The sequence below is a fragment of the Granulicella aggregans genome, from assembly GCF_025685565.1.
GTDB classification, from domain to species: domain Bacteria; phylum Acidobacteriota; class Terriglobia; order Terriglobales; family Acidobacteriaceae; genus Edaphobacter; species Edaphobacter aggregans_B.
In genome coordinates this window covers 1-115343 of sequence record NZ_JAGSYE010000007.1, presented here as the reverse complement: position 1 = coordinate 115343, position 115343 = coordinate 1, and the positions used below count along the sequence as shown (strand labels likewise).

At 55.4% G+C, this 115343-nt stretch carries 96 protein-coding genes and 11 pseudogenes (1 of these 107 running past the window's edge); 48 read left to right on the top strand and 59 right to left on the bottom strand.

All coding sequences use genetic code 11. The annotated features are described in order from the left end of the window. Together OHL18_RS22685 and OHL18_RS22680 are read left to right on the top strand one after the other, a co-directional pair. A protein-coding gene (locus tag OHL18_RS22685) for a hypothetical protein (protein WP_263377156.1) crosses the window boundary here: on the top strand, window positions 1–128 show its 3' portion. Its footprint begins 25 nt before the window's first position; only the last 128 of its 153 coding nucleotides appear in the window; its start codon lies off the left edge, out of view; its stop codon occupies window positions 126–128. Beyond that, window positions 125–877 (top strand): SDR family oxidoreductase, encoded by a 753-nt coding sequence (locus OHL18_RS22680; RefSeq protein ID WP_317890527.1) that lies wholly within the window; start codon window positions 125–127, stop codon window positions 875–877. Before OHL18_RS22685 ends, OHL18_RS22680 begins: the two co-directional genes overlap by 4 nt. Window positions 878–1025: 148 nt before the next feature. On the opposite strand, the gene OHL18_RS22675 is transcribed toward OHL18_RS22680, so the two are convergent. From OHL18_RS22675 to OHL18_RS22660, 4 genes are all read right to left on the bottom strand, one after another. Continuing rightward, complete coding sequence (locus OHL18_RS22675) at window positions 1026–1541, bottom strand: nucleoside deaminase (RefSeq protein WP_263377155.1); 516 nt, start codon at window positions 1539–1541, stop codon at window positions 1026–1028. Window positions 1542–1882: 341 nt separating this feature from the next. Next, a complete protein-coding gene (locus OHL18_RS22670; RefSeq protein ID WP_263377154.1) occupies window positions 1883–2476 on the bottom strand; it encodes a YciE/YciF ferroxidase family protein in 594 nt (197 codons plus the stop codon). Window positions 2477–2622: 146 nt separating this feature from the next. Then, window positions 2623–4413 (bottom strand): malto-oligosyltrehalose trehalohydrolase, encoded by a 1791-nt coding sequence (gene treZ, locus OHL18_RS22665; protein WP_263377153.1) that lies wholly within the window; start codon window positions 4411–4413, stop codon window positions 2623–2625. An 835-nt stretch (window positions 4414–5248) separates the two neighbouring features. Next, entirely contained in the window at window positions 5249–5464 is a 216-nt protein-coding gene (locus tag OHL18_RS22660) for a hypothetical protein (RefSeq protein ID WP_263377152.1), read from the bottom strand. A 470-nt stretch (window positions 5465–5934) separates the two neighbouring features. Here OHL18_RS22660 and OHL18_RS22655 point away from each other — a divergent pair, with 470 nt between their 5' ends. From OHL18_RS22655 to OHL18_RS23435, 3 genes and pseudogenes are all read left to right on the top strand, one after another. Then, window positions 5935–6216 carry a hypothetical protein gene (locus OHL18_RS22655; RefSeq protein WP_263377151.1) on the top strand — a complete coding sequence of 94 codons (282 nt, stop codon included), beginning with the start codon at window positions 5935–5937 and terminating at the stop codon, window positions 6214–6216. Window positions 6217–6325: 109 nt separating this feature from the next. Then, window positions 6326–6532 (top strand): hypothetical protein, encoded by a 207-nt coding sequence (locus OHL18_RS22650; protein WP_263377150.1) that lies wholly within the window; start codon window positions 6326–6328, stop codon window positions 6530–6532. Window positions 6533–6739: 207 nt separating this feature from the next. Continuing rightward, window positions 6740–7213 (top strand): annotated as a pseudogene (locus OHL18_RS23435) (DUF1810 family protein). Here OHL18_RS23435 and OHL18_RS22645 read toward each other — a convergent pair. The 4 genes from OHL18_RS22645 to OHL18_RS22630 all read right to left on the bottom strand — a co-directional run bounded on the left by OHL18_RS22645 (window position 7117) and on the right by OHL18_RS22630 (window position 10808). After that, window positions 7117–7518, bottom strand: coding sequence for a response regulator (locus OHL18_RS22645; RefSeq protein WP_263377149.1), 402 nt, complete (start codon window positions 7516–7518; stop codon window positions 7117–7119). The pseudogene OHL18_RS23435 and the gene OHL18_RS22645 sit on opposite strands and share 97 nt — an antisense overlap. Window positions 7519–7704: 186 nt before the next feature. Beyond that, window positions 7705–8634 (bottom strand): TIGR01777 family oxidoreductase, encoded by a 930-nt coding sequence (locus OHL18_RS22640; RefSeq protein ID WP_263377148.1) that lies wholly within the window; start codon window positions 8632–8634, stop codon window positions 7705–7707. A gap of 93 nt (window positions 8635–8727) precedes the next feature. Then, entirely contained in the window at window positions 8728–10167 is a 1440-nt protein-coding gene (locus tag OHL18_RS22635) for an ATP-dependent DNA helicase (protein WP_263377147.1), read from the bottom strand. A 428-nt stretch (window positions 10168–10595) separates the two neighbouring features. After that, window positions 10596–10808, bottom strand: coding sequence for a hypothetical protein (locus OHL18_RS22630; RefSeq protein WP_263377146.1), 213 nt, complete (start codon window positions 10806–10808; stop codon window positions 10596–10598). 153 nt (window positions 10809–10961) lie between these two features. Between OHL18_RS22630 and OHL18_RS22625 the strand changes: the two genes are divergently transcribed. The 4 genes from OHL18_RS22625 (at window position 10962) to xth (ending at window position 13074) form a co-directional block, all read left to right on the top strand. Continuing rightward, complete coding sequence (locus OHL18_RS22625; protein ID WP_263377145.1) at window positions 10962–11201, top strand: hypothetical protein; 240 nt, start codon at window positions 10962–10964, stop codon at window positions 11199–11201. A 3-nt stretch (window positions 11202–11204) separates the two neighbouring features. Then, entirely contained in the window at window positions 11205–11888 is a 684-nt protein-coding gene (locus OHL18_RS22620) for an SOS response-associated peptidase (RefSeq protein WP_263377144.1), read from the top strand. Window positions 11889–11983: 95 nt separating this feature from the next. Beyond that, the gene (locus OHL18_RS22615; protein WP_263377143.1) at window positions 11984–12265 is read left to right on the top strand and encodes a hypothetical protein; all 282 of its coding nucleotides are present in this window, start codon (window positions 11984–11986) and stop codon (window positions 12263–12265) included. Further along, on the top strand, window positions 12223–13074 hold the full coding sequence (xth, locus tag OHL18_RS22610) for an exodeoxyribonuclease III (RefSeq protein ID WP_263377142.1): 852 nt from the start codon (window positions 12223–12225) through the stop codon (window positions 13072–13074). Before OHL18_RS22615 ends, xth begins: the two co-directional genes overlap by 43 nt. A gap of 4 nt (window positions 13075–13078) precedes the next feature. Here the strand turns inward: xth and OHL18_RS22605 are convergent, their stop codons facing one another. The 13 genes and pseudogenes from OHL18_RS22605 to OHL18_RS22545 form a co-directional block, all read right to left on the bottom strand. Further along, window positions 13079–13366 (bottom strand): hypothetical protein, encoded by a 288-nt coding sequence (locus OHL18_RS22605; protein ID WP_263377141.1) that lies wholly within the window; start codon window positions 13364–13366, stop codon window positions 13079–13081. 18 nt (window positions 13367–13384) lie between these two features. Continuing rightward, window positions 13385–13654, bottom strand: coding sequence for a hypothetical protein (locus OHL18_RS22600; RefSeq protein ID WP_263377140.1), 270 nt, complete (start codon window positions 13652–13654; stop codon window positions 13385–13387). Window positions 13655–13700: 46 nt separating this feature from the next. Continuing rightward, window positions 13701–13949, bottom strand: a complete 249-nt coding sequence (locus OHL18_RS22595) for a hypothetical protein (RefSeq protein WP_263377139.1) — start codon at window positions 13947–13949, stop codon at window positions 13701–13703. A 928-nt stretch (window positions 13950–14877) separates the two neighbouring features. Further along, complete coding sequence (locus OHL18_RS22590) at window positions 14878–18090, bottom strand: TonB-dependent receptor (RefSeq protein ID WP_263377138.1); 3213 nt, start codon at window positions 18088–18090, stop codon at window positions 14878–14880. Between the two features lie 308 nt (window positions 18091–18398). Continuing rightward, window positions 18399–19244, bottom strand: a complete 846-nt coding sequence (locus OHL18_RS22585) for a sugar phosphate isomerase/epimerase family protein (RefSeq protein ID WP_263377137.1) — start codon at window positions 19242–19244, stop codon at window positions 18399–18401. Between the two features lie 38 nt (window positions 19245–19282). After that, window positions 19283–20578, bottom strand: coding sequence for an MFS transporter (locus tag OHL18_RS22580; protein ID WP_263377136.1), 1296 nt, complete (start codon window positions 20576–20578; stop codon window positions 19283–19285). Next, complete coding sequence (gene ssuD, locus OHL18_RS22575) at window positions 20578–21720, bottom strand: FMNH2-dependent alkanesulfonate monooxygenase (RefSeq protein ID WP_263377135.1); 1143 nt, start codon at window positions 21718–21720, stop codon at window positions 20578–20580. The genes OHL18_RS22580 and ssuD overlap by 1 nt, the downstream gene beginning before the upstream one ends. A gap of 18 nt (window positions 21721–21738) precedes the next feature. After that, window positions 21739–22938, bottom strand: coding sequence for a Gfo/Idh/MocA family protein (locus OHL18_RS22570; protein WP_263377134.1), 1200 nt, complete (start codon window positions 22936–22938; stop codon window positions 21739–21741). A 5-nt stretch (window positions 22939–22943) separates the two neighbouring features. After that, entirely contained in the window at window positions 22944–23852 is a 909-nt protein-coding gene (locus OHL18_RS22565) for a sugar phosphate isomerase/epimerase family protein (protein WP_263377133.1), read from the bottom strand. Between the two features lie 313 nt (window positions 23853–24165). After that, window positions 24166–24872, bottom strand: a pseudogene (locus tag OHL18_RS22560) (IS6 family transposase). 75 nt (window positions 24873–24947) lie between these two features. Then, window positions 24948–26122 (bottom strand): IS3 family transposase gene (locus tag OHL18_RS22555; RefSeq protein WP_396275123.1). Its coding sequence is split into 2 segments (ribosomal slippage): window positions 24948–25870 and window positions 25870–26122, totalling 1176 coding nucleotides; the frame shifts between segments, so codons are not numbered across the junction. A 346-nt stretch (window positions 26123–26468) separates the two neighbouring features. After that, entirely contained in the window at window positions 26469–26924 is a 456-nt protein-coding gene (locus OHL18_RS22550; protein ID WP_263377132.1) for a DUF3037 domain-containing protein, read from the bottom strand. Between the two features lie 120 nt (window positions 26925–27044). Further along, window positions 27045–27872, bottom strand: coding sequence for a HipA domain-containing protein (locus tag OHL18_RS22545; protein WP_263377131.1), 828 nt, complete (start codon window positions 27870–27872; stop codon window positions 27045–27047). Window positions 27873–30842: 2970 nt separating this feature from the next. Here OHL18_RS22545 and OHL18_RS22540 point away from each other — a divergent pair. Further along, window positions 30843–31617: pseudogene (locus tag OHL18_RS22540) on the top strand (IS5 family transposase). A gap of 691 nt (window positions 31618–32308) precedes the next feature. Here OHL18_RS22540 and OHL18_RS22535 read toward each other — a convergent pair. Both OHL18_RS22535 and OHL18_RS22530 read right to left on the bottom strand, forming a co-directional pair. Continuing rightward, entirely contained in the window at window positions 32309–33574 is a 1266-nt protein-coding gene (locus OHL18_RS22535) for a GDSL-type esterase/lipase family protein (protein ID WP_263377130.1), read from the bottom strand. A gap of 1400 nt (window positions 33575–34974) precedes the next feature. Further along, a pseudogene (locus OHL18_RS22530) lies at window positions 34975–35504 on the bottom strand (IS6 family transposase); the annotation flags it as partial. A 153-nt stretch (window positions 35505–35657) separates the two neighbouring features. Between OHL18_RS22530 and OHL18_RS22525 the strand changes: the two are divergent. After that, window positions 35658–36389, top strand: coding sequence for a DUF3800 domain-containing protein (locus OHL18_RS22525; RefSeq protein ID WP_263377129.1), 732 nt, complete (start codon window positions 35658–35660; stop codon window positions 36387–36389). Window positions 36390–36418: 29 nt separating this feature from the next. Then, a complete protein-coding gene (locus tag OHL18_RS22520) occupies window positions 36419–36625 on the top strand; it encodes a hypothetical protein (protein ID WP_263377128.1) in 207 nt (68 codons plus the stop codon). Here the strand turns inward: OHL18_RS22520 and OHL18_RS22515 are convergent. Beyond that, window positions 36622–37074: a hypothetical protein gene (locus OHL18_RS22515; protein ID WP_263377127.1), complete on the bottom strand. Its 453-nt coding sequence runs from the start codon at window positions 37072–37074 to the stop codon at window positions 36622–36624. The genes OHL18_RS22520 and OHL18_RS22515 overlap by 4 nt on opposite strands. A 67-nt stretch (window positions 37075–37141) precedes the next feature. Between OHL18_RS22515 and OHL18_RS22510 the strand changes: the two genes are divergently transcribed. After that, entirely contained in the window at window positions 37142–37411 is a 270-nt protein-coding gene (locus tag OHL18_RS22510) for a helix-turn-helix domain-containing protein (RefSeq protein WP_263377126.1), read from the top strand. Between the two features lie 44 nt (window positions 37412–37455). On the opposite strand, the gene OHL18_RS22505 is transcribed toward OHL18_RS22510, so the two are convergent. The 3 genes and pseudogenes from OHL18_RS22505 to OHL18_RS22495 all read right to left on the bottom strand — a co-directional run. Further along, on the bottom strand, window positions 37456–37725 hold the full coding sequence (locus OHL18_RS22505) for a hypothetical protein (protein ID WP_263377125.1): 270 nt from the start codon (window positions 37723–37725) through the stop codon (window positions 37456–37458). Between the two features lie 261 nt (window positions 37726–37986). Continuing rightward, complete coding sequence (locus tag OHL18_RS22500) at window positions 37987–39069, bottom strand: IS1595 family transposase (RefSeq protein ID WP_263377124.1); 1083 nt, start codon at window positions 39067–39069, stop codon at window positions 37987–37989. 59 nt (window positions 39070–39128) lie between these two features. Continuing rightward, a pseudogene (locus OHL18_RS22495) lies at window positions 39129–39221 on the bottom strand (IS6 family transposase); the annotation flags it as partial. Window positions 39222–40638: 1417 nt separating this feature from the next. On the opposite strand from OHL18_RS22495, the gene OHL18_RS23430 reads away from it, so the two are divergent. The 4 genes from OHL18_RS23430 (at window position 40639) to OHL18_RS22475 (ending at window position 47524) form a co-directional block, all read left to right on the top strand. Next, window positions 40639–41118: a transposase gene (locus OHL18_RS23430; protein ID WP_396275119.1), complete on the top strand. Its 480-nt coding sequence runs from the start codon at window positions 40639–40641 to the stop codon at window positions 41116–41118. A gap of 579 nt (window positions 41119–41697) precedes the next feature. Beyond that, the gene (locus OHL18_RS22485; RefSeq protein WP_263377123.1) at window positions 41698–42447 is read left to right on the top strand and encodes a sugar transferase; all 750 of its coding nucleotides are present in this window, start codon (window positions 41698–41700) and stop codon (window positions 42445–42447) included. A gap of 646 nt (window positions 42448–43093) precedes the next feature. Continuing rightward, a complete protein-coding gene (locus OHL18_RS22480) occupies window positions 43094–45715 on the top strand; it encodes an SLBB domain-containing protein (RefSeq protein WP_317890526.1) in 2622 nt (873 codons plus the stop codon). A gap of 585 nt (window positions 45716–46300) precedes the next feature. Beyond that, window positions 46301–47524: a GumC family protein gene (locus OHL18_RS22475; RefSeq protein WP_263377121.1), complete on the top strand. Its 1224-nt coding sequence runs from the start codon at window positions 46301–46303 to the stop codon at window positions 47522–47524. A 70-nt stretch (window positions 47525–47594) separates the two neighbouring features. Here the strand turns inward: OHL18_RS22475 and OHL18_RS22470 are convergent, their stop codons facing one another. Further along, entirely contained in the window at window positions 47595–48647 is a 1053-nt protein-coding gene (locus OHL18_RS22470; RefSeq protein ID WP_263377120.1) for a hypothetical protein, read from the bottom strand. 533 nt (window positions 48648–49180) lie between these two features. Between OHL18_RS22470 and OHL18_RS22465 the strand changes: the two genes are divergently transcribed. Next, on the top strand, window positions 49181–50302 hold the full coding sequence (locus OHL18_RS22465) for a glycosyltransferase family 4 protein (protein ID WP_263377119.1): 1122 nt from the start codon (window positions 49181–49183) through the stop codon (window positions 50300–50302). On the opposite strand, the gene OHL18_RS22460 is transcribed toward OHL18_RS22465, so the two are convergent. The 6 genes from OHL18_RS22460 to OHL18_RS22440 all read right to left on the bottom strand — a co-directional run bounded on the left by OHL18_RS22460 (window position 50296) and on the right by OHL18_RS22440 (window position 56323). Further along, window positions 50296–51210, bottom strand: a complete 915-nt coding sequence (locus OHL18_RS22460) for a glycosyltransferase family 2 protein (RefSeq protein WP_263377118.1) — start codon at window positions 51208–51210, stop codon at window positions 50296–50298. The two genes, OHL18_RS22465 and OHL18_RS22460, sit on opposite strands and share 7 nt — an antisense overlap. Continuing rightward, a complete protein-coding gene (locus OHL18_RS22455) occupies window positions 51203–52333 on the bottom strand; it encodes an NAD-dependent epimerase/dehydratase family protein (RefSeq protein WP_263377117.1) in 1131 nt (376 codons plus the stop codon). The genes OHL18_RS22460 and OHL18_RS22455 overlap by 8 nt, the downstream gene beginning before the upstream one ends. A 216-nt stretch (window positions 52334–52549) precedes the next feature. Continuing rightward, window positions 52550–52777 (bottom strand): acyltransferase, encoded by a 228-nt coding sequence (locus tag OHL18_RS23425; RefSeq protein ID WP_396275136.1) that lies wholly within the window; start codon window positions 52775–52777, stop codon window positions 52550–52552. Window positions 52778–53148: 371 nt separating this feature from the next. Then, window positions 53149–54627 (bottom strand): oligosaccharide flippase family protein, encoded by a 1479-nt coding sequence (locus OHL18_RS22450; RefSeq protein ID WP_263377116.1) that lies wholly within the window; start codon window positions 54625–54627, stop codon window positions 53149–53151. A gap of 42 nt (window positions 54628–54669) precedes the next feature. Next, on the bottom strand, window positions 54670–55734 hold the full coding sequence (locus OHL18_RS22445; protein WP_263377115.1) for a glycosyltransferase family 2 protein: 1065 nt from the start codon (window positions 55732–55734) through the stop codon (window positions 54670–54672). Continuing rightward, on the bottom strand, window positions 55721–56323 hold the full coding sequence (locus OHL18_RS22440) for an acyltransferase (RefSeq protein WP_263377114.1): 603 nt from the start codon (window positions 56321–56323) through the stop codon (window positions 55721–55723). Before OHL18_RS22440 ends, OHL18_RS22445 begins: the two co-directional genes overlap by 14 nt. 123 nt (window positions 56324–56446) lie before the next feature. Between OHL18_RS22440 and OHL18_RS22435 the strand changes: the two genes are divergently transcribed. Further along, on the top strand, window positions 56447–57592 hold the full coding sequence (locus OHL18_RS22435) for a glycosyltransferase (protein WP_263377113.1): 1146 nt from the start codon (window positions 56447–56449) through the stop codon (window positions 57590–57592). A 204-nt stretch (window positions 57593–57796) separates the two neighbouring features. Here the strand turns inward: OHL18_RS22435 and OHL18_RS22430 are convergent. Beyond that, window positions 57797–58976 (bottom strand): annotated as a pseudogene (locus tag OHL18_RS22430) (IS3 family transposase). A gap of 215 nt (window positions 58977–59191) precedes the next feature. On the opposite strand from OHL18_RS22430, the gene OHL18_RS22425 reads away from it, so the two are divergent. Both OHL18_RS22425 and OHL18_RS22420 read left to right on the top strand, forming a co-directional pair. Continuing rightward, window positions 59192–60862: a hypothetical protein gene (locus OHL18_RS22425; RefSeq protein WP_263377112.1), complete on the top strand. Its 1671-nt coding sequence runs from the start codon at window positions 59192–59194 to the stop codon at window positions 60860–60862. Between the two features lie 701 nt (window positions 60863–61563). Beyond that, window positions 61564–63282 (top strand): capsule assembly Wzi family protein, encoded by a 1719-nt coding sequence (locus tag OHL18_RS22420; RefSeq protein ID WP_263377111.1) that lies wholly within the window; start codon window positions 61564–61566, stop codon window positions 63280–63282. Window positions 63283–63442: 160 nt separating this feature from the next. Here OHL18_RS22420 and OHL18_RS23420 read toward each other — a convergent pair. Next, window positions 63443–63634 (bottom strand): annotated as a pseudogene (locus OHL18_RS23420) (integrase core domain-containing protein). A 390-nt stretch (window positions 63635–64024) separates the two neighbouring features. Here OHL18_RS23420 and OHL18_RS22415 point away from each other — a divergent pair. The 9 genes and pseudogenes from OHL18_RS22415 to OHL18_RS22375 all read left to right on the top strand — a co-directional run bounded on the left by OHL18_RS22415 (window position 64025) and on the right by OHL18_RS22375 (window position 73199). Next, window positions 64025–64399 (top strand): IS110 family transposase, encoded by a 375-nt coding sequence (locus OHL18_RS22415; RefSeq protein ID WP_263377174.1) that lies wholly within the window; start codon window positions 64025–64027, stop codon window positions 64397–64399. A 79-nt stretch (window positions 64400–64478) separates the two neighbouring features. Next, a complete protein-coding gene (locus OHL18_RS22410) occupies window positions 64479–64769 on the top strand; it encodes a hypothetical protein (protein ID WP_263377110.1) in 291 nt (96 codons plus the stop codon). Between the two features lie 570 nt (window positions 64770–65339). After that, a complete protein-coding gene (locus OHL18_RS22405; RefSeq protein ID WP_263377109.1) occupies window positions 65340–66737 on the top strand; it encodes a class I SAM-dependent methyltransferase in 1398 nt (465 codons plus the stop codon). A gap of 524 nt (window positions 66738–67261) precedes the next feature. Next, a complete protein-coding gene (locus OHL18_RS22400) occupies window positions 67262–68347 on the top strand; it encodes a sulfatase-like hydrolase/transferase (RefSeq protein ID WP_263377108.1) in 1086 nt (361 codons plus the stop codon). Between the two features lie 359 nt (window positions 68348–68706). Continuing rightward, window positions 68707–69093, top strand: a complete 387-nt coding sequence (tnpA, locus tag OHL18_RS22395; RefSeq protein ID WP_396275113.1) for an IS66-like element accessory protein TnpA — start codon at window positions 68707–68709, stop codon at window positions 69091–69093. After that, entirely contained in the window at window positions 69090–69437 is a 348-nt protein-coding gene (gene tnpB, locus OHL18_RS22390; RefSeq protein WP_263377107.1) for an IS66 family insertion sequence element accessory protein TnpB, read from the top strand. Before tnpA ends, tnpB begins: the two co-directional genes overlap by 4 nt. 128 nt (window positions 69438–69565) lie before the next feature. Continuing rightward, window positions 69566–71078 (top strand): annotated as a pseudogene (gene tnpC, locus OHL18_RS22385) (IS66 family transposase). A 518-nt stretch (window positions 71079–71596) separates the two neighbouring features. Next, a complete protein-coding gene (locus tag OHL18_RS22380; protein WP_263377106.1) occupies window positions 71597–72505 on the top strand; it encodes an acyltransferase family protein in 909 nt (302 codons plus the stop codon). A gap of 214 nt (window positions 72506–72719) precedes the next feature. Further along, window positions 72720–73199: a helix-turn-helix domain containing protein gene (locus OHL18_RS22375; RefSeq protein WP_263377105.1), complete on the top strand. Its 480-nt coding sequence runs from the start codon at window positions 72720–72722 to the stop codon at window positions 73197–73199. Between the two features lie 181 nt (window positions 73200–73380). On the opposite strand, the pseudogene OHL18_RS22370 reads toward OHL18_RS22375, so the two are convergent. Then, window positions 73381–73752 (bottom strand): annotated as a pseudogene (locus OHL18_RS22370) (integrase core domain-containing protein); the annotation flags it as partial. A 154-nt stretch (window positions 73753–73906) separates the two neighbouring features. On the opposite strand from OHL18_RS22370, the gene OHL18_RS22365 reads away from it, so the two are divergent. Further along, window positions 73907–74119 (top strand): hypothetical protein, encoded by a 213-nt coding sequence (locus OHL18_RS22365; protein ID WP_263377104.1) that lies wholly within the window; start codon window positions 73907–73909, stop codon window positions 74117–74119. Between the two features lie 642 nt (window positions 74120–74761). On the opposite strand, the gene OHL18_RS22355 is transcribed toward OHL18_RS22365, so the two are convergent. The 4 genes from OHL18_RS22355 to OHL18_RS22340 all read right to left on the bottom strand — a co-directional run bounded on the left by OHL18_RS22355 (window position 74762) and on the right by OHL18_RS22340 (window position 78994). Continuing rightward, complete coding sequence (locus OHL18_RS22355) at window positions 74762–75151, bottom strand: DUF1016 N-terminal domain-containing protein (RefSeq protein ID WP_263377103.1); 390 nt, start codon at window positions 75149–75151, stop codon at window positions 74762–74764. 635 nt (window positions 75152–75786) lie between these two features. Continuing rightward, on the bottom strand, window positions 75787–76401 hold the full coding sequence (locus OHL18_RS22350) for a hypothetical protein (RefSeq protein WP_263377102.1): 615 nt from the start codon (window positions 76399–76401) through the stop codon (window positions 75787–75789). Between the two features lie 71 nt (window positions 76402–76472). After that, window positions 76473–78035, bottom strand: coding sequence for a hypothetical protein (locus tag OHL18_RS22345; RefSeq protein ID WP_263377101.1), 1563 nt, complete (start codon window positions 78033–78035; stop codon window positions 76473–76475). A gap of 74 nt (window positions 78036–78109) precedes the next feature. Beyond that, window positions 78110–78994, bottom strand: coding sequence for a hypothetical protein (locus OHL18_RS22340; RefSeq protein ID WP_263377100.1), 885 nt, complete (start codon window positions 78992–78994; stop codon window positions 78110–78112). 167 nt (window positions 78995–79161) lie between these two features. On the opposite strand from OHL18_RS22340, the gene OHL18_RS22335 reads away from it, so the two are divergent. The 6 genes and pseudogenes from OHL18_RS22335 to OHL18_RS22310 all read left to right on the top strand — a co-directional run bounded on the left by OHL18_RS22335 (window position 79162) and on the right by OHL18_RS22310 (window position 83909). After that, a complete protein-coding gene (locus OHL18_RS22335) occupies window positions 79162–81858 on the top strand; it encodes a protein kinase domain-containing protein (protein ID WP_263377099.1) in 2697 nt (898 codons plus the stop codon). A gap of 79 nt (window positions 81859–81937) precedes the next feature. Next, window positions 81938–82057: a Tn3 family transposase gene (locus tag OHL18_RS22330; RefSeq protein WP_263377098.1), complete on the top strand. Its 120-nt coding sequence runs from the start codon at window positions 81938–81940 to the stop codon at window positions 82055–82057. A 35-nt stretch (window positions 82058–82092) separates the two neighbouring features. Continuing rightward, window positions 82093–82225: pseudogene (locus OHL18_RS22325) on the top strand (Tn3 family transposase); the annotation flags it as partial. 25 nt (window positions 82226–82250) lie between these two features. Continuing rightward, window positions 82251–82418 (top strand): hypothetical protein, encoded by a 168-nt coding sequence (locus OHL18_RS23415; protein ID WP_396275109.1) that lies wholly within the window; start codon window positions 82251–82253, stop codon window positions 82416–82418. Then, window positions 82339–82641, top strand: a complete 303-nt coding sequence (locus tag OHL18_RS22315; protein WP_263377096.1) for a hypothetical protein — start codon at window positions 82339–82341, stop codon at window positions 82639–82641. The genes OHL18_RS23415 and OHL18_RS22315 overlap by 80 nt, the downstream gene beginning before the upstream one ends. Window positions 82642–82922: 281 nt before the next feature. Continuing rightward, window positions 82923–83909, top strand: coding sequence for an SEL1-like repeat protein (locus OHL18_RS22310; RefSeq protein WP_263377095.1), 987 nt, complete (start codon window positions 82923–82925; stop codon window positions 83907–83909). A 245-nt stretch (window positions 83910–84154) separates the two neighbouring features. On the opposite strand, the gene OHL18_RS22305 is transcribed toward OHL18_RS22310, so the two are convergent. The 3 genes from OHL18_RS22305 to OHL18_RS22295 all read right to left on the bottom strand — a co-directional run bounded on the left by OHL18_RS22305 (window position 84155) and on the right by OHL18_RS22295 (window position 86924). Next, on the bottom strand, window positions 84155–84862 hold the full coding sequence (locus tag OHL18_RS22305) for a hypothetical protein (RefSeq protein WP_263377094.1): 708 nt from the start codon (window positions 84860–84862) through the stop codon (window positions 84155–84157). Between the two features lie 307 nt (window positions 84863–85169). Continuing rightward, window positions 85170–85361 carry a sugar-binding domain-containing protein gene (locus tag OHL18_RS22300; protein ID WP_263377093.1) on the bottom strand — a complete coding sequence of 64 codons (192 nt, stop codon included), beginning with the start codon at window positions 85359–85361 and terminating at the stop codon, window positions 85170–85172. Window positions 85362–85400: 39 nt separating this feature from the next. Then, on the bottom strand, window positions 85401–86924 hold the full coding sequence (locus OHL18_RS22295; RefSeq protein ID WP_263377092.1) for an ATP-binding protein: 1524 nt from the start codon (window positions 86922–86924) through the stop codon (window positions 85401–85403). Between the two features lie 599 nt (window positions 86925–87523). Here OHL18_RS22295 and OHL18_RS22290 point away from each other — a divergent pair. Together OHL18_RS22290 and OHL18_RS22285 are read left to right on the top strand one after the other, a co-directional pair. Next, window positions 87524–89560 (top strand): FkbM family methyltransferase, encoded by a 2037-nt coding sequence (locus tag OHL18_RS22290; protein WP_263377091.1) that lies wholly within the window; start codon window positions 87524–87526, stop codon window positions 89558–89560. A gap of 302 nt (window positions 89561–89862) precedes the next feature. Then, window positions 89863–90966 carry a YncE family protein gene (locus tag OHL18_RS22285; protein ID WP_263377090.1) on the top strand — a complete coding sequence of 368 codons (1104 nt, stop codon included), beginning with the start codon at window positions 89863–89865 and terminating at the stop codon, window positions 90964–90966. Window positions 90967–91029: 63 nt separating this feature from the next. Here the strand turns inward: OHL18_RS22285 and OHL18_RS22280 are convergent, their stop codons facing one another. From OHL18_RS22280 to OHL18_RS22245, 8 genes are all read right to left on the bottom strand, one after another. Further along, window positions 91030–92352, bottom strand: a complete 1323-nt coding sequence (locus tag OHL18_RS22280; protein ID WP_263377089.1) for a glycosyltransferase — start codon at window positions 92350–92352, stop codon at window positions 91030–91032. Between the two features lie 384 nt (window positions 92353–92736). Continuing rightward, complete coding sequence (locus OHL18_RS22275) at window positions 92737–93870, bottom strand: site-specific integrase (protein ID WP_263377088.1); 1134 nt, start codon at window positions 93868–93870, stop codon at window positions 92737–92739. A 111-nt stretch (window positions 93871–93981) separates the two neighbouring features. Then, window positions 93982–94956, bottom strand: a complete 975-nt coding sequence (locus OHL18_RS22270) for a site-specific integrase (protein ID WP_263377087.1) — start codon at window positions 94954–94956, stop codon at window positions 93982–93984. Window position 94957: 1 nt separating this feature from the next. Continuing rightward, the gene (locus OHL18_RS22265) at window positions 94958–95233 is read right to left on the bottom strand and encodes a hypothetical protein (protein WP_263377086.1); all 276 of its coding nucleotides are present in this window, start codon (window positions 95231–95233) and stop codon (window positions 94958–94960) included. 81 nt (window positions 95234–95314) lie between these two features. Further along, a complete protein-coding gene (locus tag OHL18_RS22260) occupies window positions 95315–96247 on the bottom strand; it encodes a tyrosine-type recombinase/integrase (RefSeq protein ID WP_263377085.1) in 933 nt (310 codons plus the stop codon). Beyond that, window positions 96244–97320, bottom strand: coding sequence for a PDDEXK nuclease domain-containing protein (locus tag OHL18_RS22255; RefSeq protein ID WP_263377084.1), 1077 nt, complete (start codon window positions 97318–97320; stop codon window positions 96244–96246). Before OHL18_RS22255 ends, OHL18_RS22260 begins: the two co-directional genes overlap by 4 nt. 216 nt (window positions 97321–97536) lie before the next feature. Further along, the gene (locus OHL18_RS22250; protein WP_263377083.1) at window positions 97537–98964 is read right to left on the bottom strand and encodes a hypothetical protein; all 1428 of its coding nucleotides are present in this window, start codon (window positions 98962–98964) and stop codon (window positions 97537–97539) included. A 184-nt stretch (window positions 98965–99148) separates the two neighbouring features. Next, a complete protein-coding gene (locus tag OHL18_RS22245; protein ID WP_263377082.1) occupies window positions 99149–100276 on the bottom strand; it encodes a HEAT repeat domain-containing protein in 1128 nt (375 codons plus the stop codon). A gap of 313 nt (window positions 100277–100589) precedes the next feature. Here OHL18_RS22245 and OHL18_RS22240 point away from each other — a divergent pair, with 313 nt between their 5' ends. From OHL18_RS22240 to OHL18_RS22230, 3 genes and pseudogenes are all read left to right on the top strand, one after another. After that, window positions 100590–101597, top strand: a complete 1008-nt coding sequence (locus tag OHL18_RS22240; protein ID WP_263377081.1) for an IS110 family RNA-guided transposase — start codon at window positions 100590–100592, stop codon at window positions 101595–101597. A 57-nt stretch (window positions 101598–101654) separates the two neighbouring features. After that, window positions 101655–101822, top strand: coding sequence for a hypothetical protein (locus tag OHL18_RS22235; protein WP_263377080.1), 168 nt, complete (start codon window positions 101655–101657; stop codon window positions 101820–101822). A gap of 141 nt (window positions 101823–101963) precedes the next feature. After that, a pseudogene (locus OHL18_RS22230) lies at window positions 101964–103073 on the top strand (IS3 family transposase). 362 nt (window positions 103074–103435) lie between these two features. On the opposite strand, the gene OHL18_RS22225 reads toward OHL18_RS22230, so the two are convergent. Further along, complete coding sequence (locus OHL18_RS22225; RefSeq protein ID WP_263377079.1) at window positions 103436–103888, bottom strand: hypothetical protein; 453 nt, start codon at window positions 103886–103888, stop codon at window positions 103436–103438. Window positions 103889–104481: 593 nt separating this feature from the next. On the opposite strand from OHL18_RS22225, the gene OHL18_RS22220 reads away from it, so the two are divergent. The 3 genes from OHL18_RS22220 (at window position 104482) to OHL18_RS22210 (ending at window position 106468) form a co-directional block, all read left to right on the top strand. Then, the gene (locus OHL18_RS22220; protein ID WP_263377078.1) at window positions 104482–104916 is read left to right on the top strand and encodes a hypothetical protein; all 435 of its coding nucleotides are present in this window, start codon (window positions 104482–104484) and stop codon (window positions 104914–104916) included. Window positions 104917–105079: 163 nt separating this feature from the next. Next, window positions 105080–105721, top strand: a complete 642-nt coding sequence (locus OHL18_RS22215; RefSeq protein ID WP_263377077.1) for a 3'-5' exonuclease — start codon at window positions 105080–105082, stop codon at window positions 105719–105721. Between the two features lie 54 nt (window positions 105722–105775). Beyond that, window positions 105776–106468 (top strand): metallophosphatase domain-containing protein, encoded by a 693-nt coding sequence (locus OHL18_RS22210; protein ID WP_263377076.1) that lies wholly within the window; start codon window positions 105776–105778, stop codon window positions 106466–106468. A gap of 227 nt (window positions 106469–106695) precedes the next feature. On the opposite strand, the gene OHL18_RS22205 is transcribed toward OHL18_RS22210, so the two are convergent. Next, complete coding sequence (locus OHL18_RS22205) at window positions 106696–107649, bottom strand: hypothetical protein (RefSeq protein WP_263377075.1); 954 nt, start codon at window positions 107647–107649, stop codon at window positions 106696–106698. Window positions 107650–107876: 227 nt separating this feature from the next. On the opposite strand from OHL18_RS22205, the gene OHL18_RS22200 reads away from it, so the two are divergent. Then, entirely contained in the window at window positions 107877–108518 is a 642-nt protein-coding gene (locus OHL18_RS22200; protein ID WP_263377074.1) for a hypothetical protein, read from the top strand. 106 nt (window positions 108519–108624) lie between these two features. Here OHL18_RS22200 and OHL18_RS22195 read toward each other — a convergent pair whose 3' ends face one another. Continuing rightward, on the bottom strand, window positions 108625–109500 hold the full coding sequence (locus tag OHL18_RS22195; RefSeq protein ID WP_263377073.1) for a J domain-containing protein: 876 nt from the start codon (window positions 109498–109500) through the stop codon (window positions 108625–108627). Window positions 109501–109730: 230 nt separating this feature from the next. On the opposite strand from OHL18_RS22195, the gene OHL18_RS22190 reads away from it, so the two are divergent. Both OHL18_RS22190 and OHL18_RS22185 read left to right on the top strand, forming a co-directional pair. Continuing rightward, the gene (locus OHL18_RS22190) at window positions 109731–109952 is read left to right on the top strand and encodes a helix-turn-helix domain-containing protein (RefSeq protein ID WP_263377072.1); all 222 of its coding nucleotides are present in this window, start codon (window positions 109731–109733) and stop codon (window positions 109950–109952) included. A gap of 307 nt (window positions 109953–110259) precedes the next feature. Beyond that, window positions 110260–110760 carry a hypothetical protein gene (locus OHL18_RS22185; RefSeq protein WP_263377071.1) on the top strand — a complete coding sequence of 167 codons (501 nt, stop codon included), beginning with the start codon at window positions 110260–110262 and terminating at the stop codon, window positions 110758–110760. A gap of 568 nt (window positions 110761–111328) precedes the next feature. Here the strand turns inward: OHL18_RS22185 and OHL18_RS22180 are convergent. The 4 genes from OHL18_RS22180 to OHL18_RS22165 form a co-directional block, all read right to left on the bottom strand. Next, window positions 111329–113146 carry a recombinase family protein gene (locus OHL18_RS22180; protein WP_263377070.1) on the bottom strand — a complete coding sequence of 606 codons (1818 nt, stop codon included), beginning with the start codon at window positions 113144–113146 and terminating at the stop codon, window positions 111329–111331. Between the two features lie 627 nt (window positions 113147–113773). Further along, window positions 113774–114007 (bottom strand): helix-turn-helix domain-containing protein, encoded by a 234-nt coding sequence (locus OHL18_RS22175; RefSeq protein ID WP_263377069.1) that lies wholly within the window; start codon window positions 114005–114007, stop codon window positions 113774–113776. Between the two features lie 300 nt (window positions 114008–114307). After that, window positions 114308–114523 carry a helix-turn-helix domain-containing protein gene (locus tag OHL18_RS22170; RefSeq protein ID WP_263377068.1) on the bottom strand — a complete coding sequence of 72 codons (216 nt, stop codon included), beginning with the start codon at window positions 114521–114523 and terminating at the stop codon, window positions 114308–114310. 459 nt (window positions 114524–114982) lie between these two features. Further along, a partial coding sequence (locus tag OHL18_RS22165; RefSeq protein ID WP_263377067.1) for a site-specific integrase occupies window positions 114983–115343 on the bottom strand: 361 nt, incomplete at its 5' end.

Genomic DNA, 115343 nt, shown 5'->3' with positions numbered 1-115343 from the left:
GTGATCCGCCCGACCGTTTTGCGAAGCCGCCGTTCCCTCAAAAGCAACAAACAGGCTCGGGCAGTTCCAACCAGCTTGACCCCCTGCAGATTACGGTGAATTCACGTATCAAGGGCATGGCCGTCTGACAGGGCGCGCGGCTCTTATCACTGGGGCTGACAGCGGTATCGGGCGTGCCGTGGCTCTCTGTTTCGCGAAGGAGGGCGCGGACATCCTGTTTACCTATGTCGAAGGCGAGGATCAAGAGCGAAGGGACGCGGATGAGACGGTCAGGCTGATTCAAACGACAGGCCGGAAGGCCATCGGAGTTCCGGGAGATATTCGGAGGAAGAGTTTCTGTGAGCAGCTGGTTGAGCGAGTCGCAAACGAGTATGGCCGCTTGGACATTCTTGTCAATAACGCTGCCTTCCAAAGGACATATGCAGACCTCGCCGACATTCCCGAAGAGGAGTTTGACCGCACCTACCGGACAAATGTCCAAGGCACCTTTTTTCTGACACAAGCTGCACTCTCGGCGATGAGGCCCGGAGGCGTGATTTTGAACAGCTGCTCCATTGAAGCTTTCGAACCCAAAGATGAACTCGCGCCATATGCCTCGACAAAGGCCGCACTCGTGAGCCTTACCAAAAGCTTTTCCAAGCTCTGTATGAAATATGGAATCAGGGTCAATGGAGTGGCTCCGGGGCCGGTTTGGACTCCTTTGATCCCGGCGACTATGCCAGAAAAGGAAGTGCAGGCTTTTGGCGAATCAACTCTCTTTAAGCGACCCGCACAGCCAGTCGAGCAAGCAGCCGTTTATGTTTTCCTAGCCTCCGATGACGCGAGCTACGTCACTGGGGAAATCTACGGCGCAACCGGTGGCAAGACACCTTTTTAGAGCACTGACCTTTTGTTCCGGCATCAAGACGCTTGAAGAGGGGGCGTCCTATTCGCGCACCACACTATGAGTGCATCGCAGTTGCGGACCCTCAGAGAACCTGTAGGTTTATTGGCTTAGAATGCCGCAGACCTCATATGTCCGCCTGTCAGCCGGAAGAGGACAAGGAAGTGGCATCATGGGCGGGATCACTGGAAGCCGTCTCGTCTGGTTTCAGGTAAAGCGCAGCGCATTCATTTGACAGGACATTCCCCTTTACCTCGAGATCATCCCGGAATGCTTGATGGATGAAATCCGCAGTATCGAAGTGCCTCGACTCGAAGTAGACAGAGTTGACATCGTTCCTTGCCGCCCCATAAACGATTCGGCTTACCCCCGCCCAGAGGCAAGCCATCGTGCACATGCCGCATGGTTGCAGCGTGCAGTAAAGGGTTATCCCCTTTAGGCTGGTCGACTTCTTCTGCCTACATAGCCTCCTTATGCCCACCATCTCTGCATGAGCCGTCGGATCGAATTGAAGATCGCCTTCGTTGAAGCTAGAGCACACAATAGCTCCGTTCTCGACCAAGACACAGCCGACCTGAGCTCCGCCAGGCGTCGCCTTCCCTGCCCTCGCCTGCTCTAAAGCCGCAGCCATGAATGTTATGTCTTGAGTTTCTTTCAAGGATCCTCCCGTGGCTAGTAGCGCCCCGTCTGAGCGTTTTGTGATTTGAGGGCGAAAAGAAGTAGCGAACGACTGGTTACACCGTACTTGTCGCCCGTCTTGTGAATTCCCTCAGCCTTGTTGTCTTCGATGTTCGTGTCGATCAGGAGTGCCCATTCATCTCCTCCAAAGGACTCAGGGAGGGTGAACTCTACGAGTCTGGAGGATGGAACATCCAACCTTGCAATAGCCCTCTAGCGTCACGAGGCTCATCCGGCAGATTCTTTGAGGATGACCTGTAGTCGTCGCCAAGTCGAAGAGGCCCCGCCGAAGCGGGACCCTCTCTCGGCGATTCTGGAGTCTTATATCTTTGCCGATACAGAAGCAAGATCGGGCGCCGCTTTGGCTTCGTCTTCTCTGCTCTTCTTGGCCGAATACTTCTCTTTACTCGACTTTGGTTCTTTCAAAGCCTCAGGCTCTCTCGCGCTCATCTTCATGATCGGAGCACCGGCGGCGGTAATCTTCTTAGCGGCAGCCAGCTCCTCTTTTAGGTTGGAGTTCAAGAGCTTAACGATCTTCGGCAATTCAAGAGCGGTCGCCATCGAAATGCAGGCCTCATAACCGGCGACTTCATAATGCTCGGTGCGAAGTGCTGCCCCAATTAGACCGGCTTCGAAAGAAGAGCCCTCTTCGTCCTTTTCAAGAGCATCCTTGCCCTCTTCGATCACGCCTTCCATCCCGCTGCAATGTTGCCCAGTCGGTTTCTCGCCTAGTTCCGCGAACACCTTTTTCAGACGCTCGACCTGCCCTTTCGTCTCGGCCAGATGTGCTGTGAAGATGGCCTTCAGCTTGGGGTTCTTTGAGCCCTTGGCGAGCTTAGGTAGCGCTTTTATAAGCTGATTTTCAGCGCTGTACATATCGCGCAATTCGTCGATCAAAACTGTCTTCAATGCCATTTGTCGATCTCCATGTATTTAGAAGCTTTCTGATAATATGCTCGGCGACAGGCGCCGGGTTGTCTTCGTCGAAATCGCACTGATTGTGTAACCCCCATGCGGATCTCGTTCAATGCTGACCGCGCAATACGCGTCCCCAGCGTAGGCTAAGAGTTTCGCGCACGGGAAGCTACTTGCCGGTCTTCCGTCTCTTCCGTTGTCGACAACAAAACGGCTAGCGTCATGGGGGAAAGCATAAGATGATCGCCAACGGTGCCATTTCCCTCGCGGGAGATCAACTCAAGCCGCTCTCCTTCCAGCAAATCGAAGGTAGCGTCGTCGTCACCGAAGTTGATAAGAATCCGAGCCTCATCGCGGGCCATGATCAGCGCCCTATGCGGGTCATCTCTTGAAACCACCAGGTGGTGCATGTCACCGTCGTTGAAGCAAACGCGACTGCGTCGGAGCTTGATCAAAGCCTTTACCCAAGTAAGCATCTCAGCGTGCTTCCCTTCTCTCTGCTCGGTCCACTTCAGCTTCGACATCTCGTAGGTTTTCCGATCCTCTGGATCTGGTATGTTCCCGTCGAATCCGAATGCAGCGAACTCTTTCTTGCGCCCCTCTGCGACGAGTCGCCGCATCTCTTCGTCCTCGTGATCTGCAAAGTAGAGAAAAGGGGCGGATGTCGCCCACTCCTCGCCCATGAACAACATCGGAATATATGGGGCTGTCAGCAAAAGGCCTAGCGATACCTTGGCTGCGTCAAGGCCAACAAGATGCTCCAGGCGCTCGCCCCATCCGCGATTGCCGACCTGGTCGTGGTTCTGGTCAAAGTGGACGAAATGGTGGGCGGAAAGGCCATCTGCGGGGCGACCGTGCCTCCGCTTTCGAAACCTTGAATACTGGCCGTCGTACACATAGGCCTGTTTGAGAGCTTTGTGTAGATCCTCCAAAGTGCCAAAATCATCGTAGTAGCCAGACTCACCTTCCTTTGGTGTGTAGAGCAAGGCAAAGAGAGCGTGATGGAAATCATCGCTCCATTGCGAATCCATTCCATATCCGTTAGCTTCTCGCGAGCGGACGACACGAGGGTCATTGAGATCGCTTTCTGCAATCAGGAGATATTCCTTACCAAGCGTGGCACTTAGCCGCTCGACTTCAATCGACAATTGCTCCATGAAGTGAACGGAAGACAGATCTAAGAATGCGTGTACGGCATCGAAGCGCAGGCCGTCGCAATGGTAATCTTTCAGCCACATGAGCGCGTTGTCGACGAAGAAGCGCCGCACTTCGTCACTGCCCTCCCCATCAAGGTTTACAGCACTTCCCCATGGGGTTTTTCGATCGGCATTCAGATAGGGACCGAACATCGTCGTGTAATTACCGACCGGACCGAAGTGGTTGTAAACCACATCCAGGATTACGCTTAGGCCCGCTGCGTGACATGCATCAATGAACCGCTTGAAACCATCTGGCCCGCCATATGGTTCGTGAGGCGCGAACAGAGCAACGCTGTCGTATCCCCAGCCTTGGTGCCCAGCCCATGCGGCAACGGGCATCACTTCAATGTGTGTCACACCCAGGTCGGCCAAGTACGGCAAGCGTTCAATCGCAGCATCAAACGTTCCTTCTTCACTGAAAGTGCCGATATGCAGCTCGTAGATAATCGACCCGGTCTTCGGCGAGCCTCTCCAAAGCTGATCGTGCCACTCGAAGCCGGTTTGATCGTAGAGTTCTGAGGCGTTGTGTACTCCTTCAGGCTGCCTTAGACTGCGGGGATCTGGATAGGGCGTGTGCTCATCGTCAAGCAGAAAGGCGTACTTGTCGCCGCATCCTGCTTCCGGCACCTCAAGAGTCCACCAGCCGCGCTTGTTGGGGCCATTCATGCTTTGGATTTGGTCCCGCCACTTCAGCGACATCTTTTGAGCTTTAGGAGCCCACACCCCAAATTTGTGCATTGCGAAATCTCCTCGCCGTCGATGCGGCATATTAAATGTGCTTTCGGCGTCATGAATGCAGACCACACCAAGCGCGATTATGTGAAGCGGCGTGCACCGCAGGTGGTTGCTTCAAGGAACTACGCGAATTAAAAGCTTCTCTCAGACACCAGTAGCCTCATCCACTGTCCAATGTTTCAATGCGCCGACGGCTGCTGGTTGATCTCACGGCGGCAGGAAATATGATTCGAATCCACTGCAATCGCAGCCAGCAGGAAGCCTACAGAATTCAGCCCGAAAACGGAGTAGCGTCGGAATCGGCCGCCGGGGGCCGGAGGGATGCGGCTTGGTGCTCCGCACAAGGCATCGCGTGACCGACCGGTAAGAGCTTTTAATCTTGCGACCGGACCAGATCTTCGAGGTTTCGATCCGCTTTCTGCGCATCTAACCACATCAGCAAGGACATAAGCATCCCAATCAAATAGGCACACCGATGTCATTGAGGCTTACCTTTCGCAGGACAGAAAAAGAGTGTCTCCATGTGGTGGCCCACCCCGATCCACCTACAGGGCACGCCTGTGATGATTGTTGATTTTGCAGATCACACTGGGTTCACGACTGCACTTGGACTTGCAGGGGTCGCTACAGAATTTGAGTCGACTTTGTCAGTCGCAGCAGAAGAGGCGTGGAAGAACCGCGGCATTGAGGTTTGCTGTGAAACGGTAGCTCTTATGACCGGTCAGCTGGACAGTTTAGGCTTTCGGCCAAAGCATTAAGCGAACGACAGCCGGAATCTTCTTCCTTCAACCATCCTCCGGCTCTGGTCCACGGGTACCCCCTCGCTCTATGGCCATTTTTACCGCCATTCCGGTGCGGGCTGACTCATAAATGGCATCCATGATTTCTGGTCCTGCAATCCCTCTTCGCCCGGGGTATGCGGAGAAAGGCCCTTCTGCAAACACAGCGAAAAGTGATCCATCTCAGCCGCGAACTGGTCCTTGGGTTCCAGCGACGGCTCGTGTGCCATCTCCACCCCACCATCCATAGCCATCTCGAACTTCACGAACTTCATCTTGATCCCGTTGTAAGCGAAAGCCGGATTCAATTCGGCGAAGGCTTCGGTTCCCTCGATACGAAGGAATTGCGACTTGTGGGCGTTATACGCTGAGTTGAACGTTGCCGTGAACCCCGATGGGACCTGCTCATGTCAGCCAAATAACGCTGCATGGTGTCCCTCGGAACGTCAGCGCAGCTCATAAGGTAATGCACGTTATGCATGGTTTCGACCTCCGAGCGGCATAGGTCCAGGACTTCGATTTCGGACAGCCCTTCAACTTTTCTGGGTGAGGTTTCCATCACTGTCTCCATCTCGCTTCCGATGCGCGGTTGACCAGTGGAGGATGCCAGCTAAAGTGCGCCCGACCGCGATGGCATACAGCCGCCCAACGTTCCGTGCTGCGCATCAGAGACTCTAATGCGTCCGTGAGGGAGGGCCGGGACACCGGGTCAAGACACGCCCATTCCCCGGCGTAGCATTGAGAGATGGCTGCGAAACTAAAAGACTTGACTTCTTGGACAGGCCGGACTGGTCAGGATGGTTTGCGGTCCTTCACCGACCAAGAGACCGGTACGTTCTGGCTCGAACAGAATGCTTCCAAAACTTCGAAATGGGCGAAGTTCGCAAGCCAGGGGCATGAAGTAGCGTGGGAGTTTGGCGCGAATCGCCGTTACACGGGACGCATGCTGATAGACGGAGAGATTTACACTCCAGCCGAAGCGACGAAAAGGTTTTTGCAGACGGAAAAGCAAAAGTCTCACGGCTAACAAGTTTGGAGTATCCGACGGCAGCACTGAAGGCTTCGAAGACTCGACATAGATTTCCAGTCTTGCGCTCGTCGAAAAATGGCATCTCATACGCGTAGGAGGCAAGATCATGGCGACACTGACGACGTCTAAGAAAAACTCTGAACCGAGGAGCGATTTCGGTCTGCCAGAAGAACGCAAGTATCCCATGCCAGATGTGGCTCACGCCCGAAACGCCAAAGCCCGAGCGTCACAAGCGGAACAGGCAGGCAAGTTGAGCGCGGCAGACAAGAAAAAGGTCGATAGCAAAGCGGACAAGGTTCTCCACAAGAAGTAGAGACCTTGTGGCTGAAGATGGAGCCGGATGGCTTGGTCACGCTGTATCTCCAGAGTCGAGTATTACAGAGGCCAGAGTCGAGTATTACAGAGGCCGCGGGAGCGGATTGGGTCTGTGTTGCATACAGTTTAGGGGAATGCTCTTGAACGCAGGGACTGACATTTCCATTTTCAGCGCTTCCTCAACGCACAGGACTTCACCTTTGATGTGGTTCAGTCGGAGCTTGCCGCCGGGCGGAAGCGTACTCACTGGATGTGGTTCGTTTTCCCCCAAATCAAGGGCCTTGGTTCAAGTTCAACTGCTCAACGGTCTGCGATCTCCAATCCTGGCCGCCTACCTTCAGCATCCCGTTCTTGGACGCCGTCTTGAGCACTGCACTGCGCTTGTAAATTCTCTCCAGAATCGATGAGTCAGGACATCTTCGGCTATCCAGACGACCTGAAGTTCCATTCTTCGATGACTCTGTTCGCCGAGGTTGCCGATTGCGGTCACTTTGAGACCCCGGTATTCGCGCAGGCTTTGGCGAAATACTCATGGGCCGATTGGACGAGAACACGCTCAGCCAACTCCGTCCCAGATAGCGTCTACTGCCCTTTTGAGATTTGCTCTCCGGAGATTATCTTTACTCTTTCGATTAGCTTGAGCGGATGTAGAGGCTTCGAAAGCACTTCGATATCGTGACCGAGTTCCAGCGCATATTCCCGGAGATCATCCACTCCGGCTTGTCCAGTAAACAGGAGGATTCTGCATTGTGGATGAGTGTCGTGTAGTCGGTTTGCCAGGTCGAAACCGCTCATTTGGGGCATGATGATGTCCGAGATGACAAGGTTGGGTGGTGTAGCGGCACACTGATCGATCAGGTCCAGGGGATCGCTAAAGGCAACGCAGTGAAACCCTTCCCGGTGAAGGATGTGTGCGGTTGTTTCTGCAATTGTAGATTCATTGTCCACGATGAAGATGAGGAAGGGATCGGACATCTCGTTCATTGGGTCTCTGCTGTCTTCGGTGAAAATCACATAAGTGTTTCTAGTACGCGGGTCGACCTCTGCTGAACGCCGAATAGGTCTGGCTTCTTCCGCTTCGATGCTACTCGGAGCCTCGCCGTTTGTTGTTGGAGCGAAGCATGAGGCCAACAACGGAATCCCATGCCAGTATTGCCCCAGCTTTCGGGTTCAAGGCTGGCGCAAGTGCACCCCAATCAAAGCTTCCTCAAGCGTGTCGCAATGAAAGCGAAAACCATCTCTGACCAGCTTGCCGGGGATCGCCCGCACGCTTCCAAGGATCGTCTCATCCGCTAGTTGTCCCAGCAGCAACCGGAAGGGCCAAGCTGGTAGGCGGAGGCGCACTTTCGAATCAACGGCTTTTCCGATCGCTCGGTTGAAGACCTCGCTCGTTACTGGTTGAGGAGCAACGACATTTATTGGGCCGTCGATATCACTCGCTTCCATCAGGTAATCGATCACTCGGACGAGGTCTTCGAGGGCAATCCAGCTCACATAACCTTCACCATCGCCAACAATCGCTCCTAAGCCTATGCGGAAGGCTGGCAACAGCCGGGGAAGCATTCCGCCTTCATACGCGAGGACGACGCCGATCCGGAGGTGCACGATGCGTGATCTGTTTGTCAGTGGTTGCGAAGCAGCCTCCCACGCCCTGCATACCTCGGCAAGGAAGCCTTGCCCCGAAGGTGCCGTCTCATCGAGTACGGTGTTACTTCTGTTCCCGTAGAAGTTTATTCCCGACGCGGACAGGAACAGCCGAGGCGGCAGAGCCGCTGATGCGAGCGCAGTGGCAAGTTCGGCGGTCCCAAGGACGCGGCTTTCCATGATGCGACGCTTCTTTGCAGTGCTCCAAAGCCCCACGACGGGTTCTCCGGCGAGATGGACCACGGTATCGAAGCCGCTCACGAGAGTTGGATCAAGTGTTCCTGACCCAGGGCTCCAGAGCAAAGCGTCCGCTGTTCCCTTTGCACGGACTAGCGGTACGACCACGTCTCCCGCGCGTTGTCGGCTTGCGACCACTGCACGTCCGATCAACCCTGAAGACCCACTGATGAGGATGCGACGCGGATTTTGCTTGCTAAACGGGAGGTTAAGAGTCATGTAGTTTCCTCTATCTCAGATGCCGTCCACTTGGATAATCGCTTAGCCGTTCCCTGGCGCAATGAGATTTACTCGCACTTCCCAGGATAGAAGCTACTTCACCACAATCAGGCGTTGCGAAGGCCGAGTCACCGCGACGTACAACATCTGCTGGGCTTCGAGAAGATTGGTCCGTTCGCGCCTGCGAATATCTGGCAGGTCGAGGAAGACAGAACCGAACGTCCCACCTTGCGATGTGTGTACCGTGAGCGAGTAGATTGACTGCAACTTCGCCACGCTCTGCTGAAACTCATGAAGGTGCATCCAGCGGATTCGTGACTCGGCGGCCTCGTCTCTGATTCGAGAAATGACCTTCTGGAATTCGAAGTCATCCGCAGCCATATGGACGCTTTTCTCATCGCCGTCCGTGTCCCTGAGCCGAATCAGCCATGTGGGTATCGTGGCGGTCCACTTCGCCAAGCCCTTAGCCTCCTCAAATTCGTGGCTAAGAGTGCTCCTCTCAATTTCCAGCACCTTAGCTTCCTGATTGTTCGCGAAGACGAGAGCTTCGTCGACGATCACGGGGGCACGGAACAACGCACTCTCTCCAGGCATGAACGGTGTGGGGATGTCGTCACCATAGCGCCAACGACGGATCTTCTCGTTCACTTCACGCACGCGGGCATTCGTCCATGCGAGGTAGCGGAAACTGTCGGGATCGGCTTCGAACTCATCCGAGGTGAACGCCTTCTTCATCCAACGCTGTGCGGCTTCAGCCGGCAGGAAGATACCGTGCTTGTCCTCTTTGGAGGACGACACGCACCAGGACAGATCTGCTTGGCCGCCCTGGCTGGCGCGGATGATACCGGCCGCAGCCAGAATTGGGTTCCCTGCTGCCTGCCGCACAATCGTGGTCAGGTGTGATCGGTTCTCAATTGCAAATGTCTCGCTTGCGACTTCGCCGACCGGCGGCAGCTGAGCGGGATCACCTACAAATAGCACGAAGGCCTGTGGCAGATGCCGCTTGATGTGGCGTAAGAGATCCGCAGAGACCATGCTGCACTCATCGATAACCACCACGTCGGCAAGGACCGGCTCCGCATCACGGTCTCTTGCGAACTCCATGCGGTCCGTGTTCGGCTTTGGGGTCAAACTCAGGACGCTGTGAATCGTGCGGCAAGGCACACCAGTAATCTCGGCTTCCGCCAGCTTACGCGCGAGCACGGCCACGGCTTTGTGTGTAGGCGCGGTAAGAACCACACGGCGTCCCTTAGCCTTCATGTTTATAGTGAGCCGCTGCATGAGGTATGTCTTGCCGGAGCCGGCGTATCCGGTCAGTAGATAGGACTCGCCGGGCTTGCAGGCGGCTTCTATCCTTCGCAGCGCCTCGGCCTGATCCGCCGTAAGGTTGGGATCTATCGGGCTCTCGATAACCGGGCCAGGAGAAAACACGCTCGCTGCCGTAAGACCCGGGATTGTTTGCTCCCTGTTCGCCTGAGGTGGACTGAAGAAGCTTCCCTGAGACTCAAGCTCTTGCTTCGCCGCGGCCGACATCCGGCGCCAGCGCCGCGCTGCACTACTCTTTCCCTTTGAGTCCGGAGCGATCACCCTCTGTTGACTGTAAATGCCTTCAGCCGGATGCGTGCTAAGGCAGCCGGAAAGCGGTATCGATCTGCCAAAGCGCCTGGACACTCGAGCGTGAAAGCTCTCGTTGTCCTACCAGTCACATTCACGACTGTGTCCCTAGCGACGGCTTCCGTGCATCTTGAACCTGAGAAGGCTTCATCAGCCAAGGACCTCGCGGGCGGCGCTCTGTTTCGTCAACGGTGAACCGAACCTCTCCCGCATTTCCTGTCTCATCCGTCTTCACATCCGGAATCAAGGGCCGGCCGACGATCAAGGTTATGCCATTCTTCACAACACGACCGTGAAGGGCTATCTGCTTGAGATCTTGAAAGTTCAAATCGAGAGTCATACGTCTCCTAAGCGCCGGGGAATCTACGCAACACTTCATTGAGGATGGTTCTCGCCAGGCTTACACTCTGACTGACGGAAGCAAGAAGCCGAGGCGTCGGTTGGGCGATGTCTTCTCTCCCCAGCCGAACCGCCACAATGATGGCCGCGGCGATGACGACAGTTGAGACGAACTTCGCGTTGATCCGCGCCTGCTCTTCCCGCGCCTCTCTCCTCGGCATTGTCCCCATAGCCGAAGTATAGGAGAATAAAAAGCGAAACCGCAATAGCGGCCTGTGGAACACTGCATTGCCACGAGATCGGCATAGCGCGCCCTTTTCAGGACCGCGATGGTCAGTTGCCTTCAGTTGGAGGAAGGGAGTGTGAGAGCAGAGATGACACAAGAGGAATTCGAATCACAGTGGAAGCCGATACCAGGAGAGGACTTCTCCCTCCCGGCCTGTCATGAAGGTATGATCCTGCTCAAAGCGTTTGCCGACGCCCATCCCGATTCGTTCCAGTTCATCCGGCCGGAGGACTTCGTGCATTTTGAGAATGAAGCTTTTGCCGGGATGGACGAATGGGATGCTTTCGCGCGTCATTGTCTCTCGTGTCATGCCTGCAACGAAATTTAGGGTGTGGAGAAGATCGCCATGTGTGGTCGCTATCGCCGCAAGTCAGATAAACAACAGATCGCCGAGGCGTTTCATGTCAAAGGACCAAGCATCGACTCGCTGATGCTCACGCCGAACGATGACATCCGCCCCACCACCTTTCAGCCGATCATCCGGGCAGACGAAGAGGGCGCTCCGTTGATTGAGCTTGCCCGTTGGGGCTTCGTTCCCTTCTGGCAGAAGGGGGACAAGTTTCCGCCAACAACATTCAATGCGCGGGCAGAAGGCATCGAGAAGGCTCCCATGTGGCGGCATTCTCTTGAGGCCAAAAGATGCCTGGTTCCAGCGGATAGCTTTTTCGAGTGGAAGCATATCGCAAAGAAAGGCAATCCAAAGTACGAGTTTCTAGTCGGAGGCGGTATTCCCTTCGCGTTCGCCGGTCTCTGGAGTGGCTGGACGAATCCCGCCGACAAGACTGAACTGCACAGCTTTACCATCATCACAACCGACCCGAATTCCCTGCTGGAGCAGTACCACAATCGAATGCCCGCGATTCTCAAACCTAGCGAATATGCCCGGTGGCTCAGTGGAGATAGGGTTCCGATTGACCTGCTGAGACCCTTTGACGCGGAAGCAATGACTGCAACCTGTGTCGATCCAGGGACAGCAGTGACAGCGAAAGAAGCATCTCTCTTCGATAGTCTTTAGAGCAGGCTCGACTGGATCATGTCACGACATGGCCGCAATGCGGTGACCCGACCCGGTTGCCAAAAGTAGACTTGAGATGGAGCAAGCGAAGCCCTATGACAGTTGAAGAGTTCGCGGAAAGCGACGGTCGATTCGATCACCCCGCGCTTCGTGCTCTGTGGCTCGCTGGGCGAGGAGAGTGGGAGCAGGCACATGAGATCGCCCAGTCGGAAGAGAGCCGCGAGGGAGCGTGGGTACACGCGTATCTGCACCGGGCCGAAGGCGACACGAGCAATGCCGGCTATTGGTACAGGCGCGCCGGCCGCCCTGCAGAGACGGGAGATCTCCATGCGGAATGGGAGGCCATCGTGATGGAACTCCTGAATCACGCGAGCTGAACGAACATATTGGAACAACGACCGCCACTCAAGAAAAGGGGATCACCATCGTAATCGCCAGCTGGAATGTGAACTCGATCAAGGCGCGTTTAGAGCACGTAATGAATTGGCTGATGTCTCAGAAGCCGGACGTTTTGCTCTTGCAGGAACTCAAAGGCACCGAGTTCCCATCGGAGGTCTTCAGCGGCTTAGGCTACGAGAGTGTCGCCGTGACCCAGAAAGCCTATAACGGTGTCGCCATCCTCTCAAGATTGCCAATCGAGCACGTCAGCAATGCGCTGTCCGGCGATGAATCAGACACGCATGCCCGTTACCTTGAGGTGATCGTTTCTGGCGTTCGCATCGTTGATATCTACCTGCCCAACGGCAATCCGGTCGGCACCGAAAAGTTCGAATACAAGCTCGCCTGGATGGAACGGCTGCTGGTCAAGATGAGCCAATGGAAAGCTGATGGCGTTCCAACCGTGATTGGCGGCGACTTCAACGTCATCCCCGAGGACATTGACTGCCACAAGCCGGCCTCGTGGGTTCACGATGCCCTATTTCAGCCAGAGCCGCGTGCGCTCTACCGTGCCATGCTGGATATGGGCTATACGGACGCCTTTCGGTCGTTGCATGAAGAGGCCGGGCAATTCACGTTCTGGGACTACTTTCGACAGGCCTTTGAGAACAACCGCGGCATCAGAATCGACCACTTTCTAGTGTCCCCGTCGCTTCGGCCACGCATCGAAGCGTGCGAAATCGACAAGGGACCGCGGGCTCAGCCAAAGCCTTCCGATCACACGCCGGTCCTGCTCACCTTGCGATAGCGAATCAGGCGTAAAGCCTCTTGGCTTCGCCAAGTCTGAGGATGTTGAGCTGCGCTTCGGTCAGCTCAACCTCTTCACAGCAGGTTGGGGTGTTCTGTGACCCATACGCGAGTTCCGCCGACCCCTTCAGAGAACCTATTGTTTCCGCATCGAGCTCCGAATGTTCAAGCAGGCGTGTGAATGCCTCGTCATTGTCGTAGATCGATAGAACATGGTCCAATCCGCGAACCGCCGTGGCGGAAACGCGCAGTGGGCCTTGCATCGTTTTGTTGAAAACCAGTCTGAATAACATGTTTGTCTCTTTCCCGCCTCAACTTTCAGCGCGGTGTAATGCGTTCGATGTAGCCCATAAAGCCAGACCGGAGATGGTGTCAAAAGTTATCTCTTCCCGGTTTGGAAGTCTCAGTGTGACCGCTTGAGTCTTAATCTTCTCATCCAGGTTCGGCTTGGTTGCCAGCAACACCGCCCAGACACAAAGGCAGCGCGAGTCGCACAGATAGATCTCGCCAATGTCGTCGGTGACGACATACGATTCGTCCGGGACTTCGACCATGTCGTACGAACAAATTCGCCGCTTCATCTTTTCAGATTCACATCATAGCCGCCAGCCAGGAGTTTGCCGCGCCTCAATCTGTGGCATCACACCGCGCTTGCCCGCAATGGGCTCGAGCGACCGTCAAATACTGAACCCAATCGGAGGCGATGCCACGCTGCGCTTTGCCGATCGGCATCTCTCCCGAACGGACTTTCGCGGCGAGATAGTTTTCAACGAGATCCTTCTGCTTGAAGTAGCGCTCGCGGAGTGTGACATCAGCTGGCCCACACTCCGGCCATATGTTGCCCATGCCATCCGCGCCGCCGAGTTCCAACGGCACGAGGTGATCCAGCTCACAGGTCTGATTCTTGCCTGAGTTGTTGTCAGGGCGAGGTAGAGCGTACCAGGCATAGGTATCACGTTCTTGAACTTCGCTGCTTTGGCAGTTGCGGATACACCGTGTCCGCCAGGATGGATCGCGTAAAGTATCAGCGGTGATGCCGGGAACAACACCGCCCGGCGTGCATCGTGGATCCGGTTCAGGGTATCCGCCCCGAAGTCTCGCTTGGCAGCTGCCGTCCGCAGGCCATGTCCACGCAGCAAAGTATTGCGAAGCACACGTCACACCGAGACTTGAGCAAGCCTCACTCCTCTCACTTCGATTCTTGGAAGTCTGGCCGGTTCCGGATGTCCCTCGCTCATCGCGCCGCCGATGCTGCTCGACATGCGGCTGTGTCGACTGGTGAACATCGCCGTTCCGCATATCCTTCCGAATCAACGACAGAAAACCGATTCCAAAGACAACAAACAAGATCAGGATCAAGGAGAGAGCAGTACGCTTCATTGCTCTTATCTTAGAGAACCAACACTTCAGTTGGTGAGTTTCGCGTGGCCTTAGGAACGAAGACAAAGTGAAGTGAGGGCGGAAGTCTCCTCCCTGATTTCAGCCGGCGCTGCCGTCTTCCATCACCCTCCTCTGCGGGGACACCCCGCAACGCCCTGAGAACAAGCAACAGCAACTTCAGAGGCAATCCCCGCGTTGGCGCGCAAGCGACGTAACCAGACCTGCTGATGGAGTCCGTCCCTGGCGCGTGCAAGCCGATGGAAAACACTCCGTGCAGCTCCAGGTATTCGCTTTCTCCGGCCTTCGGCCTGCCTTTCAGTCCATGTTTCCCCACAGCCTGCACTTGCGAAGGACATTCAATATCACAGATGGCGATGCGTGCCCCCAGGACAGACCAGGGACACGCGTTGTCATCTCCCACAAGCTAGAACTCCACACGCAATGCGAATTGCAGTACGCGCGGTGCCGCAGCAGCTGTGATCGCCCCAAACGTGGCTGCCGACGCTACGGTCGACCCGGGGTTCGAGTAGTTGGCGCGATTGATCACGTTGAACGCTTCAGTGCGGAATTGGAGACGGACAAGCTCCGTGACGGGGATTGACTTGAATGCGGACGCATCCACCTCCAAGTATCCGGGGCCACGAAGTATGCCGCGGCTGGTGTCCCCGAAGGTGCCAATGGCCGCCTGCTGGAACGCTGCCTTGTTGAAGTATTGCTTCAGCAGGCTGACACCGGCGGGGCGTGCGATCGTCTGCCCGGGGACGTAATCGGCATAGTCGTTTCCTACGCCCGAGAGCGATCGGTCTGTGCCGCTGAGCACAGTGATAGGCGTTCCTGTAGATGCGTTGAGAATCGTGTTCAACTGCCAACCGTTGACGAAGGCCCCCGCAAAGCGAGAGACATTGAAACGGTACACGTCGTAGTTGAGCGCGAGGTTGTAGCGGAGCTTCACGTCGTAGTCGGCGGGTCCTCGAGAGCTATTGAGGTTGAAAGGATTCGGCGGTCCGGTGTTGCCCTCGGTCGCGCTAGAAGTGTTGTCGATGATCTTTCCGTAGGTAAAGTTCGTCAGGACGTGCAGCCCATTCGACACGCGGCGCGTGACGTTTAGCTGTAGCGCGTCATAGTAGGCGTATTCATAGGAGCTGGCCATCTCGACCGCACCAAGCCCTTGATACACGCGGCGCAGTTGCTCGTTCCCCAGTGTGGCCCCCGCACCGTACACCGCCGGATTGAACTGACGCGATCCCATGATATGCTCCGCGTGGTTGCCGACGTAGGCCACAGAGACTGCGGTCGTATTGTTGACCTGATACTCAATCGTAAGATTGCGGTCCTGGATGGTGGCGACGTTGGAGGTAGGATCGAGAACTCCTCCCGCAACGGGTAGTTTGAAGACGTAAGTCGAGAACTGGCTCAGCGGTATGTGGGCCGCAGGGAAGGGATCGGTGGTGCCGGCGAAGAGGTTGTCCCACGGGTTTGCTGGATTGGGGATGGACACAGCGGTGTCGCGTGGCTGGCTCTGATCGGTACGTTGGTACAGAAGTCCTTCCGGGAAGCCGTAAAAGATACCATAGGCGCCACGTATGACCAGCTTGTTGGATCCGCCGATGTTGTAGGCGAAACCGATGCGCGGACCGAGGTTCTTCCAGTGGTTGCGATAGATAGAGGATTGAACTCCCGGATCGCCGATGAACTGAAGGCCGACCGGGGCGCCAGGAGCAACGGTGGATTGATATCCAGGAACGAAGCCGACGAGCGAAGAGTTCAGATCCGTCGGAGGCAGCCACGGCTCCCAGCGAAGCCCCGCGTTGATGGTGAGATCGCGCGTGGCCTTCCAGTCATCCTGCACAAAGAGCGCAGGGCGATTCTCCCGCAGATAGAAGGTTCGCCCATTGTCCTGGGTGAATGTCGATTCATAGCCCAGGTAGAAGTCGGAAAGAGCAGAGCCGGTTCGCGCGCCCGTGAACTGGTTATCTCCAGGGGTGAAGGAGAAGTCGTTTGCGTTGATGCGAGTCCGCTCGAACTCGCCGCCAAAGCTAAGAGTGTGGGCGCGGAGCACTTTGACGATCGTCGCCTTTTCGTCGAAAGTGGTGGAATCCTGTGTCAAGGCCCCGCCCGAGAAGACGTCAACGTAGCCGGAGATATTGTCGCGAATGCCAGGGAAGATCGGCACGTTTGTGCCGAGTGCAACGTTCTGGCCGAGATCCTGCAGCGACTTCAGGCCCGGCGCTTCTGGAATCTGGGTGCGGGCGAACCTACCCGCGGAGATAGTGACCGTTCCGGTCAGCGTCGGGCTAATGGTCTGCGTATCGCTGATCTCGAGCGATTGATTGCGAAAGAGGTTCGCCGCATAGAAGCCCGTCGGCGCGGTAAACGATCGTTGGAAGTTGTCTTGGTTGTAGAAGTAGCGTCCGCTGAGATGATTGCTGCTGCTCAGTTCGTGGTCGATCTTGACAAGGTATTGCGTGCTGTCGATGTTGTTGTTGGGGCTGAGTGTGACCTGCCCGGCAGAGTTGGCGCTGAGGCCCGCAAGATAGGTGTTGTACACGGCGAGGGATAGCGGACTTGCGGCGCGGGTAACAATGTTGCCTGCATAAGGAGTTCCCGTAACGGGGTCCTTCAGTTGCACCGTGAGCGCACTGAAGTTGCCGTTCATTTCGGCGGCCGTGGGTATGAAGAAGGTCACAGGATTGGTGGAGGAACGCTGCTCCTGGTCTTCTGCGGAGAAGAAGAAGAACGTTCGGTCGCGGAGGATAGGGCCGCCGATCGTGCCTCCAAATTGATTGAGCTTGAAGGGCGGCTTGATCGGCGCAAGCGAGCTTGTTGTTGCGGGAAAGTGGTTATAAGCGTTCAGCACCGTATTGCGCAGGTACTCGTAGGCCGAACCGTGGAATTTATTCGTCCCCGACCGCGTCGAAAGCTGGACCAGCGAGCCAGCACCTGGATACTCGGCGCTGTAGTTCGAGGACTGAATTGTGAACTCCTGTAAGGCATCAGGACTCGGGAGAATCGGGACTGAGTCGAAGAAACGGTCGTTGTAGACAGCGTTGTCCAGCAGATAGGTGTTTTCCGTTGGACGAAGACCGTTTACGACAAGGCCGACGTTGTCCTGTTGGCCAGATTCGGTTCCGGTCGAAGTGAGCGCGGTACCCGGCGTCAATGTTGTGAGCTGCAGAGCGTTGCGGCCATTGAGGGGCAGGTCCTTTATCTCCTTCCCATCGATCGTCGTGTTGACGGCAGATGATCCTGTCTCGAGGAGCGCAGTGGAGGCAACGACGTCTACGGTTTGAGCCGAGCCGCCTGCAGTGAGTGAAAGCTGCAGGTCGATAACCTGGCCTGTAAGCAGGGTCAGACCGCTACGCTGTTCGGAGCGGAAGCCCGGCTTTGCGATCTGTAGTTGATACTCTCCGATAGGCACATCGGGAAAGACAAAGATGCCTGTCTGATTGGTGGTTGCCGTGCGCGTTACTCCCGTGGTCGCGCTCGTCACCGTGACCTGGGCCCCCGGGACAAGTGCTGAGGTGCGATCGACGACGGTACCACGGATACTGCCAATGGCCTGAGCAAAGCCGGTTGTGGCAAGGGCCGTTGGCAGAACCAAGGCGAGCATGAGAACAAGAGTGCGACGGAACGACATGCAAATCCTCCAAAGGGAAGGGAAACGAGGCTCTATTTTGAGTATGAAAATATGTGGACAGACACGACGCTCATCAAGAGCGATCCCACCGCAGAGCGCGGTGTTCAAGGAACAGAGGTCAACCTAATTTGAGGGTACCGACTGGATGAAATGCCGTTGTCTACAGGGTCTGTCGGCAACAACAACAAGTGCGAACAACCAGGAACTCAGCGCGGACGCGGGGATGCGTGCCTGCGATGAAAAGCTGATTTCCCTTAGGTGTGTTCATGGACAAACTTTAACACAGCAGCATTGCATCTGCAATTGCTTCAACGTGAAATCCCCTTTGAGAATGCGGCCTCGAGAGCCCGGTACGCGGGATCGATTACAACCAGCCCAAGCTTCTCCTTGCCATCGCTGTCCTCTTCGTTGAGCACCCAGCCGTCCCATCCGCGAGAGCGCAGCAAGGCGGCAAAGGACGCCAACGGGAAGCTGCCCTGTCCGAGAGAAACCTGTTTGCCGTTGGAGTAGTCCCGCATATGAAAAGCCGCGATCCGTTCAAGCCAAGCGCTTGTGAAAGCAAGTACGTTGCCGCCGGCGTGGAAGGCGTGACCGATGTCGAGCAGGAAGCGAACCGGTGTGCTGTTCGTTTCGTCGAAGAGCGAGTCTATCTCATGCAACTGCGAAGTGAACTCCCAGTCGTGGTTATGGTAGAGCACGGGCAGCCCGAGGCTGGAACCGAACTCGGCGGCACGAACCAGTCCTGCGACCTTTTGTCTTACCTTGTCAGCGGATTTGGCCGGAGCGCCACTGAGCACGAGATGCTGCGCCCCGACCGCGAGGGCCAACTCCGCCGTCGGCCTGTAAAGCGATTCCGGCGGCAGAAGGGTCTCGGGATCGCATTTCGCGAACGGAATCGCCAGATGTAGCGCGAAGAACGTCAGCCCAGTGTCGGCGATCCTTTTCCTTACTTCGTTCGCCCTATCGGCATGCGGTGTGAGATTGAAGTAGCCAGTCTCAAAGCCGGTATACCCCGTACTGCGAATCTGCTTGAGAACACCGAGGAACGAGTCGAAATTGGCGGGATCGATCGGCCATGCATTTGTCTGTGCACCAAGCTGGATGGCTGGTTTCCTGATCGGGCCCAGTCCGAATGAGTTAGGGGTATCAATCAAAGCCGCTGCTGAAAGCGAAAGGAAAGCTCTTCTAGTCTTCAATGCTCCGCCTCTCTCGCTGTGTTGTGGCGTGCGATGCGCTTGTAGCCAGGTTCCCCCAGGATGAAGAGCGCGGCAGTCCCGGCAAGCGGCATCAACGCTACGAGCACGAAGATGGGAGTGTAGGAGAAGCGGTCGACGACAATTCCGGTCAGCAGGGGAAACAGCAACCCGCTCAGACCGGCGGCAACGCCGCTGAATCCAGTGACACGGCCAACCTGATGCTCGGGGAAGAGGTCGGTCATGCTCCCAAACATATTGGCCGAGAGGAAGTTGTCCGCTAGCATCGCGACGCCGATCAGCAGGAAGGCGAGGGATGTACTCTGAGTCAGCGGAACCAATAAACTGGCGATGCAGAGCAGGCTGCTGGTGTACATGGTCCACTTCCGGACCCTGTCGATGCGCATGCCATGCCGTTGCAACAAGCCAGCGGCACTCCCCCCGGCGAAGCCGCCGATGTCCCCGAGAAGGAACGGGATCCACGCAAGAAAGCCGATCTGGCTGATGGAGAGATGACGAGCGCTGAAGAGATAGCTTGGAATCCAGTACCAGTAGAACTGCATGACGGGGCCGATAAAGAACCGGCAAAGCATGATGGCCCAGAGTGAGCGATCGGCGATCGAGACTCGCGTTGGCACAGCAAGGAAGGCACTGAAATCTTCTCCACTGCCGCGATCCTTTTCCACGGATTCTGGCTCGCGATAGATCCAATACCACAGCGGCAACCAGATCACGCCAAGCACTGCGACCGACAAGAAGGCCGCGCGAAAGCCATAGTGCTGGAGCAGAAACACGATGAGCGGCGGAGCGAGCGTCGCGCCGATCATACTGCCACTATTGAAGATCCCGATGGCCAGCGTGCGCTCGCGCGGCGAGAAGAGCTGTGAGACAACCTTCAGACCGCCGGAGTAGTTGCCGCACTCGCCCGTACCCATCCAGAAGCGGGTCAGTCCGAGCTGCGTGCCCGTGCGTGCGAGGCTCTGCATGGCGGTCGCACCCGACCACCACAGCACGGCACTCGTCAATCCAAGGCGAACGCCCCAGCGATCCATCAAGGCTCCCATGGGCAACTCGCCGGTCATCATGCCAAACTGGAATCCCGCCACAACGCGGCCATACTGGCTATCGGTGAGATGCAGCACTTGCTTGAGGACCGGCGCCAGCACGGAGACCGTCTGGCGATCGATGAAGTTGATGACGGTGATGCTGAAGAGCAGCGCCAGCACGAACCAGCGCCGCCGCCCTTGTGGCGGAGCCGCTGTCGCGATGGCGATCTCATTCGTGGCGACTTCCATCAGTTGTTTCGACTCGTTGTCACCGGTCGGAACTCGTTGCCGACGAACTCTTCCGACCGTCGCTCACGAGAGGCTGCGGTCGCGTCCTCATGCTTGACCGGCAATAACGGGAAGAGCAACTCCTTGACGCGATAGGCCTCTTCGAGGTGCGGATAGCCGGACAGGATGAAGCTGTCGATGCCAAGGTCGGCGTACTCGAGCATCCGCTGCGCTACCGTCTCCGCATCACCGACAAGCGCTGTTCCCGCGCCACTGCGGACAAGGCCGATACCAGTCCATAGGTTGGGACTTACCTCCAGCGTCTCCGGGCTGCTCTTGACTAGCTCAGCCATGCGCCTCTGGCCTTCCGAGTCGAAGCGGGCAAGACCCTGCTGAGCCTTCGCGACGACATCGCGGTCAACGTAGCGAATCAACTCGTTTGCCGCCCGCCAGGCTGCCTCGGCGGTCTCACGCACGATGACGTGGAGGCGAATACCGAAGCGCAGTTTACGGCCGTGCTTTGTAGCCTCGGTGCGTACCCGGGAGATCTTCTCGGCCACCAGCGCGGGCGGCTCGCCCCAGGTCAGGTAGACGTCCACCTGCTCCGCCGCGAGGTCGATACCAGCGCTGGACGAGCCACCGAAGTAAAGTGTCGGATACGGATGCTGGAGAGCTGGGTAGTAGACCTTTGCGCCTTCGACGTGGAGATGTTTTCCTTTGAAGTTGGATGTGCCTCCGGCCATCACCTCTCGCCAGATTTGAAGAAACTCCGCGGTGACCGCATAGCGCTCGTCATGCGGCAGAAAGATGCCGTCAGCCGCTGCCTCCCTGGGATCGCCCCCGGTCACAATATTGATCAACAGCCGCCCATTGGAGAGGCGATCAAAGGTGGAGGCCATGCGCGCGGCGACCACCGGCGACATGATGCCTGGACGAATCGCCACCAGAAACCGCAGCTTCTCAGTGGCTGGCATCAGCGCCGAGGCCACGACCCAGGAGTCCTCGCAGGAGTTACCCGTGGGCAGGAGCACCGCGTAGTAGCCGAGCTGGTCCACGGCCTGTGCAATCTGCCGCAGGTAGGGCAGGTCGGTGAGCCGTGATCCCTGGCTGCTGCTGAGGTAGCGGCCATCTCCGGTTGTTGGGATAAACCATGAAATCTGCATCGGTATATGCTTTCCGCCTTAGGCTTCTGTATCAAGAGTGGTGACTGCTGTCTGGGACCAATAGGACTTCACGGCAAGCAGTACCGGAACCGAAGCCGTGATGCCGGTCTCGAGTGGGGCGTTCAGCTTCGATCCTTGCGTCACGGCATCCAGGAAGTTTTTCGCGTGCGCGACCTCCAAGCTTTCCTTGGTATCGAAGCGAACCGCTTCGCCTTGCCGTGGAGTGTAGACGTATCCGTCGCGCGCCAGTTCGAGCGATCCGTTCGTGCCCTCGAAGAGAACGGACGGACGGTCGTTGCGCAGAGGAAGTACGGAGCTCTCAAAGTTGAGATTCCACTTCGCATACTTGACGATCGCGCTGACGGTATCCGGATTCTCCCGCCCGTCCTGCAGCTTGTAGATACCGCCCGTTGCGTAGGCCGACTGCGGCGAAGTGTCCTCTTGCATCCACTGTGCCACATCGGCCCAGTGGGTAAAGATGTCCGCCAGGAGACCGTTGCCATAGTCGTGAAAGTAACGCCAGGAGTCGTAACGGACCGTCTTGTAGGGGACCTTTGGCGCCGGTCCCAGAAAGCGTTCCCAGTCGAGCCCGGCGGGCTTCGGCGCATCCGGAATCTCGCGCCGCTGCCAGGAGAAGTCATGCCATACGGCACGGACTTCCACGACATCGCCCAGCTTGCCGCTGCCGAAGAACTCTTCTTTCACGCGCGCATAGTGGGCTCCGCTGCGCTGCTGCATGCCGCATTGAAGGACGCGATGCTGTTGTTTCGCGGCGTCGACCAACACCGGCCTTTCGTGCCAGCGGTGCAACGTTGGCTTCTCCAGATAGACGTGCTTGCCGGCGGCGAGCGCGGTCTTCGCGACGGTTACATGCAGGTGGTCGGGTGGAGCGATCAGCACGGCATCCACATCTTTGCGGGCCAGCAGGTCCTCATACCCGTTGAAGGAGGCCGGCTCGGGAATCTCCGGTGGCAGCGCTGCCAGCACGCGCAGACGGGTCACATCGTAGGTGTCGGCAATCGCGGTGAGACGAGTTCGTTTGTCCTGGAGAAACGCGGCACCGACGATCCGGCCACGGCGTCCGACACCAATGATGCCAACTCCGACCCGGTCGTTCGCGCCCAGGATCTGTCCGTAGGAACGCGCCGTCATGGCCACCGAAGTTGCGGCCACGGCGGCTACCGCGCCGCCCGCCTGCAGAAACTCTCTGCGGTTCATGCCCCTCATGCTAGAAACGCTCCCTTCAGTGCATGGAATGCAGGCTGGATGACCGCCAGTCCCTGCTTGGAGCCATCTTCGCGCTCCTCTTCGTTCATGGCCCATCCGCTCCAGCCGGTTTGTTTCAGTACATCCGCCACCGCCTTGAGCGGGAAGGCACCCTCCCCGAGCGGCACCTGCTGATGGTTCTGGTAATCGCGAAAGTGGATGGCCGTGATGCGCTGCTGATGGGTCCGCAAAAATGCTGGAAGGTCGATGCCCGTGCGGTAGGCGTGTCCCGCATCCAAGAGGAACGAGACCAGCGAGGGGTCGGTGGTCGCGTAGAGCGCTTCGATCTCCTTGCCGTTGTATTTATACTCCGGCCAATGATTGTGGTAAGCGACCTTCAACCCAAGCGGCTTGGCATAGGCTGCCGCGCGGTTCAGGGCGTCGCCCTTGCGTTTGATCTCTTCCGACGTGACGGCAGGCGATCCGCTGAAGATGAGGCGCTCCGCTCCGAGAGCCGCGCCAGCCTGCGCCACCGGCTCGTAGAGTTCGACCGGGGCGATGTTGGTCTGCGCGTCGTACTCTGGCAGAAAGATATGAACCCCGATAAACTTCAGGCCGGTGGCCTCGATCTTCCGCCGGGCCTCCGGGAGCGACTTTGCCTGACTGCGGAGATTGATAAATCCTGTTTCGAAGCCGGAATAGCCGGTGTCCCGAATCTCTCCAAGCGCCGACAAGAACGTGTCGAACGATCGAGGATCGATCTGCCATGCGTTGGTCTGCACACCAAGCCGAATGCGATCTGCGCCAGGGGAAGAGAGATTTGCCTGCAGGAAAGGCCGGTACAGTGAAGCCTTGGAAACAGATGTGAGAGCAATCGCGCCGAGCGAGCTGATTGCTGCACGTCGAGTGAATACAGTAGATCGCATAGAGCTCCAAAAAGTGCTTCAACACCCAAGTGACGAAGGGTATCGGGGAGAGGGCAAACTAGGGAAGGTCTTAAGGCGGAAGAGAGCGTGTTGAGCTAGAGGCAACAACAGAGTCTGCGGGGAGCGGACGCGTCACACGGGACACAGATTGTCTCGACCGTGGTCATCAACTCACTCTATGGCATGTCGGAGCGACGGGTCAAGTATCGGCATGATCGGCGGCCACGACTGGGCGTCGGAGGGCATCGTCAACTTAGCTCTGCGATACGCAACCTAAGAGTGCCGGAAGGCAGATAGCGGCGGAGGCGGCTCACTAGGGAACGGCGATCCCGTAGGTAGTCTTATGCCAGAGATTGAACGCTTGGGTAAGTTGCCGTCTGCGACGAGTTGCTGAGGAGAGATGACGGCGGGACGGAAGGCGGCATTGATCGACTCGAAGGTAGAGAGAAAGCGTTGTGCGTGCTCTGGAGACTGAAAGCGTTTCATCTGTCGTTCTCGCACGCGGGTGGGTTGATGCGAGTTCTCGGCCCGGTTGTTGAGATAGCGACTTTGCCGATGCTCCACCTCGGCCAAGATCCGCCGCTTCGCTGCCGCATAGCTTCGCAATTTATCGGTAACGATCACGCGAGGTGTTCTCCCCGTGGTGTCCAGCAGTTTGCGAAAGAAGCGCAAGGCCGCCCGGCGATCCCGCCGCGGCTGCACCAGGATGTCGATGGTAGTTTCGTTCTGGTCCACGGCTCGCCGCAAGTAATGCTGGACGCCATTGATCTTGAGGAAGACTTCGTCCAGATGCCATTTCGAGCCGATCTTAGCTCGTTGATTCCTCAGCTTAGCGGCGTAGAGAGGGCCAAACTTCCGACACCATTCCCGAACCGTCTCGTACGTGAGCTGGACCCCTCGCTTGGCCATCATCTCCTCGACGTCGCGGAAGCTTAGGGAGAACCGGTAGTACAGCCATACGCACTGCTCCACCACCTCAATCGGAAAACGGTGCCGACGGTACCTGTCATGTGTGCTCACCGCCTCAGCTTCTCACACACGCTGAGTTGACTATGCCATGCGAACCCCGCGTGCATCTGACGTGCCCCCTTTTTCTCACCCATTGATCACTGGAGTTTCCCAGTTTTGTTTTAGCGTCGAGATGATCTCGCCGCCGCCGCGGCTGTGCGGATGTGGGAAGCGTTCTTTGCTTTCCACATCCGCATAGCCGTACTGCTGTCTGAACTCCTGTGGCGTGCGGTGGTCCAGCGAGCTGTGGGGCCGCTCGCAGTTGTACTCCTCGCGCCAAGTGGCCAGAGTACACCGCACGTCGTTCAGTGTCCGGAACCACGTTGCGTTGAGGCACTCGTCGCGCAGCCTGCCGTGGAAGCTCTCGACGTGGCCGTTCTGCATCTGGATGTGCACCAACCCTACCTTCCAGTCTTCAGCCCAGCCGATCATGCGGCGCGAAGTGAACTCCGGGCCATTATCTGAACGTACGTTCTCTGGCCGGCCACGTTCGGCGATGACCCGCTCCAGCACCCGCGTCACGCGGCCCGAGCCGAGGCTGGTGTCGGCCTCCAGCGCCAGGCACTCGCGCGTATAGGCATCGACCACACTGAGGATCCGCACCATCCGACCGGTCGCCAGACCGTCGACGATGAAGTCCATCGCCCACTCCTGGTTGGGCGCCGTCAACCGAGGCTCGGCGCTGCGATCGCGCACCATACGCTTGCGTCTCTTGCGTCGCACCATCAGCCGCTCTTCCACATACAGCCGATAGACCCGCTTCACGTTCACCTCGTAACCTCTGCGACTCAACAACGCGTGCAGACGACGATAGCCGTAGCGCGGCTTCTGCCGCGCCAGCGTCACCAACTCTTCTCGCAACTCCGCGTTGCGGTCTGGTCTCGGTTCATACCGGTAACTCGACCGCTCCACGCCCAGCAGCTTGCAGGCCGTGCGTTCGCTCAGGCCATGTTCAGCCTGAGCGAACGCCACATCAGCTCTTAGACCGGCAAGCTCCAGCCGTTTTTTCGGATCACACCCTTCAGAGCTTCGCCATGTAGACTCAGCTCCGCCACCAGCATTTTCAGGCGGCGGTTCTCGTCCTCCAGCGCCTTCAACCGCTGCGCCTCGGCGACTTCCATCCCACCATACTTCTGCTTCCAGCCATAGAACGTCGCCGCGCTGATCCCGTGCTCACGACACAGATCCGCTGTCTTCACCCCAGCCTCGCCCTGCTTCAAAATCCCGATAATCTGCTCTTCCGTATACCGGCTCTTCTTCATCGCTTCCGTCCTCTCAAATAATTTACGAGAGAGCTCCAACTTCAATTGGAAGAAATTACAGGGAGCAGGTCAGTTGAATTGCCGGACAATCTGATGCAAATGCCAGATCCAAGGCGGGTAGCCCTGATCGCGCTGGCGCTCGAAGCATATCAAACTGGTATTTTGTCACATCATGAGAAGAGCACTCTTCTGGAAATGGGGCGACTTTAACTTGACGGTTTGTTGAAGCAGCAGCAAATCATGTTTGGCGCTTACGGAACTGAGGATCTCGCCAATGATATTGCGACGCTATTTGAACGTGAACGGCCCAAGTAAAGGGCTCGTCCGCCACTCTGAAAGCCGATTTTCACGCCGATTCTACGTACATCTGCATCAGTTTTTCGACCTCTTCTGGCATTGATCGTGCGAGGGAGGCGTGCGGTTCGGTCATCTGGATTGAGTTTGAGAGAGTATTGCTGAACTCGGCAAGAACCCTCGTAACCGCGTACTGCTCCAGGAATCGCTCCTCCACGTCCGCGAGAAAGTCGTTTAGGTCATCTGTAACCGCCGGGAAAGCCGCGAGATCCTCCACTAAGCGGTTTGCAAACTCAGCTTCAAGTGATTCAAGGAGTTCGATATCCGCGTCAGGATCGAGACATCGGACACGGGCCCAATCGCGAGTAAAGCGGACGATTACATCGTCTGCTTTAGTCCCATCCTCCCGGACCTGCCGCAGGATGACACCGATGTTCACAAACTCTCCCCTTACTACGTTTGGGACGTAGCGAATGAGAAAGAACTCGCACGGGACACGGTCGCTCAAGGAGCGGCTCCTGGAAAGGCAGTGAAGCTATTATGGCCGAACAACACGACCAGCTTCAGCCGTCACAGCCAGATTATTACCGAGATTGTACTGCCAACCCACTCACTCCCGATATCAGATTCATGAATGTTTTTTGGCGTAGCGGCGCGGCGAGCTTTGTGTGGCTGTCCAGTTCGGGAAGGGAGTGCGATCCGAGTTTCTGAATGCTAGGATGAGTTCCCTGATTCGAGAGCGGCGGCGAATCAGGCGATCAACAAGCGTGTCCGCTGCATCCTTGTCTGCTCCGAACCACTCCGGGGGCACTGCCTCTACGATCTTCCAGATCGTTTCGGGAGACATTTCCTCAAAGCGTTCAAGCCAAGGGGAAAAGCTGGACCAGCCCGTCACTGGACCGTAGACTGCGTTGAGTCTGTAGATCCCGCGCAACGGAGCATCCTCAAACTTCCATTCCGCTTCGCCAAAGCAGTAGCCGTGATCAATGAAGGCGACATCGTATTTCGACCTCGTACTTTTTTTTGAGAAGACCACCTGTCGCCAGTCGCAGTTATTGGTCCACTTGTCGAGGGCCAGGATGCCAGAGAACTCGGCGAGGTTATTAACCTCTCGCAGTCGATCCGGTGTGAGAACGTCGATCGCTTTCGAAATAAATCGCGATCCGAAATGTAGTCCAGGGCGACATCGTTCAAGGCGGCCTCTGCCGAAGTCCATCTCAAGGTTTGTTGAATGAGAGGCGAGCCATGGGTCTAATTCAATCACGCCAAACTCAGGTACGGTTAGACCTGCCACCGATGCCAGACTCGATACGATGAACTCGTTGGCGAGGACGCGAAGATTTTGCGGATTGTTCTGAAACTTAACAACCCACGGGTTTCCATCTGCGCCGAGCATGAGATGAGCTTGAGAGCCTCCCCTCATTTTGCGGATTGCCTGCACTGCAAGAATCGCCATAGTCTACCCCGCCAGCATGTTCGCGAAGGTTAGTGTGCAGTAGTCACGCTCGTTCTCTATCGCTCCGAACGTTGCGAGGTCTATCGCCTCGATCCGGAGCGAGGAATCCCTTCCAGCAGGCGTGGCACTCCCAAGGAAAGAAGCCTAGCATCGGCATCACGACTTGCTCGATATACCCTTTACGTTCCGTGCGACCTGTGCGGCTTGAACCACATTTCGGGCAGGCGGGCTTTTCCATTGGTATATCTCCATTTGTGAATAGAATTTAGCGGTTCGAAAGTAGCTGAGGATATTTTGGCTAACAAGACTGAAGTGCGCCCTGATGGTCAATGAAAGAGGTTGGGGTTTGCATAACAAGCAGCGCTCTCGATGGGCTATGAGGTCCGACTGGGCTTGCTCACATTGCTCTTGATACCAGTCGAGACGGACCAGGTCTCTATTGGAGATCGGCTGGGATGCGATCTCCCGCGGTTCCGCAAGCTCTATACACTCCGTACATGTGTGCGATGCACTTGAAAGCATTTGAGCTGAATGGGAAGGCTGTTTGTGGAAGGTTCTAGCGATAGCGGGAATAGCGACACTCATCTCTCCTCCATCTGGTTCGTCACAAAGGGATAGGAGATAAGGGCCGTTTGGTGGCAGACAAACAAGTGAAAACGATCGGCAATGTCCAAGGGACGAAGCCGCAAAAGCTATGTGATGGTCGCTCAGATAATGTCGTCTATCCGACCCGCCTTTTCAATATGGGAGATAGTACGAACGAAACCCAAACTTGTAAAGCGGAAAGTCGGCCACCGGCGAAGTTTATTCAGGATGCTGAATCCAACTTGCCGACCGCTTCGAAGCCGCCGACCTGCCGCCCTGGGAAAATGACCCAAGGGGGGCGCTCCCTCAAAGCCCGTAGACGTTGGGATCATGTGAAACAATCGACTCGGGGGAAATGATGGCACCGGATCAAGAAATCGTGACACGCGCGGCACGCTTAGTGGGCATGGGTAGGAATGTTGGGTGCTCGCTAAGTTTGTGTAAAAATCCGGATGGATCGGCCTACATCAAACCTATGGTTCACGACGAACCAACCGATTTACCAGATGGTACCTACATAATGGCTTTCGGTGAATACACGATTGAGTTGCAAAAATTCGGGGGCTGGATTGTCCCTAATCTCACTCTAGAGCCAACGGAGGCGACGACGACTGTCTAGTAATGCTTTCTGTTGTCGTCACCCAATCGACGCTTTCCTCTCCCTTGTCAAGAAAGGAGGGCTCGGTGTAAGGTCCATACTTCAACTTAGGGTCTTTGTTTACTAATTCACCGCCTCAACGGTTGACGGTCACCCGCCGCTTTTGCGGGCCAGGTCGCCACATGCGGAATCTGCGGACGCCGTCCCTTTTCAATTGGGGTTCCATCAGCCCATCGAAGACACAGCGCATATGCTTGGCCCGCTTGTCTGGGCCGGTTCGATACTAGTACCGAGGATTTTGCCCGCGAGACACCGCGGTAGCTCTGCCCGGCCATTGAATTCTGCGTGCAGAGTCAAGATGGCGCGCCCGGAATGAATGCCCGCGTGATCGGTCATCAGAACGTCTCGTGGGCCGCGCTCGATTTCGAGCTTCCACCCGGGCGTGCTCCCAACGGCTGCGGTTGGAGAATGCGTCGAACACGCTGCCCATACGCATCTGGATCCCTCGGACAAGAAAGTCCAACACTTTAGGGTGCGCTTCACGGAACTCATGGAACCGCCGCGATTCAGTCGGCCCAGCCGGCGGCGGCGCTATCGCAGCATCCGCATTCCTGTCGGCGTCTCTAAACGAGTCATCGAGGGGTTAACGTGTGAGAGTCACGTCGGGACTCCGCAATACACAATGCGATCCACCCTGACTGGCCCGCACTGGATTGACACTGTGACACCGTTCCTAAGCAGTCATGACCTTAGTTTCTTATGTAGGCGGTCCGACCCTATGGGCCATGTCGGCTACCGACGGAGTGCCGATAGAGAGTTGAAAGAGGCGCAGACCTTCATATTCGACAAATTGATAGCTGCCTACTCTTCAATTGGCCACTCTTCGGGGTGGCCACCTTTTGTTGCCACCTTCAACCGGTGGTATTGGTCCGGGGTAAGGTCCAAGACGACCTGCGCCGGACGCCGCGACCCGGGACTATGTTTCCTATTGGGAGGCGCTACGGAGCCTGGATGCCCACCGCTTGAACTGGACTTTCGAGACGAGGCAGCAAAACGGCTAGGCGCATGACTAGGAACGGTCAAGAGGCGGAATGCACGGCTATGCAATTTGGCCGGTTTCATCCGAAACTGCGAGCCCGGACAGTAGCGACCTGAGTTGTTCCGAGGGAATCTCGTCCAAGGCGCTTTCGACCATTGAGAGTTCATCATAGAGCTCGGCAAGATGCGAATACCTGCCTCCACTGTCGGATGAAGTATCCGCGCCGCCTTCGGATGCGAGTAAGGCAACAAGTTGCGTTCGTTGCGTTGCAAGAAAGATTGCATGAGCCCTTGTCATTCGGAGACCCTAGCATTCGCAGACAAGCACCCGCGACCAAAAAGAGGGTTCGGTAGAGTCTGTCGTAACTGGCGGAAGGTATCTGTCGGGGTTAGGTTTCGAGTACCGGCGGATCTCCCACTGTTGCCCCACAGGATAGGTGCTCACAACGAGCAAGCCCCGATCTCCGCTCGCAAGATATTGCCCGGTCCCAGCAGCCAGCACGAGGACGTCTTCGGCACCGACCGTCACATCGTGACCACATTCGCCGCCCAACGACTATGCTCGCCGTTGGCCTCACATATGGATTGTGGAACGGGTGAAGGCCTAATGCGAACGGCATTCACGATACAACCCCAAGCACGACCGCAATGGAGGCATCAAGGGTGGATGCTAGAACCAGTCTCATAAATACCCAAGGGCTGTGATCTGTTACATTCTGGAAATGCTCTGAGCGGTTCCGTGTTCGGCCATGACTGGACGTTGGGAGTTGACCGAAGAACAGTGGGTGTTGGTTGAGCCGGTGCTTCGTCCGGCTCGTCGCGAGGATAACCGCGGACGTCCGTGGCACGAGACCCGTGCCGTGTTAAATGGCGTTCTTTGGGTGCTCGCTACCGGGGCACAGTGGCGCGAGCTACCCGAGAATATCCTCCGTTCCAGACCTGTCATCGCCGCTTTCAGCAGTGGATTCGCACCGGCAATCTCGAAGAGGCGCTGCGTCTGCTGGCGAGGCTGCTCTACGAACAAGGAAAGCTCAACCTGGAGGAAGCGTTCGTCGATGCCACCTTCGCGAGCGCGAAAAAGGGGGCTTCGCGGTCGGCCCCACGCGCCGGGGCAAGGGCACGAAGATCGTCGCTGTCGCCGCTGGCAACAGTCTTCCTCTCGCCGTATCTGTCGCGAGCGCTTCGCCTGCCGAGTGCAAGCTTGTTGAGGAAGTTCTTGCCGGAAGCTTTCTCGACGACCTGCCCGCGCGATTGATCGGCGACAAGGCATACGACTCCGACAAGCTCGACCAGAAACTCAAAGACGAATACGGCATCGAGATGATCGCCCCGAACCGCCGCAACCGAGGCAAAACGCAGGATCGGCGCAAGCTTCGGCGTTACAAGAAACGCTGGAAGGTAGAACGCCTCTTCGCCTGGATGCACAACTTCCGCAGGCTCGTCACGCGTTGGGAGTTCCACATCGAAAACTTCCTCGGCTTCGTCCAACTCGCTTGCGTCCATATGCTGCTCAGACGTTTATGAGACCGCTTCTAGACTCGCTTCTCACTTTATGACCTCCATCAAGCAAGCCTCATACTTGACTCTGCTCACCGCGAGTTTCTGAGGAAGGCAATTCCTTCGACTTGCCCGACCACACTTTGCAGCAAGTCTCAATCGAACTCTTACCCCGACGTGCCAGTCACCGGCTAGGCCCTCTAGCCACGAGGGGGTTGCGTTGCAGCCCCTCAGCCTCCGTCGGCCGCCCGCGGCGGGCGGCAGGTCCAGTTCCCTACCCGTGCACCTCTCCCTCTCTGAAAGACATCGGAAAGGCGACGATGATGGACAGACCGAATCGACAGTTCGCAACATCCTCGCCAGTAACGAAGGCAACACTCTACGACGTATGCGTTCTAAGTGATCGAGGAATGCTTCCTGGTCACAATCGGATTCCCGTTCGCCATATACACTTCGATCTGACGAAGTAGGTTCACCACCTGCTCCGGACTATGCTTCTTCCCACGTGCCATACAATGCTCCTTTGTTCCAAGTCTTCATCGACTCCACTGGTACAAAGGAAGTCAGGCATTCCCAAATGTGGTGTTTGCCCAAGATTTATGTGGGGTTGAGCGCAACACCACTTCAGCTGCCATCGTAATCGGGCGAGCGCATAGCGGATCGCCTTCACCACTGAGAGATCACACGAGCCCGAGTTGGACCTGTTCAGGCTGGGCATTTAGTTGGGCAGAACGGAGTTGATAGGGATTGCCTGCGATTTGACCTGATAGCCAACCCCATTTGGATGAAAATTGTCCCCGGAATTGAGATTTGGAATAAGGAAGTCGGGATGATCAGGACTAGCAAGAGCAGCTTCAAAGTCTGCGATGCCGACAACTCCGGGCAGAGTGAGCCCGGTCGTCTTAATCCAGGTGTTCACGAGTTGACGCTGCACGTTCTCTGGATTTCTCGGCCCGGGGTTGATGTCGCCAGCGAAAGGTCCGCCGTCATTGACAGGGTTAGGCCCATAGTTTGGACTACTGGATGCGATACAGTAAGAGGCGGGTGCGATAGTACCGAGGATAACGCGGACCCCGACGGCGTTGGCTTGTGCAACCATGTTCTGAAGCGAGGCTTCGACTTCTGTGGCCTCGCCGCAGGCGTCCAGCCGGAGGTCTACTTGGCCCAGATCTATGACAACCGTCTTTATACCCGGCTGGTGTAGGACATCCCGCCCGATGCGATCAACCCCGGGTGAACCCGAAGCCGAGCTGCTGGTCGGCCCGGCGACCTCACCGAGGATGCCAGCATTGAGAACGCCGAGATGGAATCCGCTCGCATTCAACGTTCGTGCGAGAAAGTCGGAGATTCGGTCATCGTCCTGGCCCGGAATGGCGACATTTGTTACAGGATAGGCGTTGGCATCGCCGAAGTCAGAATTGTGGCCGTCGATCGTGGAGCTTCCAAAGATAGCGACTGTTCCCTGATACTCACCATATACGTCCATTCCGCTGAGGAGAAACCACTCTGTGTTCGCGTCAATGAGAGAGAGACCTGCGCCGTCCGTAGTCGCATTCCCTGTGTTGACGGGGGAGCCGTAGTTTGTAATCACCTGAGAGTCATGTTGATTCAACGGCGCGAAGGTACCCTTCACATATGTAGTAACGGCCATCTTCTGTCCAAACTGATAGGTAAGGCTCACCGGGTCTGAGGCCACCTCGGTGCCGGGATTGATAGTAACGGAATCATTCCCACTAAATGAGAGAGGGACATCGTTCGCGGTGTCGATTGCGGGAGGAGTTGTGGCAATGGCTAGACGGGCTGCGCCGATAGTGACGGGCGCAGTACCGAAATAATTTGAGAAGCGGATGCGCTCTTTCGTTCCCGAAACGGTTGGATAAAAGAAGGAGCGAAACGTCTGCTCGGCCCCGCCAGGATTTGCCGCCGTGGCGGCAGCGTTTTCGGGGGAGGCACCCCAAGCGACCACCCAGAGATTGGCGCTCACCGAAGTGTTCCCCGTCAGAGTATTCGATTTGGAGGAGCAACTGGTAATAGCGGCAAGACTGAACGAGAGCAATATCAGCAAGGGCATATTTGAGTGCATTCGAGATTGACGCGTGACAACTTAGGAATGTTGCAGTCGTTTGAAATCTATGGACGACTTTCGCCATCTATTTGCCTACTATCAGGCATGGGCGAGGAGCGAACATCGAAAGCCCGGATGCGAGAGTCGGGACGCATATGTTGCTTCTGCAAAGTGCCGCTAGAGTCCCCTCCCGCCAAACGCGGCGAACGCTACTGCGAACGGTGCGAGCCTCGACGGAAGGTTTATATGCAGTTCCTGGAGCGACCCGAAGAGAGTAGGTTCGCTTCCTAAAACCAGACCTCAAACCCCGCTCTCTCGAAAGTTCATCTTCCAAGCCTCGGCGAAGATCCGTGAATTGGCTTCCCGGGTGGCCCTGACAGAAAGCTATCAGATTAAGCTGGCGATTCAAACCGCGCGAGGTTTGGAGTGGCTGCGGTCGGTCGTGGCCCAACTGGCCGCGATCAACCTGCTGTACCGTTAGTCGCGGCGATCCTCCAGGCTCCATAGATCCTCGAAGAACGCCACAGATTCTACTTTTACGTCGCGGGCATTCGCGGATGACTCTGGTACGGTTGAGAATCGGACTCCCCATAAATCCTTGCCGTGGATATCTAAAATGAAGCATTCCACCAGAGCGATTCCCCGTGTCTCCACATCTGTCGGAGAGTATTGTGGTCTGCGACGTGTACGACGGTTTTGGTGCGCTAACTGCAAGACACGGCCCTTCGCCGCAGTGAAATCCGACGTATCCGCGTCCAAGCGCCGCACGCTTCATTTATAAAACCGACCGCAGCCTGGAGAGTGGATAGGTCCGTGACGGCAGCAGCTTTCAGGAGATGACGTGCCGGCAAAGACGGTCACTCCCGGGAGTGACCATCGCCAAGTTGTGCGGGTGCAAAGCTCTTCGACTCATCGTTGATCTATCGGTATCTCTCAAATACCGGCCATAGACCATTCGTGCGATGCCAAAGAACCGCTCATGGGGTCAATCACGCGCGGTCCGGTCGCGCGGCACCGCATCACAGTTCCCGAACTCTCGGCGCAGACATCCAGCCACGTCGCGAACCGCGTGAAATAGTGGACGCCAAAGGCCACCGCGAACGCGCCACCGAGGGGGAGCGGCTCTGTGGCAAATTTAGATAGGGAGGCGGGAGTCCGGGACGTTGCGCTAGCTTTGGAGTTCAGGCGGGTTGGAGTTCGAGTCATCCAGCGATGACTGCGGCCGCCTCCGCCAGCGCCCCGACACCGACGCCGAAAACACGTTCGACCATGCGCGCCTCGCTGCGGATGTCCTGCATGAGGCTGAATATCGCCGCCTGACCCTCGCGTAGCACACGGATCACTTCAAATCCAACGATGGTCGCGTAGGCGGTATTCAACGTCTTGAAACCCCGAACTAGACGGATCAACTGCTTCAGCGCGCTAGTATCGGCCCCGACCACATTGTTCAGACGCTTGACCTGTCGATGCATCGCTTTCTCAGAACACTTGCCCTCAGCCTCCAGTTCTTTCATCGCGATCCCGTATCATGGCGCTCCGTCGGTGTTGATGATCTCCGGCTTTTCCCCATCCTTCACACTGTTTAGCGCCTTACAGAGGAAGTGCTCCGTCGATTTCAAGTTCCTTCTCGGCAAGAGATAGAAACCGATCGTGTTCCCTGCTTGCATAGAGTCCGATACAGATAGGTCCACTTACCACGCACTCTCACGTAGGTCTTATCGACCAGCCAGCTTGTCGACCGCAGGCGAAGCCACTGCCAGCGCAGCCGCTTTAAATCTCCGGCGCGTACTTCTGAGGCCAGCGATACATTGTGGAGATCTACGGGTACCCCGCGTTCGCCTATCATCTGCTACGGCATAAATTGAGATGACTAACCCACACATAGTGTCACAATGCTGTGGATATGTCCCCCACCCCAATCACCTCGCGCCCTCTCCCGTTACACTTAGCCATCTACACCATCACATGCGCACGCCGCGCTACTAGAGGGCAACGTAGCGTTATGGACTTTCACAGTTACTTCGATGAAAGTGGTCTAGCAGCAGAAGACAATTTCTTCATCCTTGCTGGCTGGAATGCGCGAGTAGAAGTGTGGGAACAATTCAGCGATGCTTGGCTAGATATCTGCGAACAACACCCATCTATTCCGTTCTTCACAACAGATAAAGTTACTGACCCGGAAAAGCGTCGCGATTTAGCTGAAGTTATCGCCTCCCACAATCTTGATGGCTACGTCTGTCTAGTACCTCGCGCAGTATTCGACACCAGACCCAAAAGATTCAAAGGTCTATTCGGTAGTCGTCTCTATGATTGGGCATTCGCGGATGCAATCATGTGCGTTACTACTCGCCAACGAGAAAAAGGCGAGACCGGCATTATTGATTTTACTTTCGAACATCGTAACGAGTTGAAAGCTGCTATCGACCCAGACATGATGCGGCGATGGAAAAGCGCAATGCCTGAAGAGTTGCGTAGGCTTGTGGGTACACCTGTTGCAAAGCACGATGACGAGTTGCCACCATTGCAAGCTGCTGACATGCTCGCGGGCGAAATCTTGCAGCAGTTGCGATTTGGTGAGCCCTCCGATATTTGGCCGTTATGGAAAGATCTTAAGATCGGTCGTTCGATAATGCCAGTTGAGAACGCGCTGAACATGAACAACACACTGAAGGTCGCGTCTGCGATGGAGACTTTGGTGCGCCTAGCGATTAAGCGACTTAGAGAAGACGGCTAATCGCGACACTCGGCGAGTATCATATTCCCATGCCCAACGAGCCAGCGCAGACCCCCACCCCAACATCTCCCGAATACGACCGCTTCACATCTCTTCTCGGCCGTATTGTCGCCACGCCGAAATCTGTCATCGACCAGCGCGAGAAGGAAGAGGCGGCGGCGAAAGCATGGCGGGCCGGACACGGCATGAAGCAGACTCGTCAGCCCAAACGCGGGATTGCGGACACATCAAGTTAACCTGCGTCTCGATCAGTGTAGAGAATTCCATCCATCACGCTCTCAAGATGCTTGATCTCGCTCTTCAGAAGATCAAGTTGATACTGCGTCACTCGTGGACTGTTGTCTCGCTCTCTAAGCAAATCATCGACGGCGCAACGCAATTGTTTCTCGCGCAGGTCTCGGTCTCGATCGTGCCCGAGGACGAACACCATAGCCAACACAACTACGCACCACATTCCGAGGATGTCCCTGTAGATTTCCCATGTTAGGTAGCCCTGCGTGAACATCTGCCACGCTGCTACGCAGACCATCGACACAATCGCCAGAACGCCCCAGAGAGCGGCTGACCAGCCCAATCCCATGAGATATTTGGTGCGGTCATATTCGCGATCTTCGTCAATGTCCCGCTTGCATCGACACTCTTGACCGTCCGGCAAATGGCAGTCCGACCCGATTCTCCTCGGCATCCGATATCCTTTAGCGCTGTGTCTTATGCGACACAATCAGCCGTCAGCATATCGCCATGCTTGAGAGATGGCAACCTCCAAGGCAGCGGAAGTCTCGGTCGGCGGTTCTCCCGCGAGCGACGATATCTGCGTGCGTGTAGGAGAGCGGATTCGGAACCTGCGAGCGTCGCGGGGATGGTCGCGACAGCTTCTCGCCGATCATGCCCAGGTTGAGCGATCCCACCTCGCCCGACTGGAGGACGGCAAGCGCGAAGCCGGTCTACGTGTTTTGGCTCGGATCGCCGATGCGCTAGAGGTGGAAGTAGAGACGCTGGTGAGCCGGAAACCGTTGACTTGAAGATCGCTACTACTGTAGTCCTGAAATCATGCGAAGCCCCCATCTTACTGACGAGTACCTTGATTCGCTTTCAGCCGACGAATTGCATTCTGTACTGTTGCAACAGAATCGTCTTTTAGGCGAATTGATTCGCGAGACCTGTACGCTTTCTCTTGAACGTATGCAACACGCAGAAGTTGATGATCGTGCTCAGGTTCAAGTGCAGGAATTAGCGGCGTCAGCAAGATAGTTAAGTCGGCCACGGTAGCGGTTAGGCCGAGAATCAATTCATAAGCCTTGATTAGTTCCAGCCTCAGGTCGTCGTTGGTCATCATTCAAACAACTATATATAACCGTGTGTCAAAAAAGATCCACCCACAAGTCCCGCAACGCCCCACCGCGCCGACACGCGACACACTCACCAGCGCTCACCCTAAAAGCGCAACGCGGACACCTCAACCAGCCCCCGCGCCGCGCTCCCATTCATAGTCAGTTCCGAACCTAGCTTAGTGAGTTAGCGGTGAGATTTCTTCCCTCCACTCCGCTTTCCGCGCCCCTGCCGACGCTGCCACAAGCCGTCACCAGCCCTCCCCAGCTTAGACCTCCCCACCCGCCGTTTCCAACCCCCTGCCGGTGACATCCAGCCATGTCAGCCGCTTGCCCGCAACCTTCTTCAGCAGCTTCAGGAACCGGCCCGAATCGCTATCCTTGCGATTGTTGAAGCGAAACGCCTGCTCGTCGATATAGCGAAACAAGTGGAAAGGCTCAACCGCCACATAAGTCCCGTTCAGCCCGCGTTTCAGCAAGCTCCAGAAGTTCTCCAGCCCGTTAGTATGCACGTTGCCTTCGACATAGCGCATCGCATGATTGACGACTTGATGCGCGAACTTCTCTTCCAGCACCCAATAGCTAATTAGCTCATATGTAAAGACTTCCGCGCCAACTGCGACATGCTTCTCGACCTGCTCATGGAGGTTCTGCTTGTTGCGGTCGTACACCACAGCAGTCCGGATCTTGCCTCCGCGCTCCAGCATTCCCATGACGATTGTCTTGCCGTAGTTGCGACGCTTGGACACCTGCTTGCGCTTCTTCGCGTGCATGTTTCTTGCCTTACCGCCGATGAAAGTCTCGTCACACTCCACAGGCGCAGCAGGCTCACCACCCGGTCCAACCTCGCCCAGTTTCCCTCCGCTCCAGTCGTCCTGCATGGCCAGCCTAATCCGGTGCAGCATGAACCATGCGCTCTTCTGGGTGACGCCGATATCTCGTGCAATCTCGTAACTGCTAACGCCATTCTTGCAATTCGCGACCATCCAAACAGCGATAAGCCACTTGTCCAAAGGGATCGCGGAATCCTCGAAAATGGTTCCGAGTTTCACGCTGAATTGTTTGCGGCACGCGGCGCATTTCCAACGCTGCTGATTTGCGAGCCAATAGTGCTTGCGACGTGCGTCATGGCAGTAAGGGCATTCAGGTTCGCCGCCGCCGCGCCGACGTTGCTCGCGGATGACTGCGACACAGGCTGCCGGGTCGGAGTAGTAACGGATCGCTTCAGTCAGTGTTGTTGGTGCCGGTGTGGGAGCTGGTTGAATGATCTCGCCCGCTGCTGCTGAGGCTGCTGAGGCTGCTTGTTCGCCCGGGTTGCTGCTGCTGCTACTCTTCTGCTCGCTCTTGCTCATGGTGAGTCCGAGAGTAGCGACGGCTGTTGGGTTTGTCACGTAAGTTTATGCCTCTGCTACAAATAGCGGCAGCTGATTCTGTACCGGCAGTACCAGCGCACTGCCCAGATGATGGGCTCACCTTCAAAACTAGGCCACTTGAAGTCTGACATGAATACCAATGCCGATGTTCAGCGCATTTTTAATGGTTTACATACACGGTGCAATAGAGAGACCTCTATTTATGGAATACTGCGCGCTGGCCTTAGATCAAATACGCGCAGGATGTGGTACTTCGCCAACAACGCGGATCTCAGGTCTCTCTTACCCGATCTTATTTGGCATTCCAAGTGCGGCATCCACAAGATTTGTTAGGGCAGTAAATGGGTGGGTTGAGCCTAAAGCTCTTCCAATGATGGCCGCACAATCGGCAGACACACAATTGAGATGGCCTTTCTATTTTGTAGCGTCGCTGAGCACTAGCAACCGCCTTGGTACTCCGTCCCAGCAGAGTCGCAACAGCCCTCGCATCTAGATGAACCAGCTGGTGCAACTTTGCAATCTCATTTTCAGACCAAGCATGATCCCCGGCCGTCCGACGACCTAATTGCCTTCGATTTTCAGTCGGAATATTTTTGAATCGATCGACATGAGGCAGGACCCAGCGTTCGGGATTGTTTCTAGCAGCCGTACGAAGGTTAGCAGCCTTATAGATTGACCCTGCGCTCGTTACAGAAACGTTTAGATTTAGACGTCGCCTCCAATTAGCAACTGTCCTAGGATGGATGCCCCAATGCGTTGCCACCGTTTGGCAGGTTTCAAGCGAAAGAGCCTTCACCAGGTCGCCGCAAACAATTAGCCTAGGCCATCCGCTCGATTTAATCTTTGGCCATTGCTTGGGCCCGTGCCAGCCTCCAACAACTTGAAGTCCCGAAAGGCTGCATGTCAACTCATCTCCAATTCGGACAGGAGGTGCCAGGTATGGGCCAAATAGTATTCGTCTTGCAGCTATATCACGCAGATTTTCAGCGTCGCTTCGGTGAAGAATGGGCAGGGGCTTTTTCCGTTTGTGCGGCACAGGCGCTAACATTCTCCGAAGAATTTTAGCCAAGGGCTATAGCCCTTGCTGAGACGCACGTTAGGGTAAGTACGAAAATCCACCCACCCCACCAGTGCTTCCGTCGCCATATCGTCCGACTGATCTTCCCATCATGAGAGAAGCTGTCAGTTGGATGCGCGAATCGATGCTCATCATTGACCGCAGAACGAACTTGTCGCACCCTCGCGTCCCATTCATCTGCAGGCATTTGACTACTATCAAAAAGAGTAACGACACTATAAGAGACTTGGCAGTGTTCGCAATATAGAAGATTAATCTCGTCGCCGGCGGTGTCCGCGCCACTTAATGAATAGATATGTCGGCGCTCAAACAATATAATCTGCTTCAACATGCCCTCCCAAGGATAGGCTCTGATGACAAAGCAGCTACTCGGTAACCGCGCCGCCACATTCCAGAGCGTGTTTCATAAACAGGTTCGGCCTCAAGCTATGGACTTTTGGATGAGGCGGGCAGTTTGTTGAACTCCTTGCATGAGCAAGAAGCGATTCGAGTGGTTGGCGTATGCGCAGTGGGAACTGATCGAGTCGCTGTTGCCTGAGCCAAAGCGGCACAAGGACAAGCGGGACCGTCCGTGGGCGTCTAGCCGCGACTGCCTGGAGGGCATACTGTGGGTGTTGCAGAACGGGCGCGCGGCGTTTTCTGCCAAACCAGTATACTTCTCCAGCGACCTGCTGCCCGAACCGCTCAAGAAGCGCGGCATCGACCTCATCGTTCCTTACCGCAAGAACCGTAAGCACCGACGTTACGAGGATGGCAGCAAGCTCACACGCTACAAACGCCGATGGCTCATCGAACGCACCAACGCGTGGCTCGGTCAGTTCCGCAGACTCCCCGTGCGCCATGAGCATCTCCTTGCCACTATCGAGCCCTCTTCTATCTCGCCTGCCTCTCGATCACCCTTTGCAGATGTTAATGAAACGTGCTCTAGTCAGCCATATGCCCTCACATGACGACTGCTTTTGCGCCTACTTACGCATGCTGATATCTCGGTCGCCGCGCTACCTTGAAGCGGAGTGCGACGCTGTAAGTTCCCGTCCGTCCTCATGTATAAGGCCGTAACATGCGCACCAGACACCTCGGGTCGTTGAGGCTTTTCAAGCCTTCCGGCTAATTGTAGTCGTGGTGCATGTCGCTTAGCAGACACCGTTCGTTGGTATCGTGAGTAGTGATTTACAACACTGCAAACGCGCATTGGCCACGGTGCTCTTCTATTCGTCATCCCCGTGCATGAGAGTTGAGCTGCAAACCCACACAAGCGTGACATCCATGCATTGCGCCGTCCACCAGCACCGTTTCGCTAGGCCGATCTCACCATCTGCACCATTTTGGTCACACCATAAATGTGCTGTCAGGCGTCCTACGCTTAGCATCTCCGCGTATGGCTCATATTCAATTGGGTTGATCGCGGCAAAGGGATGATGTATCCTACGAGAAAGCATGTTTAGTGGGAACCCGGAGTCGGTGAACTGCCAGAGATGGCGATCACTGCCATCTTGATGGAGCAGTAGACAAGGTGTTTAAGGATATCCATGTCGCACGTAGGTAGAATTACCGAACCGTCTGCACCGGGTACACAGGTTTTGCTGCAGGGCTCCTATATTGATCCGCTAGTAGATTCGAGCCCGCATCATTTCGATCTTAAGTGGAATCCTCCCGCGAGAACGTTTGCGTATAGAGTTATAAAGCGGTCGATCGATATCAGTGTCGCTATCATAATTTTGCCCCTCGTGTTGGCCATCGGGGCCGTTATCGCGATATCCATCTTTCTCGATTCTCCAGGGCCGGTATTTTTCTCGCACCGCCGAATGCGGGGGGACCGCGTATCATTTCGCATGTGGAAATTTCGAACCATGTGCCACGACGCGCCACAAGCGCTGGAACGATACCTCGAGCAGAATCCAGAACATCGAGAGGAGTGGCTTCTCAATCATAAGCTCAAAAAAGATCCACGAGTGAACGCGGTTGGTCGTTTTCTGAGGAAAACATCTCTTGACGAGCTCCCGCAAATTTGGAACGTTCTCACGGGGGAGATGAGTTTAGTAGGCCCCCGACCAATTGTTGCGGCTGAAATAAGTAAGTATGGCAAGGATTTCAGGTATTATGCGGCCGTTAAGCCTGGGGTGACCGGTCTTTGGCAGACCTCTGGCCGTTCAACTCTGACTTACGCCGAACGAGTTGCGCTCGATCGCTTCTACGTAGAAAACTGGAGCCTATGGTTTGAGTTGAAGATTATTATTCGAACAGTCCGAACAGTTCTTCTTTCAGACGGGGCGTATTAATTGGGAATTTATACGACGTTTGGCATGTGCATTTCCTCCTTCGAAAGAAGGATGTAGGCGTTTATTCGCCGGATCGCCAATGACATAAACGCAGGCGGCTAGCACAGCTATCTTGAAACCCGATGCGACGGCCACCGCCACTCAACTGACGCAGCGTATGGCTTTCGTTCTTTGCTGCATCAACATGGCTCTCGCATTCCAACTGCACCCTCTAACTACTTTCGTTCAAAGCGATGTTATTCAAATGTGGTGGGCGTGATTCACCTTTCAATTTGATCGAGCGTCGGCAGGAGAGACTTGTGTCCACCCCTAGCCATCAGCTCTAACATCCCATGAGACCCGCGCCGACAACAATTAGTCTATCTGCAAGGGCACGGTTCGACCAAGTCAAAGCCGTGTCACAGAATCTAGAGTGGCAGAGGCAGGTTCATGGTCGAAAGATTCTCGCCGGAAGCTCCCTGTCCACCCGTTGATCTCCGCAGCTAATAGCATCCGATTCTCCCCGCTGCGCAATTCTCTTGCCCCCAAGTTCTCAGCAACTTGTCAAACCGCGATGCGACGCCAAAATACCACCCCTATCAGTCGATAAGGGAACAGCTGTCGAGCTGAGGATTGACACACCTGCTCTAGTTCTGTTCTTTGCCGAATGATAAGTAGGGCGCAGTTTTTCGAAGCGTTGTATCCTAAAAGTGTCCGCAATCGAGACCAGAGTCGAGGCAACCGTAGTATGCGCTGTGGGAAGTATAAAACGTCTATATCGATCGCATTAGCCATCTCCTTGTTGTCCCTGACAATTGGGTACGCTCGCGGACAGCAATCAACGGATGCAAGCGCCGCGGGGCTCCTTACAGGTCAACAATCTGGGCCACAGCCTGAGGACGGGACGGGATTTCCACTTCAGTATCAGGCGGGTGGCACCCGGCGTTTGCCTGATGGTCAATACCAGGCTGACGGGCTAAACCTCCAGAATTCGCAAGAATCAAGCCGTCCAACTTCTAGTGAACGAGACAATGCTGCGTCCTCTTTGCGCGACTTGGATAGATTGCCTCCAGATACTCTTACGGAGTTTCAAAGGCTTGTTCAAAGCTCGACAGGCAGTCTGCTCCCAATATATGGCGCGCAACTGTTCCGGAACGCCCCGACTACCTTTGCTCCACTGGACAGAGTTCCGGTTCCGATCGATTATGTTATCGGCCCGGGAGATGAACTTTTGATCCAAATATGGGGGCAGGTCTCATTGAACTCCCGTTTCACCGTTGACCGTGCCGGAAATATCTACATTCCGCAGGTCGGAACGCTACGGGTTGCGGGCCAACCATTCGCTGAATTACAGGGCTATCTCAAGCAGCAGATGAGTCGGGTTTTTCACAACTTCGACTTGAATGTCAATATGGGTCAGCTCCGCTCAATCCAGATCTTTGTTTTGGGACAGGTTCGTAGGCCAGGAAGCTACACAATCAGTTCGCTCAGTAGCTTGGTTGATGCGTTGTTTGTGACAGGCGGGCCAGCTCCACAGGGTAGTCTTCGTCACATTCAACTCAAACGCGCTGGTCAGGTCGTCGCAGATTTCGACCTATATGACTTACTTGAGCACGGTGACAAATCGAAAGATAAGCCCCTCCTTCCTGGGGATGTTGTCTACGTCCCTCCTGTAGGTCCTCAGGTTGCAATTGCGGGAAGTGTCAATGCGCCGGCAATCTATGAGTTGAAGTCCAAGCATGACTCAACGGTAGCCGAAGCGCTCGCAATGGCGGCAGGAACAACAAATGTCGCTTCGCAGACCCGGGTTCGCCTGGAACATGTCGATGCGCACAGTATGAGAAGCGTCACAGATCTTTCCCTTGATCAAGCTGGTCTGTCAACTGTTCTGCAGGACGGAGATATTCTTGAGCTGAATGCGATTGTCGATCGCTTTCGCAATGGAATTACATTGCGGGGTAATGTTGCCAACCCTGGACACTACGCATGGAAGCCAGGCATGCGAGTAGGGGACCTATTTCCAGATAAAGACGCGCTCATCACAAGAGACTACTGGCTGCGCCGCGGACAGCTTGGCGAACCGACGCTGACGTACGCCCCTTACTGCCCACCCGAAGTAGCGGGCGGTCAAAACAGTCGAAACTGCCTAGCCTTGTCGAGCAGTCCTTCACTAAATAATGAACAGGCGCAGGGCAACATAGGGTTGCAGAACACTGCAACTGCCGAGTCTCAACAGAAGTCGTCCAATTTAGGTCCAGGAAGTATCGCAACCGCCTCCTTGGACCATATGCCAACGGAATTTCCAGCCCGCAACGACGTGACACTCAACGCTCCCGAGATCGATTGGAGCTACGCCGTCATCGAGCGGCAGGACATTAACAATTTGACGACGACGCTGCTGCCATTCAATCTCGGTAAGCTTGTCCTGGACGGAGACGTTTCGCAGAACCTCGAATTGAAGCCTAACGATGTGATCACGATCTTTTCAAAAGCCGATATCCGCGTCCCCCAGACTCAGCAGACACGGTTTGTTCGCCTAGAAGGCGAGTTTGTATCATCAGGTGTCTATAGCGTCCTCCCAGGTGAAACTCTGGAGCGACTCGTTGCACGCGCTGGAGGAGTGACTTCAGACGCTTATCTATTTGGAGCTGCTTTTACGCGAGAGTCTACACAACGAGTCCAGCAACAGCGCCTAAACAGTTACATTGACCAGCTCTCTCTACAAGCAGGTGTCACAGCTGCAAATACCGCCAGCAGGAACGTGAGCACGACGGATACAGCGGCAGCGGCGGCATTGCAAACGCAAAATCAAAACATCATAAACAACCTTCGCAACACGCGTGCGAGTGGCAGGATTCTGCTAGGGCTCACTCCCGAGACGAAATCGGCAACCGAACTGCCTCAACTTTCCCTTGAAAACGGTGACATCTTTATGGTGCCGCACCGCCCCTCCACGGTAAGCGTCGCAGGTGCCGTTTATGAGCCCAACACGTTCATATTCGAGAATGGACGCAAGGTAGGGTATTACCTGGGCCTCGCGGGTGGTCCTAACCACGACGCGGATCGAAAACGCGCGTATGTGGTGCGCGCAGATGGTTCAGTGATCAGCAAGCAGCAGATGTCATCTCTGCGGGGAAATAACTTTGACAAGCTACCAATCTATCCGGGCGACACGGTCATTATTCCCATGAACTTGAACAAAGGAGCTACCTTGCGAAATATTGTTGATCTCTCCCAAATTTTCGGCCAATTTGGTATCGCACTTGCTGCTGCAAATGTGCTGTTTTAGGATCTGCGCTAAACGTCTGTAAGGTCGGCATCATGGTTGGCCAGCCGAAGTTCCCCGTTACTCTTGGGCAGAGGGGTTTCCGGTCACAACACCTGTGAAAGTATCAAATCAAGAGACTGTTCACGCCGAACCTTGTGCCTTCTCATCTGCAAACCGCTTCCGCGTCGATAATCCTTACGCGATGCGATTTGTCTGCTGTTGGCTTGGTCACCTGATTTCACAAGGAACGGCGCCCGGTCACAATCCATGTCTCAGGCTCTTTAACAGTCCAGTTATGGGCAATTGGGATTTCCATCTTACGGTGGCAAATGGTATGCGGGCGAAGTATATGATTCACGCTCAGGCGCATCGAATGATGAAATCCCGCCACCATCTCCTCGGGAGACGATTCACTAGTGACGACGAAAATACAACGGCGTAAATCTGAAGAATGGGTTTGGCTTCTTTTCACCAAGAGCGGGGCGTAAACTCACGCGTGCCTAACTCTTCACCCCTGATTCCGTCGATTGCTGCTTCTCTATCATGCGCAATCCGATGCAATCGAGCCTGCCAGCCATTTAGAATGGACCTGAGGAAACAATCCGAATGAAGTCCGAAGAAACGAGCGATTTTATCAAAGAGCAACAAATCGGCGCACAGCTGGACGAGATCAATCTGTTGGATCTGCTGCCTAGGCTTCTGCAGCACCGCAGATTCATTTTATATGGCACTCTTGGCTCGGCAATCCTCGCGGCAATTTTCGTTCTGTTGATCAGAAGCGAGTACACGGCCGAGACAGTAGTGTTGCCACCTGTTCAGAACTCTTCGGTGAACGCCGCGCTTCTAGGACAACTGGGTGGCTCCGGAACTCTAGCGTCAGCTGCCGGCGCAAGCCTCGGCGTCAAGAATCCGGGTGATATGTATGTATCACTTTTCAGAAGCCGCACTGTGGAGGACGCCGTCATCGAGCGCTTCAGACTTGTTGATAGGTATAAGACCAAACGAATGTCGGATGCTCGCGCGCAGTTCGAAAGCCGCTCCAGTGTGACCCTCGGCGCCAAGGACGGCTTGATTGACATCCAAGTCACAGACTACGATCCAAAGATGTCTGCAGAAATCGCAGACGGATACGTGGATGAGTTCCGGAACTTTTCAGCCAATTTGGCGATCACTGAAGCTTCGCAGCGGCGGCTGTTTTTTCAGCAACAACTACGCCAGGCAAATGAAGATCTCGTGATCGCTGAGAATTCGATGCAAAACACACAACACACGACCGGCGTTCTGCAAATTGACACCCAGACGCGATCCCTGGTAGAGTCTGCGGCAGAAGTGCGAGCGCAGATCGTCGCCAAAGAGGTACAGCTTCAAGGTATACGAGCCTACGCCACTGACAACAATCCAGCGGTCTTCGAGGCAAAACAGCAAATCGCAGAGCTCCAACGTCAGCTAGCCAAACTAGCCGGTGATTCGCAAGATTCAAGCTCTGGGTTGCTTTTGCCGAAGGGCAAAGTACCGGAAGTCGCTATGGAATACCTAAACAAGCTTCGCGATGTCAAGTACTACGAGACGATCTCTGATCTCGTCGCCAAGCAGTTAGAACAGGCCAAGCTGGATGAGGCTCGGCAGGGGTCTGTTATACAAGTAGTTGATCGTGCCGCAATTCCTGATAAGAGATCTTATCCAAAGCGTGCGCAGACCGTCGTCGTGGTTGCCCTGGGAAGTTTCTTCGGCACGTGCGCGTGGTGCCTCTTTCTAGAGGGCCACTCTAGCCTAAGGCCTCGAACAAGCAAGGAGAAGAACGCAACCCCCTTCCGCGACAGTGTCATCTAGAGAGAAACTGTCCTGTGAACGCCCACCTGTAGGCGCCACCACGACCGTTTACAGGCCAAAGGATTACTATTCAGAACGGACTCTCTGGCATGGCCGCATCGTGCGGTACGGACGGGTTCGTGGGCGTCCCCGCATAAACTGCTACGGCGAGCAGACACCAGAGGATTGGTTGGGTTATATCAGGGATCGCCAGCGCCATATCGATCAGTCCCGCTACAAGTGCCCACCGAATCCATCCCTTGTTCGCCGGAACGCGCAAAGCGATCTGCACAACAAATAGCGCGGCCAACGCTGTGCCAATAATCCCAACATTTCCAATCAGACTCGCCACGAGACTAGAAGGACGATAACTACCAACTCCAACCCCAAGACCGTAGGTCCGCTTTAACAGGTAAAGGCAGTATTGATCCATAGCCGTCCTGTGCGAATAGGATCCCGTAGTAGGTTTGTCGACAATCCCCTCCTGCAGCAAAAACAATAATATCGGTGACAACAGGCACGCAACCACGCCGGCAACTACAGGAATTAGTCTAACTAATCGCCTCGTCCGAACAAATGTAGGGAAACGAAATGGGGGGTTGCGGGCGATGAAAATAATGCACACTGCAACTAACGTGACAAAAGCGGAACTTGAGCGAACAAGAAAGATAGCAATAACCGCAACCAATGCCTTCCATCCTCCTCCACGACCCGTATAGTAACGATAGAAATAAGCTGCAAAGAATATCACAAGAATTAAACCCGCATAAGAAGGTTCACCACAGGTTCCCCGCAACCTTTGCGCGATACTCCCTACACTCGATGTGAGAAGATCTCGTTCTGGGTTGTTTTCAATCAGCCGATAAGGAAAGGGTATGCCTACGACAAGGCAGCCGAGTTCGGCAAAAATAGTGCCAGCTAACACGTAGAAGGCGACGTTTAGTGCTCCCCAGATATGCGCCGTCCGACGGACAGACGCAGTGGCGAACACAACCAGTATATTTATCGTTAGATAAACGGCCTGGGCGGCATTACCTAAATTCGGCACAAGCGGGAACGTCTGGAATACCTCGTCACTGGTTCCTAATCGATTGGAATAGACTCCAACACCCGTAAACAAGACGGGGAAGAGAAGAGCAGACATTACTCCAAAAGCTCCCAGGACTAGAAGAAGTGTCTGGCCCGCAAAGTTTGACCGACTCGCCTGTCTATCGCAACGCAGGAACTGCGACACAATGAAGAGCATAGCCACAACATAGTAAGGCATGATCCATAGCGAGCCTAGCGCTAGAGCACTAGTAGCTGGAAAAAGGGCGGAGAATAGTAAAAGGCCAGGCAGTGAATCCGGTCTCTTGACTGCACAATAGAATCCCGCAGCTAGAAACAAAAGTCCCATTCCTGTCGGCATCTTATTTCCTTTCTGGACATTGTGCGGTATGCCCCCTCGACTATCGTACATTGTCTCGTGGACGATGATGAAGTCATCCCGCTCTTCAGACTGGGCAATGAATCGTCTATTCACCATTTTGACGCGGCCGACACCGTAGCGCTCCTGCCGCGCGCTCTATATCGAAGACTGCCATACCAACGCCAAACATTAGGGTTGCTTGGCGCAGTACCGGACGCGAAAAAGAAGAAATGTACTTCTACGACTGTTATTATTGTGCGAGGTGACCAATGCGACCTATTTACATCAACGGCCGGTTCCTTGCCGCTAGACTCTCGGGAGTGCCACGTTTCGGTCGGGAATTACTGCATCATCTGGACTTGCTTTTGGACACCTTGAAGTATAAGGTAACGGTCGTAATATTAGTCCCTAAGTCCGTTACAGAGCTCTTCCCATATAAACATTTAATTGTCAGACCAGTGGGCATACTCAGTGGTCATTCTTGGGAACAATGTGAACTTCCTTTTTACGCTTTCAATGGCATCCTGTTTTCCCCGAGTGGTAGTGCGCCTCTTATTCACCCGCGAAATCTTCTAACGATCCACGATGCTATCGTTTTCGCCGCTCCCGCAGGTTTCTCTCGTTCTTATCTCATTTGGTACAGATTCCTTTCGTTAGTTCTTTGTCGTACCGCCCTCTGCATTGTCACCGTTTCTCAGTTTTCTAAACGTGAGCTTGTCCGTTGGTGTGGAGCTCATCCGTCGCGTATCACGGTCGCCTATCCGGGCGCGCAACATCTGCTACAGGTGACGCAGGATAATTCAATCCAATCGCGCTTTGACCTAACACGGTTCCGCTATGCGCTGGCCGTAGGCTCCATGAGTCCTAACAAGAACTTCAAGGCTCTCATCGCCGCACTCGCGTTTCTGGAGGGCACTGACATCGAGGTAGTCCTAGTAGGCCAAACTGCTTCCATTGTCGGCCGGCACGGTTCGAAAGAGGAGCCGTTGAATCTATCGAAGGTCAAGAACGTGGGCTATATCAGCGACGAAGAACTGCGTTCGCTATACGAGAACGCGGGCTGCTTCGTATTTCCGTCTCTCTATGAAGGATTTGGCTTACCGCCCCTCGAGGCTCTCTCACTTGGTTGCCCAATTGTCGTTTCAGATACTGCTTCTTTACCAGAGGTATGCGGAGAAGTTGCTGTTCTATGTGATCCGCACTCTCCTGAAGATATTGCTATGAAAATACGCTACGCTGTCCATCTCAGGGAGGACCCTTCCAATGCGGAAAGATTCACCCGCTTCGCAGCCCGCTACAACTATAAGACAACTGCGGGGGTGATATGGAATATGATCGTAAAAGCCGCGGCCGTAGGCGAACAGTGCAGTGATATACAAACGCCTCAGTGAGGGGGCTCGGATAAGGATGCTCGCCACATCTCGTAGCCGCGTTTCACCGCCCTCTGTTTCTCGAAGTACACATCATTCTTGAGTTTACCCGTAAGTCGGCCGATCAAGAAGTGTATCTGATAGCCAAGAAGCAACGGCGAAGACCGCAATAAGCCAAAATGTTTTAGGAGAAAGAATACGCGGTTTCGAGTGCAAAACCGAATCATAGAGATCGACTCTTCTTGTCCAGTTAAAGAAGAGACTTTGTGAAGCAGCTTCGCCCTGGGAAAATAAAGCAGTCGGATACCATCCTTCATCGCGCGGTACATGAAATCGACATCATCTACATAGACAAAGTATCGCGGATCCATCATGCCAACTTTTTCGAAGACCTCCGCTGAGATCAATACGCAACAGGTTGGTACGTATGTGACCAGACGCTGTTCATCGTATTGACCCTGGTCCAACTCTCCTTCGCCATAGTGAACACTCCGATACCCATATCTTTGCTGGAATGTTCCGCCTGCGGCCCAAATCTTGCCGGGCTCATCGTAGTACATAATCTTTGGGCAGATCATCCCCACCTGCTCGGTCACCATGTTTGTAGCTAGCTGAGCAAGCAGGGTGTTATCAAATTCTGTGTCGTTATTTAGTAACCATACGGAAGAGCAGCCGGCTGCGATCGCAGCAGCGATCCCTTGATTATTTCCTTCAGCGACACCAACGTTTACTGCGTTTGCGATCACGCGGATCCGATCGTCCGAGCATTCTGTCAACATCTGGATAGTCGCGTCATTCGAAGCATTGTCCACCGCGAACAATATAAACTCCCGGTGGGTCTGGGCAGTGAGACACTCCAGAAAAGAAGGCAACACTGTGGCGCTATTGTAGGTGACAGTCACAACACCAATCAATCCAAGCCTAGCCATACATCAATCCTTTGTTCCGAAGCTCTGCGAGCGACTGTTCATACTTACCCGCGTCAACATCCTGACTGCGGGCCCAACCAAGAAACTCTTGTATTCCCGCAGTGAACTTCCATGTTGGCGTGTAGCCGAGTAGTGACTGTAACCTCTCCGTATTCGCACAGTTATGACGAATATCCCCGTCGCGGAAAGCGCCGGTAGTCGTTACACTCGAACCGCTCGAATAATACGAGATCACCAAATCAACGAGCTCGGCGACGGTAACTGCCACGCCTGTTCCCACATTCAACGCGACAGGCTTCTGTGGGAGCGCCTCGACTGCCCGGAACGTAGCTTCGACCACGTCATCTACGTAAACGAAATCGCGACTCTCCTTGCCATCCTCGAAGATGTAGATTGGCCGATTCGCCCGTGCCTGATTCGAAAAAATGGCGAGAATTCCGGTGTAGGGATTCTTGAGGGATTGTCCGGGACCATAGACATTTTGATATCTCAATGCGAAGCCGTTTATTCCTAATGTGGATGCATACAACAGAACCATCTGCTCCTGTACCTGCTTCGTCAGACCATAAAGAGAAGACGGTTGAAACGGAGCATCCTCAGAGGTCAACAGCATTGACGTTGAAGCCCTGCAGATTGGACATTTCGGCTCAAAGTCCCCCGTTTTCATATCTTTGCCCGATCGCGCCTCCGGAAAGACAGGTCCGTGCTGCGGGCACTTCGCAGCGCCCTCGCCATACACCGCCCGGGACGAAGCTACTACCAGGCTGCGCAGAGGATACTTTCCTGTGAGGAGCAATTCCATTAAGCTCGACGTCGCGCCAATGTTCACTTCGGTATAGTGGCGCACACGATACATCGACTGCCCCGTCCCAGTTTCAGCCGCCAGATGAACCAGTACGTGCACACCCTCTAGGGCCTGCTCAAGAAGACTAATATCGCGTACGTCACCGCGAAACAATTGAGTCGTATTCCGCAGATCATGAGAAAGTTCAATTTGGCCGCCGTGAATCTGTGGGCTGAAGTTATCCAAAATCGAGACTTCGTAACCCGCAACCACAAGACGACGTGCCAGCCTCGAACCGATGAACCCGGCGCCACCTGTAATCAATACTCGATCCTTCAACTTCCCTCCGTCTGGATTGCAGAACTGCCTGTCTGCACCGCTTTGTTTCCTTGCGATCGCAAATCATAATCAGTAGCAGGAGCAATCTGTTACTACAGCACAATCTGATACGGCTCGAATCTTGAATGAGTTACGTCCCCTTGGACCTCCGAACGTTTGGACAAAATGGCGATTTCAGCGCCAAGGACCAACGTCACCGAATCGGGGATCGAGACCTTAGTTCACTCGCACCCAAGCCCGCTCTTCCAAGGAATAGCGCTTTATCATCCGCGCTGGCGCTCCAGCTATCATCGAATACGGCGGGAAAGACTTTGTGACAACAGAATTGGCCCCTACAACGCACCACTCCCCTAAGGTTACGCCGGGAGTTACTGCAACTCGATAACCCAGAAAACAATTGTCGCCAATGACGATCGGGCCTTTACTTTCGAGGTTCTGCCGCATGATGAGCCCCTTAGTGGGATCGGTCCCATGCAAGCTGTCGCCCAAGTAGACGTTATCGCCGAAGACGCTACCGTCCCCGATCACCAGTCCCCGTGTAGCCGTCATAAAGCATTGCCGTCCAATATAAACATCATTGCCTATTGTGATCGATGGTTGAAACCTCTGCTCTCCATAAACAGATATCGCTTCCAGATGCGATCCGGGCATGATTACACTACGCTTGCCAACTGAAACATTCGCTCGCCCTCTTATCTTCCATGGTCGCAGAAAGCTTGAAGTAGCGGCCATTCCACGAAGTCCTAACGGTCGATTGACGAGAAATTTCTTGGCAATGGCCAGCGGGCCACGAAGTCTCCTTGAGGCAGATGACACTAGGCCCTCCTGCGCTTTAGCATAGCCTTCCCCGCCAGCACAATGCAAATGCTCACGGAGATCGCCGATGCCATAGTCATCAAGCCAGCGAAGCGTTGGGCGATAAAGTATCGCAGCGGCAACGCTAGTATAAGAGGCAGACCACAGAGCGCTATGATCCTCAGGACCTGAGCCAGCAGTGTCAGCGGCGAAATATCAATCCACCGCCGCGTCCTAGGCAAGCTATAAGCGATAGTCGCGCCGATACCAATGACGGCTCCTATCAACGTCCCCCAGGCGACACCGATCGCTCCAAATAACTTTCCCAACACTATACTCGCGATCAGGTTAGAAATTCCTTCCATCAGTGGGCTAAGGAAAACTAGTCGCTGCTGACCGGTTCCCACCAGGATCGAAGCATATGGCACGCCCAGCAGACGAATCATATTACCTACTACCAGCACGATCAGAATTCTGCTACCTTGAATCGCATACGGCTGCCCCAGCCAGATCCGGATGATCGGCGAGGCACAGACCAACAGAGGAAGCCCCGTCAGCAGAAGAAAGATAATGCTCAACCTCGTAGACTGGAGCAACAGATCTCCCAATGCCTTCGCATTGCCTCCGGCGTGTAACGCTGCTGAGTGCGGCATAATCACGCTAAACACTGACGCCTGCAATCCCCCTAGAAACGAAATCAGAATCGCCGCCGCTGAGTAAATTGCCACTGCGCCGAAGTCGAATCTGCCCACAAGAATAAGATCGATACCCGTGACAAGGAGTGTGCTGAATGACCACACCGTTAGACTCACGCAATAACCCGAGAGTTCCCTTACTGTTATCTCGGAGATAAGGCTTAGCCGTAAGGTGATATCTGGGAACAAGCGGCGTAGCACGACAAACTGGCTTGAATATGTCAATAGATTTGTCGCAGCAACAACACACGCCATGAAGACTAACGACCTCCCCTCGAGCGCAGCCAAAACAAGCCCGATAGAAGACAGCAGACGACCGCTGGTAATCGTAATCGCAGGGATCTCATACCGCTGCATGCCGATAAAGACTCCGTTCCACGCTGAAGCCGGCAGACCTAAAGCAGTCGAAAGGCCGGCGATGACAATTGCCACTCGCATCGCAGGCAGCAGTGCCGCCGGAGTACTAGGAAAGATATGCCGTGCCTCCAGCGCCACGGCCAGCAGGCATAGGATCCCTATACCGGCTGCTATCGAAAGCCCGACGAGTGCCGTACTGAAGATTCCGTCTCGCCACGCTGGATCCTTCTTTTCCTCCGCAAAAGCAATGTAGCGTCCCACCGCCGCCTGCAAGCCAAAGTCGAGAAAGCCCATGTATGCCGAGACCTGTAGGATCAAAACCCATACTGCGTATGCGCCGGGAGGCATATGTCGGATCAGTACCGGGGGCAAAACAAGCGCGACCAGGGCCGCAGTCCCACCGCGTCCAACATTAGCTACCGCGTTTTTGATCAAAAGTCGCTTCAAGAGTATTTTCTGTGATTTGGCAATATTTCTAACAAGAGCCCGCTAGTCTCGCTGGATAATCTTTCGCAAGAGAACATAAAACGCATTTGCCCTGCGTCCAAAGACGCGATTCAATGCATATAGTAAACGCGGCATCGGATGGCTAAATAAATCAAGCGCGATTAGCTCCCTACGCAACTCCGCAGAGACCTCGCGATCCGCACCTGCATACATTTCAAAGATGTGGAATGATTGCCTGACCTCAAGCTCGCTCTTCATCTCCGTATACAAATCGATGCTATATCTATTTCCGATTTCCCTCGAGATGCGCAATACCGAAGCCCACATATTTGCCCTCCCTTTAGGGCTATAAGATCCCGGGATATGCAACTTCTGCTCCGACGCTGCCACGCCAAACATCGGCGGGTTACCACTGCGGCCGGCCACGATAGGCTTTGCGATGTACCCAATACCGGACTCACAGAATGCAATCGACGCTAGATAGATCTGGTAGTACAAAGTCCCGTCATACAGATTTGTCGCATTGGCATCAGCCCACGTCCGATCGAATACCAGCCCAGGAATAAATCCGCAGGTTCGAAAAATCATTTTCGCTGAGCTATCATCTTTCCTAAAAACACAATCAACCTCTGACAGACGACTTATACCCAATGGTTCGGTGATGTCCGTGCTGAAGCGGAGAAATGATCTCGACACTATCGAGATACCAGGATGCTCCAGCAGATATCTCTCGGTAGTCTCGATGCAGATATCCAGCATAAGGTCATCATTTCCCATCACCATGACCCACCGCGCATGAGAAGCAGAGATTACTTTTCTGAAGTTCCCGTCGAAGCCTAGATTCGCGTCATTCTCCTGATAATTGACAATGCATCCTTCGGGCGCAAAGTGCCCCCCCCAATCAGCCGCAACTTTGCGAATCGCCTCACGTTCTGGCGAGTTGTCTTCACAAATCGTTATCTCCCGCGGAAGCACTGTCTGTGCATAGATAGACCCCAACAGCTCGCTCAACTCAGAGCAGCGGTTGTAAGCCGGGATGCCGATAGCGATGTCGAATACCCGGCGGTGCTTTGGCTTGGCTATATCACGCACGTTATTCCACGCCATCCAGATATCGAATTACCCGCGCCGGTGCGCCGGCGATCAGCGCTGCTCGCTCTTCCCGCAATCGAACCACACTATTTGCGGCAATAATCGACGACTGCGCTATTGTTGTTCCCGCAAGAATCACTGCCCCGTCGCAGATCCAGGTTTTCGCTCCAATGGTCACCTCACCTATGTCACCTAGAGGTCGTTCCGCGGGAGCAACATTCGCTAGCTCAGAGATATTACTGATAGTGCCATGAGAATGGTCCCCTATATAAACCTTACTTCCAATCAGACAGTCATCTCCAATATCAATCTTGTTGACGCAAGAAATATGGGTAAGGTCGCTCACCGCTACCCGCCGCCCGATCAGGAGCCGCGGATTGTAGTTTAGGCCGGCATAGCTCTTCACCGCTTCAATCCAGCAGAAGTCGCCTAGGCTTACACCGTCTCCCACAAGGATACCATCGCTCCCAATCAGTTTCGAGTTCCTTCCAAATTTGCGGAACCTGAGCCCATATAACGGATAAATCAGAAGAGCCCTCAAGCGCGGCGGAATTTTCCTGGCCTGGTCGAGAACCCCGCCGAACATTTTGAACACATTGGCCATAACGCTTATAGAGTATATGATTGTGTGAGTTGCCGAAAGAACATCCTTCGCCGCCCGCCGCTCGGGGGGCACCAGCAATGTAGAAGTGGACTCCCGAAGCATCCAAAGAGAGGATCTAAAAGGTTGCGGGTAGCCATCATCCATCATTGGTTCGTCACTCAAGGCGGTGGGGAGCGCGTAGCTGAATGCATCGCTAGCCTCTTCCCCGAGGCTCCTATCTATACTCTAGTTGCGGAGCCGGCTGGCATTCCTACCGGCCTACGAGATCGTGAGCTTCATACAACGTTTTTGCAGAAGCTCCCGCTCGCGAGCCGATTTCATCGGCACGCATTGCCACTGTATCCAGCGGCGACCGAAAGTCTAGATTTGCGAGGATACAATCTCATTCTCTCGTCCGACAGCGGGCCGGTGAAAGGCGTTCGCATCGACCCCGGGGCTATCCATATCTGCTACTGCCATTCACCTATGCGCTACCTCTACGACGGCTATGACGCGTATCGAGCGCAGATGAACGGCCTGACACGCGCCATTTTCTCATCCATCGCTGGTCGCATTCGCTCCTGGGACACTGGAGCCTCAGAGCGGGTCACTCACTTCATCGCTAATTCAAATTACGTTGCCGATCGCATCCGTCGTTTTTACGGCCGCGAGAGTACCGTCATCTATCCGCCTATCGACGTGCATCGCGCCCAACTCTGGTCCACTCCCGGTGATCACTACCTATGCGCTGGTCGTCTAGTTGGCTATAAGCGCACGGATCTGCTGATAGAGGCCTGCATGCGCCTTGGCCGCACGTTGCGAATTATCGGGTCAGGGCCGGAACTTGAAGCTCTGAAGAGAGCCGCAGCAGCAACGCCACATCTCATTACCTTCCTCGGGGGGACCTCCACTGACACGCTTTGGCATGAATACGCCCGGTGCCGAGCCCTGCTTTTCGCTGCTGACGAAGACTTTGGCATGGTCCCCCTCGAGGCACAGGCGTGTGGCCGTCCCGTTATAGCTTATGGCAAGGGGGGATCGCTCGAAACTGTACGCGGAACAGGCCCTTCGCCCACTGGAATTTTCTATGATGAGCAGACCGTGGAGTCGATCATGGATGGCATCCTGCGCTTTGAAGTGGCGCAGCAGTCCGGGTATTTCCGCTCCGCCGCCATCCAGCAGTGGGCTAATACCTTTGCAGTCTCAGTTTTTCTGAGGAGTTATCGTGACTTCGTCCTCAACAAGGTTCCGGCAGCAGCCACTGCGATGGCGGAATATCTGCCACAGTAAACGGTTCTCGACTCCGAGAACATAATCCGCACATACCCCCACTGCAAGAAGGTTGGGTGAAACCACCATCAATCCATCAAGGTGGCGCTTCCAGCCCATGCCCACTCTTTCACACCTTAGATGATCACTCCAATTAGGACGACAGAGATGGCTCGGTTTGTTTGAACAGATTCCTATGATTCTTAGGTGGAGGGTCTGTCGTGGTTAGGCTGCCATGTTTTCTGGCAGGCAGTTGAAGTGGACCTGATTGGGGGTCTTTCCTTTCAGGCTGGAGTGGGATCTGGTTTGGTTGTAGAACTCGATGTAGGTTCCCAGTTAAGTTCTCGCTTGCTCGACCGAGTCGTAGGCCCGGAGATAGACCTCCTCGTACTTGATCGTTCTCCAGATCCGCTCCACGAAGAGATTGTCGCGCCAGCAGCCCTTTCCGTCCATGCTGATTTGGATCTCGTTCTTTCTTAGCTGCACGGTGAAGGCCTCGCTGGGGAACTGGCTGCCCTGGTCGGTGTTGAAGATCTCCGGTTTATCATGCTTCGAAAGCGCCTCTTCGACTGCTTCGAGGCAGAACGAGACATCCATCGTGATCGACAGTTTCCAGCTCAGGATCTTGCGGCTGAACCAGTCCACCACTGCGGCGAGGTAGACGAAGCCACGCGCCATCGGGATGTAGCTGATGTCCATGGCCCAGACCTGGTTGGGCCGCGTGACCGCCATATCCCGCAGCAGATATGGGTAAATCCTGTGTCCTGGTGCGGGCCTCGACGTGTTCCGCTTACGATAGATGGCCTCGATGCCCATCTTCTTCATCAGCGAGGCTATGTACAGTCGGCCCGCCTCACACATCCTGTTGCCGCAGCAGATCGCGCAACATCCCGCTACCCGCTAAGGGATAGTTCAGATGCAGTTCGTCTAGCTTCCGCATCAACAGAAGGTCTTTTCCCGACATCGGACGCGGCTTGTAATATGCCGTGCCGCGGCTGATCCCCAGCACCTTCGCCTGAAACTTGATGGGCGGCTCGTGCGCGTGGTCGATCATCTTCTTGCGCTCAGAAGTCCGGCCCTCCCCCACCCCACGGACGAAGTTCCGTCCGTGGGGGCCCCGATTCGTGAGCGCCCCTTCTAAAAAATCGTTCTCCAGGGTCAACTGCCCGATCTTCGCGTGCAGTGTCTTCACATCGACGGCAGCTTCGGCAGGCTCCGTCTTCGCCTCGACGCCGAAGACACCGGCCGTGCCTTCCAGCAACTAACTCTTCCACTGGGTGATCTGGTTGGCATGGACATCGAACTGCTGTCCCAGTTCCAAGAGCGTCTTCTCGCCCTTCAATGCTGCCAAAGCTACCTTCGCCTTGAACGCCGCCGTGTGTTTCCGACGGGGACGTCTGCTCATCCAATCTCCTCGTTCAGGCCATCTTAGGCCAGTTCAGACGAGATCCTCCACTTATGCCACTGTTCAGTTTTCCCGAGCCACCTATGACCGGATAATTGTAGAAGGATGGCTGAATCTATTGGTGAACGGAACCAAGCGTCAATGTGGCGGCAATCGATTCGATTTGGAGCCCATTTGGCCAATAATGTAGTCTATTCTCTGGGGGAGCGCCCATCGTGAGTTCAGTAATCTCGGAGTTCCGATTCGTTGCAAATCGCCGATTTTTGGCCGTCCTCTTTCTGACGCTTTCGTTTGTAACCTCGATTGCCTTGCTTTCAGTGCGGAATTTGTACGATGACGAACACATTAGCCTCAACTACGTAAATAGCAGCGTTTTGGAGATCATCCATACGGCGAACTCTGGGGACATTCATCCTCCGGGGATGTATCTACTTGCCCACTTTGCATACGAGTTCAATCATTCGCCTCGCTGGATGGGCCTATTTCCCCTATTTCTGCTCTATATTGGGCTGGCGATCTTTGTTTTTGCGGTAATTCCTTTGCTTCGCACGACACGCGAGATTATCGGCTTTCTACTGATTGCTACGCTACATCCCCAGTTGCTCATGTGGGGGAATACGATCCGCTGGTATGGATGGTGGACTGGGCTTGCCCTTCTCACCATGACCTTTGCTTTGCAGCCAGCTTCTTCTCTATCGAAACTGCGTTTCACTTATACGCGATCAATGCTGTTAGGCCTTCCGTTGGCGGCTCTCTTTTACCTCAACTACATCACCTTGATCTTCTTCGCTGCACTTAGCGCGGCATTGCTCGCACGTTATACATGGGGGATTTGGAGACAATATGTATTGATGTCTGCGGTTTTCGTCTCCTTGATCGCACCCCAGCTACGAGCTTTTTTCACGGTCCACACTGCCGGCAGCACTGGCCAGCGCTCAGGCTTTTTGATTTCACTGGCCCGCCTCGTCCAAGCAACATTTTGCTCCGAAGCCTATCTCCCCTGGCATCCACTCGCGATTCTTGCTGTCTTAGCGTTTACGTACCTGACTTTTGTTGCAGTCTGGAGGAGAATACACCTCGCCAATCTCCTAAATGGAGCAACCGGTATTCGAAATAGCCAGAGCAGTCTTGGAAGCATTACCTTATTTGCTCTAATTTTCTTTGGCCTGGTCGTATTAAGTGGACTGGGAGTGAAACCCCGCAACGGACTGCTCGCCTTGCCAGTCCTGGCTCCACTAGTAGCTATCCTTATTCAGACTCTTCGCCCGCGTTTCATTCAATATGTATTCCTGGGTTTTATTGGGGTTTGGAGCGCAGTTGGTATCAAGCATCTTCTACTTCGCGAATCACTGGGTAAAGCTAGTATGATCGATCGGCCTGAAGAGGTGGTTGCTTTTATAAGTGACGCGCATGGTGACGAATGCTCTGTAATCGTCACTTATGACGCTTTGCTTACTCTGACACTATCAAACAGCCATCTGCCACACCTTCTCATTCTCACACCTTTTCAGAACACTGTGTACAGAAACACACTACCTTTCGATTCTGCAAATTGCCATAAGACCGTCGTCTATCTGGTCAGATCCCATGCCGCAGGCCTTGGATTCGAGGCCGATATCCTTAACTCGGAACTGGACGCCGCAATTGAATCTCTACATATTCCGATGCGGACTAATAAATTTAGCTTTGATCCTGATGCGATACGGAAACGCAAATTTTCATTTATCAGCGGAGCAGCCATCCTACCTGACTATCGATATGCCGTAACCTATGCTCCAATCCCTCCTGCCAGTCTCAACCAAACTATCCGGATGTTTCCGCATTTCGCCGTGGCCGACGGTACGTCGAAACCGCTCCAAGGATTTTCTTCGCCTCCCGAGCAATAATCTGGAGAAGGTGACGCAGGGCAATGCTCGTTTGAGGAGCTTGGATCTGTAATGCGAGCAAGGTATAAGCACGGCGACCTTCAACGACGGGAGCACAAGGCCGGCGGTATGGATGTGAGCGAGGCACAACGGCCAGAGGGCGATAACCGCCGGTTCAAGCTGTTGGTGGCGGAGTTAGGTCTGCGTCGCAAGGCGCTCAAGGGCATGAACCCAGAAACGGCTGAGGCTTGCCGATGTAGAGCCGATGTGGCGTTCGCTCAGAGAGAACATGGCCTGTGCGAACGGCCGGTATGGAATGGAGTGTCCGGTTTCAAAAGTGCCAAATAAGAAGAGAGACACTGGAGAAGGAGAGGATGTGGGACGAGGCAAGAAATGCCAGCCTAAGCAGGTGGTCAATCTGTTGCGGCAGATCGAGGTCGCGATCGGGAAGACGACGGCTTTGGCGTGTAAAGACGCCGGATTGTCAAGCGGACTTGATTCCACTGGCGTAAGCAGTACGGCGGGCTGCAGTTTTACCACCTGCTCGGGCTGATCCGGTGTGGGCTATAGTATAGGAACACTAAATTCAGTGAGTCAGTATAAGGTGGGCCAAGCCCAGAGCCTGATCCTTCACAGACAACAGACGATAATCCTCGCACCAGTTGACTCTTGCCGGAAGCCGAAAACATTGCCAATGCGGATCAAAGTGAAGGAAAGATAAAGTGAACTTCAAGTGCTCCAAGCCCAACGCAGTAGACGCCGTTTTCTGCGTCTTTCTTTCCCTCGTGGCCAGCGGCATTCCTTGTATCCCGTCCGCTCTTGCACAAGGTCCGACGAAAGTCCAACCGTATAACCCAGTTGATGTTTATGTTCCAATTGACAGTTGGGTGTACCCGGCACTCGACCGCTTACGCGGTTTAGGTTATCTAGATCGTGGATACTTCGGACTACGACCGTGGACTAGACGCAGTATTGCCCAAATGATCCAATCCGTATCTTCAGCTGCTTCACTTTCGGACGATCCCGAAGCGTTCGAGGTTCTGGCGGCATTGCGGCGCGAGTTCCCGTTGAGCCCACAGGATAGCGTCACGATACGGTATGACAGCGTATATAGCCGCGTCCATGGTATCGCTGGAACTCCATTGCGAGACAGCTATCACTTAGGCCAAAGTGTTTTTGGCGACTATGGAAGACCTTATCAAAGCGGCATTAACATTCTTCAGGGCGCTTCCATTTCAGCCCAGGCAGCAAGGTTCAGTCTGTTCTTTCGTGGAGAATATCAGCACGCTCCGTCTGCACCTGGTTATTCCCCGAGCCTAGCTGCGAGCCTCGCAGCTAACGACGGAGTTCCGCTGGTTGTCGGCCAGCTCCAAGCGACCGTGCCAGCAGGTCCACTACCTGAAATTAACGTCTTTCGCGTAGTGGAGGCCAATCTTTCGCTCCGGCTACTGGACCACGAGATTTCGTTTGGCAAATCCGATCACTGGCTGGGGCCCGATAGAGCTGGTAGCTTCATCTACAGCAACAACGCCGAGAATTTGTACGCTTTTCAGATCGATCGGGTTGAACCGTTTCAGATCCCTCTACTTTCGCGCGTGACGGGCCCCTTCAGATACATGTTTATGGTTGGTAGCCTTCAGGGGCATACCTACCCGAACGATCCTTGGATGCATACTGAGAAGATCAGCTTTAAGCCGACTGAGAACGTCGAGATTGGCTTTGCGCGTTCGGTGATTTGGGGTGGAAAAGGACATGCCCCTATTACCGTCCATAGCTTTCTGAAAAGCTTTCTCAGCCTGCAGAATGTGTCCACAGCAGAAAAGGAATCACGTGATGATCCGGGAGCGAGATTTTCAGAGTTCGATTTCACATGGCGGCTGCCGTTCCTACGTCATTGGGCGACCTTATATTGCGACACCATCGTGCACGATGATGTGAGTGCCGTGGACGCTCCACGTCATGCTGGCCTCCGTCCCGGCATCTATCTCGCAATGGTGCCATGGATCCCTAAAATGGATTTGCGAGTGGAGGGTGCAAATACTGATCCACCTACTGGTCGAAGTCTTAGAGGGAGCTATCTGTATACAGAAAGCATCCAAAAGCAGGGATACACTAACAAAGGCTTTCTGATGGGAGACGTTGCCGGTCGTGAGGGTAAAGACGGCGAGGGATGGCTGGACTATCACATCTCGCCGCGAGAGACGATAGATTTCAACTACCGACACGCCAAAGTAGCCAAAGACTTCGTCGCTTCGGGAGTGACACAGAATGATTTCGGCCTGGGAATTCAGAAACGAGTGCATGAGGAGACAGAGATCTCATTGCGTGTGCAGCAGGAGTGGTGGAAGGCACCTGTATATTTGCCAGGGAAGCAATCTGATACAAGCGTGATTGTTCAAGTACAGTTCTTTCCCAAGGGCCTATCAGTGTTTTCCAAGTAATCGGCACCTACCAATCGACTAACCTGCCCATGTTCTCGCTCATTGATAACTGGCGTTTCCCCGTCTTGTCTGGGCGTCGAGACGACCTCGTCGCCGCCGCGCCTGTGCAGATGTAGGAAGGGTTCTTTGCTTTCCACATCTGGATAGCCGAACTGATGTCTTAAGCCTGGGGTGTGCGGTAGTCCAGCGAGCTATGTGGCCGCTCGCAGTTGCATTCCTCGCGCCAATTTACTCAGACACATCGAACATCATCGAATGTCCGTAACCGTGTTGCGTTGAGGCACTCGTGATGCATCCTGCCGTACAAACGTTCGACGTGACCGTTCTTCATCGGGCGGCCCGGCGAATACACACCAGCCCCGCTTTCCAAGCTTTGGCCCAGCCGATTATTCGACGCTAAGTAAACCGTGACCGGTAGCACCACACGAAGCACTTGGAAGGAAGAGTTGGAGGAAGGCAGCGAACCGGATCGAGGGAGCGTAGCGACCGAGATCCGATTAGTTTGGCCATGGCTGGCTGTAGGTCTCCTAAGCTGAACGTATGCCTACTTTCACTTCAGGAGAGGATCAGCCATGTCCCTTGTCCAGCCTACTCAACCGTCCACCGTTCTCGTAGCGATCGATATTGCCGAGCTCCGTCACGATGTACTGATCGAAGCCTCCGGGATGGAAGAGCCGCAAACGCCTTATCCTTGCCCAACACCGCCGTTGAGTTCTGACGGTTTGCCGATTTTCTTCATGGCCTGAAGCACCCGGTGCGCATCGTCTTCGAGGCCACTGGGAGCTACCACCGGCCGCTTGCGCACTTCCTGCAGGCCGAAGGCTTCCACCTGGAGTTGATCGCTTCGCTGGCTGTGGCCCGTACCCGCGAAGCCATGCATAACTCCTGGGACAAGAACGATCCGAAGGACGCTCAGGTCCTGCTACATCTGCTCAACACCGGCGTGACTCAGCACTACCATAACCCGCTCGTGAACCAGATCCATGACTTTCAAGAGCTGTCGCTCACCTATGCGCAGATCTCGCTGGAGAAGACGCGGAACCAGCTTCGGCTCTTGACCCATTACCTGCCGCTGTACTTTCCTGGGATAGAGCGGTTACCATGCCACGCGTTCTGAGTGGCTTCTCGCGTTCCTTCAGTAAGCGTCTCGTGTTGGCCATATGTACTTTGTGTGTGTGCGTGGTTAAGATGATTGGATGGATGAGGTTGATCTGAGTGTTGTTGGGCCACGTCGCCGTCGGAGTGCGGCGGAGCGCCTTCTGGATGGCCACCACTATGGCTGTGAGGCTGCGAGAGAACAGCAAGCCGGGCAATCCATTCGCTTCCGGCCTGAGCATGCGAACCATGTCTGGAGCTATGACTTCGGAAGTGCGAAGTACGTTGGCTTGGAGGTCGATCAGGTGCGTCAACTGAAGCATCTACGCGATGGGAGCACGCTCTTGAGCCAGTTGGTTGACGAGCCTTCGCTCGACAAGACGATGTTGTAGAATGTGCTGAGAAAAACATTATAGAGCCTTCTCGGCGCCGCCCGTTTGTGACGTATCTCGAACGCAGCTGTCGGCCTTGGCAATCCCCGCGAGGTTCCTGCAGGAGCAATAGAAGGCAACTACTTTGAAGTCGTGCGCCTCCGGCCGGCTTCTCGGGCGCTTGCTCACCCCGAAGAGAGAGCAGGACCGAAGCTGGATACTGACCCGCTGGTCCCGCGTGCGCTAATTTTGATCCGGATTACCTTCAAACGGGGAATGAGCGCTATACTTTTCGAATGCAACTTTCATTCTGTTGAATCGTCACACATAGCTAATGGCATCCCCTGGATGCCTCTCCATAAGGACGTGCTGATGAGTTTGAGACTTCAATATCTGGCAACGATGGGCGCACTTTTCTTCTTTCTTGCTCTGACTTTTGAACACCCCGCTTATGGCTATACGGATCCCGGATCTGCAATCCTCGTCTTTCAGGGCCTAAGCGCTTTCATTACAGGCTCTCTAATCTATTTTCGCAAACGCTTAAGAAAGCTCATCAATGAGGTCAAAAGACCGGAGAAGAGATCAGAGTAGATGGAGGCTTCGACCTTCTCCCTCCCTACTTTTCGTGACCCTGCCGGTAGCATCACGATTCGTCCAGACAGCGTCTACCGCTCTATAAATAGCCCGTTCGCAAACGACCTTCTCGAATTTCTAAACACACCAAGATACGCTAGCCTTGTTTCGCGCAATCTTATTGTCGCTAGTCAGGTTGTATATCCGGTTGTTGCAGATCAAAACCTCTTTCTGCGTCACCCCCTCATTGCTTTTCGCTCTTATCCCTGGGAGTGGCCCCCTTCGCTATGGCTATCGGCGGCTGAGTTGACACTCGATCTGTGTATAGAGTTGCTTGTTGAGGGGTGGATTTTAAAGGACGCGACTCCGCTCAACGTGCTGTTCCGTGGAGCCAGCCCCGTTTTCGTGGATGTGCCTTCGGTTCAGCGAATGGATCGGAAATGCCCTCTTTGGTTTGCGTATGGGCAATTTGTTCGTACCTTTCTTCTTCCTATGTTGGCCCATTCTCAGTTGGGGTGGCCCCTTCAGACGACCATCGTGAGGCGTGATGGCTACGAGCCTGAGGATCTTTTTAAGGCACTCCCCTGGTCCCGGAAGATCAAAAGGCCTGCTCTTACCTCCGTGACTCTCCCACTTTTGTTCGCTAAAAACACTGAAACGAAAGGCGCGACTACATCCAGGATTCGATCTCGGATAGCGAATGATCCCGAGATCGTGGAAGAAATTATCCGCAAAGCGCTCACATCTCTGAAACGCGATATGCAGCGAGCAATGCCCCCTCAAAGAGGGTCTTTGTGGTCCAACTATGTCGATACCGCAACCCACTACGAAGCAGAAGACCACACAAACAAGCTGGCGTTCGTCAAGGCCACCTTATCGCAACTGCATCCCCGCCGCGTTTTGGACGTTGGCTGTAATACAGGCGTTTACTCGAACCTTGCAGCCGATTTGGGCGCGGAGGTCGTTGCGATTGACACTGATTCGAACGCCGTCGATCGCGTTGCGATGAATGCGCTGAACCACGGAAAGAACATTCTTCCACTCTGTGTTGATCTTGCTTATCCAACACCTGCAACCGGCTGGGACAATCGAGAGACGGTCTCATTTCTTGATCGCTGTTCTGGTCACTTTGACACCGTCCTCATGCTCGCAGTGGTTCATCATCTCTTGCTAAGCAGCCAAATTCCCTTGTCCCTCATAGCTTCGCTTTGCAGTCGCCTCACAACCAAGGATCTCATCATAGAGTGGGTTCCCCCTTCAGACGTGAAATTTATTGAAATCCTGCGCGGTCGAAAAAGCATTTACCAGCACATCGATGAGCCATCCTTTCGCGATGTCTTTGGCAATTATTTTGAGACGATCAAAGAGAAAACATTGCGCAACGGCAGAATTCTCTTGCATTTGAGGAAGAAATGAAGCGGCGCTTGGTTCGCTCAACCGCTGCTGCTCTAGGTGTAACGACACTCTGCTGCCTATGGATTGTAGGCCCTCTAGTCGCCCCGTCCCACAACGCGATTTATCACTGGAGTGGCACCGCCAGCGCGCTATTCATCCCTTCAGTGTTTGAGTTCACCTTCGTATGGTTTCTCTTTGCGTGTTTGCTGTTTTTCGCACAGGGCGCACGACGAGAAGCAATAACCTTATGGGCGGGAATTTCTCTATTCCTGCCATGGGCCACTCTCAAAAGCGTCGCATTGTTCGTAACTTGGCACCCGCCGCATTGGATCAGTCCTAGTCTGTTGGGACTGTCCACGATATTGTTTATGTCGTTTTGTATGTGTTACCGATCTGTCCATCGGGCAACCTTGGAGCGTCTGAGAACGCTTACGCTAGATGCACTCTGTATTGTGGCTATATGGGGATCCGTTGTCTTAGTCCAGTTAGCTTGGTTCGGCTGGCAGGCGCGTGGGCTCAATGTGCCACTACCTTTGCATCGGACCATGATCTCTCCTAATCAAGAGATGGTGTGCCATCCACGCATCATATGGATAGTACTAGACGAACTCTCCTATCAACAGACGTATGAACACCGATTCCACAACCTCAATCTCCCAGCCTTTGATCAACTTGCCAAACAGTCCACAGTATTTACCGGCGTTGTGCCCGCTGGCATCATGACGGAGATCGCCATGCCGTCCCTTTTGGCTGGTCTGGCGGTAGATCAAATTCACCCCTCATCAGATGGGGTTCGCCTAAAGATTCACAATCCTCTAACGAAACGGTGGCTGGATTTTGACCAACACGACACGGTCTTCAGCGATGCCTTGGCTGCCAGATACCACACGGCGATCGCAGGTTGGTACAATCCCTATTGCCGCACTCTTCCGGAGGTCCTTGACTCCTGTTATTGGACCTTGGGCCTGCCCGCCCCAAATAAAATGCTGCCACGCGCCTCGACAGCAGATAATATCTTTAATCCGTTGCTACTAAGCTCCAGCGTCATGGATCATCTGCCATTTGCCATTGTTCATGGAAATAACGCTGAGGATACTGCTAACAAGCCGCATATTTTGGATTATCAGCTGATCTCAGACTCAGCTGATCAACTCCTTCGCGACCCCGCTTTTGACTTCATCCTGATCCATATGTCTGTTCCTCATCCAGGCGGCATCTACAACCGAACCAAGCACATCCTCACAACAAGAAATTCCACTTATATAGACAACTTAGCTTTAGCGGATGCATATCTTGGTCACGTACGATCTTTGCTTGAAGCCAAAGGGCAGTGGGACTCTTCCGCGATCGTCATCATGGGTGATCATTCTTGGCGCACAGAATTGCTATGGGCTGCTAATGCGGACTGGACTCCTGAGGAGCAAGAGGCAAGCAACGGCGGCAGGTTTGATGACCGTCCAGGCTATATCGTAAAACTTCCAAAACAGAAAGTCGGAACCACAATCGATATCCGCTTTCCAGCCGTCAATACACGAAGCCTCCTCGATGCGATCATGGCAAAGCAAATCGTCTCCCCACAAGATCTTGCGTCGTGGGTCACGTTGCAGGGTCAAAAACGAATGCCAAATTAGATTTCGGCTTCAGGACAGTAGAGAGTTTTTAGCGAGTAGTGTGAGCATTGGATCTCTTTCTTGCCTGTAGGTCGACTGACCCAAAACCCAAAACTAGGCAGTTTTTAAGTTGAGGAGTTTCGTTTGGGATGGTTCTCTTAAAGGGCGACAGGAGAGCCGGTCTATGGGCAAAAAGGGACACAGCGAAGAGGAGAGTCCGCGCGTCTTACGTGAGGCGGAGTCCGGGGACGCGGCGATGGAGGGATCAGCCAGCGGACGTTCTATCTGTGGAAGAAGAAGTATGCAGAACTTGATCTGAACGGTAAGCGTCCTGTGTTGGCCGCGTGTACATCTTGCTTTTGGGTGATGATGATGTGCTGATGGTTGACGTTGAGAGTGTGGGTGATTTGGCTGGGTCGGGTCGTCGTCGGCGCAGTGCGGAGGAGCGGCGGCGGATTGTGGAAGAGACGCTGGAGGCGGGTTCTTCGGTGGCTCGCGTGGCTCGCAGACACGGGATCAACGCGAACCAGGTGTTTCAGTGGCGGCGGCTGTATCGGAGTGGAGCTCTGGGCGGCACTCCTGCCTCCGAGTTGAAGCTGCTTCCGGTTTCGATCGGCGAAGAAGTCACGTTGGCGAAGCCTGTTGAGCCTCAACCGTCTCGGGCTGGCGCGATTCATGTCGAGCTGCCGGGACGTGCGCTGATCAGCCTGGAAGGCGATCTCGATCCGGCAGTCGTGCGTGCCGTGCTGGAGAGTCTTCGCGCATGATCTCGCTTCCCGCGGGCACCCGGATATGGATTGCTGCCGGTGTGACGGACATGCGGCGCGGCTTTCATGGCCTGAGCGCCCAGGTGCAGACGGTGCTTGAACAGCAGCCGCTGTCGGGGCATGTCTTTGTCTTTCGCGGTCGCAGAGGCGACATTTTGAAGGTGCTTTGGTTCGATGGCGACGGTCTGTGTCTGCTGTCGAAGCGGCTGGAACGGGGCCGCTTCGTATGGCCTCAGGCGTCGAGTGGTACAGTCTCTTTGAGCGGTGCGCAGTTGTCGATGCTGCTGGAAGGAATCGACTGGAGAGCGCCTCTCAGAACCGCCGAACGGGTGATGAGTGTTTAAGTGTTTTCTCCTGTATTCATGCGGCTTTTCTTCTGCTAAGCCGCCTCGTTTTGTGGCATACTTCGCTCATGTTCTCAGCCCTCAGCCTGCCCGATCTGGATGCTCTCGATCCGGCAGCGTTGAAGGCGATGATCCTCGCCCAGCAGGATCATTTCAAGGCGCAGCATGAGCGCTATACGGCCGCTCTCAGCTCGCGTACTTCCGAGATCGAACGGCTCACGCTGCTGGTCGAGAAGCTGAAGCACATGCTCTTCGGCAGGAAGAGCGAAAAGGTTCTCCGCCAGATCGAACAGCTTGAGTTGCAGATCGAAGACCTTGAAGTCGCCACCGTCGTCGAAGAGACACACGCGATCACGCCCGCAGAGCGGCCCGCACCGGCTAAGCCGTCTCGCCGCGCCTTGCCGGAGCATCTTCCGCGCGAGGTCCACACCCACATGCCGGAGCAGGAGGCCTGCCCCGACTGCGGCAAGCGTCTGCGACCGCTGGGCGAAGACGTGGCCGAGATGTTGGAGTACGTGCGAGCCTGCTTCAAGGTGATCCGGCACGTTCGTCCGAAGTTGAGTTGCGATGCCTGCGACCGCATCGTGCAGGCACCGGCGCCGTCGCGGCCCATCGGGCCTCGCAGGACCCGGACTGCTCGCGCATGTGCTGGTGTCGAAGTATGCCGATCACGTCCCGCTCTATCGTCAGTCGGAGATCTATGCCCGCGAAGGCGTCGATCTCGACCGCTCCACGCTGGCCGGATGGGTTGGAGCAACGAGTGAGCTGCTCGCGCCGCTGGTTCAAGCCGTTCGCGATCATGTTCTCGCGGCAAGCAAGCTGCATGCCGACGACACACCGGTCCCGGTGCTTGCGCCCGGCACCGGCAAGACCAAGACCGGAAGGCTCTGGACCTATGTCCGCGACGACCGGCCATCCGGTTCGACCGATGCTCCCGCCGTCTGGTTCGCCTACTCGCCCGACCGCAAGGGAGAACGTCCACGCGAACACCTCAAGCTCTATCGCGGTGCTCTTCAGGCCGATGCCTACGCCGGCTTCCACCATCTCTACGAAGGAGGAGCGATCTACGAGGTCGCCTGTTGGGCGCACGCGCGGCGCAAGTTCCATGAGATCCATCTCGCACACGCTTCGCCCATAACGTCAGAAGCGATCGAGCGCATCGCAACGATCTACGCCATCGAAAAGGAGTTACGCGGCAGTACGCCAGAGGTCAGGAAGACGGTTCGTCAGGCCAGAGCAAAGCCTCTGCTGGACAGCATGCACACGTGGCTCGAAGCCACGCTCGCGAAGCTCTCTCCGAAGTCCGACACTGCGGCTGCGATCCGCTACGCGATCTCTCGCTGGCGTGCGCTGACACGATACGTCGACGACGGTCAGCTTGAGATCGACAACAACGCCGCCGAACGTGCGTTGCGCGTCGTCGCCCTCGGACGCAAGAACTACCTCTTCGCTGGTTCGGACAACGGAGGGGAACGCGCCGCGGCCATCTACTCGCTGCTTGGATCAGCCAAGCTCAACGGACTAGACCCGGAGATCTATCTCCAGCACGTGCTCGAACGAATCGCCGACCACCCCATCAGCAAGATCAACGATCTCCTGCCTTGGAATGTATCCATCGAAAGCGCTAACGACCAGTCCTAAATAAGTGCCCACATAAAGATACGTGGACACTCAGCGGCGTTCGACCTCATACACTCAGACCAGCCAAAGCCACGGCCATCACCGAACGCTTACTCTTCAACCTGGCCGACGTGAGAAGAGAACTCTATCTCTGGCGGCGCGACTACCGCCCCCACTCGCCACTTGCCGACCGCACCCCGGCCGAGTTCGCCGCCATCTGCAGCCGTGGAAAAGACGGCGGTACAACCGCCCTGGAAGACGCTGCGCGGCTCCCACTTTTCCACCGTACGACGGCGGCGATAGGAGAGAGATACAACAACAACCCGTCAACCTTGTTGCTTGAGGCACTCACTTGAGCTACACTCGCCGCAAATCTGCCCGTCGAACGGGCACAAACCGAACCTCGCAAGCGAAATCTCCAGCAGACTTTGGCTCAGTTTTCCAGGGCGGGTCACAAATCGATATCCTAAACTTCAAAGCGGCTCAGTTTTGGGTTTTGGGTCAGGTGGCCCACTCCTGTATGATTTGGGCATTTCCTAATGACACAAAGACCGTCTCTTCCTATTCTTCAAGCGCTGCGTGCAGTAGCTGCAAGCGTCGTAGTTATGGTGCATGCATCTCAAGTAGTCATGAACCACGCGGCCCGTCCGGGACTATTCGTTACGTTATATCCCTTCGGGGCTCTTGGCGTTGATGTTTTCTTCGTGATATCCGGATTTGTGATGACCTATACATCATCACGGCGAAATGGCTGGCGTGACACCCTCACGTTCCTCCGTGCGCGCGCAATACGCATATATCCAATTTACTGGATATGGACGTCCGTCATGCTACTTCTGTGGCTGGGCGGTGTCGCTAGACACGACCTGCATCCCCCGTCGATCTGGCGATTTATTCTACGCTCGTACCTGCTTCTGCCGGTATGGGACGGGCGCGTATATAGCCCTCTTCTCGCGCAGGGCTGGACGCTCACCTTTGAATTGCTGTTTTACCTCGCCTTCGGAATCGCCATCGCCGGAGCTTGGCGCGCCCGAACCTTCTTCGTTATCTGTATGTTAGTTCTTGCCGCATCTGTGGCTTTCCGCTTACCAGATGGACCAACCCGTCACGTCCTCACAAACTGGAAGATGTTGGAGTTCGTTGCTGGAATGGTCATTGCCGACATCACAATCAAATATGCCGGTGCAATCCGGTTCCTTGCCGGATTAAAGATGCCGCGCTGGCTCACTTATCTAGGTGACGCCTCCTATTCCATTTACCTCGTTCACACCCTCTTCTTGCTCGCGCTAGTCTTTGCCTATAAGCATCTACATCAACTGGCGCAGGTACAGGCCGATCTTCTTGTATTGGGCTACGCCTGCGTGGCCATCTGGCTCTCATCACTAACCTATCGATGGATGGAGAAGCCGCTTATGCAAAGACTCAAATGGGCAGTTCCAAGACCTTAATAGTGCTAGAGGCCTGAGGAGTTCTGAGTTGTCTCTCCAGTAAAGTCAAGAGCCCTGCCGACGAGTCAAAACCGAAGAGTCAGCGCTGCCCGGGGTGTGGTTTGTGGAATTATTCGTCGTAGCTCTTGAGGCGCTATTTGTCGTAGGCTTATGGTGTAGCTTTTGACATTATGTGGCGTATTCATTGTGGAGTTATGTGGCGTATGCTCCGGACATGCGGTCGCTCACGGAATTGCCGTCGGAAGAACGTGAGCAGGCTTTATCAAGATTCCATCTGCTTGAACCTTACCTGACAGAACAAAAGACTCTGCGTGAGATCGCAGTTGCATCTGAGATTCCCTTCCGGACAGCGCAACGCTGGGTCGAGCATTACCGGAAGTTTGGGCTTGCAGGTCTAGCCCGCAGGGCGCGCGGAGATCGAGGCGTAAGGAGAGCTGTTTCCCCGAAAGTCCGCGAGGCGATCGAAGGGCTGGCTCTGGAGCGCCCGCCGTTGCCGGCAGCCTCAATTCATCGCCAAGTGTGCCGATTTGCCGAGCTCGAAGGCGAGCCGTCACCAAGTTATTGGATGGTTTACGACCTGATCCGCCGATTACCCCCGAGCTTGGTGACCCTGGCCCATCGTGGCGGCAAGATCTACAGCGAAACCTTCGATCTCGTCCATCGGCGAGAGGCTTCAAAACCAAATGGGATCTAGCAGGTTGACCACTGCCAGCTTCGCATCAGCATCCCAAAAGGTGACGGAACCTCCGCCCGACCATGGCTGACTATCGCGATCGACGACTACAGTCGAGCCGTCTCCGGCTATTATCTGGCGTTCGATCCGCCCTCCGCCCTGCGTACGTTGGAGCGCTCGATCTTCTGTGCCGTTGGATGAGTTAGTTTAGCGCAGCTATTTCTGAGTTCAAGTGGCCGCCGTCGGGCGTGTGGAGAAGTGGGAAGCGCGTAGCGGTTTCCACTTCTCCATGCCCCATGTTGTTTGTCAGTCACGCCTCCGGTGCCGGTGATCTGTAGCCAAGCGAGGAGTGCGGTCTGATGGTGTTGTAGTGGACGCGCCAGCGTTCGGCCAGCACGCGCAGTTCTTTCATCGAGTAGATGATTTCCCCATTGAGGAACTCGTCCCGCAGCTTGGAGTTGAACCTCTCGCAGTAGCCGTTCTCTCAGGAAGAGCCGGGCTCGATGTACAGCGTCTTTGCTCCTGTCTTTGCCAGCCATTTCCTTAGGTCCTTCGCGACGAACTCCGGACCATTGCACCACACGAAGCACTTGGAAGGAAGGGTTGGAGGAAGGCAGCGAACCGGATCGAGGGAGCGTAGCGACCGAGATCCGATTCGCTGGGCCATGGCTGGCCTAGGTCTCCTAAGCTGAACGTATGCCTACTTTCACTTCAGGAGAGAACCAGCCATGTCCCTTGTCCAGCCTACTCAACCGTCCACCGTTCTGGTAGCGATCGATATCGCCAAGCTCCGTCATGATGTCCTGATCGAAGCGCCGGGATGGAAGAACCGCAAGCGCTTGATCCTGCCCAACACCTCGGCCGAGTTCCGGTTGTTTGCCGACTTTCTTCATGGCCTGAAGCACCCGGTGCGCATCGCCTTCGAGGCCACTGGGAACTAGCACCGGCCGCTTGCGCACTTCCTGCAGGCCGAAGGCTTCCACCTGGAGTTGATCGCTTCGCTGGCTGTGGCCTGTACCCGCGAAGCCATGCACAACTCCTGGGACAAGATCGATCCGAAGGACGCTCAGGTCCTGCTCCATCTGCTCAAGACCGGCGTGACTCAGCACTACCATGCCCCCCAACTGAAAACTCGTACTTGGGATTGCATTTCTTGGCGATGTGCTTCCTCTCTACACACCACGCACCAACGGCAAGGCAGAACGGTTCATCCAGACAATTATCCGAACGTGGGCCTACGTTCGCCGTACGAGAACTCCGCCGAACGAACAGCTTCGCTAAAACCCGGGACACACCAGTACAACTGGCACAGACCAAATGCTAGCCTCAGTCAGTCGCCACCCAGCAGCCGATCAGGTTTCGATGTCAACACCCTGTTGAGACACCACAGTTAAAGACCCCGCTCAGGTGGCCACGAAGTTGCTGACTCTTAGAGTCTTCACGTAGGCAATACCCGAGTGACCGTGCAAAAAGGAGAAGTGCAGACGCTTCAGATATACCTCTGCACCAGTCGATAAGAGCGGCAGGCACTCCGAACGCACAGCAACAGACAGTGACATTGTCAACAAACTGTAGTCGCTATTCTACGGACGGATTCGTACTGGCGGTTGCCGGTAACGTGTCCGGTCTGAGGTTGCAAGCAGCCGCTCATAGTAGAGTGTGTTGATCTGCCTCTCCAGCGCCCGCGTCGTCCAACCTTGAGCCGCGGCCTCGGTGATGTACCAGGTTCTGGCCGCCTCCTGTTCAACCTTGAGTAGCGTTCGATAATGGGTCCAGCTCAATTCGTGACGCAGTGCGTCACGAATCGGGAACGCCTGGTAGAACAAACGCATGTACCGGAGATTCGAGGCATCAAACCCTTTGCCGAAATCTCGGCTCAAGGATTCTGCCAGAATTGGGAGCAAGCAAGCACCGTATTCCGCCCTAGCAGCCCCGCGCTGCTCAAATTCCACGATATGCCGGCCAATTTCCAACAGGTCTGCACCTGAACTGCGTCGACCGCCCGGAGTACCTTCTGGCGAGCATCCTGTATCAGCTCGCGAAGTATATGAAGCAGTCCGTTCGTTTCCAAAGGACTTTTAGTCAGCTTGCTTGTCTCGTTCGCCATAGATGCCTACACAGGGGCCCCGTCAGAAAACGGATAATAAGGCACGTTAGCGATTGGTCTGCTCAGCTCGAACGCTCACTGCCTCCCCTCTACTCAGAACCCATGAAGTGGCCAAATGCAGGCAAAAACAGCAAACGAGAACAGGTTTCGAGGACGCAAGATGAGGGACTTTAGGCCAGGCCTTTCTCAATTCCAAGTGTTCTCACAAACCAGCGTTAGTGAGAACAGCGGATGTTGCAACCGGCATTTCCAATGCTGGAAGGGCTTGTCTGGATGCCCTCTGTGCGGTCGCTGGGGCATCCGTAAGGAGTTGGTTCTCCCGCAGGCCGTCAGGCCCTTACCGTGCTTTATTTTCCGTTTTCTGACAGAACCCCATCTACATAGGCAATTCCAGGTCCGATCTGTTCAGGTTGATTGAAAGGAAGACCCGCGTGACCGTCTCACTTATCTTCTCTTTGGCGGTGTGAGCTTCATTGGCCAGGAGCGAAGTGTATAGCTGATCTACATGTCCTGAGGGACGCGCCAGCCTTCCGCAGTCAGACCCATCGCCGCTTCCATCTTAGAGTTGTCAGGTAGCCCTTGGGATGCACGGATCTTGCGCCGGTTTACTTCCATGATGGTCGGGAAGTTGCGGAAGACACCCTGAATATCGGGATCGGCGAGCCAGTCTGGCGTGTCGACAAGCTTCGTCGTGTAATAGACATGAGTCTCACTAACGCCTTGATTCGGGGCTGGATCGGTAAAATTAAGGATCTTGTCGACCTTCAGAGTGCCGAAGCAGAAGATTCGCGGGGTCTCGTTGCCACTCAGTATCTTGCCCTTGTATTGCGTGTCCTTACCCTTGCTTGTAAGGTCGTAGATGAAACGCGGTTGCCCGTTTCCATCCAAAGCGCTGGGCACCTTTGAGACAAGACCAACTTTGGCGTAAGCGTCATAGTCAGTTCGGGCTACGATGGGCTGAGTAGGAAAATCGGCAGCATGAGTATTTGGACACTGCTGCTGAGCAGTTAGGTAGTGGTTCAGTCCCTTTTCCAGATTGGAGGAGTTGGCGACCTTCTTATCGCACCCAATGGCAACGACGACAAGGAGGAGTGGCAGGCTCAGACGATGTTTCATGAGATCTCCTGGGAGTATTTCCGGTGAGGTGAATTGCTTTCCATACAGATGGGAAGCGATGTTGTCTTCTGCTATTGCGGGTTTTGCGTTGTTGTATCCGGCCTCAAGAAGCGTATGGAATCCATGTCATAGTTCGGCGCATCCTGGCCTGTATCGCTGAAAAAGAAGATGGTCTTCGACTCGGAGGGCTTGTAGTAGAAGTTGGCGGCGGAGTCGTTGTCTTCCCAGGGCGAGCAGGGCAGCGCATCACTAAAATCTGCTTTCTTAGCGGCCTGCAGACCCGGCCCCATTGTTGAAGTGAAGTCATAGGTCTGCATGCCCGTACCGGCCTGCTGTCCTTGGCTTAGCTTGACGTGACAAGAAGTTCGCCAGCGAAGCTTGATCGTCGGCAGAATCTGTTGCCGCACGGCTGCATCGAGCGACTGCGCGGCAGGTTTCGTAAAGACCCTAATGGCAACTGCTTTATAGGTCTTCGGGTTTGCGGCTTGCAGGCGCTGGTCTTCTAAGTAGGAGTTGATGAACGTGGGGTCGTCGGCGGAGTATTGTGGCATGTTCTCAGAACCCGGCCCTGTACAGCTCATTACTAGAATGGCGAACCCATACCGTTTGCTGACAACCGGAACCCAGTGGCAGCCGTCGTAGGGTGTCCGGTCGGTGTGCAGGACTGGCAAACCGGGCCCTGCGGAGAAGTCGCCCGCTTTGCCTGTGACGGGCGCTGGAGGAGGCTGCGGTTGCGATGGAACTTTAGTCGAAGTCTGAGGCGGGGTTACAGGTTGACTTTTGGCCCCTGGCTGGATGCCAAAGTCGAAGTAAGAGAACGCGTACTTGAAGGCATATTGTCCCGTCGCAAGGTCAGCTTCAGGCGTGAGCCTATAAATGCCGGGCTTAATCTGCTCGGTCGAGAAACCTTGCCTGTCTTTTTCATTGCTGCCCACTTCACTGCTTCCGCCGAACAGCCCGCGGGCGGCGTAAGTCCAGAGCCTTGTATCCCCTTTCACTTCAAACTTGGTGAGAACCAGGTCCTTCACGCTCATCCCGCCGGCAAAAGAACCACCTGAATCCGGTATATAGGCATAGAAGACTGGCTTCGTCTCTGTGAACTCGATCGTGGCCTTGGCACCTTCGATCACTTGCTGGGTCTTTGAAGTGGTGATCCCCTGAGTAAGCGCATGAAGAAACAGGCCGCTGTTCTTCGCGCCGCGTGGCCTCGTACCCTCAAGCTTCACCAGGTGCACCTGACCGTCCGCGCTGCGATAAAGCGCATAAACCCCTGGGCTATGAGGTGCCGTGGGATCGTCGAGATCTACTCCTCCAGCAGATTTCGCGCCAATATAAGAGTTTGCGGTCGGATGCGGGCTGATCATGGCACGGATGACAACGGATGAGACGTCTGCCGCTTTAAGAGCCGTGAGACCGCTCACGCTTGTGTCAAAGGCCGTGGCCGGGGCAGCCTGAATCTTTGCGGCCACGATGTCGTCCGACATTCCTGCGCGAACGAGCGCGATCACATCCGCGTTGGTTATTGCAGTTCCAACGGCTGCACCCTGGACGTTCTGCGCGTAACCCTTCAAAGCAGGGTTAACAACCCACAAGATCATGACTATAAGGAGCGGGAGGTACTTCCAAAGACGCATTGGATTTCCTTTCAAAAGGGTTGCACTGTCGTGAGAGGTATTGCGCCGAGTAGACACGGCGCAAGCGCCAAGGGTCAGTTACTCTTGAACGCTCGCGTGACGAGATAGATTGCGCAGATGATGGCGAGATACGCACCCACCGCCAAGCTGTAAGAGGGGCCGAATTGACTGGCCATCTGACGTCCAGCCGCGCCGGCAAGCTCCTCGCCCATATTCCCAGCCGCCGAAGCGGCACTGTGCACCTGGCTTCCAATCGCGATGCCGGCCAGTAGCAGGAAAGCAATCGGGGCAGCATTGAGCCATCTCGCCCAGACCTGCTTGAGAAAGGGAACGGCCAATGGAGCTGACAGAGCGATCATCGCAAGCAAACTAAGAAAGCCATGATCATTCGTCATTTGCGTTTGGGGGTTGAGTCCGATCGCATCCCATCCAGACAGCGCGCGCGATACAAAACCGCCGACCTGCAGATCGGGCAGAACAAAGAACGCCAGCAGCAGTATCAGTTCGGCGGCAATCGTCAACATCCCTAAGCGCCGCTTCAGATCCCCACCGACGGACGCACCGATAGCGCCTCTAACCGCTCCTCCGTGCCGAAGAGCGCCGTCGAATGCTCTCTGTGCGTGTTCTTTGGCGATCTGACTCTCAGAGACTGCAAAGACCTCGGCTGGCGCGCCATCACCGTCGAAGTTCACATCGACCGTCATACCTAGGCGCGGCGGCACCTCCGAACGCCACATCCCCTCTAGCCGAAAAGAGTACTGTTTGCCCTCCACGGTTAACAGCCCGGGACCTATATTTGTGTCCCGAAGAACCCTTCCTCGCTTGGTCATCCGTTTGCTCCTTTCTATTGGCTTGCTTGAGTCACTCCTGGTCGTAACGGCAAACTTTTCCCATTTCGGTTGCATCTCTTCCGGAAATGCAATTTCAGGAATGCAACCGCCCACTTCCGAAGTGAGCATGGCTGAAACACGTCAAGCGAGTCCTAGCGGGTTCTGAAGAAATATGAAGAGGGCCAATAATCTTGGAAAACCGGCCGCGCAGCACAGTAAGAGAAGGCAGAAGGTGGCAGTTTGCTTGGTGCGAGTTCATCGAACTCAGCCGGCAACTCCTGATTAATGGAGAGCCGGTGAGAATCGAGGCCAAACCGGCGGATCTCCTGGTCCTGCTCCTAGAGCGACCGGATGAGGTGCATACCAAGGACGCGCTTCTTGGAACCAACTGGCCTAACACCCCCGCCGGAGCAAGCGATGCCTCGCTCACCACCGCTATTCGCAAGCTTCGTGCAGCCTTCGGAGGTGGGAGGGATGAGATCATTCTGACCGTGCCGAACGTCGGTTATCGCATGGCGGTGCCCGTGGTCGAGACGATCGCCAAGGGGCCGGAACTGCCAGTCTTCCAACTTGAAGCTGGAGAGACAATTCCTGGTCGACCAAACTGGAAAGCGCAGCGTTCCCTCGACCTCTCGGCAACCGTGTGGCTGGCTGAGCACATGAAAACGCGTGAGGTCCGGGTCTTCAAGTTTGCCGTCGACGGGGTGCGACTGCGCGCCCTGCAGCGAGAGGTAACCCTATCACGGCTGCTGCAGAAGTCCCTTGCAAACAACAACGGTTTCGTCCGCGTGATGGACTGGGAGTTTGAGGATCTTCCCTACTTCACCGAAAGCGAATACGGCGGCGTGAATCTGCTCGAATTTGCCGAAGGAGACTGGTTTAAGTCGCTTTCAAGGGAAGGGCGGGTCGCAATGGTCGCGGAACTGGCCGAGAGAGTCGCGGCGGCGCACTCGCTTGGAATTCTGCATAACGACCTCAAGCCCTCTAATATTCTCATTCTGGAAGATGGCGCCGGAGTGGAGCTTGCGGAAGGAGGCGAGCCGGCTGGTAGTTTGGCAATCAAAGTCACGGACTTCGGCGTCGCCTCGCTCACTCAGCCGGAACGTCTGCACCAGATGGAAATCACCCAGCACGGATTTGCGGACGGAGACCGGTCTGCCGGGACGCCCGTAGGGACGGGGATGTATCGCGCTCCCGAGACAATGGCCGGCGGCTCGGCAAGCACGCTGGCCGATGTCTACGCGCTTGGCGTTATGCTCTATCAGATTCTATGCGGCGACTTTATCGAACCTCTCTCACCCGGGTGGGAAGACCGCATTGACGATCCGCTACTGCGGGAGGACATCGCGGCCGCTGCGAACGTAGATCCGGCCAAACGCATCCCTGCGGCGGCCGACCTGGCCATCCGCCTCCACACCCTTGCATCGCGGCACGCAGAGCGGACCATGCGCCTGGTAGAAATAAGTCAGCGCGAACGTGATCGGCGCGCGCTTGAACGGGAGCACCTTCGCAGACCCTGGGTTGTGCTCGCGATGCTGGCGTTGACGTTAGGGCTGTGTACGAGCTTGTGGTTCGGACGCCGCGCCGTGCGTGCTCGAAATGCAGCCGAGCAAAGCAACAGAACTCTCACGGAGATGAATCGTTTTCTCGCTGATGACCTACTTGGACAGAGTAATCCCTTCGCGTCCCCGGCCGGCTCTGGACCGCAGGTGACTCTGATCGACGCAATCGATAAAGTGCTTCCGCAGATTGACCACCGCTTCGCCAATGCTCCGGAGGTCGCGGCCCGGTTGCACCTCGCCATTGGTGGTGCTCTCGATGCGCGCACGGATTACACGAGTGCGGAGGAGCAGTTTGCGCAGGCCGCCGCACGCTTCCGAGATGCGGAAGGGTCGCTCTCACAGGATGCAATCGTAGCCGAGTTGCGTCGTGAGAATGTTCAGTTACGCAGTCACCTCTCCGGATCCATTGACTCCGCAAAGGCAGGGCTGGCGGTTCAACAGCAGGCGATTGCGCGTTTGCATGAGGTGAGTCCCGAAGTTCAAGGATGGCAGGCTCTGGTGGCAACCGGAATCCAGATCTACAGTTCCAGTCCGCAATTGGCGGTGAATGCGCTGAATCAGGCAATCCAGAGGGCTCAGACTACCCCGGGCTTCAGCCCGGAGTTGCTAATCGCCCTTGAAGGACGCTTATCCGGTATCTACCTTCGGCTCGACGACGGTGTCGCAGCCGAGCTGGCTGCTCGCCAGGTAATTGCCACAATCACCTTGAATGACGGGCCTGAGAGCAACGCACTTCTACAACCGGAGATGTATCTGCAGGAATCACTGTATCTTGAGCGCAAGTATTCGGAAGCTATCGCCCAGGGTAGAAAGAACCAGCAACGGTTCTCGAAGGCGCTTGGACCGCAGAACCAGCTCACTCTGGCTGCTTTGACCATGCTGGGCGAGACCGAAGGCGCCATGGAAGACTATGAAGACGCCATCCGAGACGAACTTGCTGTGGGCAAACTGGCAGAAGGAATGCCTGGAGGCGCATACCTGGCTCAGAGCAATCTCTCAGATGTGGCTATGATGGAGTGCCGCAGCAACCATATTAGTGCCGGGATGTCACACGCTCGCCAAGTCATGGCAGAGAGCGGCAATGGCGCTTCGCGTCAGCCTGTTTTCCTAAGCGCTGGGACGCTTGCGCTTGCAGAATGCAGGATTGCCCTGATGGAAAACGAAAAGCACAAACCGCCAGTAACTGAATTGGCGGAAGCGGACCGGCTGCTGAGCGCAGTCGATATAGGAGCAATGGCGCAAACTCCTGGTTATGCGAATGTCGAAGGGAACGTCGACGCGGACAAAGCACGACTTGCTCTGCTTGAAGGCAGATTGGATTCCGCCAAACTCTACGCCGACAAAGCAGCCCCCTATCTTGCCAAACCAGAAGCTGACGCCTACGAACGGCGGGCAGTCGCCCGGGTGAAAGGGTTGGTTGCCGCTCGATGATGAACAGTGACGACAGCCGACTAGGGGAACAGCTAAAGAAGGGGAATTTACTTAAGCTAAGGACCGGCTGAGCTTTGCGGTGAATGCGCTTGCAAAGACGGCGTCCATCGATCCCGCTCAGCCCCAACACGTGTCGCCGCTCGGCTGGGAGCACATCAATCTCACCGGAGACTACACCTGGCACGCCAATAAGAGGTAGCCAAAGGAGCTTCCGGCCACTCCGAACGCCCAAACCAAGTCATCAATGCCGCCGTTCGGGATGCGAAGCACGTTCTCGACGGGCTGCCTTACCACGAGTCCGACTTGCGAATCGAGGAGCACCGACACTGCTGGCTTCAGCGTTCACGTCTTCGGGCTATGTCACCTGCGTCGATGAGGCCGACCGCCTTCGCATGGCCAGTCTTGAACAAATTCGCGACATCTTCGATGAAGGCACCATCGGCCTGATCCTCATCGGAATGCCAGGCGTTGAAAAAACGCATGGCGCGATACCCTCAGTTCTACTCCGGAATCGGCTTCGTCCACGAGTTTCGGGCCTTGGCAGTAACCGAGATGCGTGAACTTCTCGGCCGTCGCTGGGTTCCTCAAGGCGTCACCTTACCAGAATCCGGCCTCGGCCCCGAAGCTGTGGCCGCCGTCCTGCGCATGACCGGAGGTAATTTCCGGCTGCTAAACCGACTTCTGACTCAGATCGAGCGCATCCTTGAGGTCAATGGCCTCGATGAGATCGATCTTGCAGCCGTTCAGGCCGCCCGCGAGAGCTTGGTGATTGGCCAGGCATGACTCATGAATCAGACGCTCAACACGCTAAGCGTCTCGCAGTGAACCGTGCGCGCCAAATAGCGACAAAAGAGATACGACACCAAGCTCCAAAAGGAACAGAAAGATTCAATCAACACTTGAGTTGAAAAACGAATGTGGAGAATCTTCGGCCCGCTCTAAAGGACTTACGGGACTTGCATGTTCTTCGCCGCCTTTGCCTGAAAATAAAAAGGCGATGTCAGGTCTGAGACCTTGCGCAAAATCCGGAGTTGATCAAAGATCAGATCAGTCGGAGGTGCAATATGCTCTTTCCCCGGACTTTTCTTTCAGTAGCCATCGTCACAGCCACTATCGGCGTCAACCTGACATCCGTCGCCCAGACGTCTGACTCGACCAGTTCCAAGCCCTACGAACAGGCGTACCAGCGGGAGAAAGCGGAGCAGGAGAAGAGGGGCGCTAATCCCGACGCAGGACTTAATTTAGGCGGTGTGTATTACAACAACGCTCCGCCAAAGGCCGAGAAACCCTGTGTCCCGCGACCCAAGCCGTCCGCGAGTGCAGATAAGGATAGCAACCCTTCCAACCACGTCCAAGCGGGGCCGTCGCTTCCCTACGATGACACCTATTGCCCTGAGCCGGTGGATATTGACGCCATCATCGCAAAAGCGAAGAAAACAGAGGCTGATCGGGTTGCACGGCAGAGAGCGGAAGCTTCGGCGACAACCTCAGCGCCCGCCATTTCAGTTGGCAAGTCGTGCCCTGAGGCGACTGCCAGCGACAACGTGGATGCCCTGTATGCGGATGCTCTCAACGCCTTCGATAAAGGGAATTTGGCGCTGGCGGAGTGCATCGCTAAAGGAGGAGCGGTCCTTGGAGACAGGCGCGAACTCACTCTTTTGGGTGTCATTTATACAGAGGGCAACAATCCTGCGCGTGACCCGGTGCGTGGATTTCATTACTTCCTTGACGCCGCCAAGCAAGGAGAGCCATTCGGGCAGATGCATCTCTCTGAATGTTTCGTGAACAGCATCGGTACCGACTTCAATTTGGAGGCGGCATGGTACTGGAGCGACAAAGCCAGGGAAGACCCTGAAGTCAGGGCCTTGTTAGACAAGAACATACAGGCTATGAACGGGGCATATCAGGAAGAGCACGATGAAGATCAGCGGATCAAGCAAAGTAGATACAATGAAATTCAGAGCGGGCAATCCTTTGGTTCGGCCTGTGTCGACGGCAGAGGATGCGTCTCGCGTCCCCGTGCACCGGCCGGTTATCATCAGCCCCATTAAGCTCTGCAGCGACTATGATTCAGAGCCGCCTTCCGGGGCGGCTTTTCTATGCTCTGGACTTATCCATCCTTGCCGCCATCACGCAGGCATCGAACACCGCGTCTAAGAGGTCATCGCTATCGGCGCGCGATTCTCCGAGATTCGCGCCTCTCGCGGACTTATCCTGTTGTCCAAAGTCGCCAGCAGTGGCGTCGTTTTAGAGAGCGATAGGCCTAGAGATAAAGCTCTAGTGAGGCCATTGGAACCTATGGCATTAGGCTCTCTGGCTTGGGGGGCCTAGTCAGAGTTTTCCTGTAAATAGTGGAGGTCCTGTGCGTCGATTTCGGTGCGAATAGTGTCGGCTTCTTTGCTGTCGGAGTAGAGATTGGAGTATCGATCGCCTTCGGATTTGGAGTAAGCGGCGTTAAAACAAGGTATTTAACCGATCCAGGAGCGTCTGTTCGCCACACCTTATCCCGTGTGAGATTGCCGATCTTGACGTGGATGTAATTGTCTTTGGAAATCTGATTTTCGGGGATGTTGATCAACTGCCCGCGCACCGTCTGCTCTCCCGGTTTTAGCACGCCCGCTTGCGTACAGTCCGGGGGTGGATAGAAGTCGTCTGTCGATTGCATATCGATACCAAAGCAGGAGTAGCTAAACGGCACATGACCCGTATTTTGAAACGTCGCGATGACGTTGACATGCATCTGTCCAGCTTCGGGGGTCACTTCGGTACTAATCGTCGAGACGACCACCGGGCTAAAGGGAGCTTGCATCCAAAACCATACGCCACCAGCGATGATCGCTCCAATGGCCAAAATGTTCTGAATGATTCCAACCACATCTTTTGCGATGCTAAGACTGCCCACCCAGCGAGGGGAGGAAGAAGAAGCAGGAGGAGAAGCCGGAGTATGCCCGCTCATTGTCAGCGCAGCAAGGGGGGGAGTGCTCTGTTCGCTGCTCTCCGTCATGGGCGGAAGTATAGCTGATTTCCTTGAATGTATACGGCCAATTGTAGAAATAACTACTCTCAATGTCCGTCAAAATCGATTCGTCCAAGGTCCAGTCCTAGAACCTCGTTGTGCGCGGGCTTTTATGCGCGGCGATGGTCCCTTCGATCTTGCCGTCTTTTTCATGCAATCACAGCCACCAACGCTATCGTTGCTGGTAGTAGTCCCCGGCATTCAGCGCGACTACGGCCGAGACGCTAAACCAGTCGCGAAGATAAGCGCGGGTTCGGTGTAAAATTCCGGATTTCGGAATTCTCGTGGTTCAGCGCTAGCCAGCGTCTAGAACCTGTTTGGCTGTACGGTCGTCGGTCACCCAGACGTTAAACAATTTCCCTTTAAGCGCGGCGAGGACCGCGTTCGCTTTGTATGTTCCAGCAACCACGATCACCCGTTTGTCCTGTTTGACCATATTGCGGTAGAACTCGAGACCAGCATCGCGCATGATAATGTGCGTTGTCATGCGTAAACCTGGGTGGTTTCGAGTCGATTTTGAGAAAGTTTAGTCCGTGAAAATCGCGGGACGATTCGGCATGTTTGCAACCGATCGGCCGGCAGCAGTCAGCGTAGCCTTGCCGCCGCTCGAACCCGCCAGTCCTTTGCGGATCAGCGCCGCGACGGGCGCGGCGAACCCTCCGCTCTTAGGGTTTGAATACCCGGCGAAAGCGGCCAATTGAGTCTTTGAGGGGGCGGTGACGCCGACTGCCTCGAGGCTCGCCAGGGCATCAAGTATCTTTTGCTCTGAAGTTGAGACAGGGTTTTCCGCATCGGATGCATGGTCAGCCGCAGATGCCTCCGTGATCGTCCGAGGAACCATCACAGGCCGGGGCGGGAACTTCAAAGGAAGCTCTTGTGGAGTGCGCATCTCCGAAACCGATGCCGGCTCCACTTCTCCGTGGTGTTCGAGCTTGGCAATCAGCGCCTGAAGCTCTTGAAGGACGTCCTTCCTGAATTCATTGGATTCATGGAGTTTGATCCGGTACCCGGCGGCCGCCTCAGCCGCCGGCCTAAGCTTGCCAATCTCCGCCTGAAGCTTTGCCAGTTCGATACTGCTGTCCGGTAAAATGCGATTCCCTCGCCGCTCCAGATCGGCGATTCGTTGGCGTAGGAATTCTGGGGAGTTCTCCTGAGCATGTCGCGCCGAATCCGCGATCTCACGGCCTAGTTGCTCAATGTCGATCGGAGCCAATACCTTCGGCAACTGCTGTCTCTCTCCCGGTTTTGGTGTCGCGCCGGAATTGAACGTCTCGCGCTCGCGTACTTCCACGCGTTGGCCGATGCCGAGCGAGGCTGAGCAAAAGAAGGCACTTCCAACCGGGAGACTTGGCAGAGCACTCTCTACCTCTCCCGCAAATTCGACAGAGACCTCGCTCTTGATCCAATCTGTCGCGGCTTTGATGTCGAGGGGATGGCTCATCCTCAGTACGGTGAGAATATCGACCTGGCTGAGGACCTTCTTATTGATGTCCGCTGGCCGCTGCGTAATCATGGTGACCCCAACGCCTCGCACTCCGCCCTGTTTGACCAAGCGGCTCACGGTGCCAAGGCAGACCTTCTGGCCCCGGTTTTCTGTCAACTGCGGAGCGAACGTGTCGGCCTCGTCGATGAAGAGGTGAAGCGCCGTCCGATTGATCCGAAGTAGTTCACTCGCAAAATCAGAGGTAAACCGGATCTGGTCTTCCGTCACCATAAGACCAACATCGAAGATCGCCGAGAAGCCGTGCTCGACGAGTGCCGTAGCCAGCATTCGACCGGCATGCGGTTCGAGCGGAGCATCGGCGTGATCTCCGCCGAAGACAACGACCGGGTATCCCGGCCCATCGCCTGCAGCCGAGGATCGTAAGCCCCACCAGGCACCCGTTGGGTCGATCGTAGCAATTTGCTGTTTGTGTCGAAGCAGCTCCTCAGCCTGGACTGACGCCGTATAGCTTTTGCCGCTACGCTTGCGGGCCAGAATCGCCTGCGTCGACGTGACCAGTTCGATCGGAAGCGTGAAGCCGTCTTTCCCAATCAGCAGTCGCGTCAATTCCCTGCTCCCTCTAAATATCGTTCAACACTTTGTAGAGCCCACCGCACCCCTAAGCTTAACGGACACGGATCAGTTGAGTACGCGCTGAACCTGAATAGCTGCTCACTGGCCGCCCCTTAGGTCTGACCGGAGAGCCATCATTCATGAGGTCCTCACCAAATGGTGCCGTCTTCAACGTTACGCTGCCTGTCCTTCCAGCAGCTCGATGTTTCAGGAGGTGTAGGTCATCTTGTTACCCCTGACACGGACACTTCAGCCGGTTACGGTTAGCCAGGCAGTAGCATCATAAGCATGCCCGCCCAGACTATCGCCGAGTTCTTTGCCACTCCCATACCGGCAAAACTTTGGCACTATACGTCGGTTGACGCGCTCGAAAGTATTCTCTTCACGCAAAAGATCTGGGCGACAGAAGCTCATAGAAGACGAATCGACCTGTCTCTGACTAGAGACGATCTTTGTTAGCGGTTTGGCATGCGAATTGCAGCTTCCATAACCGTTCTCATCAAACACTCAGCAAGCTCTATCGTGCCAACTTTAGCTGTGGATGATCGGACAAGAGCTACTTCAAGACTGTGCCCGACACGGGATGGCGGTGAATGAACGCAATGACGAATCGCATCGATACCGATGTAGTGATGGCAGAACCTCAATCCGAGTCGATAGACGTATCCAGACTGGAGGGTGAATTGACGGGGCTTATCCAAGATTCTCGCTTTGAAGAAGCGATCTGCCTCCTCAATTCGGCCATCTGTGAAAACGAAAGCCCAGAGCTGTGGAATGATTGGGCGACAGTCCAACACGCTGCGGGCAAGCCCGCAGAGGCTGAGAAGGGATTTCGCCGGGCGATTACCCTCGCGCCGACGAATCGCGACGCCTCGGTAAATCTAGGGCTGTTCCTACTGGCTCAAGGACGGTACGACGAAGCCACTCAGATCTTAAGTTGCCACTTGCACAATCTGAGCGACGAAGAGAACACTGCGATAAAGAATTTTGAACTCAAGCGTCTGCAACTGATTGACTTACAGCCAGAATGCTCGCATTCGGCACAAGTGCAACAGAGCGACATCTCCGCGGAAGAGCGGATTCACAAACTGGAGAGCGCGCTCGAATACCTGCTGATCTCCAATCTCAACGCGAAGGCATCACGGGCGACGGGGGCAGCTTCTAATCGACTTCTCATAGACCGTTTTCTCGGTCTTGTCCGCTCAATCCAGCCCCAATTATTCCTCGATATCGGCGCGAATGACGCATCAACTGCCTGCCGCGTTAAGGCAATGCTGCCCACATGCGAAGTGTGGGCGTTCGAGGCGAATCCGGAGATACATGGACGGTTTGCCTCGGTTGTCACCTCGGTCGGAGTCAACTATGTGAACCTGGCCATCTCTAGTGCTACGGGCAAAGTGACCCTCTACGCGCCAAAGACACTCTCTCGGACTATCGTCAACGGCGAAGTGGTAGATTTTGCTTCGGTCGAGCCGGAGATCAGCGGTAAGACCTCGATGCGGAAGCGGAACGAAAACGCAACATATCGCGAATTCTCAGTCGATGCGATTAGTCTTAACGACTTCATGGCTGCCAAGTGGAGCGATGGCATGCTGGAACGAAACGCTGCGCTTTGGATCGATGTGGAGGGGGCCGCTTTTGAGGTGTTGACGGGCGGCGAGGACGCATTGAAGAGGGCTGCGGTCATCTTGATCGAGGCAGAAAACTATGAATTCTGGAGCGGACAGAAGCAAGCTGCAGACGTAGCGAAGTTGATCATTTCAGCGGGCTTCATCCCGTTGGATCGCGACCGCGAGTACGGAGACAAGCAGTTCAACACACTCTTCATACACCACAGCTTTGCTCATCTTATTTATTCGGAAAACTACGTGCTTGGCCCCGTAAACGCTACGGCAGCTCCGCCCGCGAGAAAGCTGACTCATCGCACCTTGGGCGCCCATCTTACGGCGCAGGTCCCAGTATTTATCCCTGTGTTCAACAATCCAACGTACGTTGCAAATACCTTGCAACAGCTCAGTGACATCGGCATGAGGAATGTCTGCCTTGTTGACAACGATTCGACATCGCACGTGATGAGAGCGTTTCTGGAGCTCGTACAAGACAAAGTATCGGTAATCAGAACAGGACAGAACAAGGGGCCCCGCCAGATTGTCGAATGTCCCGAGTATTACGATCTTTTGCCAGATTTGTTCTGCATTACAGATCCAGATCTGGAGTTTAATGCCGAACTGCCCGAAGACTTTCTGGCCAACCTCATTCGGCTGACGAACGAATTGAAGGTGGGAAAGGCGGGATTCGCCTTAAAAATTGACGACTCCCACCTGATGCACGCGGGGACGTTCGAAATTAACAGGAAAACCTATCACCCCACTGAATGGGAACAGCAATATTGGGAGACCAGAGTGGGGATTCTCAAAGACGGCAGCCCGGTGTATAAAGCGGGTCTCGGCACGACGTTTGCTGTCTATAATAAGAAATTTTTCAATCCCAATACCTTTGTTGACGCCGTTCGCGTAGGTGGTAGATATGCCTGCCGGCATCTTCCATGGTATCGGGAATCGATCGTTGGTCAGGAAGAACGGGCGTTCTACGGGGCTACTCACAAACATGCTCGGTGTGGTGTTGTCTGACGAATTGTGTGGCGTGCTTCTTTAGCTACCTAGTTGGCACAATGGACCTGGCAGATTCTCTTCAAGGAAGGCTGGCTTGAGCCACTGGTAAAAAAAGTCACGCAATCCAGATACACACTTTCTTGAAAAGCTTTTGAATGAACTGCTTCAAGCACCTGTGAGATATGCGCAAGGCACATAAACGGTAGAGCCCAAAGGAAGCGGCGCAAACATATTGCTGTCTCATGTTCGTGGTAGGCTGAAAGCGCGTTGCACCTTACAAAGATATTTATTGCATCATAACCAAAGCTTCAGGAGCTAAATTGTTTAATAAAGCGTTGGGCCTCCGTATCATGTTCTCGCTACTTATTATTTCTGGGTTCTGCATTCAGGTTCAAAACGGTATGTCGCAGTCCTTGGCCACCACATTGGCCACAGGTACATATCCAATTGCCTCTACCGTGGACAACTCACGAAGCCTACTTTACGTAACCAATTCTGGAAGTAACACGGTATCAGTCCTTAATCTCCATACAAACACGTTGGTGACCACAGTTGCCGTGGGTTCGAATCCTGAAGCTATAACGATCAATCCAAGCACTGGAATTGTCTATGTAGCAAACTATCTCGGAAAAAGCGTGACCTCGATAAACCCCGCATCCAGCTATGCAACTCAGACGATAACCGTTGGTCAGTACCCCACAGATATAGCGTTCGATTCGTTCAACAATAAGGTTTACACCGCAAATTATGCTTCAGCTGGAACCATCAGCATTATCAACACTGCTAGCGGAAATGCAGTTACCAGCGTAGTCGCCAAGTCCCCGTATCCGTGGAAGATCGCGGTAGACATTCATTCCGGCACTGTCTATGTAGCTGCTGCAGGCGCCATTAATTGCCAGTGCAATACAATTCTAACGATTTTAGATCCAACAACCAACGCTGCCTCTTCACTTACCGTAGGGCAGCTTCCTGAAGCGTTGGCATTCAATGCTACGGCTGGTGTCTTGTATGTGGTCAACACATCAAGCAATAATGTATACGCCATTAATCCAGCGAATGAAAACTCGATTACCACAATCCCCGTTGGTAAAACTCCGAATAGCATTACCATCGATTCCAGCGGTAAGGTTTACACCACAAACAATGGCGATAGCACTGTTAGCATAATAAATCCGTCAAGCAGTTATGCAGTAACTACCGTGGCTGTCGGATCGGGGCCTTCGGGCATAACGTTCGATTCTGGTGCGAATCTTGTAGTCGCACTCAGCAGCACTGCTGGCTCAGTCGCTTTTATTAGTCCTTCTACCTTAGCCGTGACAAAAACGCTTTCGATAGCAGGTAACGATCTTACGTCGAGTTCTACTCTTCGGCAGTCTTATGTGGTCAACGAATATGGCAATTCGGTAGCCATCATCACTGACTAGATGCCGTTCAGTCCTTGTACTGTCACAATCTAAATCAGCCTAGCTTCCCTAATGTTTACTGCCTCAGCAGGCCAGGACGCCGAGCGACGCTATCATGTTTCTAAGCTCGGCGTCCTCTGGGAAGCACCGTGTACCGTCGTGAAGGATTGCCTGGGCCTTCTGGTGCATGTTTGTATGCAGGTGCAGTGTGGCTGCCAAAACGAAGTGAAACGCTGATACGCCTCTCATTGAGAGGCGTCGGTTGGCAACCTCGCAAGCGTCGACAGGTCGGCCAGCAAGAAATGCTGCCGTCGCGTATATATCGTAAAGTTCGGTATTGTCGGGACTCTGACTAAGGGCAGTCTCGATACGGACCATGCCGGATTCGGTATGGCCGAGGTTGACTTCTGCCGCACCTAGTTTTGCAAGTGAGAGCGGGGATGCGTCGCCGAGTTTAATGGCGCTTTCGTAAGCGGAACAAGCGTTCTTGTGATCCGCCATCTGAAGATAAATGTCGCCCAGAGTGCTACTCGCAAGCGCGTTGGCAGGATCTAGGCTGATGGCGTGATGAATGTGCTTTAGTGCCTCATCATAACGACCAAGACGGGTTAGACAGATGCCGTTATAGACCCAACCCCCGGGATTGTAGGGACTGAGGCCGATAGCCTTTTCGAAGTAAGGGAGAGCGGCCTTAGCTTGTTTGGCGTGATCAAGTTCCGCTATGCCCGCCCCAAGGACAGCTTCGTAGCTCTTAGGGGAACCGAGAACCTTCTTAAGCGCAAGGCTATAGTAAAGGTTCTCCTTTTGGGAGCGACGTACTGCCGCGTCCTCGACGTATCCGAAATGGTGGATAACGAAATCGACTCTCCGACGGTGGAGATTGAGCTTGTCGATTCGGTCGGCGACTGTCTCGTGGACGCAGTGCTCAAGGTAGATTAGGGGATCGCGGCGAAAAAGACGTGTATTGCTAGATGGAAAGTAGGCGGGGTGTGCACCGGTTTCCGGTGCAATGACTGGGTTAACCCTGGCTTGCTCGCCGCTTGATCGGAAGCCTGCGTCCGTTACGTAGTTCCAGGTTGTCACATCGTAGCCGAAGGTCCTAGGGTCGGCGATGAGTGATCTAATTTGTGTTGCCGCTGCTTGATCGAGCATCTCGTCGGCGTCAAGGAAGATGATCCAGTCGCAGGTTGCGTGTGCGAGAACCGCATTACGCGCGGCGGCAAAGTCATCCTGCCAAGGCACCAAGACAATGTTTGCCCCAAACGAGTGCGCAATTTGCAGCGTGTCGTCTGTTGAGCCGGTGTCGCCGATCGTGATGCGATCAGCGATGCCACGGACGCTCTCAAGACAGCGGGCGATGCTAGCCGCACCATTCTTCACTATCATCGAAAGTTCAAGTGTCGGCATGGTCAGTCTCATTAGGATATTGATTTGCAAACGTCGATGTACTTCCACGAAAGTGCTATGGGCGAGCAGAGATGGTTGAGAGCGGCTAATGCTGTGTTATGTACTCTCTGATTGGAGCGTTTAAAGTTGTTCCGGGCCGCTATGCGGCCCGGACATCGTTAGCGGCGGCGGCGAAGCTCGATTAGAGCGACGACGAGCAAGGCGACGTTGATGGCGAAGTTTGCAGTTTCCACGGCCTGGCCCCCCTTCAAGTGGCGTTACCAAGGAGATCCGAAGTCCGAGTTCTGCTCTTAGCGCGATATGGCCCGTTTTGTACTGAATCGTTGCCCTACATCCAAGTCGGGTAAAAGGCCGCAGGCAAGAGATATCCTGATGATCGATCAATCAGAATCCCAACTCCCCGACGACATTGCCCTGGAAGAGCGAACCCTTCCTGATGTATCGCCGGACCATCTTCTCTGACTTGTGCCGGGTCTGGTTCATGATCTCGCGCTCGTTCTGCCCAGCTTCGGCGGCCGAGGTTGCGAGGCCGGCGCGCAGCGAGTGTCCGCTGAACGCATCGGCCCCGAATCCGGCGTGGCCGGCATGACGCTTCACGATCAGGGCGACGCTCGCGTCGGTCAACCGGCGGTTCGTGATCTTGCCGTTCTGCCGTACCGGACAAAAGATCGGGCCGGACGCGATCTTCGCGTAGTCGAGCCACCGCCGCAAGATTGTGACCGGACAGGTTGCAGGCTTGCGGCCCTTCGGTATCCCGATCTCGACGCCGTCCGCCGCCTGGTCGGTCTTGGACCAGCGCAGGGTCAGGATGATTCCCTCGGGGGCCCAGCGGATATCTTCGACATCGAGATTGACCAGCTCCGAGCGGCGCAGGGCTCCACAGAAGCCGATGACCAGGAGCGCCCGGTCGCGATGCTCGACCGCCTCGCTCTTGCCGAGGCCGGGGATCTGCTTGAGGATCTCGAAGAGGTCTTCGACCAGGAGCGCCTGCTTCGCGTCCTGCGGCGCTCGGTTCTTACGCCGGATGCCGGCTATGAGCTGCCGGAAGCGGGCGTCCTGAGTTGGAGAGTGGAAGCCAGCCTCTCTATGCTGGCGGCCGATCGCCGCGATCGCGCGGGTCAGGCTGGCATTCGCCAGCGTTGCCGACCGGTCGGCCATGTAGAGTCCGGCGGTCTCTGGGGATGCAGGGAGCGCTTCCCTGCCCTGTGCGCCGCACCAGGCGCTGAAGTTTCTCCAGTCGGCGGCGTAGCCGCGCTGGCTGTTGGCGGCCAGCGCGTGGCTTCGCAGCTCCGCAACTTCAGATTCAAGTGCGGACTCGCAAAGCGCAATCGCGGCAGACGGCCCGTGGCGCTCCTGCCGGCTCCCGGTTGAGCCCAGAGCATCTTCGAAAGCGTCCTCGCATGGGGCGCTGGAGGGGCCGGATTGCCCTTGGTGACAGAGATGTTGGCTGTCAGCCCCGGATTCTTCGAGCGAACGGGGGTCTATCGAGGCAGGCGGCGACAGATCGACAGGGGTCACGAAAAACGCCTCTGTGGGCAATTTACCGCAAACGCTTTCGATAAGTAGCTATTACCGGAAGCGTTTCTAACGCTCGACGAACGCTCCCGACCCAACGATGATGCACTCAGATTAAATCCCAATCTTCTCCACCTCTGACAGACTTACATCGTCGCTCCTCCTGTCATAGAGCCCAGTGGTCTTAGCGTTCGAGTGTCCTGCCATCTTTTGCGCGACTTCGAGCTTGCCGCCATTGGTGAGGTAGTCGGTGATACCGGTGGCGCGGAAGGTATGGCACCCGATGGCCGTCTCCAGTTGAGCGTCGTTCGCTCGCCTCTGGACCATGTACCAGACATCGGTGCGCGAGACCGGCCGGTTCGAGAGCTTGCCACTTCGTCCGATCGCCGCGCGGAAGAGCGGTCCCTTCTTGTCCTCACGTATTCCAGCAGCGGCGATATAGGCATCGAGGTAGGCCTCGAGTTTGTGGTGGCAGGGCATCTGGTTGACCTTGCCGTTCTTCTCCCGCAGGCGGAGCCACCAGCGCTTCTTCTGCGGGTAGTAGTCTTCGACCTTGAGATCGACGACGGCCGAGACGCGAGCGAAGGTGAAGGCCATGACGGCGACCAGGGCGCGATCGCGCAGGCGAACGAGAGAGGTTGCGTCCATGCTGTCGAGCAGCTCCCGTGCCTCCTCCGAGGAGATGACCGGGGTCGCTCCTTTATCGACCGAGTGCCGCGGGCCTCGCACCGAGTGAGCAGGATTCGAGGGCATGACCTGGCCGGTGACCAGCCAGTCGAAGAGCATTCGGAGACAGGCGAGATGCTGCTTGACGGTCGGGGCCGATCGCTCCTTCTGGAGCTGTTCGATGTAGCCGGCGACGTGTATCGGCTGGATGGCTCGCAGCTCGGTGATCTCTCGCGCCTCGCACCAACCCAGAAACAGACCCGCCGCATGACCATACGCCGCCCGGGTGTTGGCGTTGCGGATGTGGACGGTGAAGAACTCGAGGAACCGCCTCGCGGCTCTCTCCCCTTCCCTGCCCACAAGGGCCGGCAGCAAGATTCTGAGGTCATTATTCTGAGAGACGAGAGTCGCGCCGATTTCCATTTCAGCTTCTCCGAATAAGCTTGAAGGAGCCGGTCGGCTCGAGGACCTCGAAGACGTAGGCCGCTCCCCGGAACAAGACCTCGACTCCGGGAGCCTTGCGGAAGTGCTCGATCTCGTCGCCGGTGACCTCGACCAGGCGGCCGAAGAAGAACTCGGGCGACCCGAAGTCGGCGAAAGGCCCCAGGTCGGCTTCAGCCGTGACGCAGGTCAGCGGGTTGCGGCGCGTGGCACCCTCAGAGGGGTGGGCGAGGGAGGAGATGGATAGGGGATATTCCATGCAGGCAGCTTAGCAGTGGAGGTTGTGAAAGTACTACAACATAACGTCCTTTATGTTGCAGTAAACGAACAGCTTCCGTCCTTACAAACCTATGTTGTCATTGACCGCAATCTCTATCTCTTGCTCGGAGCCGAGGTACCGCTCTGTTGTCTGAATCGATGAGTGTCCCAACAGGAACTTGATTTGTTCGAGATCGCCTCCGGCCTTGCGGCAGAGCTTGGCGCAGGTGCGGCGCAAGTCATGAGCACCGAACTGTTCGATCCCGATTTGCTTAGCCGCCTGCTCGACGGCAGACCAGACAGCCCAGTCGCTTAGTCCGTTTCCGATCTTCTTGCCACCCTTGCGTATGCTCCGCAACAGACGGCCGTCTTCGATCGCGGCCGCCGTCATCCAGGCGTTGATCGCCTGCTTGACCCAAATCGGCACCCCGACGGTGCGGATGCGCCTTCCCTTCCCTTCGAGGTCGGCCAGCACCCAGCGGCTTTCCCGCAGCTGGATGGTTGCGACATCGAGCTGGGCCAGCTCGTTTCGGCGCAGAGCGCAGCCGGTCAGCAGGGCCAGGATCACATAATCTCGTTTGCCTTTGAGGGTCGAGCGGTCAGGGACGGCGAGCAGTTCCTTGGCTTGCTCCTTGGTCAGCCAATTTCCCAGCCGGGCACCACGCTGTGGGATGTTCGGCACGTCGGTCATCTGCGAGGCCTCTTCGCCAGTGATCACACCGGCACGCCTGGCCTCGCCGACCAGTTTGCGGACGGCCGACAGCTTGACGTTGATCGTGGAGGCTCCGAGCTTCCTCTCCACCATTGCCTCTCGAAAGGCGAGTACGAGACTGCGCGAGATAGGCTGCTCGCGTTCCTTGCAGAAGGAGGCGAGTTCATCGAGCGCGAGTGCGTAGTTGCGCTTGGAATTATTGGCGGTGTCGCCATTGAGAACTGCCAGGCGGAGTTCGTTGAAGCGGCTGGACTCGGGCAGTACCTCCGAGGCGATGGATAAAGGAACGAGGGCAGTGCTCACCGGGTGCCATCCTCAGGCTCCCTGTTTTCGAACCGCGCCCGCGCGATGGTGATTGCTTCCTCGAGCTTGCGTTCAAGGACATCACGAGCCGGCAGCACGGTCAGATACTCGGCTACATGGATTCCGGTTCCATCGAGTTCCAGCAGCTCGATCTGCTTCGAACTCGCTCCAGCGCAAAGAATGATTCCCAGCGGAAGTCCTTCTTCCCCCTCCCTCTCGTACTTTGCCAGCCAGCGCAGATAGAGCTCCATCTGGCCCTTGTACTCGGCCTTGAAGCTTCCCTGCTTGAGCTCGACGGCTACCAGGCGCCGGAGCTTGCGGTTATAAAAGAGCAGATCAATAAAGAAGTCTTCCCCGTCGAGTTGGATACGCTTCTGGCGGGCGATGAAGGAAAAACCCGATCCAAGCTCCAGCAGGAAGAGCTCCAGCTCGCGCAGGATCGCGTCTTCGAAGTCCCTTTCCAGGTAATGGTCCTTGAGCTCGAGGAAGTCGAGGATGTATGGATCTTTAAGGACCATGGCCGGGCCGACCTCCCCACGCGCGTGCAGGAGGGCCAGTTCCTGCTCGGCCAGCTCATCCGGCTTGCGCGAGAGCGCCGTTCGCTCGTAGAGCATCGAGTCGATCCGACCGCGGAGGGTCCGGACGCTCCAGCCCTCGACGCGACACATCTCGGCGTAGAAGTCGCGCTGAAAGGGTTTTGAGAGCGGCAGGAGCTCACGGAAGTGCGACCAACTCAATTGGTGCGACAGTGTGGCGACAATCTCCGGGTCGGGAAACGCCTCGGCGAACTTCATCATCCGGGTTAGGTTGGTCCGCTCATAGCCCCGGCCGAACTCGCTCACCAATTGGTGCGACAGCGTCGCAACAATCTGCTCGCCGTAGCCTGCCCGCTCCGAACCGAGTACCTCCCTACGCGTCCGGTCGCCGACCTTCCAATAAAGCAGCGTCAACCCAGCGTTCACCGCTACCGCAGCTTGACGTCCGGCGACGATGATGAGTCGGCGTAGGTCCTCGACCAGGTCTGCGGGGATCAGGCGTTCGGGCAGGTTCGCGGCTGGGGTAATTTCGCTCATGAGTGTCAAGGGTGGATCTCAGGTCATTGTGCAACAGGCTGTTGCACAATTGAGCTGCCGAACTCGATTGGGCTGCAATCAGCGTAGCACGGCTTTACCCCCGACAATCTACATTGTCGTGGGTAACGCAGAGCAGCCATAGCTTGGAACGAGCATAGAGACCTCTCCTCCAAACCGCAGCTCGGTGCTGGAGAAATAAGAAAGCGCCGATGGGGGCTAAGCCTCTTTTTCTCCATACCAGTCTTCATGGGGGGACACCTTCCCGCATTGCATGCACTGCGTCACAGGCCACTGATACGAACAAGCGGGGCACCGTCCGCGCGAGGTGAATGTGTTCCAGACATTTCCGCAGCGGCAACCCCACACGTTGCCTGTTTTAGGACGCCATTGACACTCCGGACACCGCACAGGTGCCCCATCAACGATCATGGCTGGGCCGTCCGCCTCAGGTAAACGCCGCACCTTGCCCCGAAGTCGACCATGTTGCACCTTAGTCTGACGCCGAGAGGAATTAGGCATCTCCGTCAGTCCGGCCACCGCAGCTGCGAACTCAATACGAGCCAGCAATTGCAGGTCTTCATCGGGAACTCGCGCCAGCAAATCCCGCTTTTCAAGTCCCCTCCGTCTACCAGCATGGTAGAGAACGCTGCGGAATCTTGCCGCCGAAGGCCACAGCACTTTGGGAGCAAAGTTTGGTGCTTCTATATCGGTATCCTCCCGATATAGCTCCTGGGCAAGCTCCATAGCGCGGTCAAAGTCTCCGTCCTGCAATGCGAACTGGAAGGCGATATCCTGTGAAGCGCCGGAGCCGATATAAGCACGACCGCCGCAGGTCGGCCCCCCTTCAAGCTTGCGGCGCTTCTGCTCTTCTTCTGCTTCCTGCTGAATCGAATCCCATCCATTGGGATAACGTCGCGCACCCGCCGCCAACTGCTCATGCGTCGCAATCAGCTCTGCCGCAAGTGTAGGGTCCAGGGGTCGCAAGATATGGAGGATCTCAAAGAGCATGAACTCCCGACCCGACGTAAATAACAGCAACCCATTGTCGAAAGAGCCCTGCATTGGCCATTCCGAATCGTTCAGGGTAGATTCAACAACGGAGTGCAGAATTGACAAAGCTTCTATAGCAGGCACCACCGTCCAGTACCTTCCGAAAAGCTTAAGGAACTCGCGTTCTTTTGTCTCGTGCCATGCTTTGACAGCCTTCCGCATCACTGCCAAACGTTGCGTCTGATCCTCGCAGTCGTGAAGTATGTTCATTGCGAAGAGAAAGGGAAAGGATTCTGCAGGCCCATCCTGCAGGACAAACTGACGTGCGGCTTCAGCATGCCCATGCTCCAGCATCGTTTTCCCCAGCATCCATCCGGTATGTCCTTGGGGAGCTGTCGATTCCTCTGGTATGCCAGGCAATAATGAAGGCTCAACCGCTGCTGCAAACACCCGGGCGTGATCAAACAAAACTGAGCGTTCTGGCTCTGGCAATGTGCCGATCTCTTCCAGCGCCATTTCCAGCGTGATCCGTCCCTTAGCGCGATCGGCAACGGCTTCGACCCGTGCGATACGCAGTTTTGCCGCTGCCCGTACTAAAGGCGCTGCACTCTCAGCCTGTTTTCGCGACTGCCGTAGCAATTCAACGACGCTCATTCTGATTAGCTCCAAAAAGCTACGTGCTTGTCCTTAGTAGCCTAGGTTGCGGCAGCAGCTGGATGATATCTCCTGGTCGGCCCACCCTTTGTACTGTCTGAAACCACCGTTTCAGATGAGTACGCATCTCGCCGCCGCTGACCGGCTGAAGTGCTCCAGCCGGTCACCCCTAGCCCCCGAACACCTACTGCAGTGGGACATCCTCCTCAAATTCTGAGGCCTTATATATTCGTGCGGTGCTGCCTTCGCGTTCCCACCACTCGGACCACTCGGCGGCTTCAGTTCGCCGGTTACGGTTCGTCTGATCCTGTGCAACGCTATGGTGGGTCAGGACGTGCAATGCGTATGAAGCGCGATCGCTTATGTTGATGTCTGGACTGTTCAGATAATTCAGCAACACCGGGATTGCGTCGCGAGAGCCAGTGGCTCCCATCGCCATAATCGCGTTGCCAGCAGTGAACTCCCGGTCTGGACTCCGCGCAAGGGTGACCAACATAGGAAGCGCTTTATCGCCCCCAAGCTCTGCCGCATCTTCGGGGAACGAACTATTTTGGGCGTTCTTTACGGCTGCGTCACGCAACAGGGGATACCACCGCTGATCGTGGGTATCGGCCAGATATTGAGCCGCCTCAAGTTGCTCATTCGTAGCTGGCCCCTGCATCAGCTCGGCCATCTTTTCCATGCTTCTCGTCGTGTTTAGGCGGTGAAATGCAAGGGGAGCATATCTTCTAAACTCGGGTTCGTTGGCGAAGCCAAACAGGGCATTCTCCAGCGACGGAGGAGCTAGACTCGCCAAGATCCTGGCAGCCTCTATCCGCTTCTCTCGGTCGGTTGAATGCAGGGCATCAAGCAACGACTGAAGTTGATTCGGTGCGACAGTATCCTCTCCGATATGAAAACGCAGCTTTACGTCCGAATCTCCTGCGGTTTTATTCCACATACCGGAGTGCTTGGCCTCTACCCAGTAGTCGCCGGGGAGATTGATTTCATGAGAAAAGTTCAGCAAGAACCGTTCCGTATATGACTCGCCGGGGCGCAGCGTTCTCGGCTGTGCAAGTGGGCCGTTAGATACACATCCCACAGATGTAGGACTCGGATCACTTGAGACCCTTATGGAGTGGCCAGAGCAGCCCGGTTGTTCCGGGTTACGAGTGTTGATGATTTCTACGGCTTCCCGTCCATCGTTCGTGATCCGGTAGTAGAGGAAGATCGGTTCCCAGCGAGCAAAAAACGTCTTCTCCAAATAGAACTGCCCCGTGAGCTGCCCAGACGCGGCGACTGACCCTAAAAGCCACAGACCAGCGAGGATCAATCGGGATCTCACGGCCCAATCATATCCCTTCGGGTTAGGCCCTTATAGAGAGACAGCTTTTCACGCATGATAATCATCGATGGCCGCGGTGCGGCCGCACCTGAGGATGAGAAGGGTTTCGTTGACCTGAGCGGCGGATTGCTGCAGACTTCAGGTGCGAACAGGTAAAGGGTCGCGGACTTATTGGTGGTTTGACCCCGAATGATAATCTGACCCGCCGGCGGCTCACGTACCCCTGACTGGTGCCTCTTCTGAGCCCGTAGAACAATATGCCCAACTCGCCACCGGCTGCTTGTCCGCACTGGAGGAGTGGATGATCGAAGCGGTTTTGGAGCGATGCGCCGGCATCGATGTAGGCAAGAAGTTCGTCGTGGTCTGCGTCATGACAGGCGAAGCTCAAGGCGAACCCCGCACACAGATCAGGAAGTTCGGGACGATCGTCAGCGAGCTGCAGCGTCTCGCTACTTGGCTGGAAGCCGAGGGGTGTACTCATGCGGTGATGGAGAGCACCGGGAGCTACTGGAAGCCGGTCTTCAACCTGCTGGAAGCCCACGTTCAGGTCATCCTTGCGAACGCTGCCGACGTACAGAACAGGCGCGGCCACAAGACCGATCCGAACGACAGCCGGTGGCTTGCTCATCTGCTGCGTCACGGCATGATCCGGCCGAGCTTCATCCCGCCGCTTGCCATCCGTGAGCTACGAGACCTTACGCGTCGCCGAAGGCAGCTGATCGGTGAAAACTCGCGAGAGCGAAATCGGGTGCAGAAGGTCCTTGAAGATGCGAACGTCAAGCTCGGTGACGTACTCTCCGACGTCTTCTGTGTGTCTGGCAGACTGATGCTGGCAGCGCTTCTTGATGGTCAGATGACCGCTGAGCAGATCGCCGATCTGGCCAAGAAGAAGGCTCGAGAGAAGATCCCACAGATCACAGCTTCCGTAGCCGACCATCGGTTGAGTGAACATCAGCGCTTCCTCATCCGGCATGCTCTTCGTCATCTAGAGTTCCTCGATGAAGAGGTGGAAGCGCTCAACCGCGAAATCCGACGGCGCATGGAAGACCCTCCACTTGCCGAAGCGTTCCATCTGCTGCAGAGTATCCCAGGCATCAAGGAAGAATCTGCCGCCAGCATCCTCGCGGAGGTGGGCGCTGACATGGAACAGTTCCCGACGGCAGCGCAACTCAGTTCTTGGGCCGGGCTCTGCCCGTCCAACCACGAGAGTGCTGGCGTCAAAAAGAGCGTTCGTACGAACAGGGGAAACGTCTGGCTCAAGACCACGCTGACGCAGAGTGCATGGGCCGCCACCAATCGCAAAGGTTAAAGGCTGCAGTCGCGCTATCACGCGCTCAGAGCTCGATGCGGAAACAAGCGTGCCATCGTGGCACTCGGACACACGCTGCTCAAGACCATCCACGCTGTTCTATCAGCGAAGAAGCCATACCGAGAAGATACTTCGATCACGCGGGAAGACCGCGATATCGAGCGGGCCCAGCATCATCTACGCTGCCTCAAGAAGCTTGGCTACAACACGTTCGCGGTCGAGTAGAGCCGCCTCTTCTCAGAACAATGTCCTTTATCATGCATAATGGGGCGGTATCATTGCGCTAGTGTGATCGGCCTCGGTATTTTTGGACCAGATGAAATGTTAGTCTTCGACCAAAACCTGACCTGAAAGGGAGGATTTTGGATGAGGAAGAAGCGCTTTTCTGTGGAACAGATGATTGGTGTGTTGAAGCAGGGGGAGGTGGGTGTACCTGTTGCGGAGTTGATCCGGAAGGCTGGGATCAGTGAGCAGACCTTCTATCGACGGAAGTCGAAATACGCTGGGTTAGAGGTGGACCAGGTTCGTCAGATGGCACAGCTCCAGGAGGAGAACCTGCGGCTGAAGAAGCTGGTAGCGGAGCTGAGTCTGGACAAGACGATGTTGCAGGATGTGCTCTCAAAAAAATGGTGAAGCCTTCGCGGCGTGGACCGATGGTCGATCGGTTGATGAGCAGCTATGGCGCGAGCGAACGGCATGCCTGCCGTGTTCTGTGCGTCACGCGCGGAACGTATCGCTATCGGAGTTGCCTCGATCCACGAACGGAACTGCGGATGCGTATCCGTGAGATCGCTCAAGCACGAGTGCGCTATGGATACCGCAAGATCCGGGTTCTGTTGAACCGCGAAGGCTGGGATGTTGGTAAGTATCTGGTGTACCTGTTGTGCAAGGAAGAAGGGCTGATGCTGAAGCGTATGAAGCCGGCTGGCAAGCGCAAGGCCGCTCGTCTGCGCGAAGAGAAGGTTAAGCCAACCGCGCCGGATGAGGCATGGAGTATGGACTTCGTGGCGGACCAACTACAGGACGGCACCCGCTTCCGTTCCCTGACCATCGTCGATGTCTATACGCGGGAGGCAGTGGCGATCGAGGTTGGTCAGAGCTTGAAGGGCGACGACGTGGTGCGCACTCTGAACAAGATGAAACTCGACCGTGGCGTCCCCAAGGTGTTGTTCTGTGATAACGGCAGCGAGTTCACCAGTCACGCCATGGACTTGTGGGCCTATCAGAACGGGGCAAAGATCGACTTCTCAAGGCCCGGCAAGCCGACTGACAACGCCTTCGTAGAAAGCTTCAATGGGACCTTCCGCGCCGAGTGCCTGAACACCCACTGGTTCATGAATCTGAAGGAGGCAAAGCATCTGATCGAAGCCTGGAGACGCGAATATAATGNGTCGTCCTCACGCATCTCTCGCGGACAGGACGCCAAGCGAGTTCGCCAGCCAGTACGCGGCTAGCCGCGTACTGGCTGGAACCTAAACCGGTCGAAGACTAACTCTGACCTTGGTATAGAAATGCTGGGCCCTTCATCAATGCGCTACACTAGCGATCCAACTGGTACAAAACATCGAGCAGACCAGAAGCAAGCGGTGCTGAACGCGCTGATTGCTCCGCCATTCTCGCCCACCAAAGTAACCTAATGCTTAACCCAAGGCGCGACGATCACAGATTCATACTCTGCTGCTGCGTCTCACTTCACTGGACCGGTACCGCACCGACGTCAGCCTTCAGAAGACGCTATGGTGCGCACGTGAACTTCCCTTTAGCCGTTTCAAGCCGCCCGTGCTTCTTTATGGCATTCGGTTTCCCGACCGCCTCTTTTCGGACTTTCTGGCCTTTGCCTACCGTTCATGGGCTCGGGCATCAAGCTCGAGCGGGGCATCGGCATAGCCGACAGTGGCGATTTGTCGCAAGTAGATCGGCAGGAACGCCCGAATCGAACCATACCGCTCATATTGATAAACATGCCGACACTCATGAGATAAAATCCGCAGATTCATTGCTTCTTTCACAATGAGAATGCTGTGCCCGAGTGTTAGGCCTGCCGTATGGGGACCAAGCAGATCGGTCTCAATAGCGGCTCTCTTTAGAAAAGAATTATCTGGCATGGGAATTCGATCGACTAGCATCACGCGGATCAGTTCAGGTCTTCGCACGCCTACCTCCCCCGCCATCGATTGATCCGATTCGCCCAGAGGATCGCCTTCTTCAGTCACCCTCCGCGACTGTAGTTCCGCCCACGCGATTGCGCTCGGCAAAAGTTCTGGAAGTGCCACTAGCAAATCAAATTCCATCGTGCCTCTCAAGTCGCGGAGTCGAATCCAAACAGCAGCATATTACAAGCACATTGCCTCGCCAGGCAGTATTTGCGAACAAGTGGGGGCGCTCAGCCGTCCACGTGAGCGTTGATTGCTGACAGGGCGAGAAATCAGTCGAAGAACAGCGGATAAGTTGGAATCGCGCACCCTCGTTTGGGAAGTCCTTCGACGACAGTGCACTGAGTGTTACTTGCCGATGGTGGCGGATACAGCGCCGGCGCGAGTTCAGAGAAGGTGACAGAGGAGGACATTCTGTCACTTCAACTCGTGGGTCATCTGCGGCTCTACCTCCCTGACTAAGGGGGTGATGTCTTCAATCGGGAGCTCCTCAGTGAGCAGGTTAGACGCGTTAGGGGTTGGATACGCTCCAGGACAGAGCCGTTCGTCATAGACGCAAGAAGGTGCAATCAAATTCCCCAGCGAGCGTTCCGGCGGTGCAGGTTGTAAGTGAAGGGGATGAAGCAAAGAGATCGGAAGGACCTGTGGCGGGATTGCGAAAGCCTCGTGCCTATGGTTCGACCCTTATCTGAGTGACAACCCTTTACTTTGAATTAGAGAGAAGAAAAACCATGAACCAGCAGCAGAACGTTCCGCCCACGCCGCCAACCGTAGACTTCAACCCTGAGTTTCGCCGCCTGATTGCTACGTGGGAGCGGGGTGACGACCCATCTCAAACTCCACCGATTCTCCTCGTATGGAACGACGGCGCTCTCGGCACCCTCGCAGAGTTCCGACGCTATCAAGTCGACACCCATCTCTTCCGCCAAAGCGGCAGCGGGGAGATCGAGCAGCACATTTGCCCCGACATCATCGCCGCTGTCGAGTTCGATGACGATCTGAACGATTGGGTCGTCCGAGGGAACGGCGTCGAGACCGGTGTGTTGGGCCTCCCTCATCCAGACGCAAGCGACGATGAAGTTCTCTCTCTCGTCTACACCCGTGACCTAGTCTACAGATCCAAATTAGTCCGAAGGGAAGGTTGTGTGAGTCGAAGGACTAACTGACCAAGTCTCTTTAATCAGCCGTCCGAGCGATCATAAACGTCTCTGACTACCTGGCTGGACGTCGTTTCACACAGTCTAGCCAGGCTCGGGGCCACGCTCAGCGCATGGCCTCGGAATGGACCACTTTTAGAGTGCCTCACTTGAAATCAGGAGAATACCCATAGTGATCGACCCGACCACGCAGCATACCCGCGCCGTATACATCGACCTTGAATGGCTGTGCTGGCACTCCCCGCCTCCTCCCGGCCTTCGGCAGGAGATTATCGAGATAGGAGTAGTCGAGATGGATCTCGTCACCTTGTCGTTGATCAAGGAAGCGTCGTACTTCGTTCGACCCCGGCGGTGGGGACTGAGCGCTGAGTGCGAACAGCTCACCGGTATCACCCGGCAGGATATCCTCTCCGGCAGGCCGTTGCTCGAGGTGCTTATGACGATCGCGGATACGTTTCAATTGGCCGGGATGCCATGTTGCTCATGGGGAAACGACTTCAAGATGCTCGCTGAAGCGTGCCATCACGAGCGGCATCGAAATCCATTTGAGCGCCCAGTTGATCTAGCATGGATGTTCGGCGACCTCTTCCTGACCGAGCTAAACGTAAGCCTGAGAAATGCGGTCCAGATGCTGGGGTTGCCCTTCGATGGCATCGTTCATGGTGCGCTCCCAGATGCAAGAAATGCGGCTCGGGTCCACGCGGAGCTCTTGAGAAGAGTCCGGCCATCTATCCCTCATGCCGCCACAATGCCAAGCGACGCAGTGTCTGAAGTCTCTGACTTTACTAAGAAGCTAGCAGCGAGTCTGAAATAGCCCGCGCGTTGAGATAGTGGTCAACACGGCCAGCCGTGAGAAAGTCTAAACATCGTGAGCCTCAGGAAACGTACACCTTTGTCGAAAGCTCGCAGCCGAGCTCTTACGATCGTCTGCATAGCCGATACCCATGAGCTTCACCGTGAACTCGACGTCCCTTATGGAGACATACTCATTCATGCTGGCGATTTCACGATGATGAGTCGAAGTGCATCCGCCATCGCCCATTTCGACTCCTGGTTGGGTGAGCTTCCACATCCCTTCAAGGTGGTTGTGCCTGGCAATCACGACTACTACCTGGAGGATGCGAGGTTGGCATCCCAGCGTATTACAAACGCCTCAGTACTGATCAACGAAGGCATCGAGATCAAGGGGTTGCGCATATGGGGTTCGCCGACGACATCCCTTTATGGAGGCGCATTCGGAATGAGCCTCACTGCGGATCGAAGGAAGCTCTACGCCTCCATCCCAGCGGATGTCGACGTGCTTGTCACGCATGGGCCACCCTACGGCATCCTCGACGTTCCTCTCGGAGCATCGATCCATACAGGCTGCCAGGAGCTTCTTGAGGCGGTGCGTCAGAAAGAGCCGAGGCTGCATGTTTTCGGCCATGTCCACGGAACTTATGGAATGACGAGCAGCGACAACACTCTCTTCGTAAACGCTGCGTTGTTGGGACTCGATGGGAGTATCGCGCATCCTCCGGTAGTGCTGCAAATCAAGCAGAGCGGTAGGGATGAGCGATGACCTCGACAGATCAACAAAGGAGATGACGCATGTGACGGAGCGCGAAGCCGTCACGGCGGTGCAAGCAGCACTAGTCTGGCGAACCCGACCAACCGATGTGAGCCTGTCACTTGCCGGATTCAAATCGCTGACTACCGTTCGTCGACAAGTCACAACTCTCATAGGGACATCAAGAAGAGACAGCGCACCGCCGCTCGGTGCGCCCTTCGGCGGCAGTGCGCTGGGCTCTACTTGTCAGCGGGGAGCGCCCGCACGACTATCGCAATTTCGGCAAGGAAGATAGAAGCCGCGTCCGGCGTCCTCAGTTTCCGCATTAGCTGCGGCTTGAGCTTCTTGACGAAGGCGAGGATGTCTTCTCTGCTGGGAAGAGGACGTTCCTCAGTGAGGAGCTTTTCCGGCTGGGGTAACTGCGCAGCATCCCATCTCTGAACGTACCGATCGGCAGTCGACTTCGCAATTCCTCGTCCCCGAAGGAACCTGGACCATTGGCCGTCACGACCAGTTCCGACGAGCAGCTTTTTATACTGAGAGAACTGCTCGCCAAGTCTCATCTTGAGACCGTTGAGTTCCGCGCGACCACCGCGAACAGTGGCGGCTTTTTCTTTGTGCTCGGACCAGAGATCGTCGATTGTCTTCAGGAAACCCAACTCTTCGTCGGACAACTCCTGCTGTTTGATGCGAGGAGAGCGAGTTCCAACGGGGGGAAGATTGGCGGATAGACGAGCCATTTTCTTTTGGTACCGTTTCGCTGCTGCCCCTGCATCGGGGACAGGTCTCCGGAGAGACGTTCGCTGAGGATGTTCCTGGCCGATGTCGAGTTTGGCGTTGCCGCTCGTCTTCTCCGACCCAGAAGTGACTGAAGGATGTGTGGGCGTAATCGCATCGGCTCCGCCGTCCTGAGACTGCGCCATGTTGGGCGAGAGAGGGGGTCCTGATTTGGCCTCCACCTGAGGCAAGACCGGTATGATCGCGGATCTCAGACTGGCAGCGTTGGTGGGAAGACTGGTTAGGGTTGCTGTTATGGCTTCGTCAACTATCATCGGGATCTCCTGAATCACGTACTGATGTGGTGCGGGTGTTTCCGAACGTTGATACCTCCTGGTAGCGGTTTCACCCTTTATCTCTGAGGCTTTTTTAAGTACCTCAGGCGTGACACCTCGGCCTCTCAAGGAGACGCGCACGTGCTAACCCGCTCCTCGCCCGCAACGTCGCTGGGGAGGAACATTAGGCCAAGATTCCCTGGTGGAGGCAACAGAAAACGCCGTCAGATTCCCCAAAAGCCGCGTCAGCGGTGCAGCTTATCAGTAGGGCGACAGTTGTTTCCGTGAACTCCCGAGAACCAAGGACACGGCCTCGGGAAGATGGAACGCACCGACGCTAAAACCGCGACGTAACCGAGGAGAAAATTATGGACGGCCCCACATCAAACCCTAAAATCATCGATGCCTTTCTAGCGTCGCTCGCGGCCTTCGCCACGAGAAAGGAACGCTATGGAACGCTCGATTGCGACAGGTGCGTCGACTTCTTCGAGATCGTTCGATCGCTGGCATCACTGAATCATGGCTCCCATCAATGGGCCTACCATATAAGTCCCGCCCTCGACTTCCCCAATGCTGGGAGACGTGCAACACGTTACCTGCTTGTTGCCTACTCAAACCCCGATCCAACCGGAATCCCAAACCATCTCTGCTTCTGTGTTCCACTGTTCTTTCGGAGCCCAAGTCGTCCAGACAAGCCGTCAATCGTGGCCTGTTTCGACATCGAAGCTATTACTCCTCTCTCGCACGGTCTCTATTGGGAGAATGACAGACTTGCAGGCGACTTCCTGGGCGACTTCGATCTGTTCTACGAGCCGCTAGCGAATCTGTTCTGGAACCAGGACTCGAGCAGCGTATCACCGAACACGGAAGTAATTCAGGCTGAGCCGCAGCCTGATCGGATGAGCATTGAAGGCGTCACCTACCAAGAGTCAATCACTGCACTACTCTGGCGGTGGGTGCTCTCGAAAGAGGAGCTCGAGAGAGAGATCGACCCGTACTCGCCGAACTAGGTCAGAACGGGTGGCTCCAGCTTCTGGAGAACGACCCTCAGGTATTCCGGACATTCACTTTGACCAAAGCAATGAGACGCATACGACTGAGATCGCACAGGTCCTCTCAATTTCTCACCTCAAAACTCCCAGACGCCCATTCGTAGGCCTCATTTATCTCCTTCAGTCTTTCCGTCGCAGCCGCATGCAGTTCAGGAGCCATCCCCTCCAGCCGATCAGGATGCCAAAGCACTACCTGGCGGTGATACGCGGCCTTGATTTCCGAATTAGAGCTGTCTGCGGTTATACCTAAGACTTCACGATATCCTTCGTGGAGCTCCTCCTCTAGGTTGGCAATTTGGCTCTTCATCCCTTCAATATGGTCATTGACCAACTCGCGCTTCGTCCTTGAAGCATCTCGGATCTCCTTGATGAGCTCCGCAAGCCGTTCCGAGTCGCCTTCAGCGGCGATGTTCGCAAAATCGATGTACATGTCACGCAGGCTATGCCGGTCGGGATGCTCCATCGCTGCCAATAGTCTCAATACTTGTGCGTCGCCCGAGTCTTCGCTCGTTGAGGTTTTCGCAAAGTTCACGATTAGATACTCGGGCATCGTCGCAATTTCTGAGTCGAAACTGGCCGCACCGAATGCGTGAATCAATTCAACCTGCTTCCAAGAAAGACCTGCTGAATCATCTGCGAGATGGCCCAGGATTTTGACAAGGTCCGTGAGGATGATTTTCGCTGGGCTAACCCTTTCAAGCCCGTCGTCTGAGGCTAGGCGTCCCAGATCCTGAGCGATCCGTAGTCCACATGTATAACTGCTTGCATACTCTGCGAGACGAGCGACTTCAGGCGGGCATGAGGCCCTTAGTTGTCCGCGTCTCCAGGTCCCAACTGAGTTGGCCCACAGACTGTTTACGATTATGACGAAGATCCATATCAACAGAATCCCTAGGAGTATGAGGATGGAATGCTCCCACAGCCAGTCGATCACGGACATCTACACGCTCCCTTTACCGTGGCATTTGGAACAGATACCTGATGCTGAACAGAACGTGCAACTGGTTCTATTACCGATGGGGCCATAGCCTGGATAGCCGGTCTTGCCGGTCCCGGAGCACTGAGGACAACGCCCATTGCCTTTGCACTTGTTGCACATGTTGCGTCCTCTTCCTTGATGATTCGCGTATGCCTGAATTCGAGCTCTCAGCATAACCGGATGCTGAAGGCATGGCAACCGACATCTGTCTTCAGCTCGGCAAGCGCATCAAGTCGTTGCGCAGAGCTCGCGGCTGGAGACAGATTGATCTCGCTGCTCACGCCGAACTCAGCAAAACACATATCTGCGACCTTGAGCTCGGAAGGCGCGAGATTGGATTGAGGGCACTGGAGAGGATCGCCGCTGCGCTCGATACCCAACCCTCGGAGCTGCTGAAGGCCATCAAGCACTGAGAGGATCTGCTATCAGTGCTGTAGCAACATCCGCAGCGAGCTCTTCGCAAGTGACCAACGCTCAGGCGGGATGAGAGTATGGATCGGATCCGCACGCCTCTCCGGTTTCTTTGGTGGAGACGCGTTTGACTACGGCCATCTGGTCTGAGCCTCGACTTTAGAGCAGCGACTGAGGTCTGTTGAATGAGGTTACAGAAAGGCCGTAGCTCCGATCAGCAGTGTCCAAAGCGAATCATCTGCAGCTCATGCTCGTGGCATGCCCTGCGGCCCAACTAGACTGACAATATCGGCAATGATCGAGGGAGACGTGAAGTTGAACATCGTTGGATCAAAGGAAGCAACGCAACACTCCCACTTCTGCGATTACGCTGGGCACACATGGGAATGCGCAGGGACTGCTCAGCGTTCGCTCACAGGCGGATCAGAACCATCGCTCTGTATGTGCCAGGTCCATCAGGTGCCGATGTCAGAGGGAGATCACAGTGAATGCCCCGTCGAGTTACTTGCCTGCCCCGAACATCGGGACGAGCAACTCAAACAGATGGCCGCAGCTAGCAGTAGTCCCACAAGGACCGAGGACACGCTTGCGGGACAGAGCGCAGTGTTCAAAGATGGTGACGGCGAGCCGATCGTTGGGTTCTGTCTTTGGTGCGGCAACGACTTCTACTCCATAGATGAGATGAACACGCATAACGCTGATGGCATGCTGGCTTGCATCGGTTTCCAAGAGATGATGAAGGATGGCGACTCAAACGATCTGCAATCAATCTTCGAGGTGTTGTCGATAACAAGCGTTGAGGGTTGTTAAGATAGACGATCCACGCCGGGAGCTCCATTGGCTGTCCGATCATTGCTCGCGCGACTCTCCTTCCAAGACCTGCTGTCAGCTTTCTTCCGAGACGCCACGGCCACCTAATGAGCGGCTTAGAAGCTCCTCGCGGAGGAGCTTCTTTTTGCCATCGCCTTGCGGGCATCGCGGAGATAGGTTCTCGGTTCGTTAATGTCAGAGATATGGGTGGACGAGCTCAACTTTGCCGGTCAAATGTTTGCCACGATTGGCGCTTCAAATGCAAACGGCCATCTGAGCCCAGCGTCGACGTCCGTTCGAGAACCACAGTCACCGTGACACCTACCTACTCCTCATTAGGGATCGGTCAATGCAGCCGACACCCCCCTGTGCGAAGGGTCAAACACGCAACGAGCCATCGCCTTCTTACCAAGGCTACCAACTCGCCACCTCGCACCCAGCCTCAGTTCCCATGCCGACCACGAGGAGGCGAGTTGACCAACGCTGATCGAGGCATCGGTCGTTAGAAGAGGCCCCCGCACCAGTCGCTGGTCTGCCCAGTCTTCGCTGTCCCCGAGGTTCTTGTCGCCTATGCCGCGACCTGCATGCGCGAGGGCGAAGCATCGCGGATCACGGATGACCTCTCCTTTCGGTTGATTGCAAAGGAGATAGGAGTGGTGTATTGCAGGGCAATTGGGTGGACCGGATTGCCCTGCAATACACCCACAGGGCTGGAAAAGAGACTTACACCGCCGGTTGCGCGATACACGAATCGTCCCTCTTCCGTGTCAGGTGTCAGGGTGATTGGAGACATCCTCTTCTGGAGTTCGTTACGCACGAACTCTGGCTCACCGGATAAGAGATCCAAGAACGACTGGGCATTCTTATCCAGGAAGCTGCGTATCTCTTCCTCGCTGAAGTCGGGTAGCGTCGTCTCGATCATGCCATCCAGCCTCTCGTTGATGCGGTCGATCCGTACCTCCGTTGAATCCAGATCCGCGAGTAGAGATCTTGAATGCCCATTTGCCCTGATCGCCGCCAGGAGGTTGGCCTGTTCGCCTAGCAAGACTCTTCTGGCTTCGACGAGCCCCAATCGTTCTTTCTCCACGGTGGCCTGTTCGAGACTTCGGCGCATCTTGGTCGAGTTGACCTGTTCGAGGAGTTCTCGAACCATCTCGTCGCGAAGACTCGTCGAGGTGAGCTGCACGGTAAGAGCTGACAGGAAGGCAGACTCGAGCAAATCGACCCGGATCGTGGTCTTGTTTGAGCAGGTCAATCGATCACGGTGGGCAACACAGCCATAGCGGGCGGGTTTGTTACTCGTGATGTTCATGCGCCCTTCGCAGACACCACATTTCAGCAAGCCAGAGAAGAGGTAGCGGCGAGCGTTTTCCGTCCGAGTCATACCTCCTTTGCGCTGTACGCCCAAACCCGTTGTGGCGCGTGCGAACTGCTCCTGTACCTGATTCCAGAGTTCGTCTGAGACGATGCGGAGCTCAGGGTGGTCTTGCCTAAGCCACTGAGATTCTGGGACTTTGAAGGTCGTCATCTTCCCGGTTTCTGGATCGCGCTTCTGCTCGGAACGTCCCCATATCGTCGTTCCGCGATACCGTTCGTTACGGAGCATCTCGCGGATTCCAGTCTTCGACCATGAGTGACCTCCGCACTTACGTGGATTCTGGGGAGGATGAATTCCTCGGTCGTTCAGCGCTGCGACGACGTCCCGAAGACTTACTCCCGCTGCATACAAGGTAAAGATCCACCGTACGATGTCGGCTGTTTCGGGATTGATGACCTGGCGTACGCCAACGACGTACGGACGTCCATAATCGCCCTTCCGAGTGAGGTCTTCCTCGGGAACATTGTCGTAACCGTAACATCCTCCGCCCGGGTTGTATCCAGCGAGAAAACGTCCCTCCCTACCGCGCTTAACCTTGAAGGAGAGCGACTTGGAGTACTGTTGGGCCTGCTGAGCCTTATTGTGAAATCCCTCTTCGAACGATCGTTCGCTTGAGTCGAGGCCTTCCTCGACGAAATAGATGAAGATGTTTCGGTGGGTCAGGATATCGACATATAGGAAGCAATCTGCCTTCTTACGGGCGAAGCGGGATACGTCATCCACGATGATGTAATCGAACGGTTTGGCCGCGCTCTTGGCTTCGGCCATCATCGCCTGGAAGCCGGGTCGATTGACAGTCGTCGTGCCTGACTTCTCTTTGTCAATATAAACATGCTGTTCAAGGATGACCCAGCCCTTCTGTTGAGCGAGTCGCCTGACGTTACGAATCTGGTCTTCGATCGAAGACTTATCCTGCTTATTAGAGGAGTATCGAGCGTAGACGGCGCACCGGATCAATCCGGCTGTTGGGTAGGTCGTGCAGTGCTGCGGGAGTTCTTGTGTATGCATGGTTGTGTCGGCTTTAGAGGCCGTCCTCCTTACCACCCGCACCGGTAGCAAGTTTTCGGGAGTTTACTTCCGTCGAGTCTTCACTCTCACCGCGTCGCTCCTGAAGAAAACGGCGTGCCATGATAGGCACCATGCACTCGCGCATGAATGTACGTATGGCTTCTGCATCGCCTTCTGCCTCTGGAATCGAGATCCGAGGTGAGGAGCTGCGGCGGACGACCGTAGGAACGACCTTTGACCGGGTCTCATTCGTCGGTGGTAGTGGAATGAGCGACCTTTGGGAGGGGGTTGCCATAGATCGCTCTATCCGGAACCCTGAAGTTGAAGGTGATTGGTGCGGACGCTCAGAGATGCTTTCCATACTCGCAACCTACCGAGCTGAAATCGCTGGTGGGGAATTCTCTCGCCGAATCGAGAGGTCTCTGCGAGAAGACAAGAGGTCGCGGATCGGAATCGAGGTCATTTCTCAGAGATGCTGCGGCTCGGTCCCGACCATAAGTGATGGTTGTTGTGCTCGAAAATGGCTATAAAAAGCGGAGCTGAACGCCGAACTTAGAAGCAATCGGTAACAGGCGCAGAGTCCGTCGTTCGGCGAGATATACCGAATACAAGCGAACCCGCACGAAGCTAATCGCGGCTAGGCTGCTTGCTCCCTGCGAGGAATTCCTCAAGGTCGATGGGCAGAAAGCGTGCTGTACCGATCAGCTTGCGGCTGTGAAGCGTGCCGTCGGCGACACGGTTTTGGATTGTGCGGATGGATGTGTCAAACAAACTAGCCACGTCAGAGTTGGTGTAGGTCGCCTGCAGTGTGAGTCCCTTGATGCGCAGCATGGACTCCAGTAAGGGGTATTCCGGGGTCATTGGATTGGCCCCCTAACGGCGCTTACCGCGCCATTCTTACGGGATCGTTGAGACGCTAATGGATAGAAATGAACTCGGCCGCGCATGTCGTGGACTCCTAATCGAACCCGTAAAAGGTTAGCTGCAGTTGATACCGACTCGGAGACGTTTCACTACATATTGAGGAAATATATTTTGGGCCCACATTAGAGGAGGCCACGGCCTTTGCATTTGGGCCTGATCGGCGCGATCCCAACAGCAGATGGTGCAATAGCTCCATCGGCTCGGCCACACTAAGCTGCCCGGTTGCCAGGACGTAGCTCATGCCACGCTCCGGCGGTGGTTAGTGGTGCGTGCCTCAATCCAATCCGCGAGATCGCGCGGGTCGAAGAGGTACGCATTACCGGAGCGGATGGCGGGAACACGCCCCGACCGAACCCACTCGCATAGGGTGCCGCGTGTCGTTTGGAGGAGGTTCATAACCTCGACCGAAGTGAGGAAGCTCTGACGAGCCCGTAGTTCTTCGCTGAGACTCATGTCCCGGGTATCCTTTCGCGGATGCGTGAAAAGTCATCCAGAAAGCGATACCTCGGCGGAGCGCTTTCGCCGTATATCCGAGCGATTTATTTTTAGATTTAAGAGGGCGCGGTAAGAAGCTCCTCACTGAGGAGCTTCTGGAGCGCGACGGGGAGAACAGGAGCAGGGTAACCCAGCCTCCGCCCCACATCTGGGGGTCGTTCTTCACCGCATGATCAGAGGAGTAGGAGAATGGACGACCGGCGACAGTTTTCTCCCCGCAGGTCGTCTTAGCAGGAGTCACGGTCCGCAAGGTCGGAAGCGTCAGTTCGTTCCGGGTGCCGCTCCCGTTACTGATCGGAATCGACACGTCCTCAAATCCGACATGGGGGTTTTGCAGAGGCGAAAGTGCGAAAGTCCTCGCCATGCCAAAAAGTAGTGCGAATGCGGCGTTGGTGTATTGAGGTGGGATCGCCGTGGTCATGCCGCACCACCAGCACCAAAGAAAGCGAAGCTCGAGTTGACCTGACCGCGGGTCCGCTCTGATCTCAGGTTTGCCGCCGCAAGATACTGCATTGTGGTCGCCAGGTCTGAATGACCGAGCCAGAGGCGAAGAGTCGAAGTGGGGACGCCTGCATCGTTATGAAGCGTAGCGAATGTCTTCCGGAACTTGTGCAACCCCCACTCCGCGCAGACTGCTGTCGTGGCGCAGCTATGCCCTGTCTTATTGACGCACTCCCCGCAGTTCAGACCGGCGCGAAACGCCAGAGTTTTAAGAGATCGAAGGAAGTGACCATTGGGCTTTCCGGTTGGCCCAGGGAAGACCAGCATCGACGTGCTC

Bases quoted from the DNA above. Each gene is read 5' to 3' on its own strand.
- OHL18_RS22195 (WP_263377073.1), bottom strand. From the start codon at position 109,500: ATGTCCGTGATCGACTGGCTGTGGGAGCATTCCATCCTCATACTCCTA.
- OHL18_RS22475 (WP_263377121.1), top strand. From the start codon at position 46,301: ATGAAGTCCGAAGAAACGAGCGATTTTATCAAAGAGCAACAAATCGGC.
- OHL18_RS22255 (WP_263377084.1), bottom strand. From the start codon at position 97,320: ATGAGCGAAATTACCCCAGCCGCGAACCTGCCCGAACGCCTGATCCCC.
- OHL18_RS22265 (WP_263377086.1), bottom strand. From the start codon at position 95,233: ATGGAATATCCCCTATCCATCTCCTCCCTCGCCCACCCCTCTGAGGGT.
- OHL18_RS23430 (WP_396275119.1), top strand. From the start codon at position 40,639: ATGAGCAAGAAGCGATTCGAGTGGTTGGCGTATGCGCAGTGGGAACTG.
- OHL18_RS22310 (WP_263377095.1), top strand. From the start codon at position 82,923: ATGCTCTTTCCCCGGACTTTTCTTTCAGTAGCCATCGTCACAGCCACT.
- OHL18_RS22225 (WP_263377079.1), bottom strand. From the start codon at position 103,888: ATGGAATTTGATTTGCTAGTGGCACTTCCAGAACTTTTGCCGAGCGCA.
- OHL18_RS22300 (WP_263377093.1), bottom strand. From the start codon at position 85,361: ATGACAACGCACATTATCATGCGCGATGCTGGTCTCGAGTTCTACCGC.
- OHL18_RS22465 (WP_263377119.1), top strand. From the start codon at position 49,181: ATGCGACCTATTTACATCAACGGCCGGTTCCTTGCCGCTAGACTCTCG.
- OHL18_RS22405 (WP_263377109.1), top strand. From the start codon at position 65,340: ATGGAGGCTTCGACCTTCTCCCTCCCTACTTTTCGTGACCCTGCCGGT.
- OHL18_RS22660 (WP_263377152.1), bottom strand. From the start codon at position 5,464: ATGAAGTTCGTGAAGTTCGAGATGGCTATGGATGGTGGGGTGGAGATG.
- OHL18_RS22220 (WP_263377078.1), top strand. From the start codon at position 104,482: ATGAACCAGCAGCAGAACGTTCCGCCCACGCCGCCAACCGTAGACTTC.
- xth (WP_263377142.1), top strand. From the start codon at position 12,223: ATGGGAGGCCATCGTGATGGAACTCCTGAATCACGCGAGCTGAACGAA.
- OHL18_RS22170 (WP_263377068.1), bottom strand. From the start codon at position 114,523: ATGAGTCTCAGCGAAGAACTACGGGCTCGTCAGAGCTTCCTCACTTCG.
- OHL18_RS22590 (WP_263377138.1), bottom strand. From the start codon at position 18,090: ATGTCGTTCCGTCGCACTCTTGTTCTCATGCTCGCCTTGGTTCTGCCA.
- OHL18_RS22180 (WP_263377070.1), bottom strand. From the start codon at position 113,146: ATGCATACACAAGAACTCCCGCAGCACTGCACGACCTACCCAACAGCC.
- OHL18_RS22615 (WP_263377143.1), top strand. From the start codon at position 11,984: ATGACAGTTGAAGAGTTCGCGGAAAGCGACGGTCGATTCGATCACCCC.
- OHL18_RS22515 (WP_263377127.1), bottom strand. From the start codon at position 37,074: ATGCCGAGGAGAATCGGGTCGGACTGCCATTTGCCGGACGGTCAAGAG.
- OHL18_RS22640 (WP_263377148.1), bottom strand. From the start codon at position 8,634: ATGACTCTTAACCTCCCGTTTAGCAAGCAAAATCCGCGTCGCATCCTC.
- OHL18_RS22190 (WP_263377072.1), top strand. From the start codon at position 109,731: ATGGCAACCGACATCTGTCTTCAGCTCGGCAAGCGCATCAAGTCGTTG.
- OHL18_RS22350 (WP_263377102.1), bottom strand. From the start codon at position 76,401: ATGAAACATCGTCTGAGCCTGCCACTCCTCCTTGTCGTCGTTGCCATT.
- OHL18_RS22635 (WP_263377147.1), bottom strand. From the start codon at position 10,167: ATGTCGGCCGCGGCGAAGCAAGAGCTTGAGTCTCAGGGAAGCTTCTTC.
- OHL18_RS22600 (WP_263377140.1), bottom strand. From the start codon at position 13,654: ATGAAGCGGCGAATTTGTTCGTACGACATGGTCGAAGTCCCGGACGAA.
- OHL18_RS22460 (WP_263377118.1), bottom strand. From the start codon at position 51,210: ATGGCTAGGCTTGGATTGATTGGTGTTGTGACTGTCACCTACAATAGC.
- OHL18_RS22565 (WP_263377133.1), bottom strand. From the start codon at position 23,852: ATGCGATCTACTGTATTCACTCGACGTGCAGCAATCAGCTCGCTCGGC.
- OHL18_RS22580 (WP_263377136.1), bottom strand. From the start codon at position 20,578: ATGGAAGTCGCCACGAATGAGATCGCCATCGCGACAGCGGCTCCGCCA.
- OHL18_RS22605 (WP_263377141.1), bottom strand. From the start codon at position 13,366: ATGTTATTCAGACTGGTTTTCAACAAAACGATGCAAGGCCCACTGCGC.
- OHL18_RS22505 (WP_263377125.1), bottom strand. From the start codon at position 37,725: ATGATGACCAACGACGACCTGAGGCTGGAACTAATCAAGGCTTATGAA.
- OHL18_RS22525 (WP_263377129.1), top strand. From the start codon at position 35,658: ATGGACTTTCACAGTTACTTCGATGAAAGTGGTCTAGCAGCAGAAGAC.
- OHL18_RS22670 (WP_263377154.1), bottom strand. From the start codon at position 2,476: ATGGCATTGAAGACAGTTTTGATCGACGAATTGCGCGATATGTACAGC.
- OHL18_RS22445 (WP_263377115.1), bottom strand. From the start codon at position 55,734: ATGGCGTGGAATAACGTGCGTGATATAGCCAAGCCAAAGCACCGCCGG.
- treZ (WP_263377153.1), bottom strand. From the start codon at position 4,413: ATGCACAAATTTGGGGTGTGGGCTCCTAAAGCTCAAAAGATGTCGCTG.
- OHL18_RS22650 (WP_263377150.1), top strand. From the start codon at position 6,326: ATGGCGACACTGACGACGTCTAAGAAAAACTCTGAACCGAGGAGCGAT.
- OHL18_RS22290 (WP_263377091.1), top strand. From the start codon at position 87,524: ATGAACGCAATGACGAATCGCATCGATACCGATGTAGTGATGGCAGAA.
- OHL18_RS22375 (WP_263377105.1), top strand. From the start codon at position 72,720: ATGCGGTCGCTCACGGAATTGCCGTCGGAAGAACGTGAGCAGGCTTTA.
- OHL18_RS22645 (WP_263377149.1), bottom strand. From the start codon at position 7,518: ATGAACGAGATGTCCGATCCCTTCCTCATCTTCATCGTGGACAATGAA.
- OHL18_RS22480 (WP_317890526.1), top strand. From the start codon at position 43,094: ATGATAAGTAGGGCGCAGTTTTTCGAAGCGTTGTATCCTAAAAGTGTC.
- OHL18_RS23425 (WP_396275136.1), bottom strand. From the start codon at position 52,777: ATGCGGCAGAACCTCGAAAGTAAAGGCCCGATCGTCATTGGCGACAAT.
- OHL18_RS22485 (WP_263377123.1), top strand. From the start codon at position 41,698: ATGTCGCACGTAGGTAGAATTACCGAACCGTCTGCACCGGGTACACAG.
- OHL18_RS22250 (WP_263377083.1), bottom strand. From the start codon at position 98,964: ATGAGCGTCGTTGAATTGCTACGGCAGTCGCGAAAACAGGCTGAGAGT.
- OHL18_RS22345 (WP_263377101.1), bottom strand. From the start codon at position 78,035: ATGCGTCTTTGGAAGTACCTCCCGCTCCTTATAGTCATGATCTTGTGG.
- OHL18_RS22510 (WP_263377126.1), top strand. From the start codon at position 37,142: ATGGCAACCTCCAAGGCAGCGGAAGTCTCGGTCGGCGGTTCTCCCGCG.
- OHL18_RS22630 (WP_263377146.1), bottom strand. From the start codon at position 10,808: ATGCCGAGGAGAGAGGCGCGGGAAGAGCAGGCGCGGATCAACGCGAAG.
- OHL18_RS22200 (WP_263377074.1), top strand. From the start codon at position 107,877: ATGGACGGCCCCACATCAAACCCTAAAATCATCGATGCCTTTCTAGCG.
- tnpA (WP_396275113.1), top strand. From the start codon at position 68,707: ATGGTTGACGTTGAGAGTGTGGGTGATTTGGCTGGGTCGGGTCGTCGT.
- OHL18_RS22520 (WP_263377128.1), top strand. From the start codon at position 36,419: ATGCCCAACGAGCCAGCGCAGACCCCCACCCCAACATCTCCCGAATAC.
- OHL18_RS22440 (WP_263377114.1), bottom strand. From the start codon at position 56,323: ATGGCCAATGTGTTCAAAATGTTCGGCGGGGTTCTCGACCAGGCCAGG.
- OHL18_RS22315 (WP_263377096.1), top strand. From the start codon at position 82,339: ATGGCGCGATACCCTCAGTTCTACTCCGGAATCGGCTTCGTCCACGAG.
- OHL18_RS22470 (WP_263377120.1), bottom strand. From the start codon at position 48,647: ATGTCTGCTCTTCTCTTCCCCGTCTTGTTTACGGGTGTTGGAGTCTAT.
- OHL18_RS22280 (WP_263377089.1), bottom strand. From the start codon at position 92,352: ATGCCGACACTTGAACTTTCGATGATAGTGAAGAATGGTGCGGCTAGC.
- OHL18_RS22410 (WP_263377110.1), top strand. From the start codon at position 64,479: ATGGATGAGGTTGATCTGAGTGTTGTTGGGCCACGTCGCCGTCGGAGT.
- OHL18_RS22240 (WP_263377081.1), top strand. From the start codon at position 100,590: ATGATCGAAGCGGTTTTGGAGCGATGCGCCGGCATCGATGTAGGCAAG.
- OHL18_RS22655 (WP_263377151.1), top strand. From the start codon at position 5,935: ATGGCTGCGAAACTAAAAGACTTGACTTCTTGGACAGGCCGGACTGGT.
- OHL18_RS22270 (WP_263377087.1), bottom strand. From the start codon at position 94,956: ATGGAAATCGGCGCGACTCTCGTCTCTCAGAATAATGACCTCAGAATC.
- ssuD (WP_263377135.1), bottom strand. From the start codon at position 21,720: ATGCAGATTTCATGGTTTATCCCAACAACCGGAGATGGCCGCTACCTC.
- OHL18_RS22625 (WP_263377145.1), top strand. From the start codon at position 10,962: ATGACACAAGAGGAATTCGAATCACAGTGGAAGCCGATACCAGGAGAG.
- tnpB (WP_263377107.1), top strand. From the start codon at position 69,090: ATGATCTCGCTTCCCGCGGGCACCCGGATATGGATTGCTGCCGGTGTG.
- OHL18_RS22380 (WP_263377106.1), top strand. From the start codon at position 71,597: ATGACACAAAGACCGTCTCTTCCTATTCTTCAAGCGCTGCGTGCAGTA.
- OHL18_RS22500 (WP_263377124.1), bottom strand. From the start codon at position 39,069: ATGAGCAAGAGCGAGCAGAAGAGTAGCAGCAGCAGCAACCCGGGCGAA.
- OHL18_RS22340 (WP_263377100.1), bottom strand. From the start codon at position 78,994: ATGCTCACTTCGGAAGTGGGCGGTTGCATTCCTGAAATTGCATTTCCG.
- OHL18_RS22400 (WP_263377108.1), top strand. From the start codon at position 67,262: ATGATCTCTCCTAATCAAGAGATGGTGTGCCATCCACGCATCATATGG.
- OHL18_RS22305 (WP_263377094.1), bottom strand. From the start codon at position 84,862: ATGACGGAGAGCAGCGAACAGAGCACTCCCCCCCTTGCTGCGCTGACA.
- OHL18_RS22365 (WP_263377104.1), top strand. From the start codon at position 73,907: ATGTCCCTTGTCCAGCCTACTCAACCGTCCACCGTTCTGGTAGCGATC.
- OHL18_RS23415 (WP_396275109.1), top strand. From the start codon at position 82,251: ATGGCCAGTCTTGAACAAATTCGCGACATCTTCGATGAAGGCACCATC.
- OHL18_RS22175 (WP_263377069.1), bottom strand. From the start codon at position 114,007: ATGACCCCGGAATACCCCTTACTGGAGTCCATGCTGCGCATCAAGGGA.
- OHL18_RS22545 (WP_263377131.1), bottom strand. From the start codon at position 27,872: ATGGCGATTCTTGCAGTGCAGGCAATCCGCAAAATGAGGGGAGGCTCT.
- OHL18_RS22570 (WP_263377134.1), bottom strand. From the start codon at position 22,938: ATGAACCGCAGAGAGTTTCTGCAGGCGGGCGGCGCGGTAGCCGCCGTG.